Origin of the sequence: Vibrio sinaloensis (assembly GCF_000808535.1) — a bacterium.
Taxonomy (GTDB): domain Bacteria; phylum Pseudomonadota; class Gammaproteobacteria; order Enterobacterales; family Vibrionaceae; genus Vibrio; species Vibrio sinaloensis_D.
Genome location: NZ_JWLV01000012.1, coordinates 1 through 115,343 on the forward strand (window position 1 = coordinate 1; position 115,343 = coordinate 115,343).

Annotated in this window: 109 protein-coding genes, 5 tRNA genes and 2 pseudogenes (1 of these 116 running past the window's edge); 55 read left to right on the forward strand and 61 right to left on the reverse strand. The window is 46.1% G+C overall.

All coding sequences use genetic code 11. The annotated features are described in order from the left end of the window. Positions 1-154 precede the first annotated feature (154 nt). The 15 genes from RJ47_RS08730 to RJ47_RS08800 form a co-directional block, all read right to left on the reverse strand. A complete protein-coding gene (locus tag RJ47_RS08730) occupies positions 155-1,288 on the reverse strand; it encodes a flagellin (RefSeq protein ID WP_039483321.1) in 1,134 nt (377 codons plus the stop codon). A 539-nt stretch (positions 1,289-1,827) separates the two neighbouring features. After that, positions 1,828-2,967, reverse strand: coding sequence for a flagellin (locus RJ47_RS08735; RefSeq protein WP_038139742.1), 1,140 nt, complete (start codon positions 2,965-2,967; stop codon positions 1,828-1,830). Positions 2,968-3,327: 360 nt separating this feature from the next. Beyond that, a complete protein-coding gene (gene flgL / locus RJ47_RS08740) occupies positions 3,328-4,521 on the reverse strand; it encodes a flagellar hook-associated protein FlgL (protein ID WP_005474762.1) in 1,194 nt (397 codons plus the stop codon). 9 nt (positions 4,522-4,530) lie between these two features. Continuing rightward, the gene (gene flgK / locus RJ47_RS08745; RefSeq protein ID WP_038139372.1) at positions 4,531-6,405 is read right to left on the reverse strand and encodes a flagellar hook-associated protein FlgK; all 1,875 of its coding nucleotides are present in this window, start codon (positions 6,403-6,405) and stop codon (positions 4,531-4,533) included. Between the two features lie 124 nt (positions 6,406-6,529). Then, complete coding sequence (gene flgJ, locus RJ47_RS08750; protein WP_005474787.1) at positions 6,530-7,444, reverse strand: flagellar assembly peptidoglycan hydrolase FlgJ; 915 nt, start codon at positions 7,442-7,444, stop codon at positions 6,530-6,532. Between the two features lie 10 nt (positions 7,445-7,454). Next, a complete protein-coding gene (locus tag RJ47_RS08755) occupies positions 7,455-8,546 on the reverse strand; it encodes a flagellar basal body P-ring protein FlgI (protein ID WP_039483323.1) in 1,092 nt (363 codons plus the stop codon). A gap of 65 nt (positions 8,547-8,611) precedes the next feature. Continuing rightward, complete coding sequence (gene flgH, locus RJ47_RS08760) at positions 8,612-9,394, reverse strand: flagellar basal body L-ring protein FlgH (protein WP_005474785.1); 783 nt, start codon at positions 9,392-9,394, stop codon at positions 8,612-8,614. 24 nt (positions 9,395-9,418) lie between these two features. Then, positions 9,419-10,207 (reverse strand): flagellar basal-body rod protein FlgG, encoded by a 789-nt coding sequence (gene flgG / locus RJ47_RS08765; protein ID WP_005474814.1) that lies wholly within the window; start codon positions 10,205-10,207, stop codon positions 9,419-9,421. Positions 10,208-10,227: 20 nt separating this feature from the next. Next, positions 10,228-10,977, reverse strand: a complete 750-nt coding sequence (gene flgF, locus RJ47_RS08770) for a flagellar basal-body rod protein FlgF (protein ID WP_005474764.1) — start codon at positions 10,975-10,977, stop codon at positions 10,228-10,230. A gap of 214 nt (positions 10,978-11,191) precedes the next feature. Further along, the gene (gene flgE / locus RJ47_RS08775) at positions 11,192-12,508 is read right to left on the reverse strand and encodes a flagellar hook protein FlgE (RefSeq protein WP_039483325.1); all 1,317 of its coding nucleotides are present in this window, start codon (positions 12,506-12,508) and stop codon (positions 11,192-11,194) included. Between the two features lie 43 nt (positions 12,509-12,551). Continuing rightward, positions 12,552-13,262 (reverse strand): flagellar hook assembly protein FlgD, encoded by a 711-nt coding sequence (gene flgD / locus RJ47_RS08780; RefSeq protein ID WP_005474714.1) that lies wholly within the window; start codon positions 13,260-13,262, stop codon positions 12,552-12,554. Between the two features lie 17 nt (positions 13,263-13,279). Then, positions 13,280-13,696 (reverse strand): flagellar basal body rod protein FlgC, encoded by a 417-nt coding sequence (gene flgC / locus RJ47_RS08785; protein ID WP_005474748.1) that lies wholly within the window; start codon positions 13,694-13,696, stop codon positions 13,280-13,282. Beyond that, a complete protein-coding gene (flgB, locus tag RJ47_RS08790; RefSeq protein ID WP_039483329.1) occupies positions 13,697-14,095 on the reverse strand; it encodes a flagellar basal body rod protein FlgB in 399 nt (132 codons plus the stop codon). Positions 14,096-14,328: 233 nt separating this feature from the next. Then, entirely contained in the window at positions 14,329-15,156 is an 828-nt protein-coding gene (locus RJ47_RS08795; protein WP_005474806.1) for a protein-glutamate O-methyltransferase, read from the reverse strand. A gap of 10 nt (positions 15,157-15,166) precedes the next feature. Beyond that, complete coding sequence (locus RJ47_RS08800) at positions 15,167-16,093, reverse strand: chemotaxis protein CheV (protein ID WP_005474824.1); 927 nt, start codon at positions 16,091-16,093, stop codon at positions 15,167-15,169. A 79-nt stretch (positions 16,094-16,172) separates the two neighbouring features. Here RJ47_RS08800 and flgA point away from each other — a divergent pair, with 79 nt between their 5' ends. From flgA to RJ47_RS08815, 3 genes are all read left to right on the forward strand, one after another. Next, positions 16,173-16,919: a flagellar basal body P-ring formation chaperone FlgA gene (gene flgA, locus RJ47_RS08805; protein ID WP_038139383.1), complete on the forward strand. Its 747-nt coding sequence runs from the start codon at positions 16,173-16,175 to the stop codon at positions 16,917-16,919. 95 nt (positions 16,920-17,014) lie between these two features. Then, on the forward strand, positions 17,015-17,329 hold the full coding sequence (gene flgM / locus RJ47_RS08810) for a flagellar biosynthesis anti-sigma factor FlgM (RefSeq protein WP_005474802.1): 315 nt from the start codon (positions 17,015-17,017) through the stop codon (positions 17,327-17,329). A 17-nt stretch (positions 17,330-17,346) separates the two neighbouring features. Then, positions 17,347-17,772, forward strand: coding sequence for a flagella synthesis protein FlgN (locus tag RJ47_RS08815; RefSeq protein WP_039483333.1), 426 nt, complete (start codon positions 17,347-17,349; stop codon positions 17,770-17,772). Between the two features lie 77 nt (positions 17,773-17,849). Here RJ47_RS08815 and flgP read toward each other — a convergent pair whose 3' ends face one another. Continuing rightward, a complete protein-coding gene (gene flgP, locus RJ47_RS08820) occupies positions 17,850-18,281 on the reverse strand; it encodes a flagellar assembly lipoprotein FlgP (protein WP_005474707.1) in 432 nt (143 codons plus the stop codon). Positions 18,282-18,289: 8 nt separating this feature from the next. Next, on the reverse strand, positions 18,290-18,925 hold the full coding sequence (locus RJ47_RS08825) for a FlgO family outer membrane protein (protein WP_038139387.1): 636 nt from the start codon (positions 18,923-18,925) through the stop codon (positions 18,290-18,292). Between the two features lie 202 nt (positions 18,926-19,127). On the opposite strand from RJ47_RS08825, the gene RJ47_RS08830 reads away from it, so the two are divergent. The 3 genes from RJ47_RS08830 to RJ47_RS08840 all read left to right on the forward strand — a co-directional run bounded on the left by RJ47_RS08830 (position 19,128) and on the right by RJ47_RS08840 (position 20,966). Next, a complete protein-coding gene (locus RJ47_RS08830; RefSeq protein ID WP_005474712.1) occupies positions 19,128-20,222 on the forward strand; it encodes a flagellar assembly protein FlgT in 1,095 nt (364 codons plus the stop codon). Positions 20,223-20,273: 51 nt separating this feature from the next. Beyond that, a tRNA-Arg gene (locus RJ47_RS08835) sits at positions 20,274-20,350 on the forward strand. A 109-nt stretch (positions 20,351-20,459) separates the two neighbouring features. After that, positions 20,460-20,966 carry a Fe3+-citrate ABC transporter substrate-binding protein gene (locus RJ47_RS08840; RefSeq protein ID WP_038139392.1) on the forward strand — a complete coding sequence of 169 codons (507 nt, stop codon included), beginning with the start codon at positions 20,460-20,462 and terminating at the stop codon, positions 20,964-20,966. 53 nt (positions 20,967-21,019) lie between these two features. On the opposite strand, the gene RJ47_RS08845 is transcribed toward RJ47_RS08840, so the two are convergent. From RJ47_RS08845 to RJ47_RS08860, 4 genes are all read right to left on the reverse strand, one after another. Beyond that, positions 21,020-21,991 carry an OmpA family protein gene (locus RJ47_RS08845; RefSeq protein WP_038139394.1) on the reverse strand — a complete coding sequence of 324 codons (972 nt, stop codon included), beginning with the start codon at positions 21,989-21,991 and terminating at the stop codon, positions 21,020-21,022. A 383-nt stretch (positions 21,992-22,374) separates the two neighbouring features. Continuing rightward, positions 22,375-23,802, reverse strand: coding sequence for a glutamate--tRNA ligase (gltX, locus tag RJ47_RS08850; RefSeq protein ID WP_038139397.1), 1,428 nt, complete (start codon positions 23,800-23,802; stop codon positions 22,375-22,377). A gap of 99 nt (positions 23,803-23,901) precedes the next feature. Beyond that, positions 23,902-24,543 carry a DUF2057 family protein gene (locus RJ47_RS08855; protein ID WP_082016331.1) on the reverse strand — a complete coding sequence of 214 codons (642 nt, stop codon included), beginning with the start codon at positions 24,541-24,543 and terminating at the stop codon, positions 23,902-23,904. A 66-nt stretch (positions 24,544-24,609) separates the two neighbouring features. Then, the gene (locus RJ47_RS08860; RefSeq protein WP_038139399.1) at positions 24,610-25,686 is read right to left on the reverse strand and encodes a porin; all 1,077 of its coding nucleotides are present in this window, start codon (positions 25,684-25,686) and stop codon (positions 24,610-24,612) included. Positions 25,687-26,170: 484 nt separating this feature from the next. Here RJ47_RS08860 and RJ47_RS08865 point away from each other — a divergent pair, with 484 nt between their 5' ends. Together RJ47_RS08865 and RJ47_RS08870 are read left to right on the forward strand one after the other, a co-directional pair. Next, positions 26,171-28,876, forward strand: a complete 2,706-nt coding sequence (locus tag RJ47_RS08865; protein ID WP_039483336.1) for a heavy metal translocating P-type ATPase — start codon at positions 26,171-26,173, stop codon at positions 28,874-28,876. An 8-nt stretch (positions 28,877-28,884) separates the two neighbouring features. Beyond that, positions 28,885-29,325 (forward strand): DUF411 domain-containing protein, encoded by a 441-nt coding sequence (locus RJ47_RS08870; RefSeq protein WP_038215476.1) that lies wholly within the window; start codon positions 28,885-28,887, stop codon positions 29,323-29,325. 56 nt (positions 29,326-29,381) lie between these two features. Here the strand turns inward: RJ47_RS08870 and RJ47_RS21635 are convergent. From RJ47_RS21635 to htpG, 5 genes and pseudogenes are all read right to left on the reverse strand, one after another. Then, positions 29,382-29,786, reverse strand: a pseudogene (locus RJ47_RS21635) (oligogalacturonate-specific porin KdgM family protein); the annotation flags it as partial. A gap of 71 nt (positions 29,787-29,857) precedes the next feature. After that, a pseudogene (locus RJ47_RS21640) lies at positions 29,858-30,077 on the reverse strand (porin); the annotation flags it as partial. A 466-nt stretch (positions 30,078-30,543) separates the two neighbouring features. After that, on the reverse strand, positions 30,544-31,500 hold the full coding sequence (hemH, locus tag RJ47_RS08880; RefSeq protein WP_039483340.1) for a ferrochelatase: 957 nt from the start codon (positions 31,498-31,500) through the stop codon (positions 30,544-30,546). A gap of 132 nt (positions 31,501-31,632) precedes the next feature. After that, positions 31,633-32,277, reverse strand: a complete 645-nt coding sequence (gene adk / locus RJ47_RS08885; RefSeq protein ID WP_005474729.1) for an adenylate kinase — start codon at positions 32,275-32,277, stop codon at positions 31,633-31,635. A gap of 307 nt (positions 32,278-32,584) precedes the next feature. Further along, entirely contained in the window at positions 32,585-34,489 is a 1,905-nt protein-coding gene (gene htpG, locus RJ47_RS08890) for a molecular chaperone HtpG (RefSeq protein ID WP_038139412.1), read from the reverse strand. Between the two features lie 262 nt (positions 34,490-34,751). Between htpG and RJ47_RS08895 the strand changes: the two genes are divergently transcribed. The 4 genes from RJ47_RS08895 to RJ47_RS08910 are packed head-to-tail and all read left to right on the forward strand — an operon-like array spanning position 34,752 to position 37,251. After that, positions 34,752-35,615, forward strand: a complete 864-nt coding sequence (locus RJ47_RS08895) for a winged helix-turn-helix domain-containing protein (protein WP_039483343.1) — start codon at positions 34,752-34,754, stop codon at positions 35,613-35,615. 11 nt (positions 35,616-35,626) lie between these two features. Beyond that, entirely contained in the window at positions 35,627-36,160 is a 534-nt protein-coding gene (locus tag RJ47_RS08900; RefSeq protein ID WP_005474725.1) for a regulatory protein ToxS, read from the forward strand. A 42-nt stretch (positions 36,161-36,202) separates the two neighbouring features. After that, entirely contained in the window at positions 36,203-36,958 is a 756-nt protein-coding gene (locus tag RJ47_RS08905; RefSeq protein ID WP_039483346.1) for a sulfite exporter TauE/SafE family protein, read from the forward strand. Positions 36,959-36,972: 14 nt separating this feature from the next. Continuing rightward, positions 36,973-37,251, forward strand: coding sequence for a SelT/SelW/SelH family protein (locus RJ47_RS08910; protein ID WP_005474717.1), 279 nt, complete (start codon positions 36,973-36,975; stop codon positions 37,249-37,251). A 27-nt stretch (positions 37,252-37,278) separates the two neighbouring features. Here the strand turns inward: RJ47_RS08910 and yfcE are convergent, their stop codons facing one another. The 5 genes from yfcE to RJ47_RS08935 are packed head-to-tail and all read right to left on the reverse strand — an operon-like array spanning position 37,279 to position 40,143. Further along, positions 37,279-37,827, reverse strand: a complete 549-nt coding sequence (yfcE, locus tag RJ47_RS08915) for a phosphodiesterase (RefSeq protein WP_039483349.1) — start codon at positions 37,825-37,827, stop codon at positions 37,279-37,281. A gap of 40 nt (positions 37,828-37,867) precedes the next feature. Next, on the reverse strand, positions 37,868-38,281 hold the full coding sequence (locus tag RJ47_RS08920) for a CBS domain-containing protein (RefSeq protein ID WP_038139422.1): 414 nt from the start codon (positions 38,279-38,281) through the stop codon (positions 37,868-37,870). Further along, positions 38,278-38,628, reverse strand: coding sequence for a P-II family nitrogen regulator (locus tag RJ47_RS08925; RefSeq protein WP_005474733.1), 351 nt, complete (start codon positions 38,626-38,628; stop codon positions 38,278-38,280). The genes RJ47_RS08920 and RJ47_RS08925 overlap by 4 nt, the downstream gene beginning before the upstream one ends. Then, entirely contained in the window at positions 38,618-39,412 is a 795-nt protein-coding gene (locus RJ47_RS08930; RefSeq protein ID WP_005474773.1) for a DUF1538 domain-containing protein, read from the reverse strand. The genes RJ47_RS08925 and RJ47_RS08930 overlap by 11 nt, the downstream gene beginning before the upstream one ends. Further along, positions 39,409-40,143: a DUF1538 domain-containing protein gene (locus RJ47_RS08935; protein ID WP_039483352.1), complete on the reverse strand. Its 735-nt coding sequence runs from the start codon at positions 40,141-40,143 to the stop codon at positions 39,409-39,411. The genes RJ47_RS08930 and RJ47_RS08935 overlap by 4 nt, the downstream gene beginning before the upstream one ends. A 225-nt stretch (positions 40,144-40,368) precedes the next feature. Between RJ47_RS08935 and RJ47_RS08940 the strand changes: the two genes are divergently transcribed. The 5 genes from RJ47_RS08940 (at position 40,369) to RJ47_RS08960 (ending at position 44,851) form a co-directional block, all read left to right on the forward strand. After that, the gene (locus RJ47_RS08940) at positions 40,369-41,283 is read left to right on the forward strand and encodes a TIGR01777 family oxidoreductase (protein ID WP_038139430.1); all 915 of its coding nucleotides are present in this window, start codon (positions 40,369-40,371) and stop codon (positions 41,281-41,283) included. 44 nt (positions 41,284-41,327) lie between these two features. Continuing rightward, the gene (locus tag RJ47_RS08945) at positions 41,328-42,155 is read left to right on the forward strand and encodes an SDR family oxidoreductase (RefSeq protein WP_039483356.1); all 828 of its coding nucleotides are present in this window, start codon (positions 41,328-41,330) and stop codon (positions 42,153-42,155) included. 305 nt (positions 42,156-42,460) lie between these two features. Next, the gene (locus tag RJ47_RS08950) at positions 42,461-43,315 is read left to right on the forward strand and encodes a thioredoxin family protein (RefSeq protein WP_039483359.1); all 855 of its coding nucleotides are present in this window, start codon (positions 42,461-42,463) and stop codon (positions 43,313-43,315) included. Between the two features lie 151 nt (positions 43,316-43,466). After that, a complete protein-coding gene (locus RJ47_RS08955; protein WP_005474731.1) occupies positions 43,467-44,390 on the forward strand; it encodes an SPFH domain-containing protein in 924 nt (307 codons plus the stop codon). Between the two features lie 8 nt (positions 44,391-44,398). After that, positions 44,399-44,851 (forward strand): NfeD family protein, encoded by a 453-nt coding sequence (locus RJ47_RS08960; protein ID WP_039483360.1) that lies wholly within the window; start codon positions 44,399-44,401, stop codon positions 44,849-44,851. A 547-nt stretch (positions 44,852-45,398) separates the two neighbouring features. Here RJ47_RS08960 and RJ47_RS08965 read toward each other — a convergent pair. From RJ47_RS08965 to zipA, 4 genes are all read right to left on the reverse strand, one after another. Beyond that, positions 45,399-45,761: a DUF2799 domain-containing protein gene (locus tag RJ47_RS08965; protein ID WP_039483598.1), complete on the reverse strand. Its 363-nt coding sequence runs from the start codon at positions 45,759-45,761 to the stop codon at positions 45,399-45,401. An 84-nt stretch (positions 45,762-45,845) separates the two neighbouring features. Beyond that, complete coding sequence (locus RJ47_RS08970; RefSeq protein ID WP_005474812.1) at positions 45,846-47,282, reverse strand: hypothetical protein; 1,437 nt, start codon at positions 47,280-47,282, stop codon at positions 45,846-45,848. Positions 47,283-47,775: 493 nt separating this feature from the next. Next, on the reverse strand, positions 47,776-49,785 hold the full coding sequence (gene ligA, locus RJ47_RS08975) for an NAD-dependent DNA ligase LigA (protein WP_039483363.1): 2,010 nt from the start codon (positions 49,783-49,785) through the stop codon (positions 47,776-47,778). Between the two features lie 167 nt (positions 49,786-49,952). Beyond that, positions 49,953-50,828: a cell division protein ZipA gene (zipA, locus tag RJ47_RS08980; protein WP_039483366.1), complete on the reverse strand. Its 876-nt coding sequence runs from the start codon at positions 50,826-50,828 to the stop codon at positions 49,953-49,955. Positions 50,829-51,036: 208 nt separating this feature from the next. On the opposite strand from zipA, the gene cysZ reads away from it, so the two are divergent. The 5 genes from cysZ to crr all read left to right on the forward strand — a co-directional run bounded on the left by cysZ (position 51,037) and on the right by crr (position 55,977). After that, positions 51,037-51,774, forward strand: a complete 738-nt coding sequence (gene cysZ / locus RJ47_RS08985; RefSeq protein ID WP_039483369.1) for a sulfate transporter CysZ — start codon at positions 51,037-51,039, stop codon at positions 51,772-51,774. A gap of 197 nt (positions 51,775-51,971) precedes the next feature. Further along, positions 51,972-52,940: a cysteine synthase A gene (cysK, locus tag RJ47_RS08990; protein WP_038190388.1), complete on the forward strand. Its 969-nt coding sequence runs from the start codon at positions 51,972-51,974 to the stop codon at positions 52,938-52,940. Between the two features lie 300 nt (positions 52,941-53,240). Further along, positions 53,241-53,498 carry an HPr family phosphocarrier protein gene (locus tag RJ47_RS08995; protein WP_004415108.1) on the forward strand — a complete coding sequence of 86 codons (258 nt, stop codon included), beginning with the start codon at positions 53,241-53,243 and terminating at the stop codon, positions 53,496-53,498. A 139-nt stretch (positions 53,499-53,637) separates the two neighbouring features. Beyond that, a complete protein-coding gene (ptsI, locus tag RJ47_RS09000) occupies positions 53,638-55,362 on the forward strand; it encodes a phosphoenolpyruvate-protein phosphotransferase PtsI (protein ID WP_038215517.1) in 1,725 nt (574 codons plus the stop codon). Between the two features lie 105 nt (positions 55,363-55,467). Further along, entirely contained in the window at positions 55,468-55,977 is a 510-nt protein-coding gene (gene crr, locus RJ47_RS09005) for a PTS glucose transporter subunit IIA (protein ID WP_038139456.1), read from the forward strand. A 71-nt stretch (positions 55,978-56,048) separates the two neighbouring features. Here the strand turns inward: crr and RJ47_RS09010 are convergent, their stop codons facing one another. Next, positions 56,049-57,227, reverse strand: a complete 1,179-nt coding sequence (locus RJ47_RS09010; protein WP_039483600.1) for a 2-octaprenyl-3-methyl-6-methoxy-1,4-benzoquinol hydroxylase — start codon at positions 57,225-57,227, stop codon at positions 56,049-56,051. A gap of 289 nt (positions 57,228-57,516) precedes the next feature. Between RJ47_RS09010 and miaB the strand changes: the two genes are divergently transcribed. The 5 genes from miaB (at position 57,517) to lnt (ending at position 63,149) form a co-directional block, all read left to right on the forward strand. Next, complete coding sequence (miaB, locus tag RJ47_RS09015; protein WP_039483372.1) at positions 57,517-58,941, forward strand: tRNA (N6-isopentenyl adenosine(37)-C2)-methylthiotransferase MiaB; 1,425 nt, start codon at positions 57,517-57,519, stop codon at positions 58,939-58,941. 96 nt (positions 58,942-59,037) lie between these two features. Then, entirely contained in the window at positions 59,038-60,144 is a 1,107-nt protein-coding gene (locus RJ47_RS09020; RefSeq protein WP_039483373.1) for a PhoH family protein, read from the forward strand. Beyond that, positions 60,144-60,608 carry an rRNA maturation RNase YbeY gene (gene ybeY, locus RJ47_RS09025; RefSeq protein ID WP_039483375.1) on the forward strand — a complete coding sequence of 155 codons (465 nt, stop codon included), beginning with the start codon at positions 60,144-60,146 and terminating at the stop codon, positions 60,606-60,608. The genes RJ47_RS09020 and ybeY overlap by 1 nt, the downstream gene beginning before the upstream one ends. A gap of 79 nt (positions 60,609-60,687) precedes the next feature. Further along, positions 60,688-61,587, forward strand: a complete 900-nt coding sequence (corC, locus tag RJ47_RS09030; RefSeq protein WP_005476694.1) for a CNNM family magnesium/cobalt transport protein CorC — start codon at positions 60,688-60,690, stop codon at positions 61,585-61,587. 38 nt (positions 61,588-61,625) lie between these two features. Next, positions 61,626-63,149, forward strand: coding sequence for an apolipoprotein N-acyltransferase (gene lnt, locus RJ47_RS09035; RefSeq protein WP_039483377.1), 1,524 nt, complete (start codon positions 61,626-61,628; stop codon positions 63,147-63,149). Positions 63,150-63,212: 63 nt separating this feature from the next. On the opposite strand, the gene RJ47_RS09040 is transcribed toward lnt, so the two are convergent. Further along, entirely contained in the window at positions 63,213-63,683 is a 471-nt protein-coding gene (locus RJ47_RS09040; protein ID WP_005476687.1) for a zinc ribbon-containing protein, read from the reverse strand. Positions 63,684-63,873: 190 nt separating this feature from the next. Between RJ47_RS09040 and leuS the strand changes: the two genes are divergently transcribed. From leuS to RJ47_RS09105, 13 genes are all read left to right on the forward strand, one after another. Further along, positions 63,874-66,447 (forward strand): leucine--tRNA ligase, encoded by a 2,574-nt coding sequence (gene leuS, locus RJ47_RS09045; RefSeq protein ID WP_039483379.1) that lies wholly within the window; start codon positions 63,874-63,876, stop codon positions 66,445-66,447. A 162-nt stretch (positions 66,448-66,609) separates the two neighbouring features. Further along, positions 66,610-67,230 (forward strand): LPS assembly lipoprotein LptE, encoded by a 621-nt coding sequence (lptE, locus tag RJ47_RS09050; protein WP_005476696.1) that lies wholly within the window; start codon positions 66,610-66,612, stop codon positions 67,228-67,230. A gap of 9 nt (positions 67,231-67,239) precedes the next feature. Continuing rightward, positions 67,240-68,253 carry a DNA polymerase III subunit delta gene (gene holA, locus RJ47_RS09055; RefSeq protein ID WP_039483381.1) on the forward strand — a complete coding sequence of 338 codons (1,014 nt, stop codon included), beginning with the start codon at positions 67,240-67,242 and terminating at the stop codon, positions 68,251-68,253. A gap of 72 nt (positions 68,254-68,325) precedes the next feature. Continuing rightward, on the forward strand, positions 68,326-68,643 hold the full coding sequence (gene rsfS, locus RJ47_RS09060; RefSeq protein WP_005476693.1) for a ribosome silencing factor: 318 nt from the start codon (positions 68,326-68,328) through the stop codon (positions 68,641-68,643). 2 nt (positions 68,644-68,645) lie between these two features. After that, a complete protein-coding gene (gene rlmH, locus RJ47_RS09065) occupies positions 68,646-69,116 on the forward strand; it encodes a 23S rRNA (pseudouridine(1915)-N(3))-methyltransferase RlmH (RefSeq protein ID WP_039483383.1) in 471 nt (156 codons plus the stop codon). A gap of 7 nt (positions 69,117-69,123) precedes the next feature. Beyond that, a complete protein-coding gene (gene mrdA / locus RJ47_RS09070) occupies positions 69,124-71,013 on the forward strand; it encodes a penicillin-binding protein 2 (protein ID WP_038139470.1) in 1,890 nt (629 codons plus the stop codon). After that, complete coding sequence (gene rodA / locus RJ47_RS09075) at positions 71,013-72,134, forward strand: rod shape-determining protein RodA (protein WP_005476702.1); 1,122 nt, start codon at positions 71,013-71,015, stop codon at positions 72,132-72,134. Before mrdA ends, rodA begins: the two co-directional genes overlap by 1 nt. A gap of 1 nt (position 72,135) precedes the next feature. After that, positions 72,136-72,915, forward strand: coding sequence for a septal ring lytic transglycosylase RlpA family protein (locus RJ47_RS09080; RefSeq protein WP_005476699.1), 780 nt, complete (start codon positions 72,136-72,138; stop codon positions 72,913-72,915). Positions 72,916-73,003: 88 nt separating this feature from the next. Then, positions 73,004-74,182 carry a serine hydrolase gene (locus RJ47_RS09085; protein WP_038139473.1) on the forward strand — a complete coding sequence of 393 codons (1,179 nt, stop codon included), beginning with the start codon at positions 73,004-73,006 and terminating at the stop codon, positions 74,180-74,182. 139 nt (positions 74,183-74,321) lie between these two features. Further along, positions 74,322-74,600, forward strand: coding sequence for a DUF493 family protein YbeD (ybeD, locus tag RJ47_RS09090; protein ID WP_008081427.1), 279 nt, complete (start codon positions 74,322-74,324; stop codon positions 74,598-74,600). A 177-nt stretch (positions 74,601-74,777) separates the two neighbouring features. Continuing rightward, positions 74,778-75,431, forward strand: a complete 654-nt coding sequence (lipB, locus tag RJ47_RS09095; protein ID WP_038215536.1) for a lipoyl(octanoyl) transferase LipB — start codon at positions 74,778-74,780, stop codon at positions 75,429-75,431. Positions 75,432-75,454: 23 nt separating this feature from the next. Continuing rightward, positions 75,455-76,420, forward strand: coding sequence for a lipoyl synthase (gene lipA / locus RJ47_RS09100; RefSeq protein WP_038190424.1), 966 nt, complete (start codon positions 75,455-75,457; stop codon positions 76,418-76,420). A gap of 140 nt (positions 76,421-76,560) precedes the next feature. Next, complete coding sequence (locus RJ47_RS09105; RefSeq protein WP_005476920.1) at positions 76,561-76,890, forward strand: hypothetical protein; 330 nt, start codon at positions 76,561-76,563, stop codon at positions 76,888-76,890. A gap of 257 nt (positions 76,891-77,147) precedes the next feature. Here the strand turns inward: RJ47_RS09105 and glyA are convergent, their stop codons facing one another. Continuing rightward, positions 77,148-78,398 carry a serine hydroxymethyltransferase gene (glyA, locus tag RJ47_RS09110; RefSeq protein WP_038139480.1) on the reverse strand — a complete coding sequence of 417 codons (1,251 nt, stop codon included), beginning with the start codon at positions 78,396-78,398 and terminating at the stop codon, positions 77,148-77,150. A 364-nt stretch (positions 78,399-78,762) separates the two neighbouring features. Here glyA and RJ47_RS09115 point away from each other — a divergent pair, with 364 nt between their 5' ends. Further along, positions 78,763-79,362 (forward strand): YitT family protein, encoded by a 600-nt coding sequence (locus RJ47_RS09115; protein ID WP_039483603.1) that lies wholly within the window; start codon positions 78,763-78,765, stop codon positions 79,360-79,362. Between the two features lie 57 nt (positions 79,363-79,419). On the opposite strand, the gene vexH is transcribed toward RJ47_RS09115, so the two are convergent. Both vexH and RJ47_RS09125 read right to left on the reverse strand, forming a co-directional pair. Next, positions 79,420-82,542 (reverse strand): vibriobactin export RND transporter permease subunit VexH, encoded by a 3,123-nt coding sequence (vexH, locus tag RJ47_RS09120; RefSeq protein WP_039483387.1) that lies wholly within the window; start codon positions 82,540-82,542, stop codon positions 79,420-79,422. A 2-nt stretch (positions 82,543-82,544) separates the two neighbouring features. Then, positions 82,545-83,612 carry an efflux RND transporter periplasmic adaptor subunit gene (locus tag RJ47_RS09125; RefSeq protein ID WP_039483605.1) on the reverse strand — a complete coding sequence of 356 codons (1,068 nt, stop codon included), beginning with the start codon at positions 83,610-83,612 and terminating at the stop codon, positions 82,545-82,547. Between the two features lie 268 nt (positions 83,613-83,880). Here RJ47_RS09125 and RJ47_RS09130 point away from each other — a divergent pair. From RJ47_RS09130 to RJ47_RS09145, 4 genes are all read left to right on the forward strand, one after another. Further along, positions 83,881-83,965: transfer RNA gene (locus tag RJ47_RS09130), tRNA-Tyr, on the forward strand. 118 nt (positions 83,966-84,083) lie between these two features. Continuing rightward, positions 84,084-84,168 (forward strand) — tRNA-Tyr (locus RJ47_RS09135). Between the two features lie 71 nt (positions 84,169-84,239). Beyond that, positions 84,240-84,324: transfer RNA gene (locus RJ47_RS09140), tRNA-Tyr, on the forward strand. Positions 84,325-84,395: 71 nt separating this feature from the next. Beyond that, a tRNA-Tyr gene (locus tag RJ47_RS09145) sits at positions 84,396-84,480 on the forward strand. Between the two features lie 145 nt (positions 84,481-84,625). Here the strand turns inward: RJ47_RS09145 and treC are convergent. The 5 genes from treC to gmhB form a co-directional block, all read right to left on the reverse strand. Beyond that, positions 84,626-86,305: an alpha,alpha-phosphotrehalase gene (treC, locus tag RJ47_RS09150; RefSeq protein WP_039483390.1), complete on the reverse strand. Its 1,680-nt coding sequence runs from the start codon at positions 86,303-86,305 to the stop codon at positions 84,626-84,628. 71 nt (positions 86,306-86,376) lie between these two features. Next, on the reverse strand, positions 86,377-87,801 hold the full coding sequence (gene treB, locus RJ47_RS09155) for a PTS trehalose transporter subunit IIBC (protein WP_038139748.1): 1,425 nt from the start codon (positions 87,799-87,801) through the stop codon (positions 86,377-86,379). Between the two features lie 199 nt (positions 87,802-88,000). Continuing rightward, complete coding sequence (gene treR, locus RJ47_RS09160) at positions 88,001-88,948, reverse strand: trehalose operon repressor TreR (RefSeq protein ID WP_039483392.1); 948 nt, start codon at positions 88,946-88,948, stop codon at positions 88,001-88,003. 52 nt (positions 88,949-89,000) lie between these two features. Next, the gene (locus RJ47_RS09165; protein WP_039483394.1) at positions 89,001-89,348 is read right to left on the reverse strand and encodes an MliC family protein; all 348 of its coding nucleotides are present in this window, start codon (positions 89,346-89,348) and stop codon (positions 89,001-89,003) included. Positions 89,349-89,390: 42 nt separating this feature from the next. Further along, entirely contained in the window at positions 89,391-89,942 is a 552-nt protein-coding gene (gene gmhB / locus RJ47_RS09170) for a D-glycero-beta-D-manno-heptose 1,7-bisphosphate 7-phosphatase (RefSeq protein ID WP_038215552.1), read from the reverse strand. Positions 89,943-90,188: 246 nt separating this feature from the next. Between gmhB and metN the strand changes: the two genes are divergently transcribed. Genes metN through RJ47_RS09185 form a run of 3 tightly spaced genes read left to right on the forward strand, consistent with a single transcriptional unit; the run spans position 90,189 to position 92,731 of the window. Beyond that, complete coding sequence (gene metN, locus RJ47_RS09175; protein ID WP_039483397.1) at positions 90,189-91,223, forward strand: methionine ABC transporter ATP-binding protein MetN; 1,035 nt, start codon at positions 90,189-90,191, stop codon at positions 91,221-91,223. Next, positions 91,213-91,890, forward strand: coding sequence for a methionine ABC transporter permease (locus RJ47_RS09180; protein ID WP_005475331.1), 678 nt, complete (start codon positions 91,213-91,215; stop codon positions 91,888-91,890). The genes metN and RJ47_RS09180 overlap by 11 nt, the downstream gene beginning before the upstream one ends. Before the next feature lie 31 nt (positions 91,891-91,921). Beyond that, positions 91,922-92,731, forward strand: a complete 810-nt coding sequence (locus tag RJ47_RS09185; protein ID WP_005475289.1) for a MetQ/NlpA family lipoprotein — start codon at positions 91,922-91,924, stop codon at positions 92,729-92,731. A gap of 59 nt (positions 92,732-92,790) precedes the next feature. Here the strand turns inward: RJ47_RS09185 and RJ47_RS09190 are convergent, their stop codons facing one another. From RJ47_RS09190 to RJ47_RS09205, 4 genes are all read right to left on the reverse strand, one after another. Next, positions 92,791-93,588 (reverse strand): substrate-binding periplasmic protein, encoded by a 798-nt coding sequence (locus RJ47_RS09190; RefSeq protein ID WP_231565944.1) that lies wholly within the window; start codon positions 93,586-93,588, stop codon positions 92,791-92,793. Between the two features lie 162 nt (positions 93,589-93,750). Next, complete coding sequence (locus tag RJ47_RS09195; protein WP_005475286.1) at positions 93,751-95,337, reverse strand: AbgT family transporter; 1,587 nt, start codon at positions 95,335-95,337, stop codon at positions 93,751-93,753. A 233-nt stretch (positions 95,338-95,570) separates the two neighbouring features. Beyond that, positions 95,571-95,696 (reverse strand): type B 50S ribosomal protein L36, encoded by a 126-nt coding sequence (gene ykgO, locus RJ47_RS09200; RefSeq protein WP_005380299.1) that lies wholly within the window; start codon positions 95,694-95,696, stop codon positions 95,571-95,573. A 3-nt stretch (positions 95,697-95,699) separates the two neighbouring features. Continuing rightward, positions 95,700-95,960: a type B 50S ribosomal protein L31 gene (locus RJ47_RS09205; protein WP_005475290.1), complete on the reverse strand. Its 261-nt coding sequence runs from the start codon at positions 95,958-95,960 to the stop codon at positions 95,700-95,702. A gap of 116 nt (positions 95,961-96,076) precedes the next feature. Between RJ47_RS09205 and tsaA the strand changes: the two genes are divergently transcribed. Together tsaA and RJ47_RS09215 are read left to right on the forward strand one after the other, a co-directional pair. Beyond that, positions 96,077-96,772, forward strand: coding sequence for a tRNA (N6-threonylcarbamoyladenosine(37)-N6)-methyltransferase TrmO (gene tsaA / locus RJ47_RS09210; protein WP_039483400.1), 696 nt, complete (start codon positions 96,077-96,079; stop codon positions 96,770-96,772). A 111-nt stretch (positions 96,773-96,883) separates the two neighbouring features. Continuing rightward, the gene (locus RJ47_RS09215; protein ID WP_039483403.1) at positions 96,884-98,599 is read left to right on the forward strand and encodes a proline--tRNA ligase; all 1,716 of its coding nucleotides are present in this window, start codon (positions 96,884-96,886) and stop codon (positions 98,597-98,599) included. Positions 98,600-98,672: 73 nt separating this feature from the next. Here RJ47_RS09215 and RJ47_RS09220 read toward each other — a convergent pair whose 3' ends face one another. Both RJ47_RS09220 and lpcA read right to left on the reverse strand, forming a co-directional pair. Then, complete coding sequence (locus RJ47_RS09220) at positions 98,673-99,518, reverse strand: class II glutamine amidotransferase (RefSeq protein ID WP_038190691.1); 846 nt, start codon at positions 99,516-99,518, stop codon at positions 98,673-98,675. A gap of 105 nt (positions 99,519-99,623) precedes the next feature. Then, the gene (gene lpcA / locus RJ47_RS09225; protein WP_005475341.1) at positions 99,624-100,205 is read right to left on the reverse strand and encodes a D-sedoheptulose 7-phosphate isomerase; all 582 of its coding nucleotides are present in this window, start codon (positions 100,203-100,205) and stop codon (positions 99,624-99,626) included. Positions 100,206-100,511: 306 nt separating this feature from the next. Here lpcA and fadE point away from each other — a divergent pair, with 306 nt between their 5' ends. Beyond that, positions 100,512-102,965 (forward strand): acyl-CoA dehydrogenase FadE, encoded by a 2,454-nt coding sequence (fadE, locus tag RJ47_RS09230; protein ID WP_039483406.1) that lies wholly within the window; start codon positions 100,512-100,514, stop codon positions 102,963-102,965. Positions 102,966-103,020: 55 nt separating this feature from the next. On the opposite strand, the gene RJ47_RS09235 is transcribed toward fadE, so the two are convergent. The 4 genes from RJ47_RS09235 to dnaQ form a co-directional block, all read right to left on the reverse strand. After that, the gene (locus RJ47_RS09235; protein WP_039483409.1) at positions 103,021-103,533 is read right to left on the reverse strand and encodes a DUF1566 domain-containing protein; all 513 of its coding nucleotides are present in this window, start codon (positions 103,531-103,533) and stop codon (positions 103,021-103,023) included. Continuing rightward, positions 103,533-105,203, reverse strand: a complete 1,671-nt coding sequence (locus RJ47_RS09240; RefSeq protein WP_082016332.1) for a DUF1566 domain-containing protein — start codon at positions 105,201-105,203, stop codon at positions 103,533-103,535. Before RJ47_RS09240 ends, RJ47_RS09235 begins: the two co-directional genes overlap by 1 nt. Positions 105,204-105,392: 189 nt before the next feature. Further along, positions 105,393-106,643 carry a TIGR03503 family protein gene (locus RJ47_RS09245; RefSeq protein WP_039483410.1) on the reverse strand — a complete coding sequence of 417 codons (1,251 nt, stop codon included), beginning with the start codon at positions 106,641-106,643 and terminating at the stop codon, positions 105,393-105,395. An 8-nt stretch (positions 106,644-106,651) separates the two neighbouring features. Beyond that, the gene (gene dnaQ, locus RJ47_RS09250; RefSeq protein WP_038139505.1) at positions 106,652-107,395 is read right to left on the reverse strand and encodes a DNA polymerase III subunit epsilon; all 744 of its coding nucleotides are present in this window, start codon (positions 107,393-107,395) and stop codon (positions 106,652-106,654) included. 56 nt (positions 107,396-107,451) lie between these two features. On the opposite strand from dnaQ, the gene rnhA reads away from it, so the two are divergent. After that, entirely contained in the window at positions 107,452-107,916 is a 465-nt protein-coding gene (gene rnhA / locus RJ47_RS09255; protein WP_005475295.1) for a ribonuclease HI, read from the forward strand. Here rnhA and RJ47_RS09260 read toward each other — a convergent pair. Further along, positions 107,913-108,650, reverse strand: coding sequence for a class I SAM-dependent methyltransferase (locus tag RJ47_RS09260; RefSeq protein ID WP_005475348.1), 738 nt, complete (start codon positions 108,648-108,650; stop codon positions 107,913-107,915). The genes rnhA and RJ47_RS09260 overlap by 4 nt on opposite strands. 31 nt (positions 108,651-108,681) lie before the next feature. Here RJ47_RS09260 and gloB point away from each other — a divergent pair, with 31 nt between their 5' ends. From gloB to RJ47_RS09275, 3 genes are all read left to right on the forward strand, one after another. Continuing rightward, entirely contained in the window at positions 108,682-109,440 is a 759-nt protein-coding gene (gloB, locus tag RJ47_RS09265; protein ID WP_038215567.1) for a hydroxyacylglutathione hydrolase, read from the forward strand. Positions 109,441-109,510: 70 nt separating this feature from the next. Continuing rightward, positions 109,511-111,076, forward strand: coding sequence for a lytic transglycosylase (locus tag RJ47_RS09270; RefSeq protein ID WP_038215570.1), 1,566 nt, complete (start codon positions 109,511-109,513; stop codon positions 111,074-111,076). Then, positions 111,073-111,759: a YIP1 family protein gene (locus RJ47_RS09275; protein WP_039483413.1), complete on the forward strand. Its 687-nt coding sequence runs from the start codon at positions 111,073-111,075 to the stop codon at positions 111,757-111,759. The genes RJ47_RS09270 and RJ47_RS09275 overlap by 4 nt, the downstream gene beginning before the upstream one ends. Here RJ47_RS09275 and RJ47_RS09280 read toward each other — a convergent pair. The 5 genes from RJ47_RS09280 to accA form a co-directional block, all read right to left on the reverse strand. Further along, positions 111,727-112,596 (reverse strand): endonuclease/exonuclease/phosphatase family protein, encoded by an 870-nt coding sequence (locus RJ47_RS09280; protein WP_156143317.1) that lies wholly within the window; start codon positions 112,594-112,596, stop codon positions 111,727-111,729. The two genes, RJ47_RS09275 and RJ47_RS09280, sit on opposite strands and share 33 nt — an antisense overlap. Positions 112,597-112,684: 88 nt before the next feature. Further along, positions 112,685-113,023: a nitrogen regulatory protein P-II gene (glnB, locus tag RJ47_RS09285; protein ID WP_008077534.1), complete on the reverse strand. Its 339-nt coding sequence runs from the start codon at positions 113,021-113,023 to the stop codon at positions 112,685-112,687. Positions 113,024-113,128: 105 nt separating this feature from the next. Continuing rightward, the gene (locus tag RJ47_RS09290; protein ID WP_039483418.1) at positions 113,129-113,443 is read right to left on the reverse strand and encodes a c-type cytochrome; all 315 of its coding nucleotides are present in this window, start codon (positions 113,441-113,443) and stop codon (positions 113,129-113,131) included. A gap of 65 nt (positions 113,444-113,508) precedes the next feature. After that, complete coding sequence (gene tilS / locus RJ47_RS09295) at positions 113,509-114,813, reverse strand: tRNA lysidine(34) synthetase TilS (RefSeq protein WP_039483420.1); 1,305 nt, start codon at positions 114,811-114,813, stop codon at positions 113,509-113,511. Between the two features lie 96 nt (positions 114,814-114,909). Beyond that, a protein-coding gene (gene accA, locus RJ47_RS09300) for an acetyl-CoA carboxylase carboxyl transferase subunit alpha (RefSeq protein WP_005475319.1) crosses the window boundary here: on the reverse strand, positions 114,910-115,343 show its final stretch. The gene runs 526 nt beyond the window's last position; 434 of the gene's 960 nt are visible here — the last part of the coding sequence; the start codon falls outside the window, past its right edge; its stop codon occupies positions 114,910-114,912.

The window sequence follows — 115,343 nt, forward strand, 5'->3', positions numbered from 1 at the left end:
GTCTCTCCTTCCGCACCATTATTTAGAAAACCCAGCTTTTTAGCTGGGTTTTCGCTTATTTGAGCTTTAGGAATTGCTCTATATCGAAAAAAAACCAGCCGAAGCTGGTTTTGTATTTTAGAGTCATGACTTTAGATTGCTAAAGGTTATTTCCTTAGCCTAAAAGCCCCAACGCTGAGTTGGGCGCTTGCTTTGCTTGAGCTAACACTGAACTTGATGCTTGAGTCAAGATCTGAGACTTGGTCAGTGCCGTTGTCTCTTTAGCAAAATCGGTATCTTTGATTCGGCTCTTAGACGCGTTCACATTTTCGTTAATGTTATCTAAGTTATTGATCGCATGATTAAATCGGTTTTGGAAAGCACCGAGCTCTGCGCGATGGCTATCAACAAATTTCAGTGCTGCATCAACAATCGCCACAGACTGCTGAGCACCACCAACGCTTCTCACATCAATGGTATCCACGGTGACTGCCTGTGCCGCACCAATGTCAAGATCGCTCGCTAAGCTGCCTCCAAACGTCGCAGCACCCTCTACTTTGTTGTTATCGGTAAACAACTGCAGTTGGCCATCTTCGTCAACAGACGCTTTCACAAAGTCGGTTTGACCGTTGATATAAGTAGCAAGCTCTTCAATATCATCACCCGCTTTTGCATTGATCTCGATATTTTGCTCTTCACCAAATTTGTCCGTTAACGTGATGGTTAAGTCGTTAGCACCACTTTGAACTGCCCAGTCGGCATCTTGTCCATTTGCGGCAACATAGCTATTGCCGCCCATCATGGTGTTGTCGCTACGCATGTTTTTCATTGTCAACATCACGGCTTCACCATTATCCGCACCAATCTGGAACGATTTGGTTGCGAAGGTACCGTTAAGCAATTTATTGCCACCAAACGACGTGGTTTCAGCAATACGATTGAGCTCGTCATTTAGAGCGGTGATCTCTTCTTGGATCGCGACACGTTCAGACTTGGAGTTTGAGCCGTTAGCAGATTGAAGTGACAAGTCACGCATACGTTGAAGTATGTTCGTTGTCTCGTTCATCGCACCTTCCGCTGTTTGCGCCATCGATATACCATCATTAGCATTTCGAACGGCAACATCCAAACCTCGGCTTTGAACGTTCAATCGATTGGAGATCTGTAGACCTGCAGCATCATCTTTTGCGCTGTTGATCTTAAATCCAGAAGATAGTCTTTCCATTGAAGTTTGTTGAGCATTGGACGCGGCATTCAAGTGTCTTTGTGCTGTCATCGCTGCAACGTTGGTATTTACATTAACCGCCATAGTGGTCTCTCCTATTGATTTTCCGTTACCGGAACTTCGGTCAAGCTTTCCGACGTCTCGGAAAACCAATGAGTTCTCTCAAAGTAACTTCTATAGCGACAATTAATTGCTCAACTTTAGAGCAAAAAGCGGATTAAATAGGCGATTTCGGTCTATATCATTGAAAGTATGATCGAATAAATAAATATGAAATTTGATGCTAAAGTTTTGCCCAAATTGGTCGGGTGACATTATCGAACAAGACTGGATGGAGATGACAGCAACAGCTCTCGGTGTTGGTGCGAAAAGTGATGGGAACAGCACTAGGAACGGAGATTACAGATAAAGAAAAGCCCCTTTTCCTTTGAGAGAACCGGGGCTAGAGGGTAGCCATGCAATGTGGAGATCGAGAGAAATGATCATAGCTTGGCTATTTGTCACATAGGCATCACGATTGAGAGACAGGGTGTGAGAGAGAGTCTCTTAAACGCTAACCTATGCTTGCCGCAATTTCCTCACTAGCCCCACGTCTGGGATTACGCTAGTGAAGCATATTGCTACTACTGCAATAGTGACATTGCAGAGTTCGGCAACTGTTTTGCTTGAGCCAATATCGAAGTACCAGCTTGTTGCAGAATTTGTGCTTTGGTCATCGCCGTTGTTTCTTTCGCGAAGTCTGTATCGCGAATTCGGCTGTTCGATGCCTCTACGTTTTCCTGGATGTTAGCCAGGTTGTTGATACTGTGGCTTAGTCGGTTTTGTTTCGCACCCAGGTCAGCACGCTGAGAATCAACATACTGTAGCGCCGAGTCGATAATACCAACCGCATTTTGTGCGCCACCTACGCTTCTTACATCAATACTCTGAACGGTAGTTTGAACACCAGGACCACCATTGAGACCCAACTCACCCGCTAGACCACCAGAGATACTTAGGTCACTCTTAAGCTCAGCTTGAGATGCGAAGAGTTGCAGTTTACCTTCCTCATCGACAGACGCTTTTACCAGATCAGTCTGACCGTTGATGTAAGTGGCCAACTCCTCGATATCGTCACCGTCTTTCGCCAAGATATCGATAGTAACCAGATCACCATCTTTACCTGTGAACTCAAGCTTGAGGTCTCGTGCATTTGCCGGCACGCCCCAGTCTTTGCCTTTCCCTTGCTCAGAGATAAAGCTTTGACCGCCCATACGGAAGTCATCAGCACGGATGCTTGTTAAGCCCATGATGATAGCCTCACCAGAACTCGCACCGATTTGGAATGACGCCTCACCAAACGTACCGTTAAGTAGCTTACGACCACCGAAAGATGTGGTTTCCGCGATACGGTTTAGCTCGTCTTGTAGCGCCGACACCTCTTCATTGATCGCAGTACGTTCAGAATCTGAGTTAGTACCATTGGCAGATTGTAGCGATAGGTCACGCATACGTTGCAGAATGGCTGTCGATTCGTTCATCGCACCTTCAGCCGTTTGCGCAATCGAGATACCATCGTTGGCGTTACGCATCGCAACATCCAGACCACGAGACTGTGCTGTTAAGCGGTTGGAGATTTGCAGACCCGCCGCATCATCTTTCGCACTGTTGATCTGTTGGCCTGACGACAAGCGTTCCATTGAAGTATTCAAGTCACCTGTCGCTTTGTTCAAATAACGCTGTGCGGTCATTGCCGATACGTTAGTATTTACTGTTATGGTCATAATTTGCTCTCCTAGTGAGTTCGCAAGTGCTTGCGAAGCGGCCAGCTTAATCTCATTTGGAAGCACTGACCGTAAATGCCTTGCTAAGCAGACAACTGCTTAAAACGTGTTTTTCACTCTACTCAGAACAATTCAAGTTGTGTGCCAAGTTTAGAAAAACAACGGTAAATTTATTTAATTACGTTTAATCAACAACTTAAAGCAACTCAAATACGACTAGTTCTTTAGTTTGTTTTTTGTCCATTCTGAACGGCAATGGTTTTGCCGCTCACTTGCCACCTGATTGCCGTAGCGATCGCTCCGTACTCGTCAGGGTTGGTTATTGCGCTTAAGGCATTGCACTTAAGGCGCTCATCCACACTAGATGTAGTTGAACAAGGTTAGGTCTTTTGTTTTACCAAACGCTTGTTGTGACGCTTGCAAAGCTCGCGAGTTCTCATTGAACTCGATAATCGCCGCCGCATAATCCAAGTCTTCAAAGTTACTTTTCGACTTGGCTAGCGTCATTTCAAAATCCGCGTGTTGCTCTTCTTGAATATCAAGCGTATTCAATCGAGCACCCACATCGGTTCTCGCTTTGTTCAAATGAATGAACGCCGCGTGGAATTCTTGAGTCACTTGATGAAGCTGCGCTGTGTTCGATGAGTCGGAGACCGAACCAGACGACAAGTCCATCGCTTCTTTGAAGGTTTCAAAAATACTGTAGGTACGACGCGGCTCTAACTCGATCGCATCCCCTTTCGTAATCTGACCTTTCACTTGAATCGTGACATCTTCATATTTGATGCCCTTACTCGGGTCAAACGTGTCGGCTTGTACAACCGAGCCATCACGCTCAAGCTGATAACCATACTTGCCATTTGGCATATCGACGAACGTCACTTTGTAAGTAGACTGATCATCGGGGTTCAAATTAATCGCACGCTCTAGCAATAGTTCAGAGGCTTCTTGTAAGTCGTACTTTGGAGAGAAATCACCAAAGGGATTATCGATCTCCATAAATAGCTTGCTGCCTGGGTCATTGATTGGCATTTCAAGACTGTTTGAAATCTTCATTTTGCGCTGATAGTCGTCACCGGCGTAGACCACTTCCGCATCTTTATCGCGGAAAAATGGCTGATTCTTCGGCTTAGTCCCGGCAAAAATGTAGTTACCCGACTCATCTTGAACATTCACCAAATTGAGGAAGTTGTTTGCTATCTCTTCAATCTCGCGACGTTTGGCAAAGCGGTCTTCCGGAGATAAGGCACCGTTGATCATTTCCATGACCGTACGCTTAGCTTCATCCGCAAACTCTTCTGCGTTAGAGATGATCACTTCATGGTGTTCAAGGCGGTTGCGAGTTAACACAATGGCATCGCTGTATTGGCGAAGCTGCTCTTTTTGTTGGCCAATATTTTGGATGTAATGCGTCGCAAGCGGATCATCGCTCGCTTTCATTAACTTTTTACCCGATGCTAGCTGCGCTTGATTGTGATGCACCTTACCTTCTTGGCGGCGCAAATCGTTTTGCACGGATTGGTAGTTATGAAAACTGGAAATACGATTCAACATTTACCCCTCCTATCTCAACGCCAAAATAGTATTAAAGGTGTCGTTTGCCGCCTGCATGATGCGCGAAGAAGCCATATAAGCTTGTTGGAACTTCATCATGTTTGCCGCTTCTTCATCTAGGTTTACGCCAGAGATTGATGCGACACGCTCCTGCGCAGCCTCTTTCTCCAAGCGTGATACGTCCGTTAGTCGTGATGCCGTCGACATCTGCAAGCCCACATCGGTATTTAAGTTGTGGTAAATGTCCAGAATGGTCGACTCGCCATCGTTGAGCTTTTTCTCTGTCTGGATATTTTGCATTTTTAGCAAGTTGCCGTTGTCACCCTCAGATGGGACAAGGTTTGCCGTAAACTTATCGTTCGGCAACGCGCCTCCGGTGAGTTCGAAGGTGGTGTTTTGAACCGTCACAGGGCCAGAAGGCGGATAGTCTTGCGGCTGCATAAGAATTTTGCCTTTCGTGTCAGTAACGGCAAACTGCTTCCCATCGGGTGAAACGATAACCTCGAACTCACGCAAATCCCCCACCTCATCAATACGAAACTTCGCGCTACCTTGAGCAAACGTTGTCGAGGCTTCATAGCTTTGGGCGGCAATATGCGATGGGTCGTTGGTTTCCATTTTGATTTGCGCCGCTGAGTTACGGGTAGGACGAATCAGTACGCGTTCCCCTGCAGCGAGGTCTTGACGAATATCAATCCGAATCCCATCTAAAGTGATGGCATCATCGACGACCGGAACCACAAACTGCTCACCACTTGGTCGAGTTATGTAGTAGTCACCACCGCTGTACTGCAGTGAGTATTCACCTGCCACAAGCTGACTGGTATCTTCGATATACACCGCAAGGTCAGCCTGAGATTTTGACGATGTCACGACACGAGACTCAGCAATAATATCCGAGTTCACATCAGTAAAAATGAGGCCACCAATGTCACCGCGAAGATCTAAACCTTGCGACTGTAGTTTGTTGATGTCGTATGAAAACGCGGCGGCCATCTTGCCGAGCTCATCCATTAGCTGAGGAATTTTTTCATCCCTCATGGTTAGCATCGCGCCCAGTTTTCCATCAATGTCTTTTGAGGTAATGGCCTTGATACCTTTACCTTCAATCATTGCTAGGCGGCGTTCGTGAACATCAGGATAACCATCAATCATGGTTAATTTACTGGCTTCCGTTCCCGAAACGAGCGTGTGACCATTGCCAATGTGGACATTGAACCCCTCTGCATTTTTACGAGGTGTGACCGTGACTTTGGTGTATTCAGAAAGCTCGTTGATGAGCTTTTCATGTTGGTCCATAAAGTCGTTATGAGGCCCAGGTGTACGCATCATTAAGCGGTGGATATCACGAATCTCGAGCGCAAGCTGGTTGATTCGCTCAATACCCAAATCAAGCTTTTTATTCGTTACGTCTGATTGGCGGCGAACGGTTTCGTGGAAGTCATTGAGGTTTTGGGTGATCAGTGTTGATTTCTCAAGCACCACTTTACGCGCACCCACATCGTTCGGTGAATCGGCCAATGACTTAACCGCATCAAACCACTCATTGATGTTTTCAGGAATCTTTTTCGAAGAAACGGAAGAGAGCATGTTAGACAGCATCTCTAGATTGGCTTCATCATCCAGTTTGTGGGCATGGTTCGTGGTGGACATATTGAGTTCGTTAACGGCAAACTGATCCCATGAGCGGCGAACTTTTTCCACGTGGACACCCATACCGTAGGTTTCCCCACCGTATTGACGCGGTATATTTGTCCCCTGCACCACAGACTGACGGCTGTAACCCTCTGTATTTGCATTAGAGATGTTATGGCCAGTAGTGTTGAGTTGTCTCTGAGCCGTAAGGACACTTTGTGAACCTAAACTCAGTAGATCAGACGCCATATTGCCCCCAAGAAACCTTTAAAAATCAGTGTTAACTGAACATCTAATGATTTAAAAGCAATATATGTGCCATTTTGAGATTGTAGAGAATAGAGACTAAAAAGCTCACCCGAAGGTGAGCTGTTTACATTTGGTCGATTTTCGCTTTTACCCGCAAGACTTTGTCTGCGTAGTAAGGGTCTGTGGCGTAACCAGCTTGATGAATACCACGAATAAACTGTTCATCATTGCCGCCATGGCGCAAAGCGGTGGTATAGCGCGGGTTTTGATTAAGGAAACGAACGTAGTCGTTAAAGCTCTCTTCAAAACTGTTGTAAGAACGGAAAGCCGCGTTCTCTTTAACCGGCACACCTTGATGGTATTCCAGCGTCTGAGTAGCCACTTTATCACCGCCCCAACTTTTATCTGCTTTGATATTGAAGAGGTTGTTACTGCTGCCGCGGCTGTTGCTCACCAGTTTTTGTCCCCACCCTGTTTCCAAAGCAGCTTGAGCGAGTAACAGTGACGAATCCACGCCCAATGCACGTGCCGCTTTTTCAGCGTACGGTCGCATTGAATCAACAAAAGATTCAGGACTATCAAATGAATGCTTAGGCTGAGCACGTGTAACTGATACGGTTGTCATTGCATCGTTGGCACGTGACTCTCTAACCTGATCCACTTTTTGCATCATAGCTTCGAAATCGACGTGTTTGTTCGCCGCCGTCTGGTTTTCAACACTGCCCGACGACAGCTGAGCAACGATCATATCCGCAAGACCAAGCGAGCCTGATGAGCTCAACTCACTCGACATCTGCTCATCCATCATTTGACGATAAAACTGCTGATTTTGGCTGTCCATTAGACCAGATTCAAAACTCGCGTTTGCATCACGCATGGATTTGAAGAGCATCGAAGTGAAAATTGCTTCAAACTGTTTCGCCGCGGCGGTCAATGCCGCTTTTTCGCCGCCTTCATCCCCTTCAACCGCTTGTTTACGAAGCTTATCCAGCCCAGCGATGTCGTGAATGAAGCCAATGTCATTGCCGTTATTAATCATGCTCGGCTCCTTAGATAATGATCAGCTGGCCTTCAATGGCTCCGGCTTGCTTAAGCGCTTGCAAAATGGCCATAAGATCCGATGGTGCTGCACCGACTTCATTAACCGCTCGAACGAGATCATCCAGCGTCAGACCTGGCTCAAACTTGAACATTTTGCCTTGCTCTTCCGTCACTTGAATATCAGTATCGGGAACCACCATCGTTTCACCACCACCAAATGCGTTCGGTTGACTGACATTCAGGTTTTCTTTGATCGCCACCGTCATTCCACCATGCGTCACTGCAGCAGGCTTTAAACGAACATGCTTACCGACAACGATCGTACCAGTACGCGAGTTAACAATAATTTTTGCGGAACCTTCAGCTGGGTTGAACTCTAGGTTTTCAATTGCCGATAGGAATGCCACTCGTTGAGAAATGTCACGAGGGGCACGGACTTTAACCGAGGTTGCGTCCACAGGAGAAGCCATTTGAGGGCCCAAGAAGTTGTTGACCGCATCCGCCATGCGTTGGGCCGTAGTAAAGTCCGATTCTAGTAAGTTAAAGGTGATGTAATCGCCACGACCAAAGGGGGTTGGGATTTCTCGCTCAACCATCGCACCATTTGAAATCATCCCCGCGGTTGGGTTGTTACCGACGATTTTCGACCCATCGGCACCTGTTGCGCTAAAGCCACTCACTACAAGGTTACCTTGCGCCACCGCATACACCTGACCATCAAGACCTTTCATCATGGTCTGCATCAGAGTGCCGCCTCTAAGGCTTTTTGCCGAACCGATAGAAGATACCGTCACATCAATGGTTTGACCTTGCTTCGAGAAAGCCGGCAATTCAGCCGTTACAATCACGGCAGCGACATTTTTGGTTTTAGGCTTTGTTCCAGGTGGCAACTGAATGCCAAAACTTTGCAGCATCGCATTAAAACTTTGATCGGTAAAAGGCGTAGACTCACCTGTACCCGGCAGACCTGTAACCAAGCCATAGCCTACCAATTGGTTGCTTCGAACACCGGCAACTTGCGCGACGTCTTTGATACGCGCTGCATAAGCCTGCGTTGATAGCAACGTTAAGCTGGTGATAAGTAGAATCAACGTCTTCATGGGATACCTTTACCTTAACTCGGGTTACGCTCTTGTCGATGCCAGAAAAGCGTCGTTAAGCGAGATTAAAGTGATACATTGAAGAATCGTGCCAAAAAGCCAGGTTCTTGCATGTCTTGTTGTGTGCCAGTGCCTGAATACTGGATTCTAGCGTTGGAAACACGGTTAGAGGCAATGGTGTTATCAAACGAAATATCATCAGGTCGGATGGTTCCGCTAAGACGAATGTATTCATCACCGGTGTTGAGAGTTAACCATTTTTCACCACGAATCACCAAGTTACCGTTGCCCAATACTTCAATCACTTCCACCGTAATTGAACCCGATAGGCTATTGCTTTGGTTGGCACTGGCATCACCCGCAAAGGTATTGGTGTTGTTTAGGTCATATGAAAAATTGTAGTCGCCGCCAACTTTCAGCTCCTGGCCACCGACAAATAGAGGCTCCATAGAGGAATCGTTCTTTTTCGACATGTCCGCATTGGCACTTTTTGCCGCTTTGGTTTTTTCATCGAGCGTGACGGTAATGATGTCACCTACGCCGCGCGGCTTTGAATCATCATACAAACTGCTTGTACTTGCGGAGTTAAACAGCGAACCCGTCTCTGCAGCGTAATGTTCGCGTTTGTGTTTAGGGTGGATTGGTGCCCACGCAGGGTCTCCGGCAACCGGATCATTTCTGCCACGCAGAGTATCCACAATGCCGCTTTGGTCATCACCAGATTTGTCACCCTCAACAGCATCTACGGTCGTTGTACCGCCAATCACATCCGGCGTTTCAACAGGTGGCTCTAACATCGTACAACCCGACATCACAGTCACAACGAACAAAGCAAATAAACGGTTCATGCTAATTACCTCTCGCGTCAAAGATTAAAGTTGTTGGTTCACAAAGCTCATCATCTTGTCGACTGCCGAGATAACTTTTGAGTTCATCTCGTAGACGCGTTGAGCTTCAATCATGTTGACCAACTCTTCTGTCACATTGACGTTTGATGTTTCAAGCATCGATTGACGAATGTCACCAAATCCATCAAACCCAGGAACGCCTTCTTGTGGGTCACCACTTGCACCCGTCGGTAAGTAAAGGTTCTGACCTACTGGCTCAAGGCCGCCTGGGTTAATAAAATCAACCGTGGTAATCTGCCCAACCACCACGTTGTTTTGCTCACCACGAACACGCACTGAGACTTCACCGTCTGTGCCCACCGTAATACTGATGGCATCTTCTGGAATCACAATTTCAGGCTGTAAATTGTAGCCCGAGCCTGAAGTCACGATGGCACCTTCGTCATTGACGGTAAACTGACCATTACGTGTATAACCAATGTTTCCATCAGGCATGAGGATTTGGAAAAAGCCATCCCCTTCGATCATCATGTCTAGGCTGTTATTGGTTGTTTGCGTGTTACCTTGAGTGTGCACTTTTTGTGTCGCGACAACTTTCGAACCTGCGCCTAACATCAAACCCGATGGCAGTTCGGTATTTTGCGATGACTGGCCACCCGGTTGATTGATGTTTTGGTAGAACAGATCTTCAAACACCGCACGGCTTTTCTTGTAACCAACGGTTGAGGCGTTTGCTAGGTTGTTCGAAATGGTTGAAATGTTGGTTTGCTGAGCATCTAAGCCCGTTTTACTTACCCATAATGCCGGATGCATAATCTTCTCCTAAATCTCTATTAGCTCATACGAAGCAGAGAATCTGACGATTTGTCCATCTCTTCTGCTGTGCTCATCATCTTCACTTGCATTTCAAACTGGCGTTGCAAGTCAATCAGGCTGGTCATTTCACCGATAGCATTCACGTTACTACCTTCAATTGCGCCTGTGAGCAGTTTTACACCGGCATCCGCTTCGTATGCCGCATTAGGATCTTTAGCTCGGAATAAGCCATTAACATCTTTGAATAGTGATTGATTGTCGGTATTTGTCAGCTTGATGCGATCGACAACTTCGATGGCATCCGCTGGTGCACCTTGGGGTACGACCGAAATCGTGCCATCTGTGCCGATCTCAACTTTACTAAGAGGAATAGGCAGGGTGATTGGAGCGCCTGTTTCCCCTAGCACTAAGTTGCCATTACCACTGACAAGTAAGCCGTTCACATCAATCTTTAGGTTGCCATCACGAGTCAGGCCCTCTTTGCCCGTTTTATCGAGCACCGATATCCAGCCATTGCCTTCAATCGTTACATCGAGATCTCGTCCTGTCGTAATAACACTGCCTTGTTGGAAATTATGCCCTGGGCGCTCTGTCATGCTAAATACTCGAGTCGGTAGTCCTTCTCCGTATGCTTGCATCGAACGAGCTTGCGCCAAATCAGCACGGAAACCCGTGGTACTGACGTTTGCCAAGTTGTTTGCTCTAAGCTGCAAAGCCTGCATATTTTGCTTGGCTCCGCTCATAGCAAGATAGAGTGCGCGATCCATAATTTGCTCCAAAAATCACAATTCGGATCAATAAATGCAATTGCAATGCCAACTTTAATTTTACTTTAAAGTCAATAATTTACATGGACAACAAGGAGAAAGGAGGCAAAAAAAGATAGGGATGGCGGTATGCGGCAATAATAACAAGCTGATGATTGCCACCAGCTTGCCATTCAGATTATTGCACGATGCAGCCTTGTTAGATTCGCTGAAATTATCGAATCTGCAGGATGTTTTGTTGCGTTTGGTTATGCACTTCAAGTGAACGAGAGTTCGCTTGGAAGTTACGTTGAGCTGTAATGAGATCCACTAGCTCTTGGGTCATATCAATGTTGGATTGCTCCAACGTACCACTGTTGATAGAACCGAAAGAGCCTTTGTTAGACTCACCCCAGATCTTGTCACCAGAGAACTGAGTAGCATCCCACTGAGTGCCACCTTTCTTATCAAGACCTTGCTCATTCGCAACGCGAACCATAGCGACACGGCCCAAGGTGATATTTTCACCATTCGAGTATGTGCCAAGGACGCTACCATTTTCATCAAAATCCACTTTGGTTAAGAAACCCGTGGTTGCACCATCTTCATCAAACTTGGTTAGCTCGAAAGGAGCGGCAAATTGTGTCGCACTATCAAGGCCGAAGGACAACGTTTGACTAACATCAGCACCATTTAGGTTAATCGCATTTGGATCATCAGGGCCTGTACCACCTAATGGACCAGAAACGATATTATTGCCGCTGTTAAGGCTGGCTAATGTACCATCGTTGTTGAACTTCATTGTGTGACCCACATGACCTGTTGGCGTTGTCGCATCACCACCAAGAATGTTAACAGGCTTTTCACCCGCACTGTCGGTCACGGTGTAGTAGGTTTGCCACGTGTTCGCTTGTGTTTGATCCTTCAAGTAGTAGGTTGTCAACTTATACGACTGACCCATAGAGTCGTAAATTGTCGATGAAGTTGAACGGTTGTACGTTTCAGGATCGGAGTAGTCAAACAGGGTTGGATCTTTTAGATCGCCACCCGCTGGCAAGTTTACACCGACTTCAATATTGGACGTTTGCTTTGGTTTGCCGAATTCTTTTGGAATGTTAATTGGCGAAGGCTCATATGAGAGAACGTCACCCGTATCGCCATTAACTTGATAACCTAACAGGTATTCATCGTTCGCTGTTACCATGTAGTTATCTTTGTTCAGGTGAAACGCACCGTTTCGCGTTAACTCATTAGTCGTCGGTGTTAAACGATCTTTTGCTACCGCAAAGAAACCTGTACCGCTGATACGCAAATCCATTGGGTTGTTCGTGTAAACGCTCGACCCTTCGTGGAATTGCTGAGCTACTTTTTGCGCTTGGACACCACCACCTGGTGTTGTTTTAGCGTTTGTAAACAGTGAGTTAGAGTAAACATCACCAAACTCTGCACGCGACTCTTTAAAGCCGAATGTGTTCGCGTTTGCGATGTTGTTACTGGTTGTATTCAAATCTAATTGAGCAGCGGAAATACCGCTTAATGCAACATAAGACATTCCAAATTCTCCTATCTAGCTAGCATAGTTGCTTTTACAAGCGTTACGCTTTACCAACTTCTAGTACTTCAGCAAGTCGAACTGGCGACTCAAAGCCAGCCAGATTGAGCAGTACGTTACCATCACCTTTACCCAGAAGAACGCTGTTGACGTTTGCATAAGTCGAAACTTCAAACTCTTTGCTTTCTCCATCAAGTAAGCCCGCAGCTCTCACTTTGTACTTACCTGCCGGCAATGGATTACCGTTTGAATCTTTGCCGTCCCATTCGACGCGGCTATCACCCGAAGGCTTAGACCCCGCATCAAAGGTACGAACGAGCTGCCCCATTTGGTCTTCTATTCGAACCATCAAGTTATCAACGGCTTGAGGTAGCTTAACCATGGCAGCCATACTGCCGTCATCTTTTTTCACACCAGCAGCACCCGGAATCAACACATCACGTCCAACCAAGGAAGAGGCTTGAAGCGCTTGATTTGAAGTCATCGAAGCATTCAAACTTTCAAACTGGTTATTCATTTTGCCGATGCCGTCTACTGTCGCGAATGACGCCATTTGTGCAATCATCTGGTCATTGCTGACCGGCTTAAACGGATCCTGTTGAGAAAGTTGCTTCGTGAGCAAAGATAAGAAGTCTTCTTGTTTAAGATCCTGCTTACCTGTGGTCTCATTTGGCTTATTCTTGTCCTGAAGCTGTTTAAGCTGGTCGATATAGGACAAGCTGCTTTGACCAACATTGTTAATGCCATCGGCCATATGTTACCCCCTTATCCCTATTGACCCATCTGCAGCGTACGCAGCAGCATTTGTTTACTTGCATCTGCCACTTGCACGTTCGTTTGGTACGAGCGAGAAGCAGAAATCATGTTTGCCATTTCTTCCATCACATTGACATTAGGCTTGTAGATATAGCCTTCGTCATTCGCGAGCGGGTGATCTGGGTTGTATTCCGCACTGAGCGGTTTATCGCTTTCCACGATACCCATAACCTTGACTGGCACAGTATGATCGTTGCCATACTTAGCCTTACTTAACTCCGCACCAAATACAGCGTGGCGCGCTTTGTATGTATCTTTAGCCGAGCTAGACACGCTGTCTGCGTTGGCTAAGTTACTTGAAGTCGTATTTAGACGAACAGACTCAGCGCTCATGGCAGAGCCAGTAACATTGAAGACGTTGAATAAGCTCATCTAGTTACTCCCTTTTAAAGCTTTCGTTAAGTTCTTGAATTTACTTCCTAGGAAGTCAAGTGAGGCTTGGTGTCTTATTTGGTTTTGCATAAATAGATTACGCTCCAAATCAACATCCACAGTATTGCCATCACCTGTGTCAGGTTGGGTTGGAAGACGATACATCACTTCCCCTGTCACGCGAGTAGAGGCAGGAATATGCCGACTATCAGTACGGCTAAGACCAATGCTTGCCCCTGATGTTGCCGCCTGCAAAGCCCTCTGGAAGTCCATTCCTTTCGACTTATACCCAGGCGTATTCGCTTGAGCAATATTGGTTGAAATAACCTCAGCATTGCGCTCACGAAGCCCAACAGTGTGTTGGTGAATACCTAAAGCATTGTCGAATGAAATAGCCATGTTAACCTCTACATAAAGAACTGACCGTTACTAATGAAATACAAAGCAAGTAGCGTACCAACTTTAAGGAACAAGATACTTCACTTCGATCTCGACAAGTAATCCAGCAAAAAATACGCCAAGTTTAGATTGCTAAAAGATTGGAATGTCATCATTGAGTATACAAGTTATTTATCGACAGCAACAAAAAAGCCCAGCACGTCAGGCTGGGCTTAATAATTTTGCATGTCGGTTTATTTGAGCTTGTAAATGATACCTGGGTTACAGCGAACCATTTCAAAACGATCAGTCAGCCCGGTCAATGACTCAGAAGCACCAAGCAACAAGTAACCACCTGGGTTGAGGCTATTAGCCATCTGATTGAGAACCTTAGACTTCATGTCTGGCGAAAAGTAAATCAACACGTTTCGACAAAAGATAATATCGAACTTGCCAAGCAAAGCGTAACTATCCATCAGGTTTTGAGGACGGAAATTCACCAAACGCTTGACGTTATCCTTTACTTTCATTCGACCATCGCCTGCGTCTTCAAAGAAGTTGCGACGGCGCTCGGGTGAAAGGCCGCGACCTAGTGCAAGGTTGTCGTAGATCCCCGCTCGACACATGTCCAACATACTGGCAGAGATGTCGGTTGCCGTTATCGACGTGCTCGGCAACATGCCAGGTTTGCGCTGTTGGGTCTCCAAAATAGTCATCGCCATTGAATACGGCTCTTGACCAGAAGAACTTGCCGCAGACCAGATTTTGATTGGGCGCTTATTAGCCGCAACTTCCGGTAATAGCTTGTTCGCAAGCACTTCAAAAGGATAAGTATCACGGAACCAAAGCGTCTCGTTAGTCGTCATTGCGTCAACGGCAGCAACGCGTAACTCTCGATTACGTCCCGTCACGACATCTCGTAACAAGTCAGACAATGAGCCCAATTTGAACTTAGTCACTAACGGGCTCAAACGACTTCTCACTAGGTACTGTTTGCTATCACCCAATACGATGCCACATTGAGACTCTAAAAAACGGCTGAAATCACGATATTCTTGATCGCTTATAGTTATCGCTGTCATTAATTTCTCTTTATTCTGTCAGCGCAGTTTTCACTGCATTACCAAGCTCATCCGGGTTAAATTTGGCGATGAAAGAGTTCGCGCCTACCCGCTCGACCATCGCTTGGTTAAATACACCACTCAATGATGAGTGCAGGATAACATATAGATTTTTTAAATCCGCATGGCGACGAATTTCTGCAGTCAATGTGTAACCATCCATCTCTGGCATCTCAATATCAGAAATCACCAAAGAGATTTGATCGTAAATGCTGCCCTCAGCGGCCATCTCGACCAATTTTTCGTACGCTTCTTTGCCATCTTTCACGGCAACAACTTCGAAACCTAACGAGGTAATAGCACGCTCAACTTGTTTTCTTGCTACCGTCGAGTCATCCGCAATAAGAATACGACGAACAATCTCTTTCTCGGTTTCAACTTGAGCAATTTCTTCGCTGATCGCTGAATCCATGGTCTCGTCAACTGGTGCGATTTCTGCAAGGATTTTTTCAACGTCAAGAATTTCGACAAGTTCGTTGTCAATATTGGTCACTGCCGTTAGGTAGTTGGCTTTACCCGCACCATCAGGCGGTGGAAGAATCGCTTCCCAGTGCATGTTGATGATACGCTCAACAGAGGTCACAAGAAACGCTTGGATGGTACGGTTAAACTCGGCAATAACGACAAATGCTTTGTCTACGTCTGTTGTAGGACGACCGCCAATGGCTAAACTTAAATCAATAACTGATACCGTATGGCCACGTATATGAGCAACACCTTTTACAAGAGGGTGTAAGTTTGGCATTGAAGTAAGCTTAGGGCACTGAAGTACCTCTTTTACTTTAAATACGTTAATACCGTAACGCTGACGCCCCATTAGACGAAACGTTAGCAGTTCCAATCGGTTTTGACCGACGAGTTGTGTACGCTGATTCACGGAATCAAGAATACCCGTCATAAGCTCATCTCCATCTCAAACTTTCATGCTAAAAAAATGGTAGTCTACTGAAGACCATGAAAAAAACCAGAGAAACAGAATGATGTATTCAAAATCACACTTGTGCTCTTTTTCCATAACTAATTGTAGAGCTTTCTATAAAAAGTTTTATAAGTCTATCGGCTTTTTATTCTTTTTCTTGAGTTTTTCAGCGACATCAGCAACAGAAAGTCAAATTTCTCTCATTCAACAAGCCGCCGAGCAACATATCTTGGATAACATAGAGAGCCCGGTTGGCGGCAATCTAAATGCAAAAGCCGCCTCTATAGATAGTAGGATCTTTGCCACAGATTGCCCGACTGGTTTGCAAACCTCTTCTACATCGACAAATCCAAATGCCAGCAATATTACGGTTTTGGTCGAGTGCCAAAACGATAACTGGCGAGTCTATGTGCCAGTGCGCCTCACAAGAACTGGGCCACAAGTAACCTTGACCACACCACTCTCAAGGGGGCAAATCATTGCTTCCACTGATGTCACTATTAGTATGGTAGACTTGCAACGCTATAGGCGGCAAGGCTTTTCCACTCTAGATGCCGTAATTGGTGCAAAAACAAAAAAAAATCTGCGTAGCGGCGAAGTAATTGAAGAAAATGATATTTGTGTCGTCTGCCGAAATGAAACGGTCACCATCAAAGCGGTCAAGTCAGGAATGGTGATCACGACAAAAGGGGTCGCACTGACAGATGGATCTCATGGCGAACAGATTAGAGTGAAAAACAGCAAATCAAATCGTATAATAGAAGGACGCGTAACCGGAATATCTGAAGTCACTGTTGTATTCTAGCGTTATTTCCCTAACACCCTTAAAAAAACGCTAAAGTTATTTCCCGTAAAGTCGATATGGACGGTACAGGTTTTTAATATTGAAAAGGCTCAAATATGGCAGGCATAGATAATATTCGTTCTGGTCAAACGATGACAACGTCGACAAGTCGAAGCGCAGTACGAAATGACAAACCCACTTCAGATACCGAATCGGCAAAAAAATCCACCGTTGCCCAAGACTCTGTTTCATTAAGTACACAGGGCAAAGCAGTCGGAGAAATGCACTCACAAATGGCCAGTCAGCCTAGCTTTGATAAAGCGAAGGTAGCGGCAATTAAAGAAGCGATTGCAAATGGGTCTTATACCGTTGATCCTGAAAAACTCGCTGACAATATGATGAAGTTCGAAAAAGAACTCGGTGGTTTGTAATCTAGAGATTTTCTTTTATGGCAGCACTGCAAGGATTAGTTGAATTTCAACTCAAAAACGCGGAAGAGCTTTCTCAACTTCTTGGGAAGGAGAAAGTCGCCATTACCAATAGAATCTCTAAAGATATTGAGCGGATTGCCAAGCAGAAAATAACGTTGATCGAGCAGCTACGGTCGACTGATGAGCGTATCGCAAAGCACCCAGACGTTGAAAGCCTGTCGACCAATCCAGAGTTGAGCCCTCTGGTAGAAAAAATCCGTCAGACAATCACTGAGTGTCAGCAAGTCAATGCCATAAATGGTGAAGCGCTACAACGAGCGCAGCTTAGCTTCAACAAACTCAATAATTTGATGCAGCAATCGCAAGGAAAACTTGGGATGACGTACACAGCGGAAGGTCAAACGAGAAATGTATCGACGCTGGGTACCAATATTAAAGCCTGATTTCCACACAGCTTCCAAACATTAAAAGTAAAAGCGGCAAAAATTGCCGCTTTTTTTGATCGGAGAGGTAGAGAGTTTTAGAACAAGGTTTGCTGCCTTTTTTCTGGAACTTGTTGGACTTCGCCGTAATCGCGCAGTTTATTCATTTTTTGGATATCCAAACGAAGCTCTGTTACATAGCTGTCTCCAACTTTATAGCTTCGCACAACCTCTGCACCACGGATAACGCCATCAACCGCTCCCGAAGTAAGTTCAGTACCTAATCGTTGATCTTTAAGATCAGCACGCCCGCTAACGCGCATTCCATAGACTTGCTCAGCCAACTCTCGGTAAGCATCAATTTTGGATGCCCGCATAGCACGCACTTGCTTCTCTTCTTCGTTACGCCCTTTTTGCTCACTAATGCTGGCATAGCCGACCGCCGTAAGCCAATCTTCAGCTCGCATGGTGCCCAACGGCTGGCAACCAACCATCATCATCACAATCGCGAGTAGAAATACCTTCTTCATATTAGCTCCTATGGACGTAGAATTACGGTGTATGGTTGAGTAATGGTTGGATCGGAGCGGATAAGCACCCCATCTTGCGTACGGATGCTATTAAGCGTATCCAAATCGCGACCAATGCGATCAGCAGGTAAGAATCCTTGCGCTGTTGCCACAACCACTCGTGACTGCATTCCCACAACTCGAGCATTCACGAGAACACCACCTTCTTGGCGGAGCATAGTGCCTGTCAAAACATACTGAATGTCTTGCTCTTGAGCCAAATCTTTCCAATCGCGACTAAAGGCAAAATCACCTTGATGAGTCACTTGAATCGACCCTGTCGTTTTAAAATCAACGACCTTAAACCCACGTCTCTGAAACTGATGGATAAAACCTTCGGATACCGAGTTTCCTAGCCAGTTCGTCGCGTCCATATTTTGCAAGTCAACAAATGAGGTGACCGCAATAGGCGTGCGGGCAGACACACTGGTATTCGAAATCATTAAGTCTTCCGTCATACTTTCAATAAAAAAGTCAAGAGTATGACGCGGACTCTCCATCAACATAAACTGGGAACCTGGATAAGGTTCTTTACCGTTGTATATTGGCGCATAGGCACATGCGGTCAAAAACACCACCGGCACTAACATTAACCATCTTTTCATTCTCTAATCTCCGATACATTATGGCTCGAGCGAGTGATCTTTTAGCTCTCTTCTAAAAGTGGAACGCTCTTTGCTTTCCTCAACTGTGCAACGATTAAGAAAAGCGTCACCAAAATTAGCTAAATATTAACAAGCAAAAAATGAACCAACTTGGTACACAGATATGAAAAGAACATTTCTCCTAGCTATAGTTAGCCTATTTATGAGTACTTTCACTCATATTGCCTCTGCTGGCTGGTACGAAGTAACGGGGACGGCAACGGTGGTATCTTCGGAGGAAGTCGCCCGTGTACACGCTTTAGAAGATGCGCTGTATAAAGCATTCAAATATTCTGGGGCAGACATTGGCAGCATTTCAAACCTGCGTCCTATGCTGGAAAGCGATCGCAAGGAGTATCAGTTTAGCAACAGTGAAGTCCGTTATATCTTGGTCGATGAGCAGAAGATTCGACGCGGCGTCATGGTAGTCAAAGCAAGAATCGATATTTATCCTTCGGCAACAGGTTGCCACGTCGATCAATACAAAAAAACCTTCCTGGTCGGCAATATTGATCTTCTCTCTCCTCAACAAGCCGTAATGGGACAGGTCTATAATATCGGTGACGATTTCGCCAATGTGATTAACCGCCAGTTAGACCAAGAATCTGAAAGCTTCGTGTCCGTTGGTACCACTGACTATGAGATTGATAAACGTCACCCAGAGCGTTTGAAGATGATTGCCGAAGATACTGGGGCTCAATACATTATTGGCGGAAAGATTTCGGATCTGACAGCAACAATCGAGCAAAACCTATTGAAAGATGATGTTATTAATCGCCAGTTTGCTTTAGAAATGACCATATTTGACGGCAAGACCGGCAATGAGGTCTATAACCGTAACTATCGTGAAGTCGCCCGTTGGCCGTTCCCGAAAACCAGTCAGGTCGATACCAAGAGCGCGCGCTTTTGGGCATCAACCTACGGCGATATGATGCTAAGAATCAGCCGTAATATCATGTTGGATCTCGAGTCGGAAGTTTCATGCAAAATCACTCTGCCAGAAGTGGTCGCGAAATGGGGGAATACCATTACTATGGATTTAGGACGCATACACGGTGTTGAAATGGGTGACAAGCTTCAACTTTGGCATACGGGCTCGTTCATTGATCAACGTGGTTTGCCGCGCAACAAGGTTACAGAAACGGATATTACGCTGACCGTATCACGTGTTTACGAAAATGAAGCAGAGCTTATTGTTGACCAACCAGAAATGGCCACCAGCATACAAATTGGCGATGTAATGCATAAATTACTGTAAATCAAAACCTTATTTGTAAAACGAGCGCAATTTTTATTAGAATGAGTGCATGCTCCCGTGGCACAGCTGGATAGCGCGATCCCCTCCTAAGGGATAGGTCACAGGTTCGAATCCTGTCGGGAGCGCCATATTTAGGGCAGAAAGCTATTTTTCTTTCTGCCCTTTTTCATATCTGAACTTCAACAACTCTCTCCTTTCATCTAGAATGACTATTAACAAAGTTATCGATAATAGCAGATGAAAAAGAGCAATCTAATCACCAATACGGGTCACCGCTTTATTTCAAAAGCCAAAACCGCGTTTAAGATTCACATTCATACGCCCGATGATAAAGTGCTCCATCGCTCTGTGGGCTACATTCGAATTGGTGAAAAAAAGGGACTTAAAAAAGCAATCAAGCTTCGCAATGAACTTGGCGCCGAGATGTGGGGCAAGTTTTGGCGAAGAATCCTCAAAGACCCTTATTTGATGACGCGTCTTCCCCACTCATTAGAGCCCAAAATTATTTTTAAGCCGCGCCCAACGAAGGCACATCCAGATGCTAAAGACGAATGCTATATCGCGGCTTGGCGAAACTATGATGAAAACGGCAAATTGATCTATCAGAGTGTTGTTTGCTCCATCAAAAAGCATGGACGTTTGGCGGCATACACTAAAACCAAAAAGGCTTTACTCGAAGCAAACAAAGAGAATCTTGAAATACTGGAATATATGGGACGCTTAAATAGCATTGACTTGAAGTAAAAAAGCCTTGGTGGATACCAAGGCTTTTTTCATTATGAAGCAGAGTTTATTGCTTATTTCTCTTCGTACTCGAAACCTGGAACTGTCATTTCTACACGACGGTTCATCATACGGCCTTCTTTGGTCTCGTTTGAAGCCACAGGGTTGTTTTCACCTTGGCCACTAACCGTGATACGTGAAGCATCAATGCCTTGCGCTTCTAGCTCGTTAGCGACGGCTTGAGCGCGCTTCTCAGAAAGCTTCTGGTTGTATGCTGCTGCACCTGTTGAGTCAGTGTAACCAACCACCTCTACTGTCGATTGTGGGTATTGGTTCATGAACGCAACAAGCTCGTTCAGCTTCTGAGTGCTTTCTGGTTTTAGCTTAGAGCTGTTCAACTCAAAGTTACCTGAGCCTACAAGTTGAGTATTGAATGATTTCATCACAGGCGCTGCGACAACAACTTCTTCTACCACTGTTTCTTCAACAACCATCACCTCTTGTACTGGCTCTGGTGTTGGCTCTGAGCTACCACCAAACTTAGTACGGAAACCAAGTGTGAATGAGTTCGCGTGGAAAGAAGATACATCGATATCGATGTTGTTGATGTGTTGGTACTCTGCTTGAATGTCGATGTTTTCAAACAGGCTGTAGTTCAAACCAACAGCACCAAATAGATTTTCATCATCTTTGTTGCCGTACTTAACGAACGCCGCACCTGCTTTTACAAATAGATCAATGTCTTCGTTCATTGGGAATGAAAGACGTGGTGCAATCGTGTATGCCGTAAGACCTGCGTCTTTGTAGCCTGCACCCGTTGTTTCACCAAGCGTTTCCAGTCCACCTTCAATGGCAACGTACTCATCCACTTCGTAGCCTAGGAATGAACCTAGTGCCCATGAATCTTCATCACATGAGCTAGAAGAAGAAGTACATAAGTTGTTCAACCAAGACACACCCGCTTTTGCGCCTAGGTAGAATTGAGCATTCGCCGACGCCGAAGCTACAAGAAGAGTTGTTGATATTACCGCTGCTAACTTTTTCATTATTATTTCCTTATTGATACGCAAAATATACATCACGTAATTTATCTCACACTCAATAACAAACTGTTACGGTATGAACAGTTAATAAGATATACCTTATCTCATTATTAGTACAAATCGAATGACAACATAATTAACGTTTATCGACAAACCTGTACACATTCTCACTTTTGAAACACAAAACTAGACCAAGTTGGGAGGTTATTAACTGTTGTATTTTCAATGATGTACTAAATCTGATCTCAACCAAGTAGCCCTTCTCGTTGCTCAACGAAACAATCATGCAAATATGCAGTGACAGAAACCTCCTTAACACAGCAAATAAAATTGCGCGCAAAAAAAAGCCGCAGTATTTACACTGCGGCTCAACCTTATCGGTGTTGTTATGCGTTTGCTTCACGCTCAGCGATGAATTCAAGCGCCATCTTGATACGAGCAACACAACGCTCTTTACCAATCTGCTCCATAACAGCGTCAACAGATGGAGACTGACCACCACCCGTTACTGCAACGCGCAATGGCATACCAATTTTACCCATGCCGATTTCTAGCTCTTCACAAACAGCGGCAATAACCCCTTCTTTAATGTTTGCCGTTGTCCACTCTGCTAACGCTTCCGCTTTAGCAAGAGCAAGCTCTAGAGGCTCTTTGGCAACGCCGCGTAGGTGCTTCTTCGCCGCACCCGCTTCAAATTCTGAAAAATCTTCGTAGAAGTAGCGAATTTGCTCTGCCAGCTCAACAAGAGTGTTACAACGCTCACCAACCAGTTTGATCACTTCTGTAATTGCAGGACCGTTTTCAATATTTAGGTTCTGGTTATCTAAATGCCACTGCAAGTGCTCTGCAACATATTCTGGCTCAGAGGTCTTGATGTAGTGGTTGTTCAACCAAAGCAACTTGTCGGTGTTAAATGCCGATGCAGATTTAGAAATAGCATTGAGCGTAAACAGATTGATCATTTCTTCACGAGAGAAGATTTCTTGGTCGCCATGAGACCAACCTAGACGCACTAAGTAGTTATTAAGTGCATTTGGTAGGTAACCTTCATCGCGGTATTGCATCACTGAAACAGCGCCATGGCGCTTAGATAGCTTCGCACCGTCATCACCCAAGATCATTGCACAGTGAGCGAAAGTTGGAACCGGAGCACCCAGAGCTTCATAGATGTTGATTTGACGAGGCGTGTTGTTGATGTGGTCTTCACCGCGAACAACATGCGTGATGCCCATATCCCAGTCATCGACAACAACAACAAAGTTGTAAGTTGGCGCACCGTCGGTACGACGAATGATTAAATCGTCCAGCTGGCTGTTAGATATTTCAATACGACCGCGAATTTGGTCATCAAATACTACGCTGCCTTCTTTCGGGTTACGGAAACGAACCACAAATGCGTCGCCTTCTTTCGCCGCTGCATTTGCCGCCACGACTTTAGGGTGATTAGCATCGTAACGTGGCATTTCTTTCGCCGCTTCTTGCTCTGCGCGGATTTCTTCAAGCAGCTCTTTAGACGCATAACACTTGTATGCTTTGTCTTCAGCTAGCAGCTTGTCAATCATTTCGTTGTAACGGTCAAAACGCTTTGATTGGAAGTAAGGACCTTCATCCCACTCAAGTCCCATCCACTGCATACCTTCAAGGATCGCATCAACCGCTTCCTGAGAGTTACGTTCTAAGTCAGTGTCTTCGATACGTAGAACGAATTCACCGCCTTGAGCTTTAGCGTATAGCCATGAGTAAAGTGCAGTACGCGCACCACCAACGTGAAGGTAGCCTGTTGGGCTAGGAGCAAAACGAGTTTTAACCGTCATGTATAAATACCTTGATTGTCTAGATGACCGCACGCCCTAACTTATCGAGGGCAGTGCCAAAATTGCGCGTTATTTTAGCACCGATATGCAAATCTACAATCAATCGTTGATATGTTTTACCGCCCAAGCGATAAACTCTTGGCGCTGTTGTGGCGACATAGACAAGAAATCACTTTGAAGCGCGCTGGTGGATGCTAACTTGGTCGAACTCGTGCTTGAGTTTAACGGTTTATCCAACACCACTTGATTTCGAACCATATTCTCTTGAATCGCCGCTTTGCCACCAGCTTGATTGTAACCAGCGAGCATTTCGTCATAGTCTTTTATCAGCGCAAAAGTCTGATCAAAAATGATGTCCGTTGTGACATCCACCTGTTGACCGTTACGAGTCACTTTTACACTGGGTTGTTTTTCAAAGTTACGAACCGCTCGCTCATCACGAATCGCAAAGGGCGTTTCAAACTTCAACGTTTCGTCATTGGCAGTAAACTTCACTACCATTGGCAATGAATTGAACTTGCTTTTACCCCCATTGCCATCGACGAGCGCAGTAACTCTTAGTAGTAGTTGGTTCTCTCCGTTGGCAATTTTCAAATCACCTTTGCCACGATTCGGTATCTGGTTAATGTTCTGATTGACCGCCAAAATCTCAACGCGATTATCCGTTTGAATCGTAACTTGAGCGTTGGCCAAACTGGTTACAAAAGCCATCAATACAACAGCTAAACTCTTCTTCATCATTATTTATCTCTCTAGCACAAACGGAAAAAGGCGGACAACATTGCCCGCCAAGTCTTAATCAAATGATTAGAATGTCCACTCAGTACCCACGCGGATCATAAGATCATCGTACTCTTTACCCGCTAGTTCAGTGTCGCTGCGGTATGTGCCGCTATGCTGTGCGATACGAACGAAGGTGTAAACAGAATTCATTGAGTAGCCAACTTCACCAGTTACTGTTGTAAAATCAAGTTCTTTATCAGACTTGCTATCTGTGTCACCAGTTTGGTTTGCGTAACCTAAACGGAAGTTGAAATCACCCATAAAGTAGTTGGTTTGCAGAGAGAATGCGTCGATTTCACGTTCTTCATAAGTGCCACCTTTCTTGTCAGCTTCAAAACCAGCCGTTTTGTATGCACCAGCAACGTTCCAGTTATCCATTAGATTGAATTGGAAGCCACCGAAGAATGCGCTTGTATCGCCAATTAGATCAGTATCAAACTCAGTTTCATTTGCCGCTTCGAATGCCGCATGAACTGTTAGTCGATCGATAGGCGTAACAGAAACAGAGCCACCAACAAACATTGAGTCAGCAGAGTTTGAGCTACCGTTACCACCCGCTAAGCTAAACTTCACCATGTCACCAAACATTGGTGAATCGTAACGTCCCATTTGGCTCTTACGGTCAAAGTTAAAACGCTCGCCAGCTCTCCAACCACGGTCAAATGTTGTACCCATGTTTGACGCTGAGTACGGCCAATCGACTAGCTCATACATTGGCGTTAACATGCGACCAAAGCGTACTGAACCCCAATCGTCACCACGGAAACCCACGAACGTATCACGGTTACCGAGCTTAGCACCGTCATCCAAGACCCAGCCTGATTCAATTTGCATGAATGCTTCTAAACTATCGTTCATGGTTTTTGCTGCGCGGAAACCTACTCGAGATTCGTTCTCTAGTACCATTCCGTCGCCATCAACTTCTTTACCGGTAGCATCAAACTTTTTCGCGTTGTAATCCACAGCTGAAATAGACACTACACCATACACTTCTACGTTTGCATCGTTTGGATCACCAATCATATATGCATGCGCAGTACCAGCGGCCATGGTAGTTGCTGCAATCACTGCGCCTAGTAGAGTCTTTTTGAAATGAGACATAAGATTTAACCCCTATTTAAGAATTTTAATTTCCTTTCCCTTGTAAAATCGCTAACTCACTGATTTTGCAGGGGGACTATTTATGGACGGGGAGAATGTTGGCAAACTTTTTTCGCGTTAAGAAATCAAAGCAAAAATAGTCTGCTCTAGTTCAAAATCAAAAAAGAACAATAAACAAAAAACGTTTATATACAGATAGTTAGGAGAATTTATTTTTTCGACAAAAACGTCAATTTAGATTACTAGCGATTAAATAAGCACGCAGTCAGACGAATTCGTTATGGCGATCACGCAACTTTTTTGTTGTTTTACGGAACTTTAGAAAACACAGAATAAATCTTTGAAATTGCTCGCATAAAAATAGGTCAACTCTTTCACAGCTTGAAGCAAAATTGACGTTTTTAATGGAGGAACTGAATACTTGACCTTCCCCTTGCGGTAAGGTTTATTCTCAGTAAACGTTGATGGTTTAGAGAATAAAATTATGCTTCGATTTGATATTCCGCTGCATGGGCTCAACTGTATGGGCTGCGCCAGAAAAGTAGAGAAGGCTTTGGTTGAACAACATAAAGCAGTGATCACCGATCTCTCCCCTCATCGAGTCGAGTTTAAAAGTGACAGCTCGTTTGATGAGGTGAATCAATCGATTGAAGCCCTATCCTATCGTTCTGGCTATCACCACCACCTTTCTTTAAGTGGCCTCAACTGCGGTAAGTGTGTTGCCAAGCTTGAGGCAGCGCTCTGTGAACACCCGCTCGTGGCTACATTCTCTGCAAACAAAACGGAGCTGACCCTTCACACCGCCTTGACTCAATCAGATGTCATTGAGTTGGTTAAACAGTTAGGCTATCAGGCACAGCAATGGGAAAAGACTATAGAGGAAGAACAACACGTCGCGATCGACTCCTCTTCTTCGGCCTATTCTGAAGAGATCTCACAGGAAGCACAGAACACATCCACTACCCATCTGCTTATCAATGGGATGACCTGCGCTAGCTGTGTCGCATCGGTTGAAAAAGCATTGCTGGCCGTAGATGGTGTGACCAAAGCGCAGATAAACCTCGCAGAGCAAAGTGCTTTGGTAATGGCAACTCGTCGCAGTGAGGAACTGAACGCGCAGTTGATCACCTCAGTGACACTCGCCGGCTATCAAGCCGAAATCATCGAAGACCTAGATGTACAGCAGCAAAAGCAGATAGAACAGCAAGAAGCGTTGAAAAGCCACCACAAAAAGAATGCCTGGCATGGTATGCTGATCGGCGCCCCACTGATGCTATGGGGAGTGTTCGGTGGCAATATGATGATCCGCAATAGTCAGGATCAATTCGCTTGGGCAATCGTCGGGGTTGTTTGCCTATGGTTGCTGGCAACGGCAGGACGTAGCTTTTTTACTAACGCATGGCAAGCACTGACCCACAAGCGCGCAACGATGGACACTCTGGTTGCATTGGGTACAGGTGCAGCTTGGCTATTTTCTATGTTGGTCGTGCTCGTCCCAAGTTGGTTCCCAGCATCATCACGCCATGTCTATTTTGAAGCCAGTGCGATGATCGTTGGTCTCATCTCTCTAGGTCACTATATTGAAGCGAAAGCAAAAGCGAAAACCACGCAGTCATTGCAAGCGCTGATTAACCTTCAACCTAATGAAGCGACAGTCGTCACCGAAAACGGAGATGCTGTCATTTCGATCAAAAATATTACCGCAGGAATGATGTTGCGCATTAAGCCCGGCGAGAAAGTACCTGTCGATGGCACAGTTCTGTCTGGCGAATCATACGTTGATGAATCGATGCTGACAGGAGAACCGATTCCTTGCCATAAAGACAAAGGGCAGTTTGTCTCTGCGGGAACCATAAACCAAGATGGAACACTACTTATAGAAGCAAACAGTGTCGGCAGTAGCACCATGCTATCTCGAATCATTTCAATGGTGAGAGAAGCACAAAGCAGTAAACCTGCCATCGCTAAGCTCGCAGACCAAATCTCTTCAATCTTTGTACCTGTCGTCGTTGCCATCGCTTTGGTATCTGCGGCCATTTGGTATTTTGTCGGTCCAGATCCGAAAGCCAGCTATATGCTTGTCGTCGCAACAACCGTATTGATCATCGCATGCCCATGTGCGCTAGGATTGGCAACACCACTGTCGGTTACCGTCGGTGTGGGCAAGGCTGCCGAGCTAGGAATTTTAATCAAAGATGCTGATGTCCTTCAGTCCGCAAGCCAAATCAATACTGTGGTATTCGATAAAACAGGGACATTGACGCAAGGAAAGCCGACGGTTCAGCATGTCTTTGCTATCAACAATGGCAGTGAGTGGTTACTCTCACTCGCGGGATCACTGGAAAGACACTCCGAGCACCCTCTTGCGAAAGCGATCGTCCACGAAGCAACGAGTAGAAACCTTCAATTTGAGGAGGTCGATAACTTTCAAAACCTGCGCGGTAAAGGCGTTACGGCTCAACTAAAAGGTAAGAAGTTGTCGGCGGTATCTTTACCGGTGGCACAGCAACAGGGTTGGGATTTAACTCAATGTGAGACATCCATTGTCGAGTGCAACTCGAAAGCCTGGACACCAATCATTGTTTCCCTAGATGAGCAGGTCCTTGGATTGATCGCAATTTCAGATCCAATCAAAGAGGACGCGGCAGCCGCTATCCAAGCATTGAAAAGCATCCAGATAACGCCTGTGATGCTGACAGGCGACAATCACCACGTTGCATCTGCGATAGCCAATCAGTTAGGGATTAAGCAAGTGATCTCGCAAGTATTACCTGATGAGAAAGCGCAGCATATCGCTGATTTACAAGCACAAGGTAAGCGTGTTGCTATGATCGGTGACGGTGTCAATGATGCACCAGCCTTGGCTCTAGCCGATATCGGTATCGCAATGGGAAGCGGAAGTGATGTCGCCATTGAAAGCGCACAGATGACTCTGCTCAACTCTTCACCATTTGCTGTGGTCAATGCGATTGAATTATCAAAAGCCACGGTGAAAAACATGAAACAAAACTTGTTTGGCGCCTTTGTTTATAACTCCCTTGGCATCCCTGTCGCTGCAGGTGTGCTTTACCCAGCGTTTGGCTTTTTACTTAGCCCCGTTGTCGCTGGAGCTGCCATGGCAATGTCTTCGATTACCGTTGTCAGTAATGCAAATCGTCTAAGATTATTTAAAGCGTCTTCTCGCTTGTAGAGGTTACTATGAAAAGAAAACTAATTGCTCTTACCACTCTTGCTCTAATGTCTGGCCACGTTCTCGCGGCCGACGTGCTCAACCATAAGTCCCCGTACTGCGGTTGCTGTACGGAGTGGACAAAACATATGCAAGAAGCTGGGTTTAATGTCGAAGAAAAACTGCATGAAAACATGAACCCTATTAAACAGAAGTTAGGGGTAAAACCGGAACTGGCGTCTTGCCATACAGCCGAAATTAATGGCTTTGTGTTTGAAGGTCATATTCCAGCAGATGATATCAAAGCGTTCCTCGACAACCCGCCGAAAAATGCAAAAGGCTTGGCAGTACCAGGAATGCCAATGGGGTCGCCAGGTATGGAGTACGGAGATAAGAAAGACGAGTACTCTGTCTACGCATTCAATGAGAAAGGCCAAGTCTTTGAGTATCGCCACTACAAAGGGAACTAACAGCAAAGCCCAGCATGACTGCTGGGCTTTTTGTTAAAGGACAGTATTAAAGTTCTTTAGAAGCCGTATGAAGCACCGAAAACAAAAGCATTGTTCTCATTGTCTGCTTGATTGCGGTACTCAAAATACGGTTGGACACCTTTACGCGTCCATGTTGCGCGAAGCTCGTGGTCCATAACGGACGCATCAATCATGTAAACGTTATTGTAGCTAAGCGCCAGCTCTTCATTCACCGTGTAAGCAATGCGGTTGTCCATGCGGAAATCAGTATCGTTATCCGCATCCGTTGCATCGATATGAGCACGGGTACGGTTGCTGATCGATAGACCGTTGTCAAAGTTGTAGCCAATTTTAACTAGCGGGCGGTATTGAACACTCTCACCTTCAGACAAGAGATGTTGGTAGCCTGCTGCTACCCACAAGTTATCGGTAATATTGTACGACTGCTCACCACCAATAGTGACATATGCACTCGAAGAGCTACCATTGGTGTAAATTGGGTTGTCGGCTGTGCCCACATTTTCACGCTCAGTTGATAAGTCCCCTAACTGAATGCCATCGAACTCTGTGTAAACCGTAAAGCCACCAATCGAGTTATCAAACGTATGACCTGCTTCTAATGTAGATGTCACATCTGAGCCATGGAGATCATCGGAATGAAACTGTACGTTACCTGTTACATATGAAGAACCCGCGAATGCAGTAGAAGCGAAAGCAAGAGAAAGCGCACTTAAAGTAAATAGTTTTTTCATGAAAATCTGCCTTAATCATTAAAGTTAGCCGCGGTTCTTATTTGGGTAATTCATCACCTCAGACCGCAAAGAAGAGTTGCCTCCCTGGCTTGATGGGTATCTTGGCGGATTAAATTTACGATAAAAAATAAATCAAAACTTTGTGCGATCTGCTTCACTGTCAAAAAGAAAAAACTAATTTAACACCTATAATTCAGTAACTTAAAAACTCCTAAATAAACCTATAGTGATTCGAGTCACGCATTTAGGTAGTTAGTGATCAAAATTCGTTATCTGCGGCACACCGAATTTAGCTTTCACTTAATTTTCAATAATAATAATTCGATCTCGATCACTGAATAATCACGTCTATCAATAGCTGATTTGGCGCGTTAATTTGGACTTGGACAGACATTTCAACGTATCTAGACGGCTCAATAACAAAAAAAGCTGCCTTTTAGGCAGCTTCTCGTTGATAACAATAGAATTAGCGTGAGACTAAATCTGACATCATCTCAATATGTCGATCATCATCGTTCAGACATGGAATATAAGTAAAGCGCTCACCACCATGTTCGGTAAAAATCTCCAAACATTGTTCCGAAATCTCTTCTAGCGTTTCTAAGCAGTCCGAAGAAAATGCTGGCGCCATGATATTGAGCTTCTTAACACCTTTGGCTGGAAGCTTCTCCAATGTTTTATCAGTGTATGGTTGCAACCACTCTTCTCGTCCAAAACGTGACTGGTAGGTCATACCAATTTGTTCACTGCTTAGACCTAGCTCTTTCCCGAGTAGCTCCGTCGTGCGCTCACAGTGCTGAGGGTAAATATCACCGTTGTCAGCATAGCGCTTCGGAATGCCATGATAAGAGCACAGCAAGTAATCCCCTTGGCCATTTTTCTCCCACGAGCGCTTTACGCTCTCCGCCAGTGCCTTGATGTATAAAGGATGGTCGTGATAATCACGAACAAAACGGTATTGAGGCATAACCGGAATGGCCTTGAACGCTTTGGTTAAACCATCGGAAACCGCAGCCGTGGTTGTTCCAGAATATTGCGGGTAAAGTGGTAATACCGTGATTTCCTCTACGCCGCGCGCAAGCAAAGCTTCAACGCCAGTCTGCAAACTTGGGCTTCCGTAAGTCATCCCAAGCTCCACAGGCATATCGAGTTGCTTTTCTAGCTTACTAGCCTGACGTTGGGAATAAACCATCAAAGGAGAACCCTCCTCCATCCAAACCGTTTGGTACAGTTTCGCAACTTTTGGTGAGCGTATTGGCAATATCACACCGTGCAGAATCGGACACCACAACCAACGAGTCATATCAACCACACGATGGTCATGCAAAAACTGACTTAAAAAGCGTTTCACTGCAGGAGCTGTAGGTTCATCTGGCGTGCCTAAATTGACCAACAGCACACCTTGTTTCTTATTGTTCTGCATAACTTCCTATCTACACTTAAATGGTTCTTTACGGAAAGAAGATCGTTAAAGATCAACCTAATAAGCAAAAAAAAAGCGACCCTATTGGGCCGCCTTCACTATAACAAATTTTCAAAAATCGCGGTTAGCAATTTATGCTAGTGCTTTCTCGATATCTGCACTAACTTCTGCAACTTGCTTAGTACCGTCAAATTTCAAGTACTTGGTGTTGCCTGCTTCTGCTTCTTTACCATAGTAATTGATAAGTGGTGCAGTTTGCTCGTGGTATACACCTAGACGAGCGCGAACAGTTTCTTCTTTGTCGTCATCACGAACAACAAGATCTTCACCAGTCACGTCATCTTTACCTTCCACTTTAGGTGGGTTGTAAACAATGTGGTAAGTACGGCCTGAAGCCAAGTGAGCACGACGACCCGCCATACGCTCAACAATCACGTCATCAGCGACATCGAATTCAATCACGTAGTCTACATCAACGCCCATCTCTTTTAGACCATCAGCCTGAGGGATTGTGCGTGGGAAGCCATCTAGCAAGAAACCTTTTTCACAGTCATCTTGAGCAATACGCTCTTTGATTAGACCAAGGATAATTTCATCAGAAACTAGCTGACCAGCGTCGATTACAGCTTTAGCTTGTTTGCCAAGTTCTGTACCTGCTTTGATAGCAGCACGCAGCATGTCACCAGTAGAGATTTGCGGAATACCGTATTTTTCCATGATGAAATTAGCTTGTGTGCCTTTACCTGCACCTGGAGCACCTAGAAGAATGATGCGCATGTTGAATCCTCTTAAGAAAATGATGATTTATACCGAAGCTCACTATGACTGACTTTGTCACGCTTCAAGGTAAGTTTCGGTATAACGGTTCAAACGTTTAACAATAAAACAGGCGTGCACATTACACGCCCGTTCGCTTCGTTTCAAGATTGCATTCTATCATACAATACTTTGTCGAAGCGTGAATTTAGACTAAAGAATGCTTAAACACTCACACTTAATGGCGATTTATAAGCGTTTTATTCACGATAAGCGCAAATAAATCAAAAAGCCCGCAAGTTGCGAGCTTTTCATTGATTTTAGCGTGTTAGCCCTTAGTCAAAAGCGAGTTGATTGCACCTAAGAACTGAGATGGATCGGCCATCGACCCACGCTCAGCGAGCATTGCTTGACCAAGCAGCACTTCCACCCAACGACCGAAGGCTTCTTCATCCGCTTCGTCCGCCATTTGCTTAACCAGCGCATGCTCTGGGTTAATCTCGAAAATGTACTTCACTTCTGGGGCTGCTTGACCTGCAGCTTCAAGAAGCTTCGCCATTTGCGTTCCCATTTCAAAGTCATCGGTGACAACCACAGCAGGTGTTGACGCAAGCTTGAACGTCGTACGAACTTCTTTCACGCGATCGCCCAAGTACGCTTTCGTGCGTTCAACAACGGATTTAAACTCTTCTTCCGTCTCTTTCTGCTTTTCTTTTTCCGCTTCGTCTTCGAACTTGCTGAGATCAAGACCCGCTTTCGTGATCGACTGGAACTGCTTGCCGTCAAACTCAGTCAGGTAGTTCATCAACCACTCATCGATGCGATCAAACATTAGAACTACTTCGATGCCTTTGGCTTTGAATTGCTCCAAGTGAGGGCTATTCTTCGCCGCCGCGTAACTGTCTGCGGTGAGGTAGTAGATCTTGTCCTGGCCTTCTTTCATGCGCTCAACATAAGACGCAAGGCTCACAGTCTGCTCAGCAGAGTCGACCTCTGTAGAAGCGAAACGCAGTAGACCAGCCACTTTTTCTTTGTTGGCCATGTCTTCTGCTGGGCCTTCTTTTAACACAAGACCAAACTCTTTCCAGAATGATTGATACTTCTCTTCATCATTCTTCGCCATACGCTCTAGCATCGTCAATACGCGCTTAGTACAGGCATTACGGAGCGACTGTGTCACTTTGTTGTCTTGCAGAATCTCACGCGAAACGTTCAGCGGTAGATCGTTTGAATCAATCAAACCACGAACAAAACGCAAGTATGACGGCATAAACTGCTCAGCGTCGTCCATGATAAACACACGCTGAACGTACAATTTAAGACCCGATTTATGATCACGGTTCATCATATCCCACGGTGCTTTCGATGGGATGTACAGCAGGCTGGTGTAATCGTTTTTACCTTCTACGCGGTTGTGGCTCCATACTAGCGGATCGGCAAAATCATGGGAAACATGCTTATAAAACTCTTGGTATTCTTCGTCAGTAATGTCTGATTTGTTGCGAGTCCAAAGCGCTTGAGCCTTGTTGATTTGCTCCCACTTTTTCTCACCCGTTTCTTTGCCTTCGTCATCGCGCTCTGCTGTTTGGATGGAAACCGGGATACCAATGTGATCTGAGTATTTGCTGATCACTTCACGTAGGCGCCACTCATTCAGGAACTCTTTGCCCTCTTCGCGCATGTGCAGGATGATGTCAGTACCACGAGACGCTTTGGAAATATCTTCGATGGTGTATTCACCTTCACCCGCCGAGTGCCACTGAACACCTTGCTCAGCCTCTAAACCTGCAGCGCGTGTGCGCACAGTTACCGCATCCGCAACGATGAACGCTGAGTAAAAGCCAACACCGAATTGACCGATAAGTTGCGAGTCTTTCGATTGGTCTTCAGACAGCTTTGAGAAGAACTCCGCCGTACCAGATTTAGCAATTGTGCCCAAATGTTCAATTACGTCTTCACGGCTCATGCCGATGCCGTTGTCGGAGATGGTTAGCGTGTTGGCATCTTCATCAAAAGACAGCTTTACGCCTAGGTCTGCATCACCTTGGTAAAGCTCAGGGTTAGATAAGGCTTGAAAACGCAGCTTGTCGGATGCATCCGATGCGTTAGAAATCAACTCACGTAGGAAAATCTCTTTGTTTGAGTAAAGAGAATGAATCATCAGGTGAAGTAACTGTTTGACTTCAGATTGAAAACCACGAGTTTCTTTGTTTTGTGTTGCTGTTTCGCTCATGTTCGCTCCATTACACCTATACCAATCAACCCTCTCAGCGTTGGAGAGGTTTTGACAAAGTTAATCTGCAAGTTAACATGAGGGTGACAAATGTAAATTCAAGGTCAAAATAGATAAAAACAGTGTTTTTTTACTTCAAACTTGACTATCCTTGTACCCCGAAAAAATCAAAAAAACTAAAAATCAGTCATACTATCGACTTGTACACCGCCCCAACGGTGAAATTACTTACCTGAAACTTCAATAATAATGGCCGAAATTGATGAGCAATATAGGTACTAAGTTCAATTTAGCGAACCGATTCACGTTCGATCCAAATACTAATTCTCTTATCGATAGAGAGTGTGAAGACGAGCTCATTCGCTTAGGCAGTAACGAAAGTAGAATTCTGCTTCTACTGTGCGAGAAACCCAATGAAGTGATCTCTCGCAACGACCTGCATGACTTTGTATGGCGCAGACAAGGTTTTGAAGTGGATGATTCGAGCCTAACTCAGGCGATATCCACACTGCGTAAACTGCTAAAAGACTCGACTAAATCTCCCCAGTATGTGAAAACCGTGCCAAAACGCGGCTACCAATTGATCACAAGTGTCGAGCGAACCACTCCGTTGATGAGTGGCGAAAACCAAGCCGAGACTCTACCCCCAGAGTCAACAGACGTTGATTTAGAAGCGGTTGAAGAGTCAACGCTTCAAGAGAATCTAACCGTTACTGAAGAAAACAGTGTCACGCCTCCTGCGGCAACTGCGCCTGCAGTGACACCGAAAAGCAAACTCATCAGTCGTATTATCATCCTATTGGCGCTGTTTTTGCCGCTCAGCGTGGTATTACTGACCAACCCTGCAGAGTCCAAATTCCGCCAAATTGCCGTGTTTGACAACACAACGATAAAGACGCCAATTAACCATCCTGACCTAACCAGTTGGTATCCGTCGATTGAGCAATGTGTCAAAAGATACAACGAGACTCATACCGAAGCACTTGCACCGATTGAAGTGATTGCAACTGGCGGTCAAAACAACCAGTTGGTGTTGAATTACATTCACTCACTTGAACATTCAGGTGAAAACATCACACTGCGTATTTTCGCTGAGCAAAAAGATCTCGGTAAAGTTTGCCAATAGGATATATGACGATGAATCAAAAATTAGCCGCAGGCCTACTGGTTGTTTCCGCTCTTTTCAGCAGTTGGCTTTACTGGGGAAGCGACCTCAAAGTTGAACAAGTTCTGACTTCTAAAGAGTGGCAGTCAAAAATGGTGACCGTGATTGCTACCCCGCTTCAAGAGCAACAAGAAGAGTCTGTTGGACCTCTGCGAAAAGCGGATGTGACGTCTAATGTGAAGTACCTGCCTAACCAAACTTACATTCGCGTTTCAACCGTTCGCCTATTTGCAGACGATAGCGACATAGAAGAAAACGACGTCGTGATCAATATTTCTGAAACCGGAGAGTGGGATATTAGTGACAACTATTTGTTGGTGAATCCAATAGAGTTTAAAGACATATCTGCCGCTCAAAGCAAAGAGTTCACGCCGCAGCAGCTAGAGCTTATTACTCAACTTTTCAAAATGGACGCCCAGCAAAGCAGACGCATCGACATCGTCAACAATAAAACATTACTATTGACCAGCTTAAGCCACGGCTCCACGGTTCTTTTCTCAAACTAACAACCAACCAAGGGGCAGGACGCCCCTTTTTGCGTAAACCTAATGGACTGGATAAACACCTTTGGCCTTTTTTGGGGCTCTTTTCTCGCCAATACACTTGCCTCACTCTCTGGTGGCGGCGCGGGTTTACTGCAATTTCCTCTCCTGATATTTTTGGGTCTTCCATTCTCCGTAGCTTTAGCAACACATAAAGTGGCTAGCGTAGCACTGGGTATCGGCGCGGCTTTTACACACATAAGAAACCGAACTTTTGACTACCGTGTCGCCCTGTATGTTGTTGCTGTTGGCAGCATTGGGGCCGTTATCGGAGCAAACATCGTCCTTTTGATTCCCACAGACATCGCCGAGACACTCCTCGGGGTGATGATATTGGCGATTGGTATTTATTCACGGTTCAAGAAGCAGCTTGGCCAGCAAGAAACACCGATTCATCGAACCCGGACAGGTTGGTTTATAGGTGGAATAGGATTAATGATCATTGGCATAATTAATGGCTCATTAACCGCAGGGTCCGGCTTATTGGTAACCATATTTCTGGTGCGTTGGTTTGGCTACAGCTACAAACAAGCCGTTGCACTGACCTTAATCTGTGTCGGTTTGTTTTGGAACGGGATTGGTGGACTGGCCATTGTTCAGGCTGGTGCACCAATATATTGGCCTTGGCTACCTGTACTGCTGCTCGGCTCTTTAGCCGGCGGTAGCTTGGGAGCCTATTTAACAACTCGCTACAGCAATCAGTTTATTAAAGTTTGCTTCGAGCTGTTGACGTTTGCCATAGGCATCAAATTACTACTTTAGATGGAGAGATATAGATGGACAAAGCCATTATCGACATATTTTATTGCCGCCAGTGTAACTGGATGTTGAGATCGACATGGCTGTCACAGGAGTTGCTGCATACATTCAGTGAAGAGATCGAATCCGTCTCTCTCCATCCCGATACTGGCGGTCGGTTCGAGATCCACTGCAATGGCCAGTTGATTTGGGAGAGGAAACGAGATGGCGGCTTTCCAGAAGCCAAAGTGTTAAAGCAGCGAGTTCGAGACCTTATCGATCCCGAGCGAGATTTAGGTCACTCAGACAGTAAATAAGGCAGCCCAACGCTGCCTTAATCAACATCAACACAACGATACCGATGCGATGGTTTCACCGCCAAAAGCGACAACAGAGAGCGTATCGTTCTCCAGCAACCCAAAGCTCGCCACATACCCTTCACGAGGAAACGTCACTGAACCTGGATTAAAGATAAACTGCTCGCCATCTCGCATCGCAACAGGAACGTGGCTATGGCCATGGACGATTGCATCACCACTGCGCAATGCTGGGCGTTTAGCTGCGTTATAAAGATGTCCATGAGTCAGAAACAGGCGTTGCCCCGACTCGAGAAGCACCCATGCATAGTCCATCATCATCGGAAACGAGAGTAGCATTTGATCCACTTCGCTATCACAGTTACCGCGCACAGCGATAATACGATCTGAGTACTGGTTTAATCGCTGTGCAACTTGTGGTGGATTGTACCCTTCCGGAACAGGGTTCCTTGGGCCATGATTCAATACATCACCCAACAGAACCAAAGTTTGTGCACCAGAACGTTCAAACTCCGCTAACATCTTATCAGTTGCAGGCAAACAGCCATGCAAATCAGAGGCAAAAAACAGCTTCACAACACAGTCTCCTCAAAAATAATGAGGGCATTGTACGTAATTAGCGGTTCTCCGTCATCCTAGCCATGCCGTTAATCACAATGTTGTTGTAGCTGACCATGCCGATGACTTCACCGTTATCAATCACAGGCGCGCGGCTAATGCCAAATCGCTCAAACAGCCTTGCGCAATACTTCACATTCATGTCCGGAGAGACGCTGAGCGCAGGCTTTGTCATGATTTCGTATAGATTGGTTCTTTCTGGTGAACGGTTCTTTGCCAATACTTTTTTCGCAATGTCGTTCATCAATACCAAACCATATTCGTCATCATCATTTCGCTTATTGACCACCAGCGCCTTAACCCGATGTTCTCTGGCTAAATCAATGCCTTCACTTACCGTCCTGAGGCCATCAATCATGACATAATTGTTTGCCATTACGTCTCTAACTCGGATCTTCTCATGACTACTCATAACTCATCCTCAACCACTTTTGTTAATTGCTCGACTTGATGTGCGACACCGACCGCGTCTTCTATATCAATCTGGACTGCAATACCTTGCCCCGACTCCTGATCGAACTCCCCCACATCGTTGATTGTTTCAAGAATATGCCGAGACAAATGCTCTTCGACCACAAACAGCAACACATCTCTTTGCACTTCTAGCGTTAAACCAAAGAAGGTGCGCTTCTTATTCAACCCCTCTCCTCTGGCATTATTAATCACCGTTGCTCCTGTCGCTCCGGCATCTCTCGCCGCATCCAAAACCTTGTCGGTTTTACTGTCTTCAACAAAAGCTAGAATCAATTTAAAGCGCATCATCGCTCTCCTCTTTCACCGACTTTTGATCCAGTCGACGAGTTAACTGGGCATAGCCCATCACGGAAATCATTGGAAAAAGGCTGGCAAAGGCAATCAAGCCAAAACCATCAATCATCGGACTTCGCCCCGGAACCGTCGATGCCAACCCCAACCCCAGAGCGGCAACTAAAGGAACCGTAACAGTAGACGTTGTGACGCCGCCAGAATCATAAGCCAGCGGCACGATAAATTTGGGGGCATAGAAGGTTTGAATCACAACCACGATGTAGCCAGCAATAATGTAGTAATGGATAGGATCCCCCGCGACAATACGGTAACTGCCAAGAGAAATACCGATGGCCACGCCAAGCGCCACCGCGATCCGTAAGCCATTAACACTAATCGCCCCACCAGACACTTGATTCGCCTTGATGGCGACAGCGATAAGTGACGGCTCGGCAATCGTGGTACTAAAACCTATGCAAAAGGCAAACAAGTAAACCCAGTAATAGTCAGGCCAACTAACGCCGCTACTCTCTGATATCTTAAACTGAGACAAAAATTCGGGCGCTGTCAGCTGCACTGCCATGGTTTCGCCAAGTGGAAAAAGTGCCATCTCAAGCCCGATAAGAAACAGAGACAAACCCAGAATCACATAGAGAAAGCCCAAAAGCACTTTGGCTAGGTTGTTGACGGGCTTGCGTAAAACCACAAACTGAAAACCAAAGATGATGGTGGCGATCGGAAATACATCGCGAACCGTACCGATGAAGGTATCGATAAACTGAGAAACATCTATCATGCGATCACCATTCCATAGATCATGACAAACATCATCGGTAACAGGGAGGCAAACGCAATCAAGCCAAAGCCGTCAATCATGGGGTTACGCCCTTTAATTGCAGAGGCAAGCCCTACTCCCAATGCCGTCACCAAAGGGACTGTAATGGTCGATGTCGTGACGCCCCCTGAGTCATATGCCACCCCGATAATACTTTCTGGCGCAAACATGGTGAGAATAACGACACCAATGTAGCCGCCGATGATCATGTATTGAATCGACCAACCTTTTAAGATCCGAAGCACGCCAAGCATGATCGCGAAACCCACCGACAAAGCCACAGTAAATCGCAAGCCGTCTGCATACTGCTCCATCGCGTTGGGGCTGTGCTCTATCATTCCGCCTTCTGCGGCAACTTCAGCCGCTTCATCGGCGACCGCTGTCAATGCGGGCTCTGCGACAGTTGTGCCAAAGCCAAGGCAAAAGGCGAACAACATAAGCCAAAAAACGCTGCCCTTGCGAGCGAACGACTGAGCCATGGACTCACCAATTGGAAACAACCCCATCTCAAGGCCAAATATAAATAGCGTCAAACCAGAAACAACCAACAGCAGCCCGATCAAAATAGACAACAAATTTGGCAACGGCTCTTGAAGAACCAATAGCTGAAAAAAAGCAATCACTGCAATTATGGGAAGTAAATCCCTCAAACTTCCAAGAAACGCTTTAATTAGCGCTGTAATTGCTTCCATCGTGCATCCCTATCCCGAATCTTTCATCAATGATGGCAAATGAAACCGTGCTTTGGTGTGACTTACATTACGCGAAAATCAATAAACGTAACAAAATGTTAATTTTGTGATAATCGTTGTGCCGCATCAATTGGTGATCCTATTTTGTGCTAACTCGCTATAATTATTAGCATTAGTAAAAAATGGCGTTCCTATTGGTCAGCATAGGAGGAAAAGGAGAGATGGATGAAAATACTACTAACCGGTGGTACAGGTTTTATTGGCAAAGAGTTACTTAAACACTTCACCACACACGACGTAGTGTTACTTACTCGCTCGCCACAAACTGCAAAATCCATTGTCTATTTCGCTGATATGGGAAATGTCTCTTACATATCGAGCCTCGATGCCTACCACGATTTAAATGAGTTTGATGCAGTCATTAACCTTGCTGGAGAACCGATTGCCGATAAGCGTTGGAGTAAAAAACAAAAACAAGAGATTTGTGATAGCCGTTGGACGTTAACTGAAAAAATCGTTGATCTCATTCACGCGAGTACATCTCCACCATCAGTGTTTATCAGCGGCTCTGCAGTCGGCTACTACGGTGATCAACAGGAGCATCCGTTTGATGAAGCGCTGCATGTCCATAATGACAGTTTTCCTCACCACGTATGCGCCAAATGGGAGACCATCGCAAATCGTGCTCGCTCCGAGTCAACCCGAGTGTGTATCTTACGCACCGGAATTGTACTGGCGCCGGAAGGTGGAGCGTTAAACAAAATGCTGCTGCCTTACAAGTGCGGATTAGGTGGTCCTATTGGTAGTGGCAAGCAATACATGCCGTGGATACACATGTTGGACATGGTGAGAGCCATCGTCTATTTACTGAAAACAGAACACGCAGACGGAGAGTTCAACCTCTGTGCCCCTCACCCTGTCACCAACGCCCAATTTAGTAAAACGCTTGCCAAGTCGTTAAAGCGCCCTCATTTTTTGTTTACGCCGAAATGGGTGCTCAAGCTAGCAATGGGAGAAAGCTCAACGCTTCTGTTTGATAGCCTTAGGGCAAAACCCAAAAAGCTGACAGAACTCGGCTTTCGCTTCAGTTACTCACGAATTGAACCCGCGTTGAAAAACTTGTTACAACATCATGACTAATCTTTTACTCTATCCAAGATCAAGGATAAGTAGAGTAAGAGAAACTGATGAAGACCATTTTAATCACCGGTTGTTCGACTGGAATCGGGTACGTTTGTGCTCACGCATTACATCAACGTGGATACCAAGTGATTGCGTCATGCCGACAGCAAAAAGATGTACAACGGCTAAAAGAGGAAGGACTCCATTGTGTACAACTCGACCTATCCGATAGCGAGAGCATCTCTAATGGTCTGCAAGCGGCGTTAGCGATAACAGGCGGCAAGCTAGACGCTCTATTTAACAATGGCGCATATGGGCAACCGGGAGCCCTTGAAGATTTACCCACGCAAGCGCTAAGAACTCAGTTTGAAACGAATTTCTTTGGTTGGCATGAGTTGGTAACTCAAGTATTACCTATCATGCGTAAACAAGGTCACGGACGCATTGTACAAAATAGTTCTGTTCTAGGGTTTGCAGCCATGAAATATCGTGGCGCTTACAATGCTTCCAAGTTTGCTTTAGAAGGTTGGACCGATACCTTGAGATTAGAGCTTTGTGAGACAGATATTCACATTAGTCTGATAGAACCGGGGCCAATTGAAACTCAATTCAGAGCCAATGCGAAGAATGCCTTTCTTAAATGGGTAGATACCGAAAACAGTTGTCATAAAGCAGAATATCAATCTCAATTGCAAAGGCTTGAAAACGAATCGTCCAACAACGCATTTGTGCTGCCAGCCGAATCTTGTGTTGCTCCGCTCATTCATGCCCTGGAAGCATCCCCCCCCAAGATACGCTATCGCGTTACGACCCCCACAAAAGTCTTCGCCTTGTTAAAGCGTCTACTACCAACCCGAGTGCTCGATCAGATATTGCGACGAGCAGCATAAAAAATAACGAGTCGATGTAATTTTATCGTAATAATTGGACGTTATCTTAGTCACTGAAGATTGCTCTTCCACATAATTAAAGCGTTACATTCGGTAAAATAACATGACACTTAACCAACTCAACTGGATCGGTGTGGGTGTTGCGCTAACTCTGTTTATCGTTCTATAAACACCTTCGCTTGCAATTTAGTCGCAAAAACACCGCCAAATTGGCGGTGTTTTTGTATTATTCAGCCCCTTACCTTGAAGTCTCTCTGCTGTGCCCATATCTTTCTTTGTACGAACAAAGTGCAAGGACTCTTTACATGCAATCACCTTTTATTGTCGAGCTTAATGAACAGAACTTCCGCCAAGTGCTTGAAGGCTCAATGCAAACTCCCGTACTGGTGCATTTCTGGGCTCCAATTAGCCAAGAAAGTGCTCAAGTGATCCCTGATCTGCAGATGCTTGCTCAGCAATACAACGGTGCCTTTACACTCGCGTTGCTTAACTGCGAACAAGAGCAAATGATAGCGAGCCAGTTTGGCGTTCAAGCCATTCCAACCATCGCACTGTTCATTAATGGCCAAGCCGTTGATGGTATGGGCGGCCCTCAAGCTATCGAAACCATTAAAGAGATGCTTACCAAGCACCTACCTAGTCAAGATGAAATGATCCTAAAGCAAGCAAGCGAACTCATCCAATCTGGTGAGCACGCACAAGCTTTACCTTTGCTTGAAGGTTTAGATAACACCGTTAAACAAAAAGGTGACGTGAAACTCGCGTTAGCCAGTTGTTATCTAGAAACCCAGAAACTTGACCAAGCGAAAGCGCTACTTGAGCACATCCCACTTGAGTATCAAGACAATTTCTACAAAGGCCTCATCGCTAAGTTAGAGCTGCACGCTCAAGCGGCGAATAGCCCAGAGATCCAATCGTTAGAAGCGTCTCTTAGTCAAGCGCCTGAGGACGCAGACATCGCAAACAAATTAGCACTCGCGTACCATCAAGTGAACCGTGATGAAGAGGCGCTAGAGTTACTTTGGAGTTACCTAAAGACTAACCTCAACGCGCTCGACGGTGAAGTCAAAAAATCATTTATGGATATTCTGGCGGCACTTGGGCAAGGTAACCCAATTGCGGGGAAATACCGCCGACAGCTCTACTCCATTCTTTACTAGTCGTCCATTAGCACCTTCTAAATCATGCAGTTAAAGCCGGTTTATCCGGCTTTTATTCTATCGAAACTTAGCTTTAGTTCTCATTTCTGTCATTGTTTCAAGTGGTTAAATAGGCAACAATCGACATAGATACTGATATAAGGAACTCAAAATGGCTATTGATTCGTTGATTACCATCGGTGTATTGCTCTTCGTTATCATTGCACTCATCATTGCTGCCGTGAAAACGGTCCCTCAGGGCAACCATTGGACGGTGGAACGCTTTGGGCGCTATACGCATACACTTCGTCCCGGTCTCAATATGATTATCCCCTTCATCGATGGGATTGGTCATAAGGTCAATATGATGGAGCGGGTTCTCGATATTCCAGCACAAGAGGTCATTTCAAAGGACAACGCGAACGTAACCATCGACGCCGTGTGTTTTGTTCAAGTCATTGACGCGCCAAAAGCGGCCTATGAAGTTAATGACTTAGAACATGCCATCCGAAACTTAACACTAACTAACATTCGTACCGTATTGGGCTCTATGGAGCTTGATGAAATGCTGAGCCAGCGAGACCTCATAAACAGTCGCTTATTGACCATTGTTGACGATGCGACAAACCCATGGGGCGTGAAAGTGACTCGAATTGAAATCAAAGATGTTCAGCCCCCAGCAGACCTCACTGCTGCGATGAATGCACAAATGAAAGCAGAACGTAATAAGCGTGCTGATATTTTGGAAGCGGAAGGCGTTCGACAAGCTGAAATCCTTAAAGCGGAAGGCCACAAGCAATCCGAGATATTAAAGGCGGAAGGGGACAAGCAAGCCGCTATACTTCAAGCAGAAGCTCGTGAACGCGCAGCAGAAGCCGAAGCGAAAGCAACCGCGATGGTTTCTGAGGCAATTTCAAAAGGTGATATGCAAGCGGTGAACTACTTTATCGCACAGGGCTATACCGATGCACTTAAATCCATTGGGCAAGCTGAAAATGGTAAGATCATCATGCTTCCTCTTGAAGCATCTGGTTTGATGGGCTCAGTGGCTGGTATTGCGGAGATGTTCAAGCATCAGTCTAAACAAGATAAGTAGAGGCGATTTTGTTCGAGTTACTTGATTCAATTAATCATTGGCACTGGTTGGCATTTGGTCTGGCACTTCTCGCTGTTGAACTGCTCGGTACCGCAGGATATTTCCTCTGGCTGGGTTTGTCAGCATTAATTGTTGGTGCTGTTTTAACGGTTGTGCCGATGAGTTGGCAACTTCAATGGACCTCATTCGGCGCTTTCTCTTTAATCACGACTTGGTTATGGTGGCGTAGGCAGTTATCACAGGATAAACGCAGTGATTCGCGACGCCAGCTCAACCAAAAAGAAAAGCAGCTAATCGGTGAAGTCGTTACACTCAGCGAAGACTTTCCTTCAGGGAAAGGTCGAATCAAGCTAGGAGATACGACTTGGACTGCCAGATCAGATACTCCTCTGCAAGCAGGCTCCCAAGTTGTGGTTACCGATGTAGACGGAATCGTGCTTACCATTAAGCAAAAAAATTGAGTTTTTAAACACACGAAACGTAAAAAGCGCGGCAAATGCCTCGCTTTTTTCTTTTTTACTCTACTAAGAAAAACTTACAACGAAATCAGCACAAATTAAGTACGCTATATTTTCCACCAACTAGAAAGACAGAATACCATCTACCCTTTCCAAACAGATTATTTCATGAACTTAGAGCGCAATTCGCAGCAGAGTTACTAGGTTATTTATTGTCGAAAAAATTGAATTTTTCAATTATTTTTTGATCTTAACTGAATTCTCACCATACTTATTGACGAACCTTGCTTTACTAAACTAATTGACTAGAGGTCTGTTATGAAATTCGTATCAATTTTGTTCGCTGCAACATTAGCAATAAGTCCGGTTCTATCTCACGCATCTCAAAATGCGGGGCATGTCTTTGGTGCAGGCATTGATTGCACGTTTAGCGACGGAAGCGTCAAACATCTTCCACGTGAGTTATGTAAAGCATATGGAGGAGAGTCCAATTAACACGCTGGAAACGCTACGAAGCTGAGTCCTATGTTGGCTTCGTAGCCTAGATTCGCTAATACTTGTAAAAGTCCGCCCCCAAGAAAGCGTCCCATCCTCTTTGCCACTCAGCTTTAATCATTACTTCTTGAGGTTGCCCGTCACACTGGTTCGTGTAACGCGTTCCTGCAATCCCTTTCTCAAAGGCTTTAAAAGGATCACAATAGATTTCTTTGCCCGCCTTATAACCGCTTTCATAAGCCACTTGATCGAAAGAGACTTTTTCCTTTAAATCAGCAAGTACATCATTATCATATTGGAACCCCCGAGAACCGAAACGTTCGCCCTGACCATACCAATACTCTGCAGCTGTTTTTGGTTGGCTAGTACATGCTTGTAATGTGATAAGTACAAAGGGAACAAACCATATTTTTGTCATTTTAGCCTCCAGATTGAAACGAAAAAAGCTGAGCATTACGCTCAGCTTTTAGACAGTAGATTAGATTACTGGTTCAGATACTTATTACTTAACTGCGAAAGGAATAGTTAGCATAAGTTTGAAATCAGTCTCGTCTTGGAACAAGTTAGTGTAACCAGTCCAGTTTGGAGCATCTGTATCATTGAAGTACTCAGTGTAGTAGAACGAGATGTTCGCATCTTTCAGAGCACCAGCTTGGATTGCATAGTTCGCAAAGAAGCTGTACGCGTACTCTTTAAGATCTTTGTAGCCTTCAGCTTCTGCACCGAAACCGAATGCACCACTTACACCTGCGCTAAAGCCTTTACCGCCGATATCAGAGAAGTCACGAGATGCAGATAGGAAACCTGCGAATTCGCCGTCGTGGTTAAAGTCAGAACGGTTGTTCCACCAGATGTCGTATGCACCGTTTGAGCCACCGTAAGCGCTTGTTAGACGGTAAGCCATGTTGCCTGATGCGCCATCAACATTAGACTCAGCTGACGTGTACGTTGCTTCCGCACGGTAAGAGTATTGGCCTGAAGCGAAAGAGGTCAGCATCGCTAACTGGAATGCAGTGCTATCGTACTGCTCTTCATCGTCTACGATATATAGTTGTGGAGACCAGTAAACGCCGCCATCAGTAGTGCCTTTAACTTTAACGTGGAAGTTCTTACGCTCACCACCAGTCAATGCACCGTAACCAACATCAACAAGGATATCGTTATCGAACGTGTAACGACCACCTAGAGAGTACAATGCACCTGCATCTTCGCCATCAGTCGTTTGGAAAGTGTAAGTACGCTTGAACCAAGGAGCTTTGTACTCTTCAGCAACAACTAGGCCAAGGTCGAAACCACCCACTTTCGCGCCGACTTCACCACCTAGGTATGTACCAGGAGCGAATGACCAGTTAACGCCTAAAGAACTTGGTACAGAAGGTTGGAAGTAACCTAGCTTAGCGGTAGCCGTATCACCAAACTTGAATTTCGCTGCTGCAGTCGCGAACGATACACCGTTGCTGTTACAGTTAGAGTTCCACTTAGAGTTGTTGTTTGTTACTTGACCAGGGTTGTCAGGGTCTTCCGCAAGTTTCTTACAGTCACCCACTTTACCGTCACCGTAAGGGCTGCTTACGTCCCAGAAGTTCATTTCGTGGTCTGGGCTCGCGTTTTGCCACATATCGAACGTGCTGTAGATAACAAAGTCTGCACCCACAGTGTCAGCAACGTAACCAGAATTAAAACCAAGGTTTGCAAACACAGAACCGTGGTCTAAGTTAGCTGTTTTCTTAGTATCAGAACCATTTGCGTCAACATTGCCGCGAACACGATCACGCATGAAGAAGTTCACGTTACCGCTAATTGCTGACTCACCGAAAAATTCTGAAACCGCACCTGCGTAATCTGGACCCAAGTTATCTTGGTTAGCCATAGCTGGAGCCGCTGCGATTGCTCCTACTAGTGCTGCTGTAATTGCAGATACTTTAAACATTTTGTCCATGGAAAAACTCCTAAAAATGGATATAGCTGTTTTTTCTTTTTTCTCACCTTAAGTTGGCCGCCGAAGGGAGAACTCATTTCCTATGTTGAAAACCGCAAATTAACCTTAATCTTTGATTTTCTATTTCCTGCATACACACTGTGTATCCATGCACTTAGACTAACTTCGCGAAGCAAAACATCAATGAGAACTTTCTTTTCATCTAAAAAAATATGACCCGCTACAAATTTTTATAGCCTTAGTGATCGTGATCTCCATTAAACAGAACGAAAGACCCAATAAAACAAAAAACACTTTAAATACAATGAATTAAAAATAAAAATAACTAAAATCAGATTGAAGTGCATCGCACTTTATTAAGTTAGAAGCTCGAATTTAATTTTATTTGAAGATGATCACTGACGATAAACCTCATATTTAAAGGGCTCAGACACGAGTTATTTCAAGACAAAAAAAAGCCACCTAATGGTGGCTTTCACGTTATTTTTCATATTTATAACAGGTCAATAAGGTCCTGCTCAGTTCGAATTTCCACGCCCAATTCTTGAGCCTTCGACAACTTTGAGCCCGCATTTTCGCCAGCGAAAAGAATGTCTGTTTTTTTCGACACACTGCCAGTCACTTTTGCTCCTAAATTTTGTAGAGCCGCTTTGGCATCATTTCGAGACAACTGAGAAAGGCTACCTGTTAATACCACTGTTTTTCCAGCAAGTGGCTGAGGAGCATCCTCGCCTTTCTCTTCAATATCAGGCCAACATATTCCCTGTGCAATTAAATCGTCAATAACATTCTGGTTGTTATCTTGGGCAAAAAAGGCCGTGATGTGACTCGCCACAATATCGCCAATATCAGGAACCGCAATCAACTGCTCATGACTTGCCGCTTTGATCGCATCAAGCGTTTTGAAGTGCAGCGCCAAGTTTGCAGCCGTCGCTTCGCCAACTTCACGAATACCCAGCGAGTATAAAAAGCGTGCCAATGTGGTTTCTTTCGCTTTTGCTAAGGCATCAACCACATTCTGTGCAGACTTCGGCCCCATACGGTCAAGTACAGTGATAATGCCCGCCGAGAGCTTGAATAAATCAGCAGGTGTCTCGACCATTTCTCGGTCTACCAACTGCTCGATGACTTTGACCCCTAGTCCATCAACGTCCAACGCTTTTCGCGAAACAAAATGCTTCAACGCTTCTTTGCGTTGTGCCTGACAGACAAGACCACCCGAACATCGTGCAACAGCCTCACCCTCAACGCGCTCTACTTGCGAATCACACACTGGGCACTGCGAAGGAAACACAATCTCTCTCGCGTCATCAGGACGACGCTCAGCCACGACAGAAACTATCTGTGGGATAACGTCACCCGCTCGGCGTATGACGACACTGTCTCCTATTTTCACGCCTAGGCGAGCAATTTCATCCGCATTGTGCAGCGTGGCATTACTTACCGTCACACCACCAACAAACACAGGCTCCAGTTTCGCCACTGGCGTTATTGCGCCTGTACGGCCGACTTGAAATTCGACATCGTTCAGTCGAGTAATTTCCTCTTGTGCAGGAAATTTATACGCAATGGCCCAGCGAGGCGCTCTCGCAACAAAACCAAGGCGCTCTTGAAGTTCAATCGAATCTACTTTGATAACCACGCCGTCAATTTCGTAGGCGAGTTGGTCACGACGCTGCAATATGTCTTTGTAGTAAGCTTTAACATCATCCAAACTCTCAACCTGACGAGTCTCAGGGCACATTGGTAGCCCCCAAGATTTCAACTGCAAAAAACGCTCATAGTGACTTTCGGACAATGCCGCGCCTTCAACCACGCCCACACTGTACGCATAAAAACTAAGCGGTCGTTTCGCAGTAATTCTGGAATCTAGCTGACGCAAGCTGCCCGCAGCGGCATTACGCGGGTTCACAAATACTTTTTCACCTTTTTTCAAAGCGTGTTCGTTTAGCTTTTCAAACCCTGCTTTAGGCATAAAGACTTCACCACGCACTTCAATACGCGCTGGCCACCCTTCACCACATAGTTTCAAAGGAATAGCTTTAATGGTTCGCACGTTTTCTGTGATGTTTTCACCTGTTGCGCCATCACCTCGAGTCGCCGCTTGGACCAAAACGCCATTTTCATAGAGTAAGCTCACCGCAAGACCATCAAGTTTAGGCTCACAACAAAATGCCTCAACCGCGCTTCCCGCTACGCGGTCCAGCATACGCTTGTGGAAAGCGTTCAATTCATCATCATCAAAAGCATTATCGAGAGACAGCATCGGGATTTCGTGAGCCACAGGGGTAAAACCATCCAATGGCGCTCCCCCCACTCGCTGGCTTGGAGAATCAACTGAGATCAGATCAGGGTTTTGCGCTTCTAGCTCAATCAACTCTCTCATCAAACGGTCGTATTCCGCGTCGGGGATTTCCGGAGCATCCTCGACGTAGTACTTAATACCGTGATAATGCAGGCTCTCACGTAACTGATTGAGTTTTTCTTGAATCTGTTGCGACATAACTAACTCTGATTATAAATAGGTTGGAATCACGTACCGCATTGCAAAGCGGTGAAATGTTTGGCCATCTAGTATGGCGAGGCGTGCTAAAGTTATCAATCATCTTGAGCACGCTAGAAATAATAAAGGCCCCGAATCGGAGCCTTTACAGAAAGTAAATAGGTATTCTAAGCAGTGGTTGCCGATTTAAACTTCTGAATTTGCGCTTTGTACCCATCGATACGATTAGGTGTCATTAGGTTACGGGCATCATCAAGCACATTGGCACCTAAATCATCAGCAATCTGTTGCGCTGTTTTGAGCATCAACTTGAAGTTCTGATCCGGCTCACCGTAACAAGGTAGCGTCATAAAGAAAGAGATACCTTTGGTTGTAAACTCAGCGGGATCATCGTGCTTCAGCGTTCCAGGCTGCATCATATTGGCGACACTGAATAGCACTTTTCCGGTGCCTGACAAATCAGAATGACGGTGGAAGATATCCATCTCTCCGTAAAGCAACCCATTTTGCTGCATACTGTCAAAAAGTTTGGTTCCGACAAATGGTTCATCACCAGCGCAGTGAACGTTCAGTACAATCACTTCCATTTCTGGTTCGCTTTGGGGTTCTGTCGCTGCGGGGCTAGGCGTCGATTCGACCTCAGGCTCAACATTCGTCACTGGTTCAAAGCTCTCTTCAACCTCATCAAGTGATTGAGTAGAAATAGAAGGAACGTCCAACTCTGCTTCATCGAGGTGACGGGTTTGGGGTGTCGTATCCACCTCGTCTTGATAGCTATCAATCAATGGGTCAGCCAACACAGGTTCTGGCGCGAACTCAGGCTCTTTGCGTTCCTTGCGGATAATTTCAAAGTCATCTTCAGGTGCAAAGCCTCGCTCAGGCAGTGCGTCAGACTCTTCATCACCTTCGACATCTAGCTTACGCATTGGCTTATTGCCAAACTTTGTCGACCCTTCTTTTTTGCTTGTCCACAAACCGTGGAACAATAAAGCGGCAATCGCTAAAGCTCCAACAATTATCAGTACGAATCGCAGTTCCTGCATTTTTAGCTCTCAATTCTTCAATAAAAACGCTCTAGAGGCATCAATATTGAATTGGGTTATATCTAAACTTCAGTAACTCTACCAAAACTCCACCCTGTTTTAGAACAACTTAATGTTAGAAGTTCCGAGAATGTTGTGATTTTGAACACGCTTTTTTCTTGTTAAGATAGCCAACGTTCGTTTTTAAAACAGTAAGTGACACTCAACTATGGATTACTCTCAACACCAACGCAGTGGATTTGGTTACTTTTTTTATGGCCTCAATCTCGCCATGCGACCTGGCATTCGACAGTTCGTGCTACTGCCACTTTTGGCCAACGTTATTCTCGTAGGCGGTGCGCTTTTTTATCTTTTTTCGCATTTAGACGTTTGGATCGAACACCTCATTGGTCAGCTTCCTGAGTTTCTGTCTTGGCTTAGCTACTTATTGTGGCCGTTATTGGTTCTCACCATACTGGCGACGTTCTCTTATTTCTTTAGCACCCTCGCAAACTTTGTTGCGGCACCGTTTAACGGCTTGCTGGCTGAAAAAGTTGAAGAACACTTAACTCAACAAAAAGTGAACGAGGATGGTTTGCTCGCCACTATAAAGGACACACCAAGAATCCTCGCTCGTGAATGGCGAAAGCTCGTCTACGTATTGCCAAAAGCAATCGGGCTTTTTTTACTGCTGCTAATCCCTGCGCTCGGTCAAACTATTGGCCCCTTTCTTTGGTTTGCTTTTACAGCTTGGATATTGGCCATTCAGTATTGTGATTACCCGTTCGATAATCACAAGATAAGCTTCAACGACATGCGTAACAATTTGAAACAAAAACAAGGCAAAGCGTATTCATTTGGTGCCCTGGTTAGTATTTTTACGACGATCCCCATTCTAAATCTTATTGTGATGCCTGTTGCCGTCTGTGGTGCTACCGCAATGTGGGTTGCAGAGTTCAAAAAGTAATAAACTCAAGGGGGCGAATGCGCATCATTTGCCCCGTTATTCTCTTTTTGCTCAGTACAAGTTCATATCATATAACTTTTTAATCCTTTTCTAGTTTTTTCAGCTGTCCTAATCTCTACCCAGTCAAATTACAAAGAACAACATGGCCTTGCTGAATCTCATTGTTCAGCGCCACCAAAGAGATGAAGGATCACATCATGAGCAAAATCTACGAAGATAACTCGCAAACTATCGGCAACACACCTCTTGTTCGCCTGAACAAAGTCAGCAACGGTAAGGTTCTGGCTAAAGTTGAAGCACGCAACCCAAGCTTCAGCGTTAAGTGTCGTATCGGCGCGAACATGATCTGGGAAGCAGAAAAAGCAGGCACTCTTAAGCCAGGCGTAGAACTTGTCGAGCCAACCAGTGGTAACACTGGTGTTGCGCTTGCATTCGTTGCAGCGGCTCGTGGTTACAAACTGACTCTTACTATGCCTGAATCAATGAGCTTAGAGCGTCGTAAGCTACTCAAAGCGCTTGGTGCAAATCTTGAACTGACTGAAGCAGCAAAAGGGATGAAAGGCGCAATTGCTAAGGCTGAAGAAATCGTTGCTAGCAACCCAGAAAAATACCTATTGCTACAACAGTTCAATAACCCAGCTAACCCGCAGATTCACGAGAAAACCACTGGTCCTGAAATTTGGGAAGCGACTGACGGTGAAGTGGATGTATTCGTTGCTGGTGTAGGTACGGGTGGCACATTGACGGGAACAAGTCGCTTTATTAAAGGCGAGAAAGGCAAAAACATTGTTTCTGTTGCGGTAGAACCTGCTGAATCGCCGGTTATCGCACAGGCGCTAGCAGGCGAAGAAATCCAGCCAGCTCCTCACAAAATCCAAGGTATTGGTGCGGGCTTCATTCCTGGCAACCTAGATTTAGAGCTTATTGACCGAGTTGAAGCAGTGACTTCTGAAGAAGCCATTGCTATGGCAAGACGCCTAATGGAAGAGGAAGGTATTCTTGCTGGTATTTCTTCTGGTGCTGCTGTCGTTGCGGCAAACCGCCTAGCGGAACTGCCTGAATTTGAAGGAAAAACAATTGTTACCGTTCTACCAAGCTCTGGTGAACGTTACCTAAGTACAGCACTGTTTGCAGGTATCTTTACCGAGAAAGAAAACCAACAGTAATATGTTGTCAAATCAATTTTTCGTCCAAAAAAGCCCCATTTAGGGGCTTTTTTGTTGATCCTCGCCACACCTTTGGTAATATCAGGGCAGTTTTATTTTTAGCTTCAAAATAAAAAAGCTAACTACGTATTTATGTCGTTCGTGAGATTGAACATAGATTCAAATCACAAGCGGAAAATTTACAACCAGTATCAGTTCTGACACGAAATGAACGTTGTGCGCCTAGCAGAATAGGACATTTACGGTTAAGCTAGTCTGGTTAAGAAACTATCAAAATATAAATCAATTGGGGTATATAACATGTACGAGAAGCAAGTAGAAATCACTGCAGAAAACGGTCTTCACACTCGTCCAGCTGCACAGTTCGTTAAAGAAGCTAAAGCATTCGACGCGGACATCACTGTGACTTCTAACGGCAAAAGCGCTAGCGCAAAGAGCCTATTCAAACTACAAACTCTAGGCCTAGTTAAAGGTACAGTAGTTTCTATCTCAGCTGAGGGCCCACAAGCTCAGCAAGCTGTAGACCACCTAGTTGCTCTAATGGACCAACTACACTAATCCGGTCTTCTATTTTCAAAGCCATTTTGTGAAAGCAAAATGGCTTTGTTGGAAATAGAGCAAAATTTGAGCTACAAATTATCGTTAGCGCACCCATTATTTCTCCCGTTTTTAAAGTTGACCAACTTAAGGTAAGGCTATGATTTCAGGCATCCTAGCATCTCCTGGTATTGCAATTGGTAAAGCACTACTACTTCAAGAAGATGAAATTGTCCTAAACACAAACACCATTTCTGATGATCAAGTTGAAGCAGAAGTTCAGCGTTTCTTTGACGCACGCAACAAATCTGCTGCACAGCTAGAAACTGTTAAACAGAAAGCACTTGAAACCTTCGGTGAAGAGAAAGAAGCGATCTTTGAAGGTCACATCATGCTTCTTGAAGACGAAGAGCTAGAGGAAGAAATCCTAGCACTAATCAAAAACGACAAGATGACCGCTGATCACGCGATTCACACAGTGATCGAAGAGCAAGCGTCTGCTCTTGAGTCTCTTGACGACGAATACCTAAAAGAACGTGCAACAGATATCCGCGATATCGGCACGCGCTTTGTTAAAAACGCACTAGGCATCAACATTGTTTCTCTAAGCGATATCAATGAAGAAGTTATCCTAGTGGCTTACGACCTAACGCCATCTGAAACTGCACAGATCAACCTAGACTACGTTCTTGGTTTTGCTTGTGACATCGGCGGTCGTACTTCTCACACTTCAATCATGGCTCGCTCTCTTGAGCTTCCAGCTATCGTTGGTACTAACGACATCACTAAGCAAGTTAAGAATGGCGATATGCTGATTCTTGATGCGATGAACAACAAGATCGTTATCAACCCATCTGAAGCAGAGCTAGAAGAAGCGAAAGCAGTTAAAGCAGCGTTCGTTGCCGAAAAAGAAGAGCTAGCTAAGCTGAAAGATCTTCACGCTGAAACTCTAGATGGTCACCGTGTAGAAGTTTGCGGTAACATCGGTACAGTAAAAGACTGTGACGGTATCATCCGTAACGGCGGTGAAGGCGTTGGTCTGTACCGTACTGAATTCCTATTCATGGACCGTGATGCTCTACCTACTGAAGACGAGCAGTACCAAGCGTACAAAGAAGTTGCAGAAGCAATGAACGGTGAATCAGTAATCATCCGTACAATGGACATCGGTGGTGACAAAGATCTTCCATACATGGATCTTCCACAAGAGATGAACCCATTCCTAGGCTGGCGCGCAGTACGTATCAGCTTAGATCGTCGTGAAATTCTCCGTGACCAGCTACGCGGTATCCTACGTGCATCTGCACACGGTAAGCTTCGCATCATGTTCCCAATGATCATCTCTGTTGAGGAAATCCGTGAACTGAAGAAAGCTATCGAAGAGTACAAAGCTGAACTTCGCTCAGAAGGCCACGCATTCGACGAAAACATCGAAATCGGTGTAATGGTTGAGACTCCAGCAGCTGCAGCTATCGCACACCACCTAGCGAAAGAAGTAGCCTTCTTCTCTATCGGTACTAACGACCTGACTCAGTACACGCTGGCAGTAGACCGTGGTAACGAGATGATTTCTCACCTATACAACCCACTATCTCCAGCAGTGCTGACGGTAATCAAGCAGGTTATCGATGCATCTCACGCGGAAGGTAAATGGACAGGTATGTGTGGTGAGCTAGCGGGTGACGAGCGCGCAACGCTTCTACTTCTAGGTATGGGTCTAGATGAGTTCTCTATGAGCGGCATCTCTATCCCTAAAGTGAAGAAAGTTATCCGTAACTCAAACTTCGCAGAAGTGAAAGCGATGGCTGAAGAAGCGCTTTCTCTACCAACAGCGGCAGAAATCGAAGCTGTTGTAGAAAAATTCATCGCTGAGAAAACTCAATAATCGACGAATTCCAATGAGATAGACGGTAAAAAAAGTCGTCTATCTCGTAAGATTGGTATACTATAATTCGACAGAATTAAATAAAAACGTTAGGAGCATGACACAATGGGTCTGTTTGACAAACTTAAGAAGCTAGTATCTGACGACAGCGCTGACGCGGGTGCCATCGAAATTATCGCACCTCTATCTGGTGAAATCGTAAACATCGAAGATGTGCCAGATGTAGTTTTCGCTGAGAAAATCGTTGGTGATGGTATTGCTATCAAACCTGCTGGTAACAAAATGGTAGCTCCTGTAAACGGTACTATCGGTAAGATCTTCGAGACTAACCACGCGTTTTCTATCGAATCTGACGACGGCGTTGAGCTATTCGTTCACTTCGGTATCGACACAGTTGAGCTAAAAGGCGAAGGCTTCAAGCGTATCGCTGAAGAAGGTCAAACTGTTAAAGCTGGCGACACTATCATCGAATTCGATCTAGCTCTTCTAGAAGAGAAAGCGAAATCGACTCTTACTCCAGTTGTTATCTCTAACATGGACGAAATCAAAGAGCTGAACAAGCTTTCTGGTTCTGTAACTGTTGGTGAAACTCCAGTTCTACGTGTAACTAAGTAATTATCACTTAGCCAAACACCAAAAAACGCAGCTCATGGCTGCGTTTTTATTGGCTGTGATTCAGGCAAAAGTCACTTTAGGCCTAGGGCGTACCTCAACACTTGCGCTTTAAGTGGTCCTGTATTTTCAGCAATCTTTAAAGCCGCATTGCGAACCAACTTTAATGGCGTAATGTCGTTACTAAAGCTTTTGTAGAAGAAATCCATTCCAGATTGCATCAGCAAGTTATCTGGGCGACGCTTTCGTTCATATAAGCGAAGTAGCTCATCTGACAAAGCCTCTTTCCCTTGCGTCACCTCAAGCAACACTTTCACATCTTTAAAGCCAAGGTTTACACCCTGCCCCGCTAGTGGGTTGATGGTATGAGCCGAATCACCAACCAGCACACATCGATTCAACGAGTAACATTGAGCATGACGACGAGTTAACGGAAATGAACCAGATTGAAGCACTTTGATATCACCAAGCTCTTGTGGGAAGTGATCCAATACTTCTTCGCGCAATTTTGCCGGAGACATTGCCGCCAAACGCTTAATCCGGCTTGGTGAGTCATACCAAACAAGCGATCCTTGAGGTGTTTCTCCTCTTTCACTCTTCAACGAGGCAAGAGGCAAAAAAGAGCGAGGCCCTGATGGAGTAAACTGCTGCCAAGTCATGTCTTGCTGTGGTAATTGCGTCTCCACATTAATGAGCATGCAATGCTGACGATAATCCCAAGCAGTCACACCAATGCCCGCAAGCTGACGCACTTTTGAGTTCGCGCCATCGGCACCCACCGTCAAATCAGCACTCAACTCGGTGCCAGATGCCAGCTTGATCCGATTCGTATCACCAAACTCAATATCATCGAGCCTATCAGGGCAATACAACGTAATGTTCTGGTACTGATCCAATTGCTGCCAAAGGCCAAGTTGAATCAATCGATTTTCGATGATAAACCCTAGCTGATCCATCTCTAATGAGTCTGCATGGAAACGCGTGCGGCACTCTGGGTGCTCCCACGTTTCCAGTCGGCGATAAGGGCAAACGCGCATCTGTTTGATCGCATCCCACGCTCCAAGCTGCTCCAATATGGAAACAGAATGCTCGGAAATTGCCGAGACGCGTATATCAAGCGGCTGCTCAGGAGAAAATGACTTGGGCGCAGCACCTTCCACTACGGCCACTTGTCTGCCCTGCTTAGCAAAACCAATAGCGATAGCGGCACCCACCATGCCTCCGCCGATAACGGCAACATCAAACTTGCTCATATTTCGCACTTCAATTGATTGATTCATTGACTGTTTTTCATTGTACGTTTTCATTACTAAAATGTAACTAAAAACCTCACCCTCTATCTGGGTAAACCCCTTGTACAATATAGGGTTTAACTGATTTCAAGCCAGCACTAGTCAGGTGGTTTTGAAAGCAGTACAATACGCCGCTTACCGCCGTGAGGGCGGCTAAAATATAGTCACAAAACCGACCATGTTTTGATGATTTACTGGAAACATTGGGCGATTTGCTCCCTTAATTTAAACTAACGATCGAGCGAACAACATGAGTAAAAAACTGCTAATTAAAACCTGGGGTTGCCAGATGAACGAATACGATTCATCGAAAATGGCAGATCTAATGAACGCGGCTAATGGCTACGAGCTTACAGAAGAACCAGAAGAAGCAGACGTACTACTACTGAATACCTGTTCTATCCGCGAAAAAGCACAAGAGAAGGTATTCCATCAGCTAGGTCGTTGGAAAACTCTTAAAGATAAAAAGCCAGGCGTTGTTATCGGCGTTGGTGGTTGTGTTGCCACCCAAGAAGGCGATCACATTCGTGAACGAGCACCGTTTGTCGACGTAATCTTCGGCCCTCAAACTCTTCACCGTCTTCCTGAGATGATCAAACAGTCTCAATCAGACGAAGCGCCTGTAATGGACATCTCTTTCCCAGAGATCGAAAAGTTTGACCGCCTGCCAGAGCCTCGTGCTGAAGGCGCTACCGCATTCGTTTCTATTATGGAAGGCTGTTCTAAATACTGTACTTACTGCGTGGTACCTTACACTCGCGGCGAAGAAGTTAGCCGTCCAATGGATGACGTACTGTTCGAGATTGCTCAGCTAGCAGAGCAAGGCGTACGTGAAGTTAACCTACTAGGTCAAAACGTAAACGCATACCGTGGTCCTATGCATGATGGTGACATCTGTAGCTTTGCTGAACTGCTTCGCTTAGTAGCGTCTATCGATGGTATTGACCGTATTCGCTTCACAACTAGCCACCCGCTTGAGTTTACTGACGACATCATTGCCGTCTACGAAGATACGCCTGAACTGGTAAGCTTCCTGCACCTACCAGTACAAAGTGGTAGTGACCGTATTCTTACGATGATGAAGCGTCCACACACAGCCATCGAATACAAATCGATCATTCGCAAGCTGCGTAAAGCGCGCCCTGATATTCAAATTAGCTCTGACTTCATTGTGGGCTTCCCAGGTGAAACAGCAAAAGATCACCAAGACACAATGAAGCTAATCAAAGACGTTGATTTCGATATGAGCTTCAGCTTTATCTTCTCACCACGTCCAGGTACGCCAGCTGCAGATTACCCATGTGATGTGCCAGAGCAAGAGAAAAAAGAGCGCCTATACGAGCTTCAACAAACCATCAACGCACAAGCAATGCGCTACTCTCGCCTAATGTTAGACACAGAACAGCGCGTACTGGTCGAAGGTCCATCGAAAAAGAATCTAATGGAGCTTCGCGCTCGTACAGAGAACAACCGCGTGGTTAACTTCGAAGGCAGCGCTGACCTCATCGGTCAATTTGTTGATGTGAAAATCACAGACGTGTTTGCCAACTCATTACGTGGCGAATTGGTTCGTACAGAGAAAGACATGGATCTGCGCAGCATCATTTCACCAACACAAATGATGGCGAAAACCAAGCGAGAAGACGAGCTAGGTGTAGCAACCTTTACGCCTTAGGCTTGAAAATGCCTTTCTAAGTGACCATCTTAGATAAGGTATACATGATCATTGGCAGTCCGGTCTCAATCGGGCTGCCATAAATGAGAGGCAACTTTGAGCAATAAAATTGTTACTTTAGAAATTAATCTAGAACCTTCTGATAACCGTCGCCTAGCCAGTCTTTGCGGCCCATTCGACGACAACATCAAACATCTTGAGCGCCGTCTCGGTGTTGAAATTAGCTATCGCGGTAACTTCTTTACCATCGTAGGTAAACCGCATACTTCTGCTGCTGCACTCGAAATCATCAAAACGCTTTACGTCAATACTGCGCCTGCTCGCGGTAATATTCCTGATATCGAACCTGATGAAATTCATCTAGCGATCAAAGAAACAGGCGTATTAGAACAAAACACCGAATCTGAGTTTGAACACGGTAAAGAAGTGTTCATCAAAACAAAGAAAGGCGTCATTAAGCCACGGACACCGAATCAAGGTCAGTACCTGATGAACATGGTCACCCATGACATCTCTTTCGGTATTGGTCCTGCCGGTACAGGTAAAACCTACCTTGCTGTCGCAGCAGCCGTTGACGCATTAGAGCGACAAGAAATTCGCCGAATCCTCTTGACCCGCCCAGCAGTTGAAGCCGGTGAGAAACTCGGTTTCCTGCCCGGTGACTTGAGCCAAAAGGTAGACCCATACCTTCGTCCACTATACGACGCCTTATTCGAAATGCTAGGCTTCGAAAAAGTAGAGAAACTGATTGAACGTAACGTGATTGAAGTGGCACCGCTCGCCTACATGCGCGGTCGAACTCTTAACGATGCCTTTATCATCTTGGACGAGAGCCAGAACACGACTGTTGAACAAATGAAGATGTTCTTAACGCGTATCGGCTTTAACTCACGCGCGGTCATTACTGGTGACATCACTCAGATCGATTTACCGCGAGGCGCAAAATCAGGCCTTCGTCACGCTATCGAAGTATTAAGTGAAGTGGATGACATTAGCTTCAACTTCTTCCAATCTGACGATGTCGTGCGTCACCCTGTTGTGGCACGAATTGTAAACGCCTACGAAAAGTGGGAAGCGCAAGACCAAAAAGAACGTAAAGAGTTCGAGAAAAAGCGTCGTGAAGAGCGAGAAGCGAAGCTACTTGAAACCGCAAAAGCGGAGCTCTCGAAGCAAGTTCAAGCCGAAGTATCGGAAGGTAAATAATGACTATTGAACTCGACTTACAATTTGCAGTCGAAAGCAATGAAGGCCTCCCAACAGAGCAGGACTTTCAAACCTGGCTAGACAAGACCATCATCCCATTTCAACAGGATGCGGAGCTTACGATCAGGATTGTAGACGAAGAAGAAAGCCATCAGCTTAACCACGAGTATCGTGGAAAAGATAAACCAACCAATGTGCTCTCTTTCCCTTTCGAAGTGCCACCAGGCATTGAGATGAATCTGTTGGGTGACCTGATTATTTGTAAGCAAGTCGTCGAGCGTGAAGCACAAGAGCAAAATAAACCTCTGCTTGCTCACTGGGCGCATATGGTTGTACATGGCAGTCTGCATCTGCTAGGTTATGATCATATCGAGGATGACGAAGCCGAAGAGATGGAGTCACTCGAAACCGAAATCATGCAAGGGATGGGCTTTGAAGACCCATACTTAGCTGAGAAACAGTAACATAGCGCCACTTCAACATCGCTCTATGTTACGAACGTGTGCTATCACACTTCTGATAGCGTTACTTAAATGAGAAACAATGAACGAAGATAATTCGCCCTCTTCTCTAGAAGGTAAGAAAGAAAAATCTGAAGGTCCGAGTAGAAAGTCCTTCTTCGGACGCCTAGGTCAACTTTTCCAAGGTGAACCAAAAGATCGCCAAGAGCTCGTGGAAGTGTTCCGCGACTCTGAAGAGAATGACCTAATCGACCATGACACTCGCGATATGCTCGAAGGTGTGATGGAGATTTCTGAAATGCGAGTGCGTGACATCATGATCCCACGCTCGCAAATGGTCACCGTCGACCGAAGCGACGATTTAGACGCTCTGGTTAACCTGATTACTGATGCGCAACACTCGCGCTACCCAGTCATCAGCGAAGACAAAGACCATGTAGAAGGTATTCTGTTAGCGAAGGACTTACTTAAATATTTAGGCTCTCAAAGTGCGCCGTTTGATATCGAACAAGTTATCCGCCCTGCGGTGGTTGTTCCTGAAAGTAAGCGTGTCGATCGTTTGCTCAAGGAGTTCCGAGAGGAACGCTATCATATGGCGATTGTGGTCGATGAGTTTGGCGGTGTATCTGGTCTTGTCACTATCGAAGATATCCTCGAAGAAATCGTTGGTGATATCGAAGATGAATTTGATGATGAAGAACAGTTAGACATTCGCAAACTCAGCAAACATACGTTTGCCGTGAAAGCGCTCACGACCATTGAAGAGTTCAACGAAACCTTCAATACGTCGTTCAGCGATGACGAAGTCGATACGGTAGGTGGCATGGTCATGACTGCGTTTGGTCATCTACCTTCGCGTGGGGAAGTGGTCGAGATTGAGCAGTACAGCTTCAAAGTCACCTCTGCAGACAACCGTCGAGTGCTACAACTTCAAGTCACCATTCCTGACGAAGAGTCTCTTCCGGAACCAACCGAAGAGTAACGCTAATTTCCCTCAGGGGATATTCAGAAAAGATAACGATGTTAAATCCTATTTTGCATCGCCTAAAACGGCCGTTCGCGGCCGTTTTTGTTGGCGCGATAACCACACTAGCCTTTGCTCCCTATCAACTTTGGCCGCTAGCCATTATTTCTCCCGCGATTCTTTTGCTCTTAATCCACCAGCAAAGTGCCAAGCGTGCCTTGTGGATTGGCTACGCATGGGGGTTAGGTCAGTTTGCTACTGGCATCAGCTGGGTCCATATCAGTATCGATAATTTTGGTGGTATGCCAAAGATTGCCAGTGTGTTCCTAATGACACTGCTCATTGGCTATCTGGCGATGTATAGCGCCTTGTTTACGTGGACACTCAATCGCTTTTTCCCGCAATCCAACCGAATTCGTCTTCTGCTAGTCGCTCCTGCTCTTTGGCTTATTGCTGATTGGTTACGCGGCTGGGTAATGACAGGCTTCCCTTGGCTGTGGATCGGCTACAGCCAGATAGAGAGTCCACTCGCGCACTTTGCACCTCTTGGTGGTGTTGAACTGCTCACCTTTCTAAGCATTGTCAGCTCGGGCGCGATTGCGTATGCCTTCCTTCACCGCCAATGGCTCCAACTGCTCATTCCAGCAATTATCTTATCGGCAGGGTTTGGGCTCAAATCGGCGAACTGGGTCACGCCTAATCCAGACAGCACAACTAAACTGGCTCTGATTCAAGGCAATATCGCTCAAGAGCTCAAATGGCTGCCTAGCGAGCGTTGGCCAACCATTATGAAGTACACCGATCTGACGCGGGAAAACTGGGATGCCGATATTATTATTTGGCCAGAAGCCGCTATTCCAGCTTTTGAGTTCGAAATCTCCTCCTTTCTAAGCAATCTCGACTCTGCCGCTAAACTGAACCATAGCGCGGTCATCACAGGGGTTGTCAACCAAGGGGAAAACAGGAAGTTCTACAACAGTATTCTGACTGTCGGTAAGACCGCATATGGCGACTACCGCTTCGATATGAGTCAGCGCTATCACAAACATCATCTATTACCTTTTGGTGAGTTCGTCCCGTTTGAAACCATACTAAGGCCACTGGCGCCGTTCTTTAATTTGCCGATGTCCTCTTTCAGTCGCGGTGAGTTTGTGCAAGCCAATATCGATGCCAATGGTAAACAGATGGCGCCAGCACTGTGCTACGAAATCATCTTTAATGAGCAAGTGCGCCAAAACGTTACCGAAGAGACAGATTTTATTCTCACCTTGTCTAACGACGCTTGGTTTGGCCGTTCAATTGGCCCGTTGCAGCATATGGAAATTGCACGAATGCGTGCTTTAGAGCTTGGTAAACCTGTGATTCGTTCTACCAATAATGGCGTCACAGCGGTGACCGATTATCAAGGCCATATCGTTGCTCAGTTGCCGCAGTTTGAAACTGGCGTTTTAAGAGCAGAAATTGTCTCGACCGAAGGCCAGACACCCTACCGCCAATTTGGGACTTGGCCACTTTATCTGTGGACGATACTGAGCTTAGCGATAGGCTGGCGTTGGAGAACTAAACAGTCTAATGACTAAACAGAATAAGGGCTGACACCAATGCGTCAGCCCTTTTCATATTGCTTCAAGGCGATATTTCGCTTAGGGTTTCAGCGCTTGGCGGCTAAAACCTTTGCAGCCACATTTGGTGCATGGAATGATAATCGTCGGATGATTGTACTCAGTTTTATGGCCACATTTATCACACACTAAAGCGCCAAGGCCGATCACCTCTCCTGCTTCATACAAGCCCTGATGTTCTAGGTCTTCAAACAGTTCAACCCATTCGACTTTCGTGCGATCGGTAATCTCCAGTAGACCTTGCCAAATGGAATCGGCAATCATCAAATAAAACGGACCGTTTTTGGAGTCTTCATAGTTGTCAGCAAACTCTTTCAAATCTGACTTAACGTAAGCAGAAACCAAAGCCAGCTCATCTTTGGTTAAATCATTGGCGGCATCAACCACTTTACCCGAGGTTTCTAAAACGTGGTTAACTTCGTCAGGACTACGTTTGAGAGCTTCGACCACATCTTCAAACATCTCCTCATAACCTGTTTTGCGTTTTGGCATCGCTAACCTCCTTTTCGATTCACTGATGCACATTCATAAAGCCTGTTAAAGGCAATAAACATCACCATCTTTACGTGATTTGAGTGGGTATTGGCTATTGTTGTGCCCCTCTCCTTTAGGTATTCTATGACGATCTATTAATGTCTGTTCTAACCGAACTCACAAATTCCAAGATAACCGGATATCATCGATGCAAGAACAATATAACCCGCAAGATATTGAACAAAAGGTTCAACAGCACTGGGATAACAACAAGACCTTTGTTGTAAGTGAAGACCCAAACAAAGAAAAATTCTACTGTCTCTCTATGTTCCCATACCCAAGTGGTCGACTGCACATGGGTCACGTGCGTAATTACACTATCGGTGATGTGGTATCTCGTTTCCAACGCCTACAAGGCAAAAACGTCATGCAACCAATTGGTTGGGATGCGTTTGGTCTTCCTGCAGAAAACGCAGCGGTGAAGAACAACACAGCACCTGCACCATGGACTTACGAAAACATTGAGTACATGAAGAACCAGCTTAAGCTGCTAGGCTTTGGTTACGACTGGAACCGTGAGTTCGCAACGTGTACGCCTGAGTACTACCGTTGGGAGCAAGAGTTCTTCACTAAGCTTTACAACAAAGGCCTAGTGTACAAGAAGACTTCATCAGTTAACTGGTGTCCAAACGACCAAACTGTTCTTGCAAACGAGCAGGTTGAAGATGGTTGCTGCTGGCGTTGTGACACGCCGGTAGAGCAAAAAGAAATTCCACAGTGGTTCATTAAGATCACTGAATACGCTCAAGAGCTACTAGACGATCTAGATAACCTAGACGGCTGGCCTGAAATGGTTAAGACCATGCAGCGCAACTGGATCGGTCGCTCTGAAGGTGTAGAACTTAAGTTTGAAGTGAAAGGTCAACAAGACCTAGAAGTTTACACAACACGTCCAGACACACTAATGGGTGTGACTTACGTGGGTATCGCAGCAGGTCACCCTCTAGCAGCAGTAGCAGCAGAGAACAACCCTGAACTTGCAGCCTTCATCGACGAGTGTAAGAACAACAAAGTAGCGGAAGCTGAGCTTGCGACAATGGAGAAGAAAGGTATGGCGACTGGCCTTACTGCGATTCACCCATTGAACGGTCGTGAAGTGCCAGTTTACGTGGCTAACTTCGTACTGATGGACTACGGCACAGGCGCTGTAATGGCAGTACCTGCACACGACCAACGTGACTACGAGTTCGCGACTAAGTACGGTCTAGACATCGTGCCTGTAATCAAGCCAGTTGATGGCAGCGAACTAGACGTTTCTGAAGAAGCGTACACAGAGAAAGGTGTACTGTTCGATTCAGGTGAGTTCGACGGCCTTGAATTCCAAGCAGCGTTCGATGCAATCGCAGCGAAGCTAGAAGCAGAAGGCAAAGGCACGAAGACAGTTAACTTCCGTCTACGTGACTGGGGCGTATCTCGTCAACGTTACTGGGGTGCTCCAATCCCTATGGTAACCACTGAAGACGGTGAAGTTCACCCTGTACCAGCTGACCAACTACCAGTAATCCTTCCAGAAGACGTGGTAATGGACGGCGTAACTAGCCCAATCAAAGCTGACAAAGAATGGGCGAAGACAACGTTCAACGGCGAACCTGCTCTACGTGAGACAGATACATTCGATACCTTCATGGAGTCTTCTTGGTACTACGCACGTTACTGTTCACCACAAGCTGACGACATCCTAGATCCAGAAAAAGCGAACTACTGGCTACCAGTAGACCAGTACATCGGTGGTATCGAGCACGCTTGTATGCATCTACTGTACTCTCGCTTCTTCCACAAATTGCTACGTGACGCAGGTTACGTAACGTCTGACGAACCGTTCAAGCAACTGCTTTGTCAAGGCATGGTACTAGCAGACGCGTTCTACTTCGAGAACGAGAAAGGCGGTAAAGAGTGGGTTGCGCCAACTGACGTTGCTGTAGAGCGTGACGGTAAAGGCCGCATTACTTCTGCGAAAGACACGGAAGGCCGCGATGTTACCCACTCAGGCATGATCAAAATGTCTAAGTCGAAGAACAACGGTATCGACCCACAAGAGATGGTAGACAAGTATGGTGCTGACACAGTACGTCTATTCATGATGTTCGCATCTCCTGCAGACATGACACTTGAGTGGCAAGAGTCTGGTGTAGAAGGCGCAAACCGCTTCCTGAAACGTGTTTGGAAACTAGTAAACGAGCACACATCAAAAGGTGCAGCAGAAGCAGTCGATACATCTGCACTTTCTGGTGACCAAAAAGCACTTCGTCGTGACGTTCACAAGACTATCGCGAAAGTGACTGATGATATCGCTCGTCGTCAAACGTTCAACACAGCAATCGCTGCGATCATGGAACTGATGAACAAGCTAGCGAAAGCGCCTCAAGAGTCTGCGCAAGATCGTGCAATCCTTGATGAGGCCCTAAAAGCTGTTGTTGCGATGCTTTACCCAATCACTCCGCATATCTCTTACGAATTGTGGGCTGCGCTAGGTGAATCAGACATCGACAATGCTGTATGGCCAACGTTCGATGAAAAAGCACTGGTTGAAGATGAGAAGCTAATTATCGTTCAAGTAAACGGTAAGCTACGTGCGAAACTCACCGTACCAGCAGATATCTCTAAAGAAGATATCGAAGCGCTAGGTCTAAACGATGAGAACGTCACTAAGTTCACCGAAGGCAAAACAGTACGTAAAGTTATCTACGTACCAGGTAAACTTCTGAACATCGTTGCGAACTAAGAAAGTGTTGCGAACTAATCGCAGATAAATAAGTCTTAAGCAGGGTAACTTTAGTTTATTGAACTAGAGTGTCGCCCTGCTTTATTTATCTTAAAGCTCTAGCCCGTTTGGGTTAAATAGAGCCGTAAGATAAGTAAACCCATAAACGAGAGCCATTAATCTATGTTTCGCCGTGTATCGCGCCTGTTATCTGATTCAACTGTAAAGCTCACTTCTGCTGTACTCATGGCAAGCCTACTGGCTGGTTGTGGTTTCCATCTGCGTGGAGATTACTCGGTACCTGACGAATTAAACACCTTATCTCTTACCAGTTATGACCCATACAGCACCTTTACTCGCATGATGAAAGGCCAATTGCGCTTGAGTGAGGTGGATATTGTGCCACCCGCTGCTAACGTGCCAAATCTGCACCTTGTTAGTGAAGGCGTTGGTGAGCGTACATTATCTTTGTACCAAAACACCCGAGCGGCAGAAAAAGAGATCACTTTCCGCGCCTCTTACCGAGTGACGGTTCCCGATGTGGGCACAAAAACCTATTCGACAAGCGTGACTCGAAGCTACCTTGATAACCCTCTCAGCGCGCTGGCAAAATCGGTCGAACGAGACATGATTGAAGATGAAATGCGTAAACTGGCCGCCACTCAAATTGTTCGTCAAATGGCGCGTTTACGAGCAGACATCGCACACGATGAACTCAATGACGATGCTGAAGAAATTTCACTCAAAGACGACGATGAGCAATATCGCATTAAAACTTACTCTACGGATAAATCAGGTCAGTAAGAGGTTTTCATGCGCATTTTTGCCGACCGACTGTTAGAGCAAGTCAACAAGCAGCTCCACCCTACGTACCTTCTCTTTGGCAATGAACCGTTGCTACTGCAGGAGTCACGTCAGGCAATAAAAAAAGCGGCGCTAAGCCAAGGGTTCGAAGAACGACATCGCTTTGCAATAGACAGCAGCTTCGATTGGAACCTTGTCTACGACTGTTGCCAAGCCATGAGCTTATTCTCAGCTCGACAAATCATCGAATTGGAACTGCCAGAATCAGGCGTTAATGCGGCCATCGCGAAGGAGCTTTTGGCCCTTGCTGACATGCTGCATCAAGACGTGCTACTTGTCGTTATCGGCACCAAACTGACGAAAGCGCAAGAAAATGCCAAGTGGTTTAAAGCGCTTTCGACAAATGGCTGCTGGGTAAATTGTCTAACACCAGATATTCAGCGTCTACCTCAGTTCGTTCAAGCTCGCTGTCGTGCGCTTAACCTAAAGCCTGATCCAGAAGCAATCCAAATGCTGGCACAGTGGCATGAAGGCAACCTATTTGCCTTAACACAAAGTTTGGAAAAGCTCGCACTTCTCTACCCTGACGGCCAATTGAACTTGATTCGATTGGAAGAGTCGCTCAGCCGACACAACCACTTCACCGCTTTCCACTGGATTGATGCACTGCTGGCGGGAAAAGCCAATCGCGCTCAACGAATCATGCGCCAACTTGAAGCGGAAGGCGTGGAAATGGTGATACTGGCACGCACCATTCAAAAAGAGCTTCAACAACTACTGGCCATGTTGCAAATGATGCAGACCGAGCCCATTGGCCGAGTGTTTGAGTCGTATCGAATCTGGCAGTCCAAGCGGCCACTCTATTCAGCCGCGCTAACTAGGCTCTCTATTGCCAATGTAAAAACACTGCTGCAGCTTTTGGCAAAAATCGAGATCCTAACCAAAACTCAGTACGACCAATCCAGTTGGCCACTATTACACCAGTTAAGTACGCAGATGTGCCTGCCTCAGGTGAAGCTTTAAAAAAGCGTGATATACTGCGCCGCCCTTTGGGCACCCACTTGTGAACAGAATTGACATAACGAGGACAACACCTTGCAACTTGAAGAACTGAATGATTTCTTAGTAGATAAAGCCGATGATATGAAAGCCCAAGATATCAAAACTATTGATGTCCAAGGTAAATCTAGCATTACGGACTACATGATTATCTGTACTGGCACTTCAAAACGTCACGTTGCATCGATTGCCGATCACGTTGCTAAAGAATCCAAACTGGCCGGCCTTACCCCTCTGGGTATTGATGGCGAAGCGGAAGGCGAATGGGTTGTACTGGATATGGGCACAACTATCGTACACGTCATGCAAGAAGAGCAACGCGAACTTTACCAACTCGAGAAGCTTTGGGGCTAACCATGAAATTACAATTGATTGCCGTTGGCACCAAAATGCCGAAATGGGTCGAAGAAGGGTTTCAGGAGTATAAACGCCGTTTTCCTCACGACATGCCACTAGAGCTGATTGAAATTCCAGCGGGCAAACGCGGTAAAAACGCCGACATTGCAAGAATTCTGCAAAAAGAAGGCGAAGCCATGCTTGCTGCCGTGCCAAAAGGCAATCGAATTGTTACGCTAGATATTCCTGGTAGAAAATGGGATACACCTCAATTGGCCGAGCAGCTTGAGAGCTGGAAGTTAGATGGTCGAGATGTATCCATTTTGATTGGTGGTCCAGAAGGACTCGCCCCCGCTTGTAAAACAGCCGCGGATCAAAGTTGGTCTCTATCAGCACTAACCTTGCCTCATCCACTCGTCCGTATCGTCATGGCGGAAAGTTTGTACCGAGCGTGGAGCATTACCGCAAACCACCCTTACCACCGAGAATAATCGATTCATGTTACGAAAGCGCTCCCAAATAAGGGACTATCAAGAAGAAGCACGACTGTTTAAAAGTCGTGCTATTGTCGCTTTTATAGGCATCGTTGCCATGATGGGACTTTTGGTGACGAACTTGTACAACATACAAGTTAATCAGTTTCAAGATTACAAAACCCGCTCAAACGACAACCGAATCAAGGTCGTCCCAATCGCACCAAACCGCGGGCTTATTTACGACCGTAACGGTAAATTGCTGGCTGAAAACCGTCCAGTATTTAGCCTTGAGATCACGCCAGAGAAAATCGAGGATATGGAGGCAACCATTGCCAGCCTTCAACAAATCCTTACCATCACCCCTGACCAGATTGAACGCTTTCAAAAAGAGCGCCGCCAGACACGTCGCTTTAAGTCTGTGCCTATTTTGACTCAATTAACACCTGAGCAGGTGGCGAAATTTTCGGTCAATCAGCACAAATTTCCTGGGGTATCCGTCAACGCGGCTTTGAAACGCCATTACCCTTATGGCGAGGTGTTAACCCACGTAATTGGCTACGTTTCGCGAATCAATGACCGTGATATGCAGCGTCTCGTCCGCGAAGAGAAAGACGCAAACTATCAAGCCACTCGTGACATCGGTAAGCTGGGTATCGAACGCTACTACGAAGATTTGCTGCACGGAACAGCAGGTTACCAAGAGGTTGAGGTCAACAGTCGTGGTCGCATCATACGCACGCTAAAATACGTTCCACCTGAGCCGGGTAAAGATATTGTCTTAAACCTCGATATCGACTTACAACTCTACATCCATGATCTCTTAGCAGACCGACGCGGTAGTGCAGTGGTACTCGATCCTAAAGACAATGGTGTATTGGCAATGGTGTCAAGCCCAAGCTACGACCCGAATGCCTTCGTACATGGTATTTCTGGCAAAGACTATCGAGCACTACTTAATGACAAGAATCGTCCGCTGGTGAACCGAGCCACGTTAGGCATCTATCCTCCAGCATCGACCATTAAACCCTTCATGGCGGTGGCTGCGCTTCAAGAAGGTGTCATCACGCCGAATACTACTCGTAACGACCCTGGCTACTGGCGAATTCCAAACTCGAAAACTCGACCATTCCGAGATTGGCTCCCGTGGGGGCATGGCAAGGTAGATATCGTCAAATCAATCGAAGAATCCGTGGATACCTTCTTCTACCAAGTCGCGTATGACATGGGGATTGATCGTATATCCAATTGGATGATGATGTTTGGCTTTGGTGATTACACTGGGCTAGATATTCGTGAAGAGAGCAAAGCGAATATGCCAACCCGAGACTGGAAAATGGCTCGTCATCGCGTGCCTTGGTATCAAGGGGACACCATTCCTGTTGGCATCGGCCAAGGTTACTGGACAGCAACGCCAATGCAAATTGCCAAAGCGACCTCGGTGCTGGTTAACCGAGGCAAACGTATTGCTCCACACCTGTTAAGAGCGACCATCGTTAACGGTGAGCGTTTTGAGAAACAGGAGCTTTCAGAGCTTGAGACTTATACCTACCCTCCAATCGAAGGGGTCAAAGAGAAGTACTGGGACCTTGCGATAGAGGGAATGCGTCTTGTAAACCACGGAAAAAAAGGAACGGCTCGCCGAGCCTTCTACAACACCGAGTATGTCAGCGCCGGTAAATCAGGTACAGCTCAGGTATTTGGCTTAGGCGAAGATGAAAAATACAACGCAGACGAAATTGCCGAGCACCTGCGCGACCATGCGCTCTTTACTGGCTTCGCCCCCATTGACGATCCTGAAATTGTCGTGACGATTGTCCTTGAAAACGCAGGCGGTGGCTCAAGCAACGGTGGTCCTGTGGTACGCCAAGTGTTTGATCACGTGCTCGTAGAGAAAAAAGAGGCTGAAAAATAATGGATTTTGATCCTTCAACTGGCCAAAACCGCGCTCTGTTCGAGCGTTTCCACATCGATTTACCATTGCTACTAGGCATATTGGTACTTATGGGCTTTGGCCTAATCGTTATGTACAGTGCAAGTGGCCAAAGCCTTGCGATGATGGATCGCCAAGCAATGCGTATGGGCTTAGCCCTTGGCGTGATGCTTATTTTGGCTCAGATACCACCTAGAACCTATGAGACCTTGGCGCCACTTATGTTTGCTGGCGGTATTCTTTTACTACTCGGGGTACTCTTTTTTGGCGAAGCTTCTAAAGGGGCGCAGCGCTGGCTGAACCTAGGCTTTGTTCGTTTTCAACCGTCGGAACTTTTGAAGCTCGCGGTTCCGCTTATGATCGCCCGCTACATTGGTAAACGAGCCCTGCCGCCGACATTCCAAACCCTAGTGATTTCTTTGGTGATGGTGTTTGTCCCGACCATATTAATCGCCAAGCAACCCGACTTAGGCACTTCAATTTTGATTGCAGCCTCGGGCATCTTCGTGATTTTCCTTGCGGGTATCAGTTGGAGAATAATCTTCGCTGCTGCGTGTGGCCTTGGCGCCTTTTTACCCATTTTGTGGTTCTTCTTGATGCGCGAATATCAAAAAGTCCGTGTAAGAACGCTGTTTAACCCAGAATCAGATCCTTTGGGGGCGGGCTACCACATTATCCAAAGTAAAATCGCGATTGGCTCAGGGGGTATCTCCGGTAAAGGTTGGATGCAGGGAACTCAATCCCAATTGGAATTTCTCCCAGAGCGCCACACCGACTTTATTTTTGCCGTAATCGCAGAAGAATGGGGACTGATCGGCATTCTTGCGTTGCTCAGTATCTACCTTTACATCATCGGACGCGGACTCTACCTCGCGAGCAAGGCCCAAACCGCCTTTGGCCGCATGATGGCTGGCAGTATCGTGCTAAGTTTCTTTGTTTACGTTTTTGTAAACATTGGCATGGTAAGCGGGATTTTACCGGTTGTGGGCGTTCCTCTTCCTCTGATCAGTTATGGTGGCACCTCAATGGTGACGCTCATGGCAGGCTTTGGTATTTTGATGTCGATTCACACACACAGAAAAGCGTTTTCGAAGGCAACATAGTATGACAAACAAAACACTGCTGGCATTGGCTTGCACGAGCATTCTATTGGTAGGCTGTTCTTCTGCGCCGTCTAAACGCTACTCCCTGGATGATGACGTTGCACCTGAGAAACCTATCTCTGTTGATCATATTGAAGACGCTGTCCCGCAATATGAACCTTACAGTTTAGGCGGGAACAAAGATTACACGCTGCGCGGAAACCACTACACCATCATCAAAGACAGCACAGGCTTTACCGAGCAAGGCATCTCTTCTTGGTACGGAAAAAAATTCCATGGCCACCTGACTTCGAATGGTGAGATCTATGACATGTATTCCATGACAGCGGCACATAAGACCTTACCTTTGCCAAGCTATGTGGAAGTGACCAATCAAGACAATGGCAAAAAAGCCATCGTCCGTGTCAATGACCGAGGTCCTTTTCACCCTGGACGCATCATAGATTTAAGCTACGCCGCCGCCACCAAACTCGATGTCATCAAAACGGGTACAGCGAATGTGTCGATTCGAGTCATCAAGGTCGACAAACCAACCGAAGCCCACAAACAACAAGCGTTGCCAAAGTTTGTTGTGCAAGTTGCTTCATCACAGCATTCACAGCGCGTCCAAACTTTGGCACAAGAGCTGGGGCAAAAACTTGCGGTTGAGAGTTATGTAGGGTCTGAAAATGACGTCCATCGAGTACTATTAGGACCGTTTAATGACTATATGCAAACTCAAAAAACCTTAGAACAAGTAAAAACACTTGGTTATTCGAGTGCATTTATTAAATCCTTGTAGAGTTAATTCTCCAAGCCACTAGACGACACTAGCTTGAGAGAGTGATTCTGTTAAGATATGGACAGTTAAAGATAAACCTGTAGTCAATATGAAAAAAACAACGCTAATTAAATCCGTTTTTGCGTCTTCTATTGCGCTTTCTGCAACCTTCGCAACTTCTGCCATCGCAACACCTATTGTTGTGCCAGACGCCCCTCAGATCGCCGCTAAAGGCTACGTGCTAATGGACTTCCATTCAGGCAAAGTCTTGGCTGAGAAAGAGATGAACACCAAGCTATCTCCGGCTAGCTTAACCAAAATGATGACCAGTTACGTCATCGGCCAAGAGCTTGAGCGCGGTAACATCTCACTGCAAGACGATGTGACTATCAGCAAAAATGCTTGGGCGAAAAACTTCCCAGATTCTTCGAAAATGTTCATTGAAGTCGGTACCACAGTCAAGGTTGAAGACCTGAATCGTGGCATCATCATTCAATCGGGTAACGACGCTTGTGTCGCAATGGCTGAGCACATTGCAGGCTCTGAAGATGCCTTTGTTGATTTGATGAACGCATGGGCAGACACCATTGGCATGAAAGACACCCACTTTGCCAATGTGCATGGTCTAGACAACCCAGATCTTTACTCAACGCCTTACGACATGGCGTTGCTTGGTAGCGCGCTTATCCGTGATGTGCCAGACGAGTACCGCATCTACTCAGAAAAGAAATACACCTACAACGGCATCACCCAATACAACCGCAATGGTCTGCTTTGGGATAAGAGCATGAACGTTGACGGCATTAAAACTGGCCACACAAGTAATGCCGGTTACAGCTTAGTGAGCTCAGCAACGGAAGGCAAAATGCGTCTTGTTGCGGTTGTGATGGGCACTAAGAATGCCAATGCTCGTAAATCAGAAAGCAAAAAGTTACTGAGTTACGGCTTCCGCTTCTTTGAAACAGTAGCACCACACAAAGCAGGCGAAACCTTCGTCGAAGAAAAAATCTGGATGGGCGACAAAGACATGGTTGCCTTAGGTCTTGATCAAGACACCTATGTCACGCTACCTCGCGGCCAAGCGAAAAACCTAAAAGCCAGCTTCGTACTTGAAAAAGAGCTACAAGCCCCAATTAGTAAGGGTGATGTTGTTGGTAAGCTATACTATCAACTAGAAGGCAATGATGTTGCTGAGTACCCGCTTCTTGCACTTGAAGATGTAGAAGAAGGTAGTCTATTTAGCCGTCTTTGGGATTACATTGTTATGCTATTCAAGAGCTTCTTGTAATTCTTGATGAATTCATCGAAAAAGCCGCTCAATGCGGCTTTTTTTATCACATGAGCCTCATGGCTGATGTATTGAGATTTAACGTTATTAGCAGTACTATTCCGCGCTGCGAAGAAACCTGTTCAACTTGGAGTGTCCTATGCTGACTATTAACTCAGACGCAAAACTGAAAGACCTGCTCGAGTTCCCATGCTCATTCACCTACAAGGTTATGGGCTATGCAAAACCAGAACTGCCAGAAAAGGTTCTTGAAGTGATCCAACGCCATGCTCCAGGTGATTACAGCCCAGTTGTAAAACCAAGCGCAAAAGGCAATTACCATTCCGTGTCAGTAAACATCACTGCCACGTCGATCGAGCAAGTTGAAACCCTTTACAAAGAACTGGGTGAAATCGATATTGTTCGCATGGTTCTATAATTTTTTGAGAACTTCAATTTTTTTTGAAAGCAGCGAAAGCTGCTTTCTTTTTAGATATCAAGTAGATAATAATCCTGTAAAATCTCTAGGGTTAAAAATGTGTTACTGGTATATAGTTGATTCTGTTGATCCAGTTTATAATCTCCCCCACTTTATGAATCGACGATAGGATCAGCGATGCAAAACCAGCTTGTAGTCAAGTATCTCGGCCGACAAGATTATCAACCAATCTGGCAAGCCATGCATGATTTCACTGATACTCGCACTGACGAAACGCCTGATGAAGTTTGGCTTGTAGAGCACAACCCAGTCTTCACTCAAGGCCAAGCAGGTAAAGCAGAGCACCTTTTGAATACAGGTGATATTCCGGTCGTTCAAAGTGACCGCGGTGGTCAAGTGACTTACCATGGTCCAGGCCAACTTGTGGCCTATTTTTTGATAAACCTTCGTCGTAAAAAATTAGGGGTTCGAGATTTGGTTACTCATATAGAGAACCTAGTGATCAACACCCTAAAACACTACAATATTGAATCAGCAGCACGACCTGACGCCCCAGGCGTCTACGTTGACGGTAAGAAAATCTGCTCTTTGGGTTTACGAATCCGTAAAGGCTGCTCATTCCATGGTCTCGCTCTAAACGTCAATATGGATTTGAGCCCATTTCTGCGCATCAACCCCTGTGGTTATGCCGGAATGGAAATGGTTCAGGTGAGCCAATTAGGTGGACCAGAAGATATAGAGCACGTTGAAAGAACCTTAGTCGATGAACTGGTAACTTTGCTAGGTTACGAGCAAGTTGAATTCAGCACAGAAGCTCCTTCTGTACGATAAGAAGTAAAGAGAAGCAAAGAAGCATGAGTAAACCAATCCAAATGGAAAAAGGCGTCAAGTATCGCGACGCTGATAAGATGGCATTAATTCCTGTAAAAAATATGCCTACCGAGCAGAAAGAAGTTCTGCGCAAACCCGACTGGATGAAGATCAAGCTACCAGCAGATAGTCAGCGCATTCAAGACATTAAGTCCGCAATGCGTAAAAACAACCTGCACTCAGTTTGTGAAGAAGCCTCATGCCCTAACCTTGCTGAATGTTTCAACCACGGTACTGCTACCTTTATGATTTTAGGTGCGATCTGTACTCGTCGCTGCCCTTTCTGTGACGTTGCCCACGGTCGCCCACTGGCACCAGAAGCGGAAGAGCCGAAGAAACTGGCGAAAACCATTCAAGACATGAAGTTGAAATACGTGGTAATCACTTCTGTTGACCGCGACGACCTTCGTGATGGCGGTGCGCAGCACTTTGCTGACTGTAACCGTGAAATCCGTGAGTTAAACCCGCACATTAAGATCGAGACGCTGGTTCCTGATTTCCGTGGTCGTATGGATGTGGCACTAGAGCTACTTAAAGACAATCCACCAGATGTCTTTAACCACAACCTAGAAACCGCTCCTCGTCTGTACCGCAAAGCTCGACCTGGTGCGAACTACAAATGGTCTTTGGATCTACTGAAGAAGTTTAAAGAGCAGCACCCTGATATCCCGACTAAGTCTGGCATCATGATGGGTCTTGGTGAGACCAAAGAAGAGATCATTGAAGTACTGAAAGATCTTCGCGAACATGGCGTTACTATGCTGACACTAGGTCAATACCTTGCACCAAGTCGCCACCACCTACCGGTTGAGCGCTACGTGCCGCCTTCAGAGTTTGATGAGCTAAAAGAGATCGCACTCGAACTTGGCTTTACTCACGCCGCTTGTGGTCCATTTGTCCGCTCCTCTTACCACGCTGACCTTCAAGCGCAAGGTGTAGAAATTAGCTAATCTAGAAGCTAGATTGATTGAAAAGCTGACTGAATAGGTCAGCTTTTTTTTATCGTCCCTTGAATGAGACAGCGCACTTCTATAGGCTTACTCTACAAACATGATAAACCTGTCTCAGGTAACTTCGCCAAGGATCTAATATGAAAAAATTGGGATTAGCTGCTGCTATCGTACTAGCGGCATTAACCGCTGGCTGTGCTTCAAATACTAAGCAAGACAATTTCCGTGAAGCCTCTTTCGAACTTTGTAATACAGAAGTTGATATCTATTCAGTAAGTGATGATGGCCGCGTAAGAATTGTCTGTTCAGACGGTTCGAAGTTCGCCTTAAACAGTGAAGAGACGCTAGAAACCATGCGCGATATTAATATCGACTACTGTGACGGCGAAGGTCTCGGTAAGTTTAACGAAAGCAGAAAATACTACTCGTTCAAGTGTAAATCAGGAACATTACTGAGTATTTCAAAATAAGCTCGGAACACCGATACTGAAAGGGTTGATGTAAAAACATCAGCCCTTTTTGTTTTATGCGTCCTCTTCAAGAGATTCCCTACTCGCTCCTTCGTCACTCTATGGAATGACAAAAAACCAAGATCAAAAAAGGGCTCAATGAGCCCTTTCAACATAGTTTTCAAAGTAGATGGACGAAATTCAAGGAGCTCACACGGAGTTTGCGCTAGCAAATGAGTATGTGCGACACAGAAGTTCGTTCACTCTACGAAGAAAAATTAAGCGTAAACTGGTAGGCGCTTACAGATCTCTAGTACTTTAGCTTTCGTTGCTTCGATAACTTCCTCGTTGCCGATGTTATCTAGAACGTCACACATCCAGTTTGCTAGTTCAGTTGCGTCTGCTTCAGTGAAACCACGGCGAGTGATTGCTGGAGAACCTACGCGGATACCTGAAGTCACGAATGGGCTACGTGGATCGTTTGGTACTGAGTTCTTGTTTACTGTGATGTTTGCCGCGCCTAGTGCTGCGTCTGCATCTTTACCTGTGATGTCTTTGTCGATTAGGTCAACTAGAAACAGGTGGTTTTCAGTACCGTTAGAAACGATTTTGTAACCACGCTCTTGGAACTGAGCCACCATCGCTTTTGCGTTCTTCACTACGCGAGCTTGGTACTCTTTGAACTCAGGTTCCATTGCTTCTTTGAACGCTACCGCTTTACCAGCGATTACGTGCATTAGTGGACCACCTTGACCGCCAGGGAATACTGCTGAGTTCAGCTTCTTGTACATCTCTTCGCCAGCGTTAGACAGGATTAGACCACCACGTGGACCTGCTAGTGTTTTGTGCGTTGTTGTAGTCACAACGTGCGCGTGTGGTACTGGCGTTGGGTAAACACCTGCAGCGATAAGGCCAGCAACGTGCGCCATATCTACGAATAGCCAAGCACCTGCTTTGTCTGCGATTTCACGCATGCGAGCCCAATCTACGATTTGAGAGTAAGCTGAGAAACCACCGATGATCATCTTTGGTTTGTGCTCTAGAGCAAGTTGCTCCATCTCGTCGTAGTTGATTTGGCCAGCTTCATCGATACCGTAAGGAATAACGTTGTAGTGCTTACCCGAGAAGTTGACTGGTGAACCGTGAGTCAGGTGACCACCGTGCGCTAGGCTCATACCTAGAACTGTATCGCCTGGATTCAGAAGAGCCATGTAAACAGCGCTGTTTGCTTGAGAACCAGAGTGTGGCTGTACGTTTGCGTATTCACAACCGAAAAGCTCACATGCACGATCGATAGCAAGAGCTTCTGCTTTATCAACGTACTCACAACCACCATAGTAGCGCTTGCCTGGGTAACCTTCAGCGTACTTGTTTGTTAGCTGAGAACCTTGAGCTTCCATTACACGTGGGCTGGTGTAGTTTTCTGAAGCGATAAGTTCAATGTGTTCTTCCTGGCGAAGAGTTTCTTCTTGGATTGCTGCGAACAGTTCCGCATCGTAATCTGCGATGTTCATATCACGCTTTAGCATCTGTATCTCCTGACTCAGATTAAGACTTTAAAATTGCAAAAAAACTGATTTCTGACCTAAATACCGACGTTTTTACCTGACGCAAACGTTTGCATTAAGCTAATGACGCGCATTCTACATAATTTGATCTAGGTCATAAAGAGAAAATTCAAATTTTTCTCATGCAGTTTTTTCATAATGATTTACGAGAATCGTCATGTTGGCACTTTTTACGGCTCGTACTGAGCTAAGTGTCAAATCTATCCTTTACACCCCGTAAAACGATGATTACATAGGTTTACCTTAAATTTCCCTCTCAAGCTACCGAAATCCTTAATTTTTAAATAGTATGCACGCCATTATTTACTGGTTAAATTTCAAATTGATGGAAAAACACTCAAGAAAGGAAGACTGGGTCGCAATTTTAACTGGCACGTTTTTAGTTGCTCAGGGCGTCTTCTTCCTGCAATCCGCTTCGTTACTGACTGGCGGAACCACTGGCTTAGCGTTATTGGTTAGCCAATTTGTATCGATTTCATTTGGTACGCTCTATTTTATTGCTAACTGCCCATTCTACTTATTGGCGTGGAAACGATTTGGCGCTCGATTCGCCTTCAACAGTGCTATTTCTGGCGCTTTGGTTTCGATTTTTGCTGACCATCTCTACTTGGTGATTAGCTTAGACACGATCAATGAGGTGTACTGCGCGGTCGCGGGTGGACTGTTGATGGGATTAGGCATGTTGATTTTGTTCCGCCATCGCTCAAGCCTTGGGGGATTCAATGTCTTGTGTCTCTTTATTCAAGACAAGTTTGGCATTTCGGTGGGTAAATCTCAGCTTGCTATCGACTTTTGTATCTTAATTGCCTCTTGCTTCTTTGTATCAATCGAAGTCATTGGCCTATCGATTCTTGGCGCTATTGCTCTAAACCTTGTACTAGCAATGAACCATAAGCCAACTCGCTACTCTGTGAATTACGGTTAATTACCACGCTTCATAAAAATTAAGGGTTGATGCATCGGCATCAACCCTTTTTCTTTTTTAGTTCAACTCACCATGGGAACTTCGAGCTTTCACATCATGGCTAAGCTCTCGGTTAAGCTCTGCCTCTACGTGTCCCGGAGCCTGTGTACTTGCCGAAATCAATCGGTACATCGCAGGAATCACAAACAAGGTTACGAGCGTCGCAAAAGCCATGCCGAAGAAAATAACCGTACCGACAGCCACTCGGCTTTCATAGCCCGCGCCCGTCGAAACAATCAAAGGAATCGCCCCCGCCAGTGTCGTAAACGCAGTCATCATGATTGGACGTAAACGGCGAGCCGACGCATCCAAAATAGCTTTTTCAAACTCGATCCCTCTATCTCGAAGCTGGTTAGCAAACTCAACGATTAAGATACCGTTTTTGGTCACCATACCGATCAGCATGATCATCCCGATTTGGCTATAGATGTTGAGACCCTGCCCCATCAAGAATAATCCAAGGAATCCACCAAACACGCCCATAGGCACCGTGAACATCACCACCAGCGGGTTAATAAAGCTCTCAAATTGAGCAGCAAGAACCAAATACGCGACCAGCAAAGCCAAGGCAAAGACCACTAAGATACTCGATTGATTCTCTTTGTAATCTTTCGATTCTCCCGAGTAACTCACGGAAATATCCCCTGGAAGTAACTCAATCGCTTGCTGATCTAAAAAGTCGAGCGCTTCGCCAAGCGTGTAGCCATCGGATAAGTTGGCCGTAATCGTGATCGCCTTTTGCTTGTTGTAGTGCGACAGGCGAATCGACGAAGCCACCTCTTCAATTTTGGTCACGGCATCAAGAGTAACTAATTCGCCAGAAGCAGTGCGCATGTAGATTTGGCTTAAATCCGCAGCGTTGTTAAAGCTGTCTTCGTCGCCTCGCAAGTAAACATCGTACTCTTCACCGCGTTCGACAAACGTAGTTTCACTCTTACCACCAAGCATAATCTCAAGCGTGTCAGAAATATCCGAGACTCGAATACCAAGCTCTGCTGCACGCTGCTTATCCACTGTGACAACTAACTCAGGCGTTTTTTCGGAGTAATTGATGTCTGCGCCTTCCATGTAAGGCGACTCTTCCGCTAAACGCTCTAATTTTTCCGCCCACTGTTTTAACTCTGGGTAATCACTGCCGCCTAGTACAAATTGAACCGGCTCACTCGATCCACCTCGGAATCCAGGCATAAATGGGAAGACGCGCACATCAGGGATACCAGTCAACGCCTTGCGGACTTGGCCTAGCGCCTGCTGCGCGGTGACATCACGGTCATTCCAGTCCTCTAAGATCATGATCACGAAGCCCGTTTGGTCACCAGCGTTCCCCCCAAAGGCAGGCGATTGAATACTGAACGACTTCAAGAAACCTTGACCAAGCAAAGGCATTAAACGCTCTTCAACAATATCCATATTGGCCGACATGCGGTTATAACTGGTGGCATCGGCGCCACGAACAAAAGCAAAGATTACCCCGCGGTCTTCAGATGGTGTGAGCTGTGCAGGCACCTGCTGCATTAACCCCCAACTGCCGCCAATACAAGCGAGGATGACAAGCGGTGCTGCCCATTTCCAATTTAGTGCCGAGCGAAGAACCTTACGATAACCAGATTCCAGATGACCAAACATACGGTCAATAAACAGGTTGAAGCGGTTCGGTTTTACGTTAGCTTTTAGAAGCTTGCTACCCAGAACAGGAGTTAGCGTCAAGGCAATCAAAGATGAGAAGATCACCGACATTGCCAGCAATACGGAAAACTCAGTAAATAGCAGACCGACCATACCATCCATAAAGGAGATAGGCAGAAACACCATGACAAGTACCAAGGTGGTTGCGATTACAGCAAAGCCTACCTCACGGGTCCCTTTGTACGCAGCGAGTAGCGGCTTTTCACCATTTTCGATGTGGTGGAAAATGTTCTCGACCACAACGATTGCGTCATCGACAACCAGACCAATCGACAGAATCAACGCCATTAGGGTGATAAGGTTGATGGAAAAGCCAAAGTAATACGCGGCGATAAAGGAAGAAATCAAGGATACTGGCACAGTCACCGCAGGAATCAGGGTTGCCCTTGCTTGGCCAATAAAGATGTACAAAACAAGGATTACCAATCCGCCGGTAATAAAGAGCGTGCTATATACTTCAGCAATCGAGCGCTCAATGAATACGGTTGAGTCGTAATCAATGGCTAAACGCGTTCCTTCCGGCAAAAATTGTTGAATGTTCTCGACTTCGGTATGGACTCGGTCAGCAACTTCCAGTGGGTTGGCATCAGATTGAGGCACAATCCCCATACTCACATTGACTACGCCGTCACTTTTGAAAGTGGAGTTTTCGTTTTCTGCACCGATGTAAACGTCTGCGACATCTCTTAAATAGATTGGCGAGTTATCACTGGCACGTTTAACCACCAAGTATTCGAAATCTTCGGCTTGGTTATAGCTGCGCGCCGTGCGCACCGACATCACAATCTGATCGTTGCGTACTTCACCACCTGGGCTTTCAATGTTTTCGCTGCGCAGCGCTGAAGTTATGTCAGAGGTAGTGACGCCGCGACCAGCCATTTGTTCAGGCTTGAGCTTAACGTACATCACTTTGTACAAACCGCCCGAAATGTCCACCGAGCTCACACCTGAGATCAAGCTAAAGCGATCCATCAAGACACGCTCAACATAATCGGTAAGCTGAGTGCGGTCCATTTCAGAAGAGCTTAAGTTGATATAGAGCGAAGCCTCACCCGAACCATTATTCTTAAACACAACGGGATCGTCAGCTTCATCAGGTAACGATCGCTGGGCACGAGCAACGGCATCACGGACATCACTGACACCGGTATTTAAGTCGTAACCTAAATCGAAGGTGATGGTAATCCGAGACATGCTGTTGCGAGTGGTCGAGGAGATTTCATCAATACCGCTTATCCCCGATAACTGATCTTCCAGCACCGAGGTGATTTGGCTTTCGATGATGGTGGCAGATGCCCCCTCATAGCGGGTACTGATCGAGACGACTGGGCTTTCAATGTCAGGCATCTCACGTACAGCCAACTTACTGAACGACACAATACCAAACACGCACAGCAGTAAACTAAGCACCAGTGCAGCGACTGGTCTTTTCACAGACACATCAGAGAGCAACATGACTATTTGTCCTCTCGATTATTTGGCTCGCCTTTAGGACGTCCATCACTGCCCAGTTCAGCGACCGTCACACCGTTTCGCATGTTTACAATGCCTTGAACAACAATCTTGTCACCGATAGATAATCCGTCTTCAATCACAACTAGGTTATCAACGCGAGCGCCCAAAACGACTTGGGTTCGAACCGCTTTGTTGTCTTCACCAACAACGTAGACGTAACGCTTGGTTCCAGAGTACTCAAGCGCCTGAACAGGAATAATAGGCGCTTCAATCGCTGGGAAATCCATATCCGCAGACACTAACATCCCCGGCTTTAGCTTTTGCGCGACGTTTTCGAAGTGAATACGAACGCGCAAGTTAAGCGTTTCTTGATTGATTCGAGAGTCAATCCCCACCACTTCACCTTCAAAAACCTCACCTGGCCATGCTGCTGTGGTGGCTTTTACTTGCATCCCTTTACTTAACTGAGACAAATAGCGCTCTGGCACTTGCAGGTCGAGCTGCATCACAGACAGATCATCAAGCGACAGCAGCTCAGAGCCAGCGCTAACAAGCTTTCCGCGGCTAAAATCAATAAAACCCACCGTTCCGGCGAAAGGTGCGCTGATGTGAAGGTCTTTCAAACTGGCGTTGGCGGCATCCAATCTTGCTTTGGCGATGTCTACACTCGCTTTTTGCGCATCAATTTCGGTTTGGGTAATGGCGTTACGCTTCACCAGACGTTCAAATTCTTTCAGTTTACGTTGCTCATCTTTTAGATACGCTTGCGCCTCTGCGACAGCCGCTCGCGCTTTATCATCATCAAGTTGAATCAATAGCTGACCTTTTTGGACATTTTGATTCGCTTTAACGGCAATCACGTCAACCTTTCCGGAAGTTTCCGGCGCGATAATCACCGACTGATCCGCGGCTAATTTGCCGACAAGGGAAAGGGATTGAGAGACTTGATGCGTTTTCACTTGCTCAGTCACTACGGTGACACTCGATGGCCCTTGTCTGTTGGCCATCACAGAAGGAGAGGCGGCGATAATCGACAAGGATAATAGACTCAGAACAATTTTGTTTTTCATGTTGGTATTCTGCATAAATTAACTCTGTTTATTGTATCCCTTTATACGCAACTGGAACGTCAAGTAATGTAAAGAGGAATAAATATTATGTAAGCAAAGCCGTTGATTGTTTGAGCTTAATGGTCATTTCCTACCACCTTTGCCCAAAAAGGCACCATTCGATTCAAAATTATAAGAAAACGCTTTACAGCTTGAGCGAGTTTGCTATGATTCGCTCCGCACTTGAGAGTTGTGTTGGGAAAACAAAACTTAAGTATAAAAATACCCTGGAGGGGTTCCCGAGTGGCCAAAGGGATCAGACTGTAAATCTGCTGGCACTGCCTTCGATGGTTCGAATCCGTCCCCCTCCACCATATTTATTCTTGTGACTTTTTAGGTGAATAACCTTTTAATAAGTTGTGAGAAACACTTGATTAACGTGTTGGGAAAACATTAGTCAAGCTATTCTGTAAAAAGAATAGAAAACACCCTGGAGGGGTTCCCGAGTGGCCAAAGGGATCAGACTGTAAATCTGCTGGCACTGCCTTCGATGGTTCGAATCCGTCCCCCTCCACCATATTTTCTCTATGATAGAGAGCAGCTTGATTGACGTGTTGGGAAAACATCAATTAAGGATAAAAATACCCTGGAGGGGTTCCCGAGTGGCCAAAGGGATCAGACTGTAAATCTGCTGGCACTGCCTTCGATGGTTCGAATCCGTCCCCCTCCACCATATTTTCTCTAAGATAGAGAGCAGCTTGATTGACGTGTTGGGAAAGCATCAATTAAGGATAAAAATACCCTGGAGGGGTTCCCGAGTGGCCAAAGGGATCAGACTGTAAATCTGCTGGCACTGCCTTCGATGGTTCGAATCCGTCCCCCTCCACCATATTCAAGAAACCAGCTCATTGAGCTGGTTTTTTTGTATCTATTGTTTCTCAACGTGCTTTTCCTCCAGACATAAAAAAGCCCCGACATTGCGGGGCAAATACTAGAACTTTTCAGTTCTAACGAAGCAAACACTATAGGGGGTGTTAGCTTTGGAAAAGAATAATGCGCGTTTCATAGGGTTTAAGTACCTGACGCTGAGAAACCTCGCCTTGCAACGGGTAGTTGCCAAGTAAATACGTTGCTGTCGAGAAATCTAAATCGCTAGGCAACTTGCACTCCGACTCATCATCATAGTAGTTATTCAAGCAGATCAAGGTCTGATGCTGCGACTGGCGCTGATAGCCGAAGATAGCCGTATGTGAAGGATAGAGATCGGTATAATCCCCAGTCGTAATCACTTCCACTTCTTTACGTAACTTGATCAGTTGCTGGTAGAAATAGAACACAGAGTTAGTGTCTGCAACGGCTTGTTCTGCGTTGATTTCCGTATAATTGTTCGCGACTTGTAACCAAGGCTGGCCTTTGGAGAAACCTGCGAACTCCTCATGATTCCATTGCATCGGGGTACGTGAATTGTCACGAGACTTCTGCGCAAGGATCGCCATCATCTCGTCATGAGGAACACCTTGTTCATTGACCATGATGTCGTACATATTGGTACTTTCCACATCACGATATTGCTCTATCGATGTGTAGCCCGGATTGGTCATGCCGATTTCTTCACCCTGATAGATATACGGCGTACCTTGCATCATGTGTACCGAAGCTCCGAGCATTTTCGCCGACTCGACACGGAAGTGTTTATCATCTCCCAATCGACTCACCACACGTGGCTGATCATGGTTACACCAGAACAGAGCTCCCCATCCTTTGCCATTTAAACCGGTTTGCCAGTGGTTGAAAATCTGCTTGAGTTGGATGAAATCAAATGGCGCTTTGGTCCACTTTTCACCATTTGGATAATCCACTTTTAAATGGTGGAAATTAAACACCATTGAGAGTTCTTTGTTATCCAGTGAAGAGTACTGCTGGCAATGCTCCAGCGTCGTCGAAGACATTTCACCCACAGTGACACTGCCATATTGTTGGAATACCGCTTCACTGATCTCTTGCAGATATTCATGCACACGAGGTCCATCAGTGTAAAATCGGCGGCCATCTCCCTGATCATCATCGGGAAAATCTTGCTGTTTAGAGATGAGATTAATCACGTCTAAGCGGAAACCATCAACGCCCTTCTCCGCCCAAAAGCTGATCACCTCTTTCACTTCTGCACGGACTTGAGGATTTTCCCAGTTTAAGTCTGCTTGCTCTTTGGCAAATAAGTGAAGGAAGTATTGACCCGTTTTCTCATCAAGCTCCCACGCACTGCCACCAAATTTGGATTGCCAGTTATTCGGGATCCCGCCATCTACAGGATCTTTCCAGATGTAGTAATCTCGGTATGGGCTATTTTTATCCCCCAAAGCCGATTGAAACCAATGATGTTGCGTCGACGTATGGTTGACCACGATATCCATAATAATGCGAATCCCACGCTGATGCGCCTCTGCAAGCAGTTGGTCAAAATCGTCCATGCTGCCAAAGTCTGGGTTAATCGCGTAATAATCAGAAATGTCGTAGCCATTATCGATCATTGGCGACTGGTAAACTGGAGTTAACCAAATTGCGTCAATTCCCAATCGCTGCAAATAGTCCAACTTAGAGATAATGCCTTGGATATCACCTGTCCCTTTACTGCCACTATCACAAAAACTCTTTGGGTAAATTTGATATATCGAGGCGGTTTTCCACCAGTTTGCATCATTTGTGATTACAGACATCATTGAGCTCACTTACCAAAAATAGAAATTGCTGAAGATGGAGCAGCGACGGCCGCTCCATAAAGAAATGCTTATGCGCTTACAGGCTCTAACTCGCCTTTCATTTGTGCGCGCTTGTAGAAGAAGAGTGTCAGTGCCGCAGGAACTGCAATCGCAACAAGCATCGCAATTCCGTAGATGCCCCAGAATTGTGGCTGGATTGACAAGATACCTGGCAGACCACCAACACCGATGCCGTTTGCCATCACACCTGCGCTACCACAAATCGCAGCGGCAATCGCACTACCGATCATTGCGCTCAACATAGGGAATTTGTACTTAAGGTTGATACCGTACATCGCAGGCTCTGTTACACCAAGGTAGGCAGAGATTGCCGCAGGAACCGAGATATCGCGTTCGCCATGCTTCTTGCTGATGATGATAATACCCACAACAGCCGATGCTTGAGCAATGTTAGAAAGTGCAATCAGAGGCCAGATTGGCGTGCCACCTAGGTCTTGCATTAGCTGTAGGTCAACCGCGTTAGTCGTGTGGTGTATACCTGTAATCACAAGAGGTGCGTACAAGAAGCCAAATACCATTGAACCAATCACCGCGAAGTCACCTGTCATCGCCGCTTTCGCCGCAAACGCAACACCGTCGCCAAGCACTCGACCGAATGGGCCAATCAATGAGTGAGCAAGCACAACAGAAAGGATGATAGAAACAAACGGCACAACGACTAGGTACAAATACGATGGAACGATGCGCTTTAGATTCGTTTCAATAAAGGCTAAGGCAACACCTGCCAGCATTGCTGGAATGACCTGCGCTTGGTAACCAACTTTCTCTATGACAAACAGACCAAAATCCCAAGCCTCAGGCACCTGCTTACCAATCAAGTAAGCGTTCATAAGCTGTGGGGAGACCAAGGTAACACCTAGCGTGATACCTAGAATTGGTGTGCCACCCAGTTTTTTCACCGTTGACCAACACACACCAACCGGTAGGAAGAAGAATATCGCTTCGCCAATCAACCACAAGAAGCTATGGACTGTTGCCCAGAATTGGCTGATTTCCGTTAGAGATTGACCATCAAACATCTTAATGTCGCCAATAACGTTACGGAAACCTAGAATCAAACCACCGGTGATAATGGCTGGCAGCAGCGGGACAAAAATTTCAGCTAAATGGGAGATCCCGCGCTCTAAAATGTTCATGTTTTGACGAGCAGCAAGCTTAGCTTCATCCTTCGATGCTGCAGTTTGCCCTGTCAGCTCAATCAGCACTTTATAGACTTCATCAACTTCAGTGCCAATAACGACTTGGAACTGACCTGCGTTGGTAAAACAACCTTTCACCATTGGCAGAGCTTCTAGCTCTTTTTCTTTTGCTTTCTCGGTATCGTTTAGTACAAAGCGAAGGCGCGTTAAGCAGTGGCTCACACTTGCGATGTTATCGCTGCCACCGACCAACTCAATCAGACGCTCCACTTCGTGTTTCGCAATCTTACTCATATCCATGTCCACCCTAATTGGATTCTCATTCATGTCTGAATCAACATCAGACTATTAACTGACTTATTTTTCGTTATTTTGGGAATGTTCCCATTTATGCTCATTATATTGTCAGATCTAATAAAAGATAAAAATGGGAACAGTCCCATTAATTGAATGAGATCACAGTATAATTTTAAATCACTTTGAAAATAATGGCTTAGAGAGTCAGAGGCTGTTGAGTGAGATGAACCGTCCCCACATCGCCATTTATTTGGGATATCAGTAGGTTAGCTGCTTTTTCACCCGCTAATGAATAACCGGGGTCGATGCTAAATACTTTAGGAAAGAGGAAAGAAAGCAATTCATTACCGCCGACACCTGTCACCACAACGTCTTCACGGTCGAGTTCTTGGAGGCGCTTGATGACACCTAGCGCCAGAGTATCACTGGCACAGACGATGGCTTGTGTCTCGGGTTTGAGGACTTTATCAACAAGTAGGTAGGCACTTTCATGATTCAACTGACCGGTTTGGTAGCAAGTCTCTAGTGCATGAGCGCGACACCAAGTTAAGTAAGCATCCAAACGTAGCTTACCCGTTGTTTTGTCACTCGGGTCCACTCCGATAAAGGCAATACGGCTGAGCGATTTTTGCTGCAGATACTCGAGCGCTTTGATGATCACTTGCTCGTTATCGTAGTTGATTGAAGAGACTTGATCCGTATCCATGGCAATCACCACGGTACGGTTTTGCCAACTGCCCAGTTTGGTCACATCAAAATCACTGAAGCCAAACACGATAACTCCGTCGACATTACGCTTTTTCAGCACATCGAGGTGGGCATTAGTCTTGTCGCGATCAAACTGGCTTTCCATGATCACCACGTCATACCCCGCGGCATAAAGCGTATTGAGCATGCTCCCTACCGCTTTATTCTCTGATGGAGAGTCCAAGCGTGAAATGATCACCCCAACAACTTTTTGACTTCCACCACGCATGGTTTGCGCAGACTTGGAAGGTACGTAACCGGATTCTTGAATCACTTGTTCGACTTTCGCCCGCGTCGCAGGCTTTACTTTCGGATCATTGGTCAATACTCGAGATACGGTCGACTTACCGACGCCCGATAACTTAGCAATATCAAGAATGGTTAGTTTTTTACTCATAGGGGGATAGTTAGCTTCCTAGTCTCATGGTTAACGAATCGCGAAGTCTGTATTACTCGTCAAACTGACAATTTTTGTATATGGAGCGTGCAAATTCCAATCGTGCATTCGTACCTTTGGTATGCAACACAATAGGGTTAGCGGTTGCGGCAGTACCATCATCCAGTATGTATTTGGTTCCAGAGCCTGACGGGACTTGTATCAAAGGGAACTCTTGCTGCTCCACTCTCAGCCAAGCTTTTTCCTGCCCTGGTAGATAACCAACCTCAAATGCCTTCCCCGCGTCACATTGGTACTGAATCCAGTCCCCTTGAAAGGTGTTGTCTGATTGTGACGCTGATTGGGAGCAACCTGCTAAGGCTACGCCCATCATCACGATAAATCGTCCTTTTTTCATCATGACCTCCAAACAAACAAGGGCCGCCAAAGCGACCCTTTCATGCTATTTAGTGAGATAAACTGGCACGTCTTTAATACTGTCTAGCACAACAGAGGCAAGCGCTTCACCTTTGTCAGTAACTGGCTTACCTGTACGAACAAGAATTTTGGTTCCTACGCCAGCAGCATCCGCTGCCATCATATCTTCCGCTTTGTCACCAACCATGACAGAGTTTGCCATGTCAATTTTCAAAAAGTCTCGTGCTGAGATAAACATACCAGGCTTGGGTTTACGGCAATTACACTCTTCTTTGTATTTACCTTGTCCATGTTCAGCATGGTGAGGACAGTAGTAAAAACCATCAAACTCAACGCCATTATCGACAAAGTTCCAGTCCATCCACTGTGTTAAGTCCAGGAAGCGATCTTCACTAAACTTGCCACGAGCAATACCAGACTGGTTAGTCACCAAGACAAGCAAGTAGCCCATCTCTTTCAGTTTCTTCGTCGCTTCAAACACGCCTTCGATAAATTCAAAATCATGCTCATCATGTACGTAACCATGGTCGACGTTAATCACGCCATCACGATCTAAAAAGACTGCTGGTTTAGCCAAAATATGCTTCTCTATCCGTTGCTTTCTTTGGGGTGAATCACCCAGTTATAGTAAGAATTATTGCACGCTTTATTTCTTTCATCACTATCTAATTACCAAACGATTGAGCAAAATAACCATTTAGACGTCTAGACGTAAAAATATCTATTGACAGAAAACACGCGAGACCATAGCATCGTCTACTAAATGAGATGTAGTTCAAAATTATCTACTGCTCCCAAGGTAATCGGATTAGCGAGTTTCTCGATGATTGAAATTAATCAAGTTAATAAGGTGTTTTATCAGGGCAAAAAGGAAATCAATGCCCTTAAAGACATCAATCTACACATTCCTCAAGGAACGATTTTCGGTGTAATCGGCTCATCTGGAGCAGGGAAAAGTACGCTTATTCGCTGTGTAAACATGCTGGAAGCCCCAACAAGTGGCTCTATCATTGTTGACGGCGTGGACCTCACTAAATTATCCAAGTCTGAACTGAGCAAAGCACGCCGCAACATCGGCATGATTTTTCAGCACTTTAATCTGCTTTCTTCTCGCACTGTATTCGATAATGTTGCACTTCCACTTGAGCTGGCTGGCGCCGAGAAAGAAAAAATCAGCACCAAGGTTACAGAGCTATTGAAACTGGTTGGCCTAGCGGACAAGCATGAAAGCTACCCATCTAACCTAAGTGGCGGCCAGAAGCAGCGTGTTGCGATTGCTCGTGCACTGGCATCGGATCCAAAAGTGCTGCTGTGTGACGAAGCCACCAGCGCCCTCGATCCAGCGACTACTCAATCTATTCTTGAGCTACTTAAAGAGATCAACCGTAAGCTGAATATCACAATGCTACTGATCACTCACGAAATGGACGTAGTGAAAAGCATCTGTCACGAGGTGGCCATTATTGGTGGTGGCGAGCTCGTTGAAAAAGGCACGGTCGGCGAAATCTTTGCCCACCCGAAAACGGAACTGGCCCATGAGTTCATTCGCTCAACGCTGGATCTCTCCATCCCTGAGGATTACCAAGTTCGCTTGCAAGAAACTCGAGTTGAAGGCAGCTACCCACTGGTTCGCTTAGAGTTTACGGGGGCAACAGTAGACGCACCACTGATGACGCAAATTGCACGCAAGTTCAATATCGACGTCAGCATTTTGAGCTCTGATCTTGATTACGCAGGTGGTGTGAAGTTCGGCATGATGGTCGCTGAACTGTTTGGTAATGAGCAGGATGACAATGCTGCTATCGAATTCCTCCGTGAACATAACGTAAAAGTAGAGGTATTGGGTTATGTCCTTTAATACAGTATCAGAATGGCTAAACCTCAATGGCAACTTGCTGATTGGCGCCACTTGGGAAACCCTTTACATGGTCGCGGTTGCCGGAATTGTTGGATTTGCCGTGGGCATTCCACTTGGTGTTATTCTCCATACCACGAAAAAAGGCGGTCTACTCGAAAACACCAAGCTTAATAGCATACTTGGTGCCATCGTGAACATCGGTCGCTCTGTGCCATTCTTGGTATTGATGGTTGCCATAATCCCTGTGACAAAAATTTTAGTCGGCACCTTTATCGGTACTACAGCCGCTATCGTACCGCTCACCATCGGCGCAATTCCATTTGTCGCTCGTTTGATCGAAGGTGCCTTGCTTGAAGTACCAACAGGTCTGGTAGAAGCGGCACAATCGATGGGCGCAACACCGGTACAAATCATTTCTAAGGTATTGCTTCCTGAAGCGCTACCGACCATCGTCAACTCAGTCACCATTACATTGGTTACGCTAGTCAGCTACTCAGCAATGGCAGGAACGGTAGGTGGCGGTGGTCTAGGTGACGTCGCCATCCGTTACGGCTTCCATCGCTATGATGTGGTCATAATGGCAGTAACGGTCGTGATGCTGATTATTTTAGTGCAAATTATTCAATCTATCGGCGATGCCATTGTGCGCCGCGTCGATCACAGATAAAAATTATTCGATTTATTACAAGGAGATAGTCATGAAATTCAATCTTAAAGGTCTTTTGGCAATTGCCGCTGCTGCATCAGCATTAGTGTTATCTGGCTGTGGCGAAAAAGCCGCTGACAACAGCAAAATCAAAGTAGGTGTTATGGCAGGTGCTGAAGCACAAGTTGCTGAAGTTGCTGCAAAAGTAGCAAAAGAGCAATACGGCCTAGACGTTGAGCTTGTTACCTTCACTGACTACGTGACACCTAACGCGGCATTGGATGACGGTTCAATCGATATCAACGCATTCCAACACAAGCCATACCTAGATCAGCAAGTGGCAGATCGTGGTTACAAACTGACTATCGCAGGTAACACGTTCGTTTACCCAATCGCTGGTTACTCTAAGCAAGTAAAATCTGTGGATGAGATCCAAGAAGGCGCACGCATCGCTGTTCCAAACGATCCAACTAACCTAGGTCGTTCACTACTACTTCTTGAGCAGCAAGGTCTGATCGAGCTTCGTGAAGGTGCTGGTCTTCTAGCAACGGTTCGTGACATCACGGCAAACCCGAAAAACATCTCAATCGTTGAGCTAGATGCTGCGCAACTTCCTCGTTCTTTAGATGATGTAGCGCTATCTATCATCAACACAACTTACGCAAGCTCTATCAACCTAACTCCACAAAAAGATGGCGTGTTTGTTGAAGACAAAGAGTCTCCATACGTAAACCTAATTGTTTCTCGTGAAGAGAACCTAAATGCTGAAAACGTTCAGAACTTCGTGAAGTCTTACCAGACAGAAGAAGTTTACGCAGCAGCATCAGAAATCTTCCAAGGTGGCGTGGTTAAAGGCTGGTAATCACCACTTTATCTAGCCAAGCAAAATGAAAAGGGCTGACGTGAATGCGTCAGCCCTTTTTATTCTCCACTCGGCTCAACTCTCAAGCTATCAAAGTACCGTTCAATCAGCGCTTGATATCGACCGTCACGCTTCATAGCAGCGAGCTCGGCATCAAACTCATTCTTTAGATCGTGGTGCTGGCGAAGCTTTGAAAAAGCAATGTAACTTGGCGTCGCTTCTAATGAAGGCACCAGAATCTTCAGCGATTGGTCGAGCCCATTTCGCACCATAATACTGCGCGCCCCAAACTCATTATTGACCCACACATCAGCACGCTTTGCTCTGACAAGATGAGCACAGTCCTCGGTTTTATTGCGTTTAAAAATCACTTTAAACACGCCGGTATCGAGCAAGTCGTCCATTCGTTTGCCATAACTCACTCTGTTGACTACACAAATAGAGAGCGAGCTCAAGTCACGTTGGAAAAAGTCGATACTGCTTAACTCACTATCAATCAAGGTAATCAAGCTAATATTCTGGGTAAACAAAACTTGCTGGCTATAGTCCGCAAACTGTTCCCGTTCTTGGTTTTTGAATGCGGTAAAGATCGCATCTGAGCGACCATGTTGAATGTTATTTAGTGCCCTCGCCCACGGCAGAACTTGGATACTGATGGGTTGTTTTAGTTCAGCAAAGACCTCCTTGACCAACTCAACCGCCACACCAGAAATCTTATCGTTATGATGTTCAATATACGGTGGGTACTCCAAAGTCACTAACTGTAGCGTCGAGCTCGCACCGAGATAAAAACTGCTGAAGTAGACCAGGGAAATTAGGATATGAGTCAATCGCTTCATACTTATACGAACAGGCATTCGTTACACAGTCTCTGTATTTAATCGCTCCAAATACTGCAAGCCTGCCCTCCTAAATATGTATTCTATAAGTAAAGTTCACAACCCTATCTTGTCAAACCAATTTGCCTACAAAAAAGCCGGAGTAAAAACTCCGGCTCAACGTGTAATCAATTGTCTGGCTTAAGGTGTGTAGTACGTTGCAGCACCCGGGCCAACAGGTAGACCGAAAACGAATACCCATAGGTAGAACAGTAGACTCCAACCTACGATAAAGCAGATAGAGTAAGGCAGCATGGTTGCGATCAGCGTACCGATACCCAGATTCTTCATGTAACGTGTTGCTACCGCAAGGATTAGACCAAAGTAGCTCATCATTGGCGTGATGATGTTAGTCGTTGAATCACCGATACGGTAAGCCGCCTGAATCGTTTCTGGCGCGTAACCAACCAACATTAGCATTGGAACAAAGATTGGCGCAGTTACCGCCCATTGAGCAGAAGCTGAACCGATCATTAGGTTAATGAAGCCACACATTAGGATGAATGCGAAGAACAGCATTGGGCCAGTTAGACCGATTTCCTGTAGGAAGCTTGCACCCGCAACAGCGAATACCTGACCAAAGTTAGTCCACTTGAAGAAGGCAACAAACTGAGCAGCAAAGAACACAAGTACGATGTACATACCCATTGACGACATCGACTTCGCCATTGCATCAATCACGTCACGGTCAGTCTTCATTGAGCCTGTTACTTTACCGTAAACAAAGCCTGGGATTGCGAAGAAGACGAAGATAAACGCGACGATACTTTTCAGGAATGGTGAACCCGCCACTGTTCCTGTTGCTGAACGTAGAACGCCATCTTCAGGCACGATTGTCCAAGCAAGAAGCGCGGATACCGCAACAACCGCTAGACCTGCCAGTTTCAGACCTTTCTTCTCAATATCGGTAAGCTTACCCATTGAGTCGTTAGATAAGTCTTCAGACGCTTCTTCATCATTGTATTTGCCAAGTTTTGGCTCAACGATTTTCTCCGTTACGAACGCACCTGTAATAGCAATGAAGAAGGTAGACACAAACATGAAGTACCAGTTAACTTCTGGGCCAACTGTGTAAGATGGATCAATCATTTGCGCGGCGGTTTCTGTGATACCAGAAAGCAGCGGATCAACCGTACCGATAAGAAGGTTTGCTGAGTAGCCACCTGATACACCAGCAAATGCCGCAGCAAGACCAGCAAGTGGGTGACGACCTAAAGAGTGGAACAACATCGCCGCTAGTGGAATAAGAACCACGTAACCTAGCTCAGACGCTGTATTTGAAATGATACCAGCAAACACGACGGTAACCGTCACCATACGCTGAGACGCTCCCATTACCATGCCACGCATCGCAGCAGATAAGAGACCGGAATGTTCAGCAATCGCAACACCTAGCATAGCCACAAGTACCGTGCCTAGCGGGGCAAAACCAACAAAGTTCTTCACTAAGTTAGTAACGATCAGCTGTAAGCCTTCTGCATTTAACAAGCTCACGACATGAATCATGCCATCAGCTGCGCGACCTTTCGCACCTTCAGGGCGAGGGTCCATAACAGAGACTTCAAAGTAACCTGCGATTCCAGATGTCACTAAGATAGCAACACAGAAAAGTGCAAATAGAGTGATTGGGTGGGGTAATAGGTTCCCCAAATATTCAACTGTATCTAAAAAGCGCGTGAACAGCGGCTTTTTTGGCGAGTTTTGTTTAATCGAAGCAGATGAACTCATCTGTTCCCTCCTTGTAGTTATTCCTGCGCTTTTTTGTGACAAAGATGTCAACAAAGCCCGCGCAGGTTACTAGACAAGGTGTACGATATAAAATCTAAAATGTTACAAATTGTGTTACAATGCACAATATTTAACGTATTTTGAACAAAATATTAGCAATTAACACCAGATTGAAAACACAAAACAGCATTATAATTCATATAAATGCATGCATTCTGTTTATTTTTCGTACGCTATTTTTGTACTGCTTTAAATCGAGGGTTCGTTTTACAGATCACATAGAGACGCCCTCTTCGTTTAACGATTTGACAATCAGGATGACGGCTTTTTGCACTTTTTAAAGACTTTACCACTTTCATTGATTACTCCTTCTCTTTTGTAAATTGACCAAAGCGACGTTTGAAGTTCGCCACGCGCCCTTCCTGATGAATGACTCGCTGCTTGCCGGTGTAAAACGGGTGAGATTTAGAGGACACTTCAATCGTAAAGTATGGGTAGGTTTTGCCATCTTCCCACTCGATGGTGCGATCGGTTTTTAGCGTCGAGCCTATCAAGAAGTATTCATCGATACTCGTGTCATGAAAGACGACCGTTCTATATTCAGGGTGGATGTTAGGTTGCATAAATACTCTCACTTTAATTGTTATGTTATAACATTATAAATGATAATTATTATCAACCCGTTTTGCTAGCCATTTTTGTGATATTTTTTGCTCGTTCACCATTTAGAGAGAGACACATGTACTCTGTAACGCCCATTGGCTACATCGAAAGCCCATATAAAGAGAAATTTGCGGTTCCTCGCCAACCTCGTTTAGTAAGCGGTGCGACGTCTCGCTTAAGATTAATTGGTGAGGCAAACACACCTGAAGCGGTAAGAGGGTTGGAGCAATTTTCCCACGTCTGGCTATTATTCTTATTTGACCAAAATTTAGCCGCAGGATGGAAGCCAACGGTGAGACCTCCTCGGCTTGGTGGAAACGAACGTATTGGTGTATTTGCTTCTCGCTCAACCTTTAGACCCAACGGGATTGGAATGTCTGCTGTCGAAGTAAAAGGAATCGATAAGCACGGTGACCAAATGTATTTGAACCTTGGTAATGTCGACTTGGTCGATGGTACGCCTATTCTTGATATTAAGCCTTACATTCCCTACTCGGATTCGATCCCAAATGCGACGGGAGGCTACGCAGAGCAAGCCCCTCAAACCATGGATGTTATCTTTAGTGAATCTGCGCAAGCCACGCTCATCAAGCGCACGCAGGGAGCAATGGAAAGTGAGGTGATCAAACAAGTTCTGGCGCAAGACCCTCGCCCTGCGTACAAAAAGAACAAACCCGACAGTAAAGAATATGCGGTAAATTTGTTCGATTTGAACGTTAAGTTCACCGCTAACGACAACTTAATAACGGTTACCGTCATTGAGTGCTTTTGACGAAGGCAATTGGCTGATATTATAAGCGGCTAACCATTTTCCCCTTGGGGGACTTCCATACTCCTGTCCATTCCGGCTTGAGTATCTAACTTTAATAAACGGATAAGTTAAATGCGTACCAGTAATTATCTTCTTTCTACTCTGAAGGAGACTCCAAACGACGCAGAAGTAGTGAGCCACCAGCTCATGCTACGTGCAGGTATGATCCGTAAGCTGGCTTCAGGTCTTTACACCTGGCTACCTACTGGTCTACGTGTACTGCGTAAAGTCGAAAACATCGTTCGTCAAGAGATCGACAATGCAGGCGCAGTCGAAACATTGATGCCCGTTGTTCAGCCGTTTGAACTATGGGAAGAGACAGGCCGCAGCGAGAAGATGGGTCCTGAGCTACTTCGCTTTACTGACCGTCACACTCGTCCGTTTGTTCTTAGCCCAACCGCTGAAGAAGTGATCACTAGCCTTGTGCGTAACGAAGTGAGCTCTTACAAACAGCTTCCGCTAAACCTGTACCAAATCCAGACTAAGTTCCGTGATGAGCGTCGCCCACGTTTTGGCGTAATGCGTGCACGTGAATTCTGCATGATGGATGCATACAGCTTCGACATCGATAAAGAAGGTCTAGAGAAATCTTACCAAGCGATGCACGATGCATACTGTAAAGCATTCGACCGCATGGGTCTTGAGTACCGTCCAGTATTGGCTGACTCTGGCGCTATTGGTGGTAGTGGCTCTCAAGAGTTCCACGTACTTGCTGAAAGCGGCGAAGATCTCATCGCCTTCTCGACTGAGTCTGATTACGCAGCGAACATCGAAAAAGCAGAAGCAGCAGCGCCAGCAGGTGATCGCGCTGAGCCAACTCAAGAGATGACGCTGGTTGATACACCAAACGCCAAAACCATCGCTGAGCTTGTTGAACAGTTCGACATGCCTATCGAGAAGACAGTGAAAACGCTTTTAGTTAAAGCATCTGATGAAGTAGACGCAGATATCATCGCGCTAATCATCCGTGGCGACCACGAGCTAAACGAAGTGAAAGCTGAGAACCTTCCTCAAGTTGCAGCTCCTCTTGAGATGGCAACGGAAGAAGAGATTCGCGCACTGATCGGCGCAGGCCCTGGTTCTCTTGGCCCTGTTGGTCTTAAACTGCCATTCATTGTTGACCGCACTGTTGCTGTAATGAGCGATTTTGGCGCGGGCGCTAACATTGATGACAAGCACTACTTCGGTATCAACTGGGGTCGTGACGTGGAACTAGGCCAAATTGAAGATCTACGTAACGTCGTTGAAGGCGATCCAAGCCCATGTGGTAAAGGTACCCTAATGCTTAAGCGTGGTATCGAAGTGGGTCACATCTTCCAGCTAGGTAACACTTACTCTGAAGCAATGAACTGTGGCGTGCTTGGTCCTGACGGTAAGAACGTCATTCTAGAGATGGGTTGTTACGGTATTGGTGTATCACGTGTTGTGGCTTCTGCAATCGAGCAAAACCACGACAAATACGGCATCATCTGGCCAGATGCACTCGCACCTTTCCAAGTGGCTATCGTGCCAATGAACATGCACAAGTCAGAAGAAGTGAAAGAAGCAGCTGAGAAGCTGTACGCAGAACTGACGGCTATGGGCATCGAAGTTCTATTCGACGACCGTAAAGAGCGCCCAGGCGTAATGTTCTCTGATATAGAACTTATTGGCATTCCTCACACTATCGTGATTGGTGATCGTTCTATGAAAGAAGGTAACTTCGAGTACAAGAACCGCCGCTCAGGTGAGAAGACGGCTGTAGCGATGGCTGATATCGTTGAGCATGTTAAAGCGCAGCTTGCTTAAGTTGATTAACGCTTAGAAATACAAAAGGCCGATGGAAACATCGGCCTTTTTTACAACTGATGAGAGTGCACCACTATTCCAGCGGCTCTGTCGGTGCTTGACTCGCGACTTTCTTAGGCGCAAAAGGAACATGGCTCAGCTCATCAGCATTGCCATCAATCAGCTCGCCAAAGTGCAAGATACCAAACTCTCCGGGTTTCATGCGGTGCCAAGTCTCATTGCCGGTCAGTGGCTGAGTAGCAATGACTGACACAATGTCATTGGGTGTCGTCTCTTCTTGAAAGTTGATCTCAACATCTTCATCGATCAGTGCTGCCTTGCCAAAGGGCGCGCGACGCGTAATCCAGTAAAGATGATTGGTACAGTAAGTCATTACGTACTCACCATCAGAGAGCAGCATGTTAAAGACACCTTTCTCGCGCAATCTATCGCAGCACTCGGCAACAAACCGGAACACTCCGACCATATCTTGTGGCGGCTCTGGGTATCGTTCTTCCATTTGCTTTAATAGCCAACAGAAAGAGAGCTCACTGTCAGTTTGTCCAACAGGGCGATGGCGACCAGTTTGCAGATCTTGGTAATCACTCAGTTGGCCATTATGCGCAAAGGTCCAATAGCGCCCCCAAAGCTCACGAGTAAATGGGTGGGTATTTTCGAGGTTTACTCCGCCACGATTCGCCTGCCTAATATGGCTGACAACCGCGCAGCTTTTAATTGGGTAGTTCTGGACTAGCTCAGCAATTTTGGATTTGCAGCTCGGGTTCGGATCTTTGAATGTGCGGAACCCCTTTCCTTCGTAAAACGTGATCCCCCACCCATCTCGGTGCGGCCCCGTGTTCCCACCACGCTGCATCAATCCGGTAAAACTAAAACAGATATCTGTTGGTACGTTGGCGCTCATGCCGAGCAATTCACACATGGCCTACTAAACTCCCTTCATCCTTGCGTGCAGTTGTTAACTTAACGACATCAGCGAGAGAAAATGCAAACACTGATGCCGGTTAAATGATGAATGGTCACGCCGTTACGCGTTCTCCATTTCCTTTTCGATAAGCTGGATCACGATGTGAATGATCTTAATGTGGATTTCTTGAATACGGTCTGCGTAACCAAAATGCGGTACACGAATTTCGATATCCGCTAAGCCAGCCATCTTGCCGCCATCTTTACCGGTCAACGCGATGGTCTTCATGCCTTTTGCTTGAGCCGCTTCAATCGCCTTTAAGATATTTGCAGAATTACCGGAAGTCGAAAGGCCAAATAAGACATCCCCTTTTGAACCAACAGCTTCTACATAGCGAGAGAAAACGTGGTCATAACCAAAATCATTGCTGACACAAGACAGATGGCTAGGATCAGAGATAGCAATACCTGGCAAACCTGGGCGATTTTCACGGTAACGACCTGTCAGCTCTTCAGCAAAGTGCATGGAATCACAATGTGAACCGCCGTTACCACACGACAATACCTTGCCACCTTGCTTAAACGAATCCGCAATCATTTTGGCCGCCGATTCGATTTGAGCAATATTGCTCTCATCACTCAAAAACTTGTTTAGTACGTCAGCAGCTTCTAGCAACTCGCTCTTGATCAGATCATGGTACATAGGGCTATCTCTAATTATTGTTCGTGGATAGGCGAGCTTAGCGCATCACCCAACTTATTTGATGAGTTTACTCAAACATCGCATAGTGTCGATAGCTCTCGGTTAACAAATCCACCTTTATTGCAATTCATTGCTCATAAAAACAGCACAAGCCAGCATTTTTAGAATTTTCACTCTACTTAGATCACTTTTTGAGCATTAGTGTGTTTTACATTTCATTAATCTTTTGTTTACACTTTACTGGTATGACCTCTTACTAGTTTAAGACGTATAACTGTTGAGATACGTCAAAAAGGAAAACGAAACATGGACATCTTGCTCTCTATACTCGGATTTACGGTTGTATTGGCCACCTGCCTATATCGCCGAAGCTCGTTGATCGCTTCAGTTGCCGCACTGACAGCGACTATGGTTCTCTTATCTTGGGTTGGCACGGCCGGTTCTATCAGTTGGTTACTGTATGTATCCGCGGTCGTGATATTGGGCATCCCTGCAGTAAGACAATCTCTCATTAGTAAAAAAGCACTTAAGCTTTTCAAACAAGTACTCCCAGCCATGTCGCAAACGGAAAAAGAAGCGTTAGATGCAGGGACAGTTTGGTGGGAAGCTGAGCTGTTTAAGGGTAAGCCTGATTGGAACAAGCTGCATACCATCAAAGCGCCAAGCTTAAGCCAAGAAGAACAAGCCTTTCTGGATGGCCCAGTGGAAGAAGTGTGTGCCATGGTCAACGACTATCAAGTGACCCACGAACTGGCGGACCTTCCACCAGAAGTATGGCAATACCTCAAAGACAACAAGTTCTTTGCCATGATCATCAAGAAAAAATATGGTGGCTTGGAGTTTTCTGCCTACGCTCAATCTTTGGTTCTGCAAAAGCTGACGGGTGTCTCTGGCGTGCTGTCATCGACCGTTGGTGTACCCAACTCATTGGGGCCAGGTGAGCTTCTGCAACATTATGGTACAGAGGAGCAAAAGGATTACTACTTACCTCGCCTAGCGGAAGGCAAAGAGATTCCATGTTTTGCACTCACTAGCCCAGAAGCAGGCTCGGACGCGGGGTCAATTCCAGATTATGGCGTTGTGTGTAAGGGCGAGTGGGAAGGCAAAGAAGTCCTTGGCATGCGTCTAACTTGGAACAAACGCTACATTACCCTTGCCCCGGTCGCAACGGTGCTTGGTCTTGCCTTTAAACTGCGCGATCCTGAAGGACTACTGGGTGATAAAGAAGATCTCGGTATCACTTGTGCTCTGATTCCAACCCATCTTAAAGGTGTGGAGATCGGTAATCGACACTTCCCGCTCAATGTTCCTTTCCAAAATGGACCAACGCGCGGCAATGATCTGTTTGTTCCTATCGACTTCATCATCGGTGGTCAGAAAATGGCAGGCCAAGGTTGGCGCATGCTGGTTGAATGTCTGTCAGTCGGCCGCGGTATTACGCTCCCATCCAACTCGACAGGTGGCATCAAAACGGCCGCACTGGCAACGGGTGCCTACTCGCGCATTCGTCGCCAGTTCAAGCAACCTATTGGCCACATGGAAGGGGTTGAGGAACCATTGGCTCGCCTAGGGGGCAATGCCTATGTGATGGATGCTGCGAGCAACTTGACGGTTGCAGGCATTGATTTAGGAGAAAAACCATCGGTGATCTCAGCCATCGTTAAGTACCACTGTACCCACCGAGGCCAGCAAAGCATCATTGATGCGATGGACATTGTCGGCGGCAAAGGGATCTGTTTGGGCCCCTCTAACTTCTTAGCACGTGGTTACCAAGGTGCGCCAATTGCGGTAACGGTTGAAGGTGCGAACATTCTGACACGTTCAATGATCATCTTTGGTCAGGGTGCGATTCGCTGCCATCCATACGTTTTGGAAGAGATGGACGCCGCTTACTCTGAAGCAGGCGACGCTGTTGAGAAATTTGATAAAGCACTTGCAGGACATGTTAGCTTTACCATGAGCAACCTGGTACGTAGCTTCTGGCTTGGTCTAACTGACGGACGCGGCTCTGAGGCACCAACGCAAGACGCAACCACGCGCTACTACCAGCAATTGAACCGCTACAGTGCAAACATTGCCTTCCTTGCGGACATTTCAATGGCGGTGCTGGGTGGTTCACTCAAACGTAAAGAGCGTTTGTCAGCTCGACTTGGCGATATTCTCAGTCAGCTATATCTGAGCTCAGCCACGCTGAAACGCTATGAAAGTGATGGTCGAATCACGGACGATTTACCGCTGGTTCACTGGGGATTGCAAGACAGCATGAAACAGACTGAACTAGCGATCGATGAGTTCTTAGCTAACTTCCCGAACAAGTGGCTAGGCAAAGCGCTACGTGTCGTAATCTTGCCTTTTGGTCGTGTACGCAAAGCGCCAAGTGACAAACTGGACAGCCAAGTAGCACGCATTCTTCAAACGCCATCAGAAACCCGCTCTCGTATTGGTCGCAACCAGTACTTGACGGCGAGTGAGTTCAACCCAGCAGGGAAAATTGAACACGCGCTGTCGGTGATTCTTGAGGCAGAGCCGTTGTTCGACAAAGTGTGTAAAGCGATTGGCGAACGTCGTCCGTTTTTGCGCCTAGATGCAATCGCCGAAATAGGCTTAGAGAAAGGCATTCTTGATAAAGCGGAGGCAAACTTGCTGATTGAAGCAGAGCAGCAACGCCTATACGTGATCAATGTCGACGACTTTGAACCGCAAGAACTGGAAGCAAAGCCACTTGAGGTAACGCCACCGACCATGGTTGAAGTTGCCTAGTCAACAGGAACAGAAAGGGCCGCTTGTTGCGGCCCTTTTTTATATCTCTAGTCACCTAGTTAAAAGGCTTGACCAAGCGGACAAACATCTCCCCGCTGGCGTTGACCGTTTTTTCCTGCCCCTCAGTAAAGTCGATAACCAACCCAGAATAAGCCGTGTTGATATCTGAAACATCAGGGGTATTTGTCCAGTAAGGAACATTGGTCGTCGTCGGAAAATAGGTCAAGTTGATGGCCGGCTTCGCACAACGATAGTCCACGATTGACCCTAACTCTTTAATATTGGGGAGACGAAAGCCGTCGACGCCAACTTGAGAACTCTGTAAGGCTAAATCCCACGAAGCGAAACTGGTTGGCGTCCCGTCGCAGCCATTCGTCGTGCTGTTGTAAGTCTCTCCCACGTTACATTTTTGCCACAGCAGGTTGGTTTTCACATCCAAGATGGTGCCATCTTGACGATCGATAAACTGACCTTCCAGTTGTGATACTGGCTGATTCTCAACACAAGTCTGCGCAAAGCTCGTAGTAGAAACCATCAAAGCCGCGATAGTTATAAGTTTCAGCTTCATTATTCTACCCCTTCACTAACGGCAATCACACCATGGTAGGTACCCTTGTTACAGAGCTCGACTTGCCCAGTTTGAGTCTGCATACACCAAGCACTGGCTCCGCCCCCCGTTACACGACTTGCACTGGTGAAGATCGTGTCTGCTGAGCTGCCCATACTAGCCCCCTTCATATACGGAAAGTAGTTTTCTGTTGTTGGGTCGGTAGGGCCAACGCCGAAACCGTAATTAACTATCGAACGCGCTTCACTTGGAGAAGGCAAACGCCAATTGGACACGCCACACACTCCATAGCGATTGAGGGTCGCGAGGTAGGCTTCAGCATTACAGCGATATTCTATTCCCTCTTCTTCGGGGAAAGCGCATTGGCTTGATATTGGGCCTTCTGAGGGTAACAAATCGTTAATTGCCCCTAAATTTCCACCGTTGGTGCTGCTGTCAGAGTTGTACCAAGTATAACGATAAGCCGCACTGCGCCACTGTCCAGACTCGCTTACCCATGGGTATGGGTTGGCGTCAGGGTCTTTCTGGAACGCCTCTTGCCACGTCTCAATCTCACCTTGTGACGGCAAAGTTCTTGGAGCCTGCTTCGCTTCAAAATAGACACCCGTTCGCTCGTCACGAACACATGACCACGAAGAGGCATCATTCGCCAACACATTACCGCTGTAATCCAACTTGGTCAGCTTGAAGCCATGCTGGCCGTCACTGTGGAGGCCTCCATCCTCTTTATCAAGCCCGTAATCAGCATCTTGCCCAGGGTATCCCGCAGGCTCTGCGGTTAGATCATGAGAGGCGCCATTAGAGTAGGTGGCAAATCCGGTGTCATTAATTTCTCGGTCACCAGGTATATAAAATGCCAGTGAGCTGTGGTCCGAATCAATAGTGGTGTTACCGCTACTCTCCATGGTGTAAATGAGTGATTCACCACCTTCAATCAAGCCATCTTTTTTCGCCGACACAGTCACGACATGGCGTAAGCTTTCCGCAGGAATCGTTACCGTCATTGAGCTTAGTGAACTCGTCACGTCGTCACTGGAAGCGATACCACTTTGCGCTAAATTCACAGTAACCTCTTTGGCGTGATAGTGGCTCAACTCAATGTGACTCTGTGCGCTGTCACCTTCCAAAACGGTTTTGCTGGCATCGCTAAAGCGTATGGTTGGCTCAAGATCGCTGTCGGTAAGGGTCACGCTAGAACTTGAGTTCTCAAGGGTATAATCTGGGCTACTCGCAGCACTAATGGTGTAACGCAGTTGTTTACTGCCCTCGTGCAAGTTGTTGTGTACTAGATTAAGTGGGAGTGAATACGTGGTGACGCCTGCTGGCACTCGAACTGTTTGAGCGGCGATCGGGTCGTAGTTTTTAAATTGCCCTTCGCTGCGAGTAGTCACATCACTTGTCACCACAGAGAGAACAAGATCTTGGCTCAGTGCTGCTGATAAGGTCACTGTAATAGATTCGGTGTTCGAGCCAGAGCTAGGTTCGGTCAAGGTCACGGCTGCGGGAAGATTCACCGTAATGGCACTGCCGCTAGAGCCAGAACTGGTATCGGTTGTCGAGGTCGATTCGTCATCGCTGCTTTCATGCCCACTCTGACATCCAAATAACGCGACAGCTACTGCGAGCGCGAGCGCATTTTTGGCTCGACCATATTTGTTCGGATGATACATTCAACCCCTAACTTATTTAACGCTATGAATAAGTGAATGTTATCAAAAACTTGTTCACATAAATATGCTCAAAACCGCCTTTAGTGCATCGCATACAATAAGTTTGAATTAAATAAATGTTTAAAATATAAATAACCCCTAGCTGCATCGCAAACTAGGGGTTAAATAAAAAGCGGCAATCTGAGGTTGCTATTTTTTGGGCATTTCCAGTTGCATCTCCGGCACGGCTTTCTTTTTGGCTCTAAGCTTGCCAATCACAAACCAAGCAACCAAGGCCAGAAGAATCACCACGACATTGCCAATCGCAATCATGATCATGCCTTGTGTTTTCTTCTCTTCGCGAAGTTCAATCTGACGCATCTCTTCCATCAGTTTTTGCTGTTTCAGGCGCTCCTCTTCTTGCAAACGACGGGTTTCTGCAATGTCGAGCTCTTCCACCAAACTATAGGTGTATTCGCTCAGCGGGAAGACTAATGGTCTGCCGGAGCCCATTTCCGTCGCATACGCCTGCCCAGTCCAAGAGTAGTTGCCCAAAGTATCACTGTAGGGAATGCTGAGTTCGAGTTTATTGCTCCCTTTCACAGCCGCGCCTTGCACATCAATTTGACGCTCGTCAGGGTCAATATGTTCAACAAAAGCTGCTAGAGAGCCTGGCTCGACCATGCCTTGCTCACCTGACAAGACCACTTTGTGCATCTCTTGCTCACTGCGAGATTGAATGAAGGTCACTTGCACCGGAGAAGGGTAAACCAGCACTTCCTGCTCTTGTGCTCGAAGGAAGATCCCATTCCCCGACGTGATGCGTACTCGGTATTTACCCGGCGCGCTCGAAATGGGCAATGACACCGTAAACACACCATCCCCAGCGACTTCATCAAGCTCAGTACCGTCATCGGCAAACTCGCCAATCACTTCAGGGATAGGACGCGCTTCTTTGATCAAAGTATCTTCATTTTCAACAAACTTGGTGAAAGTAACCTTGAGCTTTACGCGATCCAGAAAGTCACGCAGAACCAAAGGCTGCTTATCCGACGTTAAACGCGCGGTGAACTTAATCGACTCGCCCTGGTACAAACGACTTGGAAGCCGATCCGTTAACAGCTCTAAATGCGAAATCAGCGTGATCTTGTTCTTGGGAGTTACTTTACCAACCGCTTGCCAAGGACCTGGCATCGGATTATCGATGGAAATAATGTCCATCGATGACTCTTGATACCAACGAACATTATCAGGGCTGCGCCAAGCGTAATATTTTTTACCATCTGGGCGAACCAACACCACGGGTTGTGAGTTTTCAGCTCGATAAATCACAAAGGTAATTTGCTGGATAGAAGGATCAACTCGAAAGCGGTTATCGAGCAAGGTCATTGATGACTCATTTGCCGCGACATTTGCAGCGCTCAGCAGTACGCTGAGTACAACCAACCAAATCCTTAACATCCTTTCTCCTACTGACGCCAGAGACAGCTTCCGCTTTTCTCGACGATATCTAATCTATTTTGATGCGCTTCTAATTCATCGGCACTTGCACGGATAACCTTTAGTGCTTTTCGACCACTTGCCACCCGTTTTATTGACTCACCTCCCACATCGCTGCCATCAGAGTTCCCTGCATTAAATTGCAGCGACGTCTGACCACCGGTCATCAACAGATATACATCTGCCAAAATCTCGGCATCGAGCAATGCCCCGTGGAGAGTACGATGGGAGTTATCAATGCCGTATCGGTCACAGAGGACATCGAGGTTGTTTCGCTTACCTGGGAAGATCTTCTTCGCCATGGCCAGCGTATCGGTCACCTTACAATAATCGTCGGTTTTACCAATACTTGGGTCGAGCATCTCAAACTCGTAGTCCATAAAGCCGGTATCGAAGGGCGCGTTGTGCGCCACCAGCTCGGCACCTTTGATGAACTCTAAAAATTCAGCGTGAACGTCTTGATACTCTGGCTTGTCCACCAAAAACTCATCCGTGATACCGTGGACCTGAACCGCTTCAGCTTGAATGTCGCGATCGGGCTTAATGTAAACATGGAAGTGACGTCCCGTCAGTTTACGGTTGATGATTTCTACGGCACCAATCTCAATAATTCGATGACCTAGATAATGAGGACCGCCCTCTTGGTTCATACCCGTGGTTTCGGTATCGAGTACGACAATGCGGTGCTGATTAGAATTGTTGCTGGTATTCATAACAAAATGTGTGTCAGACTATGCCAATAATGAGCTTAACCCAATAGTATCAAATCATGACGAAACAGGTGGAAATTTTCACGGACGGTTCTTGTTTAGGCAATCCTGGTCCTGGCGGCTACGGTATCGTATTACGTTATAAACAAACCGAGAAAACGCTCGCCAAAGGCTACACGCTAACCACCAATAACCGAATGGAAATGTTAGCGACGATCGTTGCCCTACAAGCCCTCAAAGAACCGTGTGACGTCATTCTCACTACCGATAGCCAGTACGTGCGTCAAGGCATTACCCAGTGGATTCACAACTGGAAAAAACGTGGCTGGAAAACCGCAGATAAAAAACCGGTCAAGAATGCAGACCTATGGAAAGCCTTAGACGCCGAAAGTGAGCGCCACAACATCGATTGGCGCTGGGTTAAAGGCCATGCTGGGCATCGAGAAAACGAAATGTGTGATGAGTTGGCACGTACCGCAGCCGAAAACCCGACCGAAGAAGATACCGGCTATATTCCCAACTAGTGGGACTGCTTATTCGACACTTTGTAATTGACGCTCACCGGCGTCAATTTTCGTTTTAGCTTCCAGTGAGGCTTAATTGGCTTAAGCGGATAGGTTCGCTTGCGCGCAACAATGAAGTACAAACTGCCCATCGGCGCCGCCCAGTCCCCTAAGCTGTTCTCTAACCAAGTCCACATTGTTCGGTACTTCTGCATCGGGAACAGTGCATAGCTATCGCATTCGATCACTTGATAGTTCAAAACGCTCAGCCAATCTTTGATCCGGTTTGGGGTGAACATCCGTCCACTCCACGGCAGATTGTTTCTACGCCAAGGCATCAGACTGGCCAGCCCGGTAAAACTGATTGGGTTAAAACCTGTGATAATCAAATAGCCGTCATCGATCATTACACGGTCAACTTCACGCAGCATTCGATGGGGATCATTGCAGTAGTCGAGCTGGTGTGCCATCACAACGGCATCAAAGCTTTTTTCAAAAAAGGGTAAGTCGTAGCCGTCGGCGATGACGTTATGCAATGGATTTTTTATATCGAGGTTGACTTGATGTTGAATATTGCAGGCAAAACTGGTTAACTCGCAGCTGAGACCACCGAGCTTAAGCATATGGTAACCAAATAATTTTGGGCACCACTCGTCCATCCGAGTCTGAATCGACTCACTCACCCATTGGCCGTTTTTAAGTTGCGACCATGAATGAGGCTTTTCTAACTTCTTATTGCTACGTGCTGGTTTCATACCTAACCTGCTTCACTCGGGAGACACAACCATGTTAGAGATCAAAAGCATACCTGCATTTAATGATAATTACATCTGGCTAATTCAAAATAGCGATCAGCGTTGTGCCGTTGTCGACCCTGGTGATGCGGCGCCCGTTCTGGCTTACCTCAAACAGCACCAGCTAAGCTTAGATGCAATCTTGATCACGCACCACCATAACGACCATATTGGTGGTGTGGCCGAATTGGTCCGACAATACCCTGGCATTGATGTCGTTGGCCCCGCCAATGAACCCGTGCCGACCTTAACTCATCCTGTCGAGGGCGGTGACCAAATAGAGCTGTTTGGTGAAGTCTTCTTTGTGTTAGATCTCGCCGGTCATACTCTTGGTCATATTGGCTATGTTGGAGATGGCAAGCTCTTCTGTGGTGATGTCCTATTTTCAGCCGGCTGTGGCCGTGTCTTTGAGGGGACCATGGAACAAATGTACTCCTCACTCACCAAGATTGCGGCACTACCAGAAGAAACTGAGGTCTATTGCGCACACGAGTACACCGCGAGTAATCTTGCCTTTGCCTTGGCTGTAGAACCCGACAATGAGCAGCTCCAACAATATCGAGATGACGTCAATCGTCTGCGGGCTCAGAATCGCCCCACCTTGCCCACCACACTACGCCGTGAAAAATGGATCAATCCTTTCCTTCGCACCGACCAACAAACGGTTATTCGCTCAGTTGCAAACCGAACCGACCAAACCGACGCACTCGCCATTTTTAGTGCATTACGTGAGTGGAAGAACGAATTTTAACGATTTGCTGCTTGTCACTTTCTGTGCGTGGCAAGTATTATCAGCAGCCAAGTAACAAAAGGGCTGTGCAATGCGATTAACACATAGCTGGGTTTTGGCGCTCTTACTTACAGGATGTCAACTAACCCAGCCTACCGATTCTAGTGAGACCTCATCACCGGAAACCAATAACCCACCCGCGGTAAAAAAGGCTGAACCTACCGCTCAGCCAGCCAAACCAGTATCAAAGCCAAAACCTGTGGTCACGCCTCAGTCGCAAGAAGATGTCTGGCAACGAATCGCGATGCAGTTGGATATGCCAATTCCGGATCACAAGACGGTCGATTACTACCGAACTTGGTATTTGAAGCACCCAAGCCATCTTAGAACCGTTTCAAAACGCGCCGAGCCATTCCTCTACCTGATCACAGAAAAGATCGAAGAGCGAAACTTACCTCTTGAGCTTGCGCTGCTCCCCGTTGTAGAAAGCTCATTTGATGCCTTTGCCTACTCTCACGGCAGTGCGGCAGGCTTATGGCAGTTTGTCCCTGCAACCGGCAAGATGTACGGTTTAGAACAGAACTTCTGGTACGATGGGCGTCGAGATGTGCCTGCGGCAACCGATGCAGCACTCGACTACCTTACTTACCTAAATAAACGTTTTGACGGTGAATGGACCCACGCCATCGCAGCATACAACAGTGGCGGCGGACGCGTTTCCAGTGCAATTCGTAAAAATACCAAGCTAGGTAAACCCACCGACTTTTTCTCGCTCGATTTACCGAAAGAGACCAGTGGTTACGTTCCTAAACTCCTAGCACTCGCAGATATCATTGCCAACCAAGAAAAGTACGGGATCGATATTCCACCCATAGCGAACAAACCCGTAGTAACCCTCATCGATCCAAAAGAACAACTGGATTTGGCGATTGCAGCAAAATACGCGGGTATCTCGGTCAAAGAACTGCAAGGCTTAAACCCTGCTTACAATCAGTGGTCGACTGCACCCGATGGCCCTCATCAACTGCTTATTCCAGCCCAAGCAGAAGACAGTTTCCGTTACCAAGTTGAAAAAAATCGCGGTAAAGGAATGAAGTTGGTTCGCTACAAAGTGAAATCTGGTGACTCCATCAGCGTTCTGGCTAACCGATACAACACCACGACAAAAGTAATCCAGCGTGCGAATGGCATGACCAACAGCAACATTCGCGCTGGTCAGTACTTGATGATTCCAGCGTCGGCAAAAGATGAGAATGTCTACGCTTTAACCGCATCCAACCGCCTTGAAAAAACGCAAGCGAAAAACCGTGGTCAATACAAGCTCACCCACACAGTTCGCTCAGGCGACAGTTTGTGGAGCATTGCCAAAGCCAACAAGGTCTCTCACAAATCGCTTGCCAAGTGGAATGGAATGGGACCAAAAGATACGTTACGTGTAGGACAAAAACTGGTGATATGGAAGAACAGCTCAGATGGCGCCATCATCCGCACCGTTTTCTATAACGTGCGCTCAGGCGATACCATCAGTGGCATTGCCAGCAAATTTAAAGTGAAATCACGTGACATCGTGAAATGGAATGACCTAAGCAAACAAAAATATCTTAAGCCGGGTCAAAAACTGAAACTCTACGTCGATGTAACTAAGGTAAGTGTATGACGCCCTCCAGTAACCCTTTAATCATGCTAGTTGATATTTTTCGTTCACCTAGCGCTTGTTTCCTTGCCCTTTATCAACGTGGCGCATGGGGCTGGCAGCCATACATTTTTCTGATTTTATCGCCATTTTTGTTTTGGGGTGCGTATTTTGATTTGGTCAATTTTGAGTGGCTAAAAGAAGTCCTAACCGCTCAACTGGCGCAAACGAACCCGCAACAACTTGAGTTACTTGATGCCAACACCTTAATGGCCAGTGAAATCATCAGCGATGTATTTGGTCGAACGCTGACCATACTCATGCTGGCGTTTTGGTTCAATCTGGCCACTAAGCCAAGTCAGCACCAACATGGTTTCTGGAAATGGTTTGCCGCAGCCGCGGTGATCACTTTCCCTGCAATCATCGGCGATCTTGCAAGCTACGTGAGTGTTCTACTGAAACATGGTCAAGTGCTTGTTTACGCCGCGGATCTCAATAGCCTTAACGGACTGCTCAAACTTCCACTGACCAATGAGTGGTCTCAGTTTGCCAGCTCGTTCCCTCTACTTCTGCCTTGGTATATCGCTTTGGGCTACGCGGCAGTCGGTACATGGACGGAGTTCGAGCGCGGCCAAGCCTTGGTCATTTCAGCACTACCTTGGCTCGCTTACTACCTAATTTGGGCGCTCTACATCGTTATTTTTTAAACGAAAGCTCACCTCTATTGGGTTGTGATCAGAGGCGTCGGTTATCGGCGCCTCTGCTTTTTGAAGAACCAAATCTCGATAAAACACATGATCTAAAGGCAGTCCAGTCACAAACTGAGTCCGATTATCCACTTGGTAGGTAACCTCAGTAACGCCTATTTTGTCGAGCGCTTGTTTCATCACACTCAATCGCGCGTCACTCCAGCTGTTAAAATCGCCAGCAACAATGATCGGCCCCTGATGATTCAAAAGCTCTGTCACTAACGTATCAAGCTGTCTTTGATACTCCACGGTGCCATAAGTGAAATTTACCGCATGGATATTAACCACCGCTAATGACTGGCCATTCGTCAGCGGGTAAGTCGCATATAAAGCAGATTTGGGCAACCCTAACCAAGGCTCAAGCTCGGTGTACGCACAGGCGAGATCAGGCGTATCATAGCTTAAGTTCAGAACGCCCGCGGTGGTATCAAAGGCTTTAAACGCATCGACTTGGCTACCAAACCACTGATTGTCCTCAATCCAATGGAGTAACTCAGGGGTCATACTGGCTTCTTGTAACAGAGCCAATTGTTTTCCCTTCACCAGAGTTTGCAAACTAGAATGCCAGTTTGGTCGGTTCTGTTTGTAGATGTTCCACACCAGAACATTCAGCTCGCCATTGAGATCCACGGGCTTTGCTGAGTCACTACGGTAACACTGCAACGAAAGCGCAATATTGCCTTGTGAAATCGAAGATATTTGGCCTTGTTCAGGCAAGGTGAACACCACTCGATAGCCAATCATTCCCGTGAGTACGAGTCCAATAGGCAATGCTAGTAACCATTTTTTGTTCATCATTGAGCCCTAAAATGTAAAAAAGAGCCTTACGGCTCTTCCTTGATTATCGAATATCGAATTCAGTTCACACACTCTGACAATAACACTAGATAGCGTCTTCGTCTTCTTCACCGGTACGAATACGCACGATGCGTTCAACGTCAGTAATGAAGATCTTACCATCACCAATTTTGCCTGTTTGTGCAGTCTCAACAATCGTATCAACACACTGGTCAGCAACGTCATCGGTAACCACAATTTCAAGCTTCACTTTAGGCAAGAAATCCACCATGTATTCTGCTCCACGGTATAGCTCAGTATGACCCTTTTGACGTCCAAAGCCTTTTACTTCAGAAACCGTCATACCGGTAATGCCGACTTCTGCTAACGCTTCGCGAACATCATCTAACTTAAACGGCTTGATGATGGCTTCAATTTTTTTCATGTTCATCCCTTAAACTTCAGCAATTTGGCTTATTATCCCACGATCATCGGGCAATAAAAAGCCCGAGCGATAAGCGCTCAGGCTAATATACAACTTAACCGAAGGTTATTTCAAACTTGCGTAGTATGCCGCTAGGTTAGCGATGTCGGCATCACTGAGCATCGATGCTTGCGCTTGCATGACCGCCGCTAGACCACCATTACGCTCTTTGTTTTTGTACGCATTAATCGAGCTAACAAGGTACTGTTCGTTTTGACCTTTCAAGTTTGGATAACCTGGGATGACAGCGATACCATCCGCACCATGACAAGCCGCACATACCGCCGCTTTCGCTTGCCCAGCAGCTACATCACCTGCCGCCATAGCTTGACCAACCATAAGGCCCATTCCGATGACCATTCCAATAGCGATTCTCTTCATTGCTCTTCCTTATAAGTCCACTTCTTGTGTGTGTTTTATCTATACGATTCTGACACAAAGATAGTTTACTTGCTCCAGATAAGCTCACAGTCTTGACCGATAAAGTGATGATCAATAAACAAATCCGCGATAGCCGCTACTTTATCACCACACATAAGTATCGGTCTTCTTCGCCTTTCCCAACTCGGCACTTGATACTCTTGAAACAGCTTTTTCAGTTTTCTGCTATGCCCTCGCTCCGCTGGATGAGCGCTGAGCCCTTCGGGATTAAAGATGATACGTAATGGCGCTTGCTGCAGTGCAGATAAGGACAGTGACCCAGTCGATGTCACTTGAAGCGTCAAATGACCAAGCCTGTCAGGAAGCTCAAGCTCCTCACCTAGCCCCAAGCGTTGAGACCAATCGCTAATATCGTCATGAGTGGAAACTAAGTAGAGACGTCGGTTAAAACGGCGTACTTGCGCAGAAGTTAGATTTAGAACAGGATTCGCGTCTGCCTTAGCAAGTGCTACCTGATGCCAAATTTTGTCCAGATGATCTCGACTTGGCATGCGCTGACCCGCATTGGCCAACCACATACGAATCAAACGTGCCCGCATCAATGCACTCAAATCAGCCACCCCTTGAATGGCTAAGCTACCATCCGAGTTAACCAGGAGCCTGAGCTTATCTTGGAGTAGCTCGTCTAACAGTAACTCTTGCTCTGCACACAATTGCGCGCTTCGCTGGACTGATTGAGTAAAATGTGGCCAACGCTCTTCAATAACCGGCGAAATATGATGACGAATGTAATTGCGATCGAAGCGGGTATCCTGATTACTTTCATCTTCCACCCAGTTTAAGCCGTGGTGCCGCGCGTATTGTTCGATCTCTTCGCGTCTGACCTTAAGTAACGGTCGAACCAATCGGCCATTAGAAAACAGCTTGCTCTCAGCCATCGCCGACAAACCTTTTGGCCCACTGCCTCGCTTTAGGGCGAGAAGAAACGTTTCTAGCTGATCATCTCCATGTTGACCCGTCAGTAAAATATCCCTTTCATTTACATGCCGAGCCAGCACCTTATAACGCTCATCTCGGGCACACTCCTCTATGCTCTTCCCGCTGGCATCGAGTTGCACCTTTTCCAAAATAAAGGGGACATCACTCTGAGCAGCCCACTCTTGACACTGGTTAGCCCACTCATCAGCATTGGCACTCAGGCCGTGATGAACATGGACAGCTAGCGTCGGACGATGGGTTTCCTGCTGATAGCGCGCAAGTAATGAAAGCAATACACGTGAGTCAATGCCGCCACTGAAGGCCAAAACAATACGACTGCGCGGTGCAAGATACTCTTCGATGACAGATGAAAATGATTGATACAGATCCATAACGGAATAACTCGATAATTGATAGGCGATAGTTTATCACCCACCAATAAAAAAGGCCGAACTAAGTTCGACCTTTAGGATTTAACAAGATGCTGATTAGCAGTAACCGTAGCTCATTAAGCGTTGGTAACGGCGCTCAAGAAGTGTGTCGTTGTCAAATTGAGCCAGCTCATCTAACTGCTTAAGTAGGTTCGCTTTCATGTTTGCTGCCATTTGAACATGGTCGCGGTGCGCACCACCTAATGGCTCTTCAATAATTTCATCGATCAACTCAAGCTCTTTAAGACGAGGCGCCGTTAGGCCCATCGCGTCAGCCGCTTGAGGCGCTTTATCTGAATCACGCCATAGAATCGATGCACAGCCCTCTGGTGAGATGACTGAGTACGTCGAGTACTGAAGCATGTTGACGTAATCGCCAACACCAATAGCCAATGCACCTCCTGAACCACCTTCACCAACAACGTTACAAATCACTGGCACTTTTAAACCCGCCATCACTTTTAGGTTTTTCGCAATTGCTTCTGATTGGC

Coding starts and splice junctions, on each gene's coding strand:
- treC (WP_039483390.1), bottom strand. CDS start 86,305: ATGTCTGTAATCACAAATGATGCAAACTGGTGGAAAACCGCCTCGATA.
- RJ47_RS09115 (WP_039483603.1), top strand. CDS start 78,763: ATGGAAAAACACTCAAGAAAGGAAGACTGGGTCGCAATTTTAACTGGC.
- RJ47_RS08870 (WP_038215476.1), top strand. CDS start 28,885: ATGAAAAGAAAACTAATTGCTCTTACCACTCTTGCTCTAATGTCTGGC.
- flgF (WP_005474764.1), bottom strand. CDS start 10,977: ATGGATCGCGCACTCTATCTTGCTATGAGCGGAGCCAAGCAAAATATG.
- RJ47_RS08730 (WP_039483321.1), bottom strand. CDS start 1,288: ATGGCGGTTAATGTAAATACCAACGTTGCAGCGATGACAGCACAAAGA.
- leuS (WP_039483379.1), top strand. CDS start 63,874: ATGCAAGAACAATATAACCCGCAAGATATTGAACAAAAGGTTCAACAG.
- RJ47_RS09180 (WP_005475331.1), top strand. CDS start 91,213: ATGTCCTTTAATACAGTATCAGAATGGCTAAACCTCAATGGCAACTTG.
- flgP (WP_005474707.1), bottom strand. CDS start 18,281: ATGAAGAAGGTATTTCTACTCGCGATTGTGATGATGATGGTTGGTTGC.
- RJ47_RS09080 (WP_005476699.1), top strand. CDS start 72,136: ATGACAAACAAAACACTGCTGGCATTGGCTTGCACGAGCATTCTATTG.
- RJ47_RS08910 (WP_005474717.1), top strand. CDS start 36,973: ATGGACAAAGCCATTATCGACATATTTTATTGCCGCCAGTGTAACTGG.
- RJ47_RS08795 (WP_005474806.1), bottom strand. CDS start 15,156: ATGACAGCGATAACTATAAGCGATCAAGAATATCGTGATTTCAGCCGT.
- RJ47_RS09125 (WP_039483605.1), bottom strand. CDS start 83,612: ATGAAAAACAAAATTGTTCTGAGTCTATTATCCTTGTCGATTATCGCC.
- flgD (WP_005474714.1), bottom strand. CDS start 13,262: ATGGCCGATGGCATTAACAATGTTGGTCAAAGCAGCTTGTCCTATATC.
- lipB (WP_038215536.1), top strand. CDS start 74,778: ATGCAAAACCAGCTTGTAGTCAAGTATCTCGGCCGACAAGATTATCAA.
- RJ47_RS09195 (WP_005475286.1), bottom strand. CDS start 95,337: ATGAGTTCATCTGCTTCGATTAAACAAAACTCGCCAAAAAAGCCGCTG.
- crr (WP_038139456.1), top strand. CDS start 55,468: ATGGGTCTGTTTGACAAACTTAAGAAGCTAGTATCTGACGACAGCGCT.
- RJ47_RS09290 (WP_039483418.1), bottom strand. CDS start 113,443: ATGAAGAGAATCGCTATTGGAATGGTCATCGGAATGGGCCTTATGGTT.
- RJ47_RS09190 (WP_231565944.1), bottom strand. CDS start 93,588: ATGCCTGTTCGTATAAGTATGAAGCGATTGACTCATATCCTAATTTCC.
- zipA (WP_039483366.1), bottom strand. CDS start 50,828: ATGCAGGAACTGCGATTCGTACTGATAATTGTTGGAGCTTTAGCGATT.
- tilS (WP_039483420.1), bottom strand. CDS start 114,813: ATGGATCTGTATCAATCATTTTCATCTGTCATCGAAGAGTATCTTGCA.
- RJ47_RS08840 (WP_038139392.1), top strand. CDS start 20,460: ATGAAAAAGAGCAATCTAATCACCAATACGGGTCACCGCTTTATTTCA.
- ykgO (WP_005380299.1), bottom strand. CDS start 95,696: ATGAAAGTGGTAAAGTCTTTAAAAAGTGCAAAAAGCCGTCATCCTGAT.
- RJ47_RS08815 (WP_039483333.1), top strand. CDS start 17,347: ATGGCAGCACTGCAAGGATTAGTTGAATTTCAACTCAAAAACGCGGAA.
- RJ47_RS09260 (WP_005475348.1), bottom strand. CDS start 108,650: ATGAAACCAGCACGTAGCAATAAGAAGTTAGAAAAGCCTCATTCATGG.
- flgG (WP_005474814.1), bottom strand. CDS start 10,207: ATGCATCCGGCATTATGGGTAAGTAAAACGGGCTTAGATGCTCAGCAA.
- hemH (WP_039483340.1), bottom strand. CDS start 31,500: ATGCAGAACAATAAGAAACAAGGTGTGCTGTTGGTCAATTTAGGCACG.
- flgJ (WP_005474787.1), bottom strand. CDS start 7,444: ATGATTAATAACGGCAATGACATTGGCTTCATTCACGACATCGCTGGG.
- tsaA (WP_039483400.1), top strand. CDS start 96,077: ATGTACTCTGTAACGCCCATTGGCTACATCGAAAGCCCATATAAAGAG.
- metN (WP_039483397.1), top strand. CDS start 90,189: ATGATTGAAATTAATCAAGTTAATAAGGTGTTTTATCAGGGCAAAAAG.
- RJ47_RS08825 (WP_038139387.1), bottom strand. CDS start 18,925: ATGAAAAGATGGTTAATGTTAGTGCCGGTGGTGTTTTTGACCGCATGT.
- lpcA (WP_005475341.1), bottom strand. CDS start 100,205: ATGTACCATGATCTGATCAAGAGCGAGTTGCTAGAAGCTGCTGACGTA.
- RJ47_RS08965 (WP_039483598.1), bottom strand. CDS start 45,761: ATGACAAAAATATGGTTTGTTCCCTTTGTACTTATCACATTACAAGCA.
- RJ47_RS08900 (WP_005474725.1), top strand. CDS start 35,627: ATGAATCAAAAATTAGCCGCAGGCCTACTGGTTGTTTCCGCTCTTTTC.
- ybeD (WP_008081427.1), top strand. CDS start 74,322: ATGCTGACTATTAACTCAGACGCAAAACTGAAAGACCTGCTCGAGTTC.
- RJ47_RS09280 (WP_156143317.1), bottom strand. CDS start 112,596: ATGAACAAAAAATGGTTACTAGCATTGCCTATTGGACTCGTACTCACG.
- RJ47_RS08925 (WP_005474733.1), bottom strand. CDS start 38,628: ATGCGCTTTAAATTGATTCTAGCTTTTGTTGAAGACAGTAAAACCGAC.
- adk (WP_005474729.1), bottom strand. CDS start 32,277: ATGCGCATCATTCTTCTAGGTGCTCCAGGTGCAGGTAAAGGCACACAA.
- vexH (WP_039483387.1), bottom strand. CDS start 82,542: ATGTTGCTCTCTGATGTGTCTGTGAAAAGACCAGTCGCTGCACTGGTG.
- ybeY (WP_039483375.1), top strand. CDS start 60,144: ATGACTATTGAACTCGACTTACAATTTGCAGTCGAAAGCAATGAAGGC.
- RJ47_RS08995 (WP_004415108.1), top strand. CDS start 53,241: ATGTACGAGAAGCAAGTAGAAATCACTGCAGAAAACGGTCTTCACACT.
- miaB (WP_039483372.1), top strand. CDS start 57,517: ATGAGTAAAAAACTGCTAATTAAAACCTGGGGTTGCCAGATGAACGAA.
- glyA (WP_038139480.1), bottom strand. CDS start 78,398: ATGCTAAAGCGTGATATGAACATCGCAGATTACGATGCGGAACTGTTC.
- gltX (WP_038139397.1), bottom strand. CDS start 23,802: ATGACGGTTAAAACTCGTTTTGCTCCTAGCCCAACAGGCTACCTTCAC.
- RJ47_RS08930 (WP_005474773.1), bottom strand. CDS start 39,412: ATGATAGATGTTTCTCAGTTTATCGATACCTTCATCGGTACGGTTCGC.
- RJ47_RS09270 (WP_038215570.1), top strand. CDS start 109,511: ATGCGATTAACACATAGCTGGGTTTTGGCGCTCTTACTTACAGGATGT.
- RJ47_RS08755 (WP_039483323.1), bottom strand. CDS start 8,546: ATGAAGACGTTGATTCTACTTATCACCAGCTTAACGTTGCTATCAACG.
- RJ47_RS08860 (WP_038139399.1), bottom strand. CDS start 25,686: ATGTCTCATTTCAAAAAGACTCTACTAGGCGCAGTGATTGCAGCAACT.
- cysZ (WP_039483369.1), top strand. CDS start 51,037: ATGGATTACTCTCAACACCAACGCAGTGGATTTGGTTACTTTTTTTAT.
- flgB (WP_039483329.1), bottom strand. CDS start 14,095: ATGGCTATTTCATTCGACAATGCTTTAGGTATTCACCAACACACTGTT.
- corC (WP_005476694.1), top strand. CDS start 60,688: ATGAACGAAGATAATTCGCCCTCTTCTCTAGAAGGTAAGAAAGAAAAA.
- ptsI (WP_038215517.1), top strand. CDS start 53,638: ATGATTTCAGGCATCCTAGCATCTCCTGGTATTGCAATTGGTAAAGCA.
- rlmH (WP_039483383.1), top strand. CDS start 68,646: ATGAAATTACAATTGATTGCCGTTGGCACCAAAATGCCGAAATGGGTC.
- lnt (WP_039483377.1), top strand. CDS start 61,626: ATGTTAAATCCTATTTTGCATCGCCTAAAACGGCCGTTCGCGGCCGTT.
- RJ47_RS08830 (WP_005474712.1), top strand. CDS start 19,128: ATGAGTACTTTCACTCATATTGCCTCTGCTGGCTGGTACGAAGTAACG.
- rodA (WP_005476702.1), top strand. CDS start 71,013: ATGGATTTTGATCCTTCAACTGGCCAAAACCGCGCTCTGTTCGAGCGT.
- RJ47_RS08845 (WP_038139394.1), bottom strand. CDS start 21,991: ATGAAAAAGTTAGCAGCGGTAATATCAACAACTCTTCTTGTAGCTTCG.
- lipA (WP_038190424.1), top strand. CDS start 75,455: ATGAGTAAACCAATCCAAATGGAAAAAGGCGTCAAGTATCGCGACGCT.
- RJ47_RS08920 (WP_038139422.1), bottom strand. CDS start 38,281: ATGAGTAGTCATGAGAAGATCCGAGTTAGAGACGTAATGGCAAACAAT.
- gloB (WP_038215567.1), top strand. CDS start 108,682: ATGTTAGAGATCAAAAGCATACCTGCATTTAATGATAATTACATCTGG.
- RJ47_RS08935 (WP_039483352.1), bottom strand. CDS start 40,143: ATGGAAGCAATTACAGCGCTAATTAAAGCGTTTCTTGGAAGTTTGAGG.
- RJ47_RS09085 (WP_038139473.1), top strand. CDS start 73,004: ATGAAAAAAACAACGCTAATTAAATCCGTTTTTGCGTCTTCTATTGCG.
- RJ47_RS08905 (WP_039483346.1), top strand. CDS start 36,203: ATGGACTGGATAAACACCTTTGGCCTTTTTTGGGGCTCTTTTCTCGCC.
- fadE (WP_039483406.1), top strand. CDS start 100,512: ATGGACATCTTGCTCTCTATACTCGGATTTACGGTTGTATTGGCCACC.
- lptE (WP_005476696.1), top strand. CDS start 66,610: ATGTTTCGCCGTGTATCGCGCCTGTTATCTGATTCAACTGTAAAGCTC.
- RJ47_RS08735 (WP_038139742.1), bottom strand. CDS start 2,967: ATGACCATAACAGTAAATACTAACGTATCGGCAATGACCGCACAGCGT.
- treB (WP_038139748.1), bottom strand. CDS start 87,801: ATGAGTAAGATTGCGAAACACGAAGTGGAGCGTCTGATTGAGTTGGTC.
- RJ47_RS09040 (WP_005476687.1), bottom strand. CDS start 63,683: ATGCCAAAACGCAAAACAGGTTATGAGGAGATGTTTGAAGATGTGGTC.
- RJ47_RS08940 (WP_038139430.1), top strand. CDS start 40,369: ATGAAAATACTACTAACCGGTGGTACAGGTTTTATTGGCAAAGAGTTA.
- ligA (WP_039483363.1), bottom strand. CDS start 49,785: ATGTCGCAACAGATTCAAGAAAAACTCAATCAGTTACGTGAGAGCCTG.
- RJ47_RS09275 (WP_039483413.1), top strand. CDS start 111,073: ATGACGCCCTCCAGTAACCCTTTAATCATGCTAGTTGATATTTTTCGT.
- RJ47_RS09185 (WP_005475289.1), top strand. CDS start 91,922: ATGAAATTCAATCTTAAAGGTCTTTTGGCAATTGCCGCTGCTGCATCA.
- rnhA (WP_005475295.1), top strand. CDS start 107,452: ATGACGAAACAGGTGGAAATTTTCACGGACGGTTCTTGTTTAGGCAAT.
- glnB (WP_008077534.1), bottom strand. CDS start 113,023: ATGAAAAAAATTGAAGCCATCATCAAGCCGTTTAAGTTAGATGATGTT.
- RJ47_RS09235 (WP_039483409.1), bottom strand. CDS start 103,533: ATGAAGCTGAAACTTATAACTATCGCGGCTTTGATGGTTTCTACTACG.
- dnaQ (WP_038139505.1), bottom strand. CDS start 107,395: ATGAATACCAGCAACAATTCTAATCAGCACCGCATTGTCGTACTCGAT.
- mrdA (WP_038139470.1), top strand. CDS start 69,124: ATGTTACGAAAGCGCTCCCAAATAAGGGACTATCAAGAAGAAGCACGA.
- RJ47_RS09240 (WP_082016332.1), bottom strand. CDS start 105,203: ATGTATCATCCGAACAAATATGGTCGAGCCAAAAATGCGCTCGCGCTC.
- RJ47_RS09010 (WP_039483600.1), bottom strand. CDS start 57,227: ATGAGCAAGTTTGATGTTGCCGTTATCGGCGGAGGCATGGTGGGTGCC.
- RJ47_RS09245 (WP_039483410.1), bottom strand. CDS start 106,643: ATGTTAAGGATTTGGTTGGTTGTACTCAGCGTACTGCTGAGCGCTGCA.
- flgE (WP_039483325.1), bottom strand. CDS start 12,508: ATGTCTTATGTTGCATTAAGCGGTATTTCCGCTGCTCAATTAGATTTG.
- flgC (WP_005474748.1), bottom strand. CDS start 13,696: ATGAGCTTATTCAACGTCTTCAATGTTACTGGCTCTGCCATGAGCGCT.
- RJ47_RS09205 (WP_005475290.1), bottom strand. CDS start 95,960: ATGCAACCTAACATCCACCCTGAATATAGAACGGTCGTCTTTCATGAC.
- RJ47_RS08895 (WP_039483343.1), top strand. CDS start 34,752: ATGAGCAATATAGGTACTAAGTTCAATTTAGCGAACCGATTCACGTTC.
- RJ47_RS09165 (WP_039483394.1), bottom strand. CDS start 89,348: ATGATGAAAAAAGGACGATTTATCGTGATGATGGGCGTAGCCTTAGCA.
- treR (WP_039483392.1), bottom strand. CDS start 88,948: ATGAGTAAAAAACTAACCATTCTTGATATTGCTAAGTTATCGGGCGTC.
- RJ47_RS08865 (WP_039483336.1), top strand. CDS start 26,171: ATGCTTCGATTTGATATTCCGCTGCATGGGCTCAACTGTATGGGCTGC.
- flgK (WP_038139372.1), bottom strand. CDS start 6,405: ATGGCGTCTGATCTACTGAGTTTAGGTTCACAAAGTGTCCTTACGGCT.
- RJ47_RS09220 (WP_038190691.1), bottom strand. CDS start 99,518: ATGTGTGAATTGCTCGGCATGAGCGCCAACGTACCAACAGATATCTGT.
- RJ47_RS09105 (WP_005476920.1), top strand. CDS start 76,561: ATGAAAAAATTGGGATTAGCTGCTGCTATCGTACTAGCGGCATTAACC.
- RJ47_RS08800 (WP_005474824.1), bottom strand. CDS start 16,093: ATGACGGGTATTCTTGATTCCGTGAATCAGCGTACACAACTCGTCGGT.
- holA (WP_039483381.1), top strand. CDS start 67,240: ATGCGCATTTTTGCCGACCGACTGTTAGAGCAAGTCAACAAGCAGCTC.
- cysK (WP_038190388.1), top strand. CDS start 51,972: ATGAGCAAAATCTACGAAGATAACTCGCAAACTATCGGCAACACACCT.
- flgM (WP_005474802.1), top strand. CDS start 17,015: ATGGCAGGCATAGATAATATTCGTTCTGGTCAAACGATGACAACGTCG.
- flgH (WP_005474785.1), bottom strand. CDS start 9,394: ATGAACCGTTTATTTGCTTTGTTCGTTGTGACTGTGATGTCGGGTTGT.
- flgA (WP_038139383.1), top strand. CDS start 16,173: ATGATGTATTCAAAATCACACTTGTGCTCTTTTTCCATAACTAATTGT.
- RJ47_RS09215 (WP_039483403.1), top strand. CDS start 96,884: ATGCGTACCAGTAATTATCTTCTTTCTACTCTGAAGGAGACTCCAAAC.
- htpG (WP_038139412.1), bottom strand. CDS start 34,489: ATGAGCGAAACAGCAACACAAAACAAAGAAACTCGTGGTTTTCAATCT.
- RJ47_RS08970 (WP_005474812.1), bottom strand. CDS start 47,282: ATGGACAAAATGTTTAAAGTATCTGCAATTACAGCAGCACTAGTAGGA.
- RJ47_RS08955 (WP_005474731.1), top strand. CDS start 43,467: ATGGCTATTGATTCGTTGATTACCATCGGTGTATTGCTCTTCGTTATC.
- RJ47_RS08950 (WP_039483359.1), top strand. CDS start 42,461: ATGCAATCACCTTTTATTGTCGAGCTTAATGAACAGAACTTCCGCCAA.
- flgL (WP_005474762.1), bottom strand. CDS start 4,521: ATGTTGAATCGTATTTCCAGTTTTCATAACTACCAATCCGTGCAAAAC.
- RJ47_RS08855 (WP_082016331.1), bottom strand. CDS start 24,543: ATGATGAAGAAGAGTTTAGCTGTTGTATTGATGGCTTTTGTAACCAGT.